104 protein-coding genes, 2 rRNA genes and 2 pseudogenes are annotated in these 112,248 nt (G+C 52.2%); 56 read left to right on the top strand and 52 right to left on the bottom strand.

Annotated features, from left to right (window positions below):
• Positions 1-109: 109 nt before the first annotated feature.
• The 4 genes from tnpA to argC all read right to left on the bottom strand — a co-directional run bounded on the left by tnpA (position 110) and on the right by argC (position 4,093).
• On the bottom strand, positions 110-568 hold the full coding sequence (tnpA, locus tag OGY06_RS11400; protein WP_057069660.1) for an IS200/IS605 family transposase: 459 nt from the start codon (positions 566-568) through the stop codon (positions 110-112).
• 257 nt (positions 569-825) lie between these two features.
• Positions 826-2,196, bottom strand: a complete 1,371-nt coding sequence (argH, locus tag OGY06_RS11405; RefSeq protein ID WP_003825132.1) for an argininosuccinate lyase — start codon at positions 2,194-2,196, stop codon at positions 826-828.
• Between the two features lie 108 nt (positions 2,197-2,304).
• Entirely contained in the window at positions 2,305-3,078 is a 774-nt protein-coding gene (gene argB / locus OGY06_RS11410) for an acetylglutamate kinase (protein WP_003028854.1), read from the bottom strand.
• Between the two features lie 10 nt (positions 3,079-3,088).
• Entirely contained in the window at positions 3,089-4,093 is a 1,005-nt protein-coding gene (gene argC / locus OGY06_RS11415; protein WP_003825135.1) for an N-acetyl-gamma-glutamyl-phosphate reductase, read from the bottom strand.
• Positions 4,094-4,248: 155 nt separating this feature from the next.
• On the opposite strand from argC, the gene argE reads away from it, so the two are divergent.
• The 6 genes from argE (at position 4,249) to gldA (ending at position 13,301) form a co-directional block, all read left to right on the top strand.
• Entirely contained in the window at positions 4,249-5,400 is a 1,152-nt protein-coding gene (gene argE / locus OGY06_RS11420; protein ID WP_003028848.1) for an acetylornithine deacetylase, read from the top strand.
• A 269-nt stretch (positions 5,401-5,669) separates the two neighbouring features.
• Positions 5,670-8,321 carry a phosphoenolpyruvate carboxylase gene (gene ppc, locus OGY06_RS11425; protein ID WP_003825139.1) on the top strand — a complete coding sequence of 884 codons (2,652 nt, stop codon included), beginning with the start codon at positions 5,670-5,672 and terminating at the stop codon, positions 8,319-8,321.
• 210 nt (positions 8,322-8,531) lie between these two features.
• Positions 8,532-10,265, top strand: a complete 1,734-nt coding sequence (locus tag OGY06_RS11430) for a phosphoethanolamine transferase CptA (RefSeq protein ID WP_003825142.1) — start codon at positions 8,532-8,534, stop codon at positions 10,263-10,265.
• Between the two features lie 151 nt (positions 10,266-10,416).
• Positions 10,417-11,277 (top strand): helix-turn-helix transcriptional regulator, encoded by an 861-nt coding sequence (locus OGY06_RS11435; RefSeq protein ID WP_063941749.1) that lies wholly within the window; start codon positions 10,417-10,419, stop codon positions 11,275-11,277.
• A gap of 245 nt (positions 11,278-11,522) precedes the next feature.
• On the top strand, positions 11,523-12,185 hold the full coding sequence (gene fsa, locus OGY06_RS11440; RefSeq protein WP_003825157.1) for a fructose-6-phosphate aldolase: 663 nt from the start codon (positions 11,523-11,525) through the stop codon (positions 12,183-12,185).
• A gap of 12 nt (positions 12,186-12,197) precedes the next feature.
• Positions 12,198-13,301, top strand: coding sequence for a bifunctional L-1,2-propanediol dehydrogenase/glycerol dehydrogenase (gene gldA / locus OGY06_RS11445; RefSeq protein WP_003825158.1), 1,104 nt, complete (start codon positions 12,198-12,200; stop codon positions 13,299-13,301).
• 86 nt (positions 13,302-13,387) lie between these two features.
• On the opposite strand, the gene katG is transcribed toward gldA, so the two are convergent.
• The 4 genes from katG to metB form a co-directional block, all read right to left on the bottom strand.
• Positions 13,388-15,568, bottom strand: a complete 2,181-nt coding sequence (katG, locus tag OGY06_RS11450) for a catalase/peroxidase HPI (RefSeq protein WP_003825159.1) — start codon at positions 15,566-15,568, stop codon at positions 13,388-13,390.
• 168 nt (positions 15,569-15,736) lie between these two features.
• Positions 15,737-16,624 carry a methylenetetrahydrofolate reductase gene (gene metF / locus OGY06_RS11455; protein WP_063941747.1) on the bottom strand — a complete coding sequence of 296 codons (888 nt, stop codon included), beginning with the start codon at positions 16,622-16,624 and terminating at the stop codon, positions 15,737-15,739.
• A 372-nt stretch (positions 16,625-16,996) separates the two neighbouring features.
• Positions 16,997-19,429: a bifunctional aspartate kinase/homoserine dehydrogenase II gene (locus tag OGY06_RS11460; RefSeq protein ID WP_003825164.1), complete on the bottom strand. Its 2,433-nt coding sequence runs from the start codon at positions 19,427-19,429 to the stop codon at positions 16,997-16,999.
• 2 nt (positions 19,430-19,431) lie between these two features.
• Positions 19,432-20,592, bottom strand: a complete 1,161-nt coding sequence (metB, locus tag OGY06_RS11465; protein ID WP_003028818.1) for a cystathionine gamma-synthase — start codon at positions 20,590-20,592, stop codon at positions 19,432-19,434.
• A gap of 265 nt (positions 20,593-20,857) precedes the next feature.
• On the opposite strand from metB, the gene metJ reads away from it, so the two are divergent.
• The gene (metJ, locus tag OGY06_RS11470; protein WP_003825168.1) at positions 20,858-21,175 is read left to right on the top strand and encodes a met regulon transcriptional regulator MetJ; all 318 of its coding nucleotides are present in this window, start codon (positions 20,858-20,860) and stop codon (positions 21,173-21,175) included.
• A 58-nt stretch (positions 21,176-21,233) separates the two neighbouring features.
• On the opposite strand, the gene OGY06_RS11475 is transcribed toward metJ, so the two are convergent.
• The 3 genes from OGY06_RS11475 to rpmE form a co-directional block, all read right to left on the bottom strand.
• On the bottom strand, positions 21,234-22,658 hold the full coding sequence (locus OGY06_RS11475) for an MFS transporter (protein ID WP_003825170.1): 1,425 nt from the start codon (positions 22,656-22,658) through the stop codon (positions 21,234-21,236).
• Positions 22,659-22,736: 78 nt separating this feature from the next.
• Entirely contained in the window at positions 22,737-23,417 is a 681-nt protein-coding gene (locus OGY06_RS11480) for an oligogalacturonate-specific porin KdgM family protein (protein WP_003825173.1), read from the bottom strand.
• Between the two features lie 339 nt (positions 23,418-23,756).
• Positions 23,757-23,969: a 50S ribosomal protein L31 gene (rpmE, locus tag OGY06_RS11485; RefSeq protein WP_003028810.1), complete on the bottom strand. Its 213-nt coding sequence runs from the start codon at positions 23,967-23,969 to the stop codon at positions 23,757-23,759.
• Between the two features lie 332 nt (positions 23,970-24,301).
• Between rpmE and priA the strand changes: the two genes are divergently transcribed.
• From priA to rraA, 7 genes are all read left to right on the top strand, one after another.
• On the top strand, positions 24,302-26,500 hold the full coding sequence (priA, locus tag OGY06_RS11490; protein WP_063941745.1) for a primosomal protein N': 2,199 nt from the start codon (positions 24,302-24,304) through the stop codon (positions 26,498-26,500).
• A 156-nt stretch (positions 26,501-26,656) separates the two neighbouring features.
• Positions 26,657-27,682 (top strand): DNA-binding transcriptional regulator CytR, encoded by a 1,026-nt coding sequence (cytR, locus tag OGY06_RS11495; protein WP_003825179.1) that lies wholly within the window; start codon positions 26,657-26,659, stop codon positions 27,680-27,682.
• Positions 27,683-27,775: 93 nt separating this feature from the next.
• Entirely contained in the window at positions 27,776-28,750 is a 975-nt protein-coding gene (ftsN, locus tag OGY06_RS11500; RefSeq protein WP_074170626.1) for a cell division protein FtsN, read from the top strand.
• Positions 28,751-28,841: 91 nt separating this feature from the next.
• On the top strand, positions 28,842-29,372 hold the full coding sequence (gene hslV / locus OGY06_RS11505; RefSeq protein ID WP_003028805.1) for an ATP-dependent protease subunit HslV: 531 nt from the start codon (positions 28,842-28,844) through the stop codon (positions 29,370-29,372).
• A 9-nt stretch (positions 29,373-29,381) separates the two neighbouring features.
• Positions 29,382-30,713: an ATP-dependent protease ATPase subunit HslU gene (gene hslU, locus OGY06_RS11510; RefSeq protein WP_003028803.1), complete on the top strand. Its 1,332-nt coding sequence runs from the start codon at positions 29,382-29,384 to the stop codon at positions 30,711-30,713.
• 67 nt (positions 30,714-30,780) lie between these two features.
• Positions 30,781-31,710: a 1,4-dihydroxy-2-naphthoate polyprenyltransferase gene (gene menA, locus OGY06_RS11515; protein ID WP_003825185.1), complete on the top strand. Its 930-nt coding sequence runs from the start codon at positions 30,781-30,783 to the stop codon at positions 31,708-31,710.
• A 92-nt stretch (positions 31,711-31,802) separates the two neighbouring features.
• Positions 31,803-32,288, top strand: coding sequence for a ribonuclease E activity regulator RraA (rraA, locus tag OGY06_RS11520; protein ID WP_286605342.1), 486 nt, complete (start codon positions 31,803-31,805; stop codon positions 32,286-32,288).
• 37 nt (positions 32,289-32,325) lie between these two features.
• Here rraA and OGY06_RS11525 read toward each other — a convergent pair whose 3' ends face one another.
• From OGY06_RS11525 to zapB, 3 genes are all read right to left on the bottom strand, one after another.
• On the bottom strand, positions 32,326-32,715 hold the full coding sequence (locus OGY06_RS11525; protein WP_286605344.1) for a hypothetical protein: 390 nt from the start codon (positions 32,713-32,715) through the stop codon (positions 32,326-32,328).
• Complete coding sequence (locus OGY06_RS11530) at positions 32,712-33,380, bottom strand: hypothetical protein (protein WP_032934070.1); 669 nt, start codon at positions 33,378-33,380, stop codon at positions 32,712-32,714. The genes OGY06_RS11525 and OGY06_RS11530 overlap by 4 nt, the downstream gene beginning before the upstream one ends.
• Positions 33,381-33,472: 92 nt before the next feature.
• A complete protein-coding gene (zapB, locus tag OGY06_RS11535; RefSeq protein ID WP_095533156.1) occupies positions 33,473-33,718 on the bottom strand; it encodes a septal ring assembly protein ZapB in 246 nt (81 codons plus the stop codon).
• A 428-nt stretch (positions 33,719-34,146) separates the two neighbouring features.
• Between zapB and OGY06_RS11540 the strand changes: the two genes are divergently transcribed.
• The 4 genes from OGY06_RS11540 (at position 34,147) to fpr (ending at position 38,511) form a co-directional block, all read left to right on the top strand.
• Positions 34,147-34,992 carry an MIP/aquaporin family protein gene (locus tag OGY06_RS11540; protein ID WP_003825195.1) on the top strand — a complete coding sequence of 282 codons (846 nt, stop codon included), beginning with the start codon at positions 34,147-34,149 and terminating at the stop codon, positions 34,990-34,992.
• Positions 34,993-35,014: 22 nt separating this feature from the next.
• On the top strand, positions 35,015-36,523 hold the full coding sequence (glpK, locus tag OGY06_RS11545; protein WP_003028792.1) for a glycerol kinase GlpK: 1,509 nt from the start codon (positions 35,015-35,017) through the stop codon (positions 36,521-36,523).
• Between the two features lie 135 nt (positions 36,524-36,658).
• Complete coding sequence (glpX, locus tag OGY06_RS11550; RefSeq protein ID WP_063941743.1) at positions 36,659-37,669, top strand: class II fructose-bisphosphatase; 1,011 nt, start codon at positions 36,659-36,661, stop codon at positions 37,667-37,669.
• A 95-nt stretch (positions 37,670-37,764) separates the two neighbouring features.
• Positions 37,765-38,511, top strand: a complete 747-nt coding sequence (gene fpr / locus OGY06_RS11555) for a ferredoxin--NADP(+) reductase (RefSeq protein WP_063941742.1) — start codon at positions 37,765-37,767, stop codon at positions 38,509-38,511.
• Positions 38,512-38,574: 63 nt separating this feature from the next.
• Here fpr and OGY06_RS11560 read toward each other — a convergent pair whose 3' ends face one another.
• On the bottom strand, positions 38,575-39,003 hold the full coding sequence (locus OGY06_RS11560) for a DUF805 domain-containing protein (RefSeq protein WP_003825201.1): 429 nt from the start codon (positions 39,001-39,003) through the stop codon (positions 38,575-38,577).
• A gap of 100 nt (positions 39,004-39,103) precedes the next feature.
• Here OGY06_RS11560 and OGY06_RS11565 point away from each other — a divergent pair, with 100 nt between their 5' ends.
• Entirely contained in the window at positions 39,104-39,706 is a 603-nt protein-coding gene (locus OGY06_RS11565; RefSeq protein WP_149335648.1) for a YiiQ family protein, read from the top strand.
• Positions 39,707-39,934: 228 nt separating this feature from the next.
• Positions 39,935-40,702, top strand: a complete 768-nt coding sequence (gene tpiA, locus OGY06_RS11570; RefSeq protein ID WP_003028783.1) for a triose-phosphate isomerase — start codon at positions 39,935-39,937, stop codon at positions 40,700-40,702.
• A gap of 39 nt (positions 40,703-40,741) precedes the next feature.
• On the opposite strand, the gene OGY06_RS11575 is transcribed toward tpiA, so the two are convergent.
• The 7 genes from OGY06_RS11575 to cpxP form a co-directional block, all read right to left on the bottom strand.
• Entirely contained in the window at positions 40,742-42,214 is a 1,473-nt protein-coding gene (locus OGY06_RS11575; RefSeq protein ID WP_286605346.1) for a DASS family sodium-coupled anion symporter, read from the bottom strand.
• Positions 42,215-42,327: 113 nt separating this feature from the next.
• The gene (locus OGY06_RS11580) at positions 42,328-43,632 is read right to left on the bottom strand and encodes an SLC13 family permease (protein WP_286605348.1); all 1,305 of its coding nucleotides are present in this window, start codon (positions 43,630-43,632) and stop codon (positions 42,328-42,330) included.
• Positions 43,633-43,705: 73 nt separating this feature from the next.
• Positions 43,706-44,455 carry a CDP-diacylglycerol diphosphatase gene (locus OGY06_RS11585; RefSeq protein WP_020996109.1) on the bottom strand — a complete coding sequence of 250 codons (750 nt, stop codon included), beginning with the start codon at positions 44,453-44,455 and terminating at the stop codon, positions 43,706-43,708.
• Between the two features lie 104 nt (positions 44,456-44,559).
• Positions 44,560-45,549: a sulfate/thiosulfate ABC transporter substrate-binding protein Sbp gene (gene sbp / locus OGY06_RS11590; RefSeq protein ID WP_063941738.1), complete on the bottom strand. Its 990-nt coding sequence runs from the start codon at positions 45,547-45,549 to the stop codon at positions 44,560-44,562.
• Positions 45,550-45,749: 200 nt separating this feature from the next.
• Entirely contained in the window at positions 45,750-46,712 is a 963-nt protein-coding gene (gene pfkA, locus OGY06_RS11595; protein ID WP_003825214.1) for a 6-phosphofructokinase, read from the bottom strand.
• A gap of 185 nt (positions 46,713-46,897) precedes the next feature.
• On the bottom strand, positions 46,898-47,800 hold the full coding sequence (gene fieF / locus OGY06_RS11600) for a CDF family cation-efflux transporter FieF (RefSeq protein WP_003825216.1): 903 nt from the start codon (positions 47,798-47,800) through the stop codon (positions 46,898-46,900).
• A gap of 147 nt (positions 47,801-47,947) precedes the next feature.
• Entirely contained in the window at positions 47,948-48,448 is a 501-nt protein-coding gene (gene cpxP, locus OGY06_RS11605) for a cell-envelope stress modulator CpxP (protein ID WP_008787022.1), read from the bottom strand.
• Between the two features lie 150 nt (positions 48,449-48,598).
• On the opposite strand from cpxP, the gene cpxR reads away from it, so the two are divergent.
• Together cpxR and cpxA are read left to right on the top strand one after the other, a co-directional pair.
• On the top strand, positions 48,599-49,297 hold the full coding sequence (gene cpxR / locus OGY06_RS11610; RefSeq protein ID WP_003028763.1) for an envelope stress response regulator transcription factor CpxR: 699 nt from the start codon (positions 48,599-48,601) through the stop codon (positions 49,295-49,297).
• Positions 49,294-50,667 carry an envelope stress sensor histidine kinase CpxA gene (cpxA, locus tag OGY06_RS11615; RefSeq protein ID WP_003028758.1) on the top strand — a complete coding sequence of 458 codons (1,374 nt, stop codon included), beginning with the start codon at positions 49,294-49,296 and terminating at the stop codon, positions 50,665-50,667. Before cpxR ends, cpxA begins: the two co-directional genes overlap by 4 nt.
• 40 nt (positions 50,668-50,707) lie before the next feature.
• Here cpxA and OGY06_RS11620 read toward each other — a convergent pair whose 3' ends face one another.
• From OGY06_RS11620 to yiiM, 4 genes are all read right to left on the bottom strand, one after another.
• On the bottom strand, positions 50,708-51,958 hold the full coding sequence (locus OGY06_RS11620) for an MFS transporter (RefSeq protein ID WP_126957471.1): 1,251 nt from the start codon (positions 51,956-51,958) through the stop codon (positions 50,708-50,710).
• A gap of 122 nt (positions 51,959-52,080) precedes the next feature.
• Positions 52,081-53,034 carry a sugar phosphate isomerase/epimerase family protein gene (locus OGY06_RS11625; RefSeq protein WP_267391421.1) on the bottom strand — a complete coding sequence of 318 codons (954 nt, stop codon included), beginning with the start codon at positions 53,032-53,034 and terminating at the stop codon, positions 52,081-52,083.
• An 8-nt stretch (positions 53,035-53,042) separates the two neighbouring features.
• Positions 53,043-53,747, bottom strand: coding sequence for a GntR family transcriptional regulator (locus OGY06_RS11630; protein ID WP_020996112.1), 705 nt, complete (start codon positions 53,745-53,747; stop codon positions 53,043-53,045).
• A 227-nt stretch (positions 53,748-53,974) separates the two neighbouring features.
• Positions 53,975-54,649, bottom strand: a complete 675-nt coding sequence (gene yiiM, locus OGY06_RS11635; protein WP_048215189.1) for a 6-hydroxyaminopurine reductase — start codon at positions 54,647-54,649, stop codon at positions 53,975-53,977.
• A 152-nt stretch (positions 54,650-54,801) separates the two neighbouring features.
• Between yiiM and OGY06_RS11640 the strand changes: the two genes are divergently transcribed.
• Positions 54,802-55,698: a dihydrodipicolinate synthase family protein gene (locus OGY06_RS11640; protein ID WP_286605350.1), complete on the top strand. Its 897-nt coding sequence runs from the start codon at positions 54,802-54,804 to the stop codon at positions 55,696-55,698.
• A 41-nt stretch (positions 55,699-55,739) separates the two neighbouring features.
• Here the strand turns inward: OGY06_RS11640 and kdgT are convergent, their stop codons facing one another.
• Both kdgT and sodA read right to left on the bottom strand, forming a co-directional pair.
• Positions 55,740-56,723 (bottom strand): 2-keto-3-deoxygluconate transporter, encoded by a 984-nt coding sequence (gene kdgT, locus OGY06_RS11645; RefSeq protein ID WP_003825237.1) that lies wholly within the window; start codon positions 56,721-56,723, stop codon positions 55,740-55,742.
• 233 nt (positions 56,724-56,956) lie between these two features.
• Positions 56,957-57,577: a superoxide dismutase [Mn] gene (sodA, locus tag OGY06_RS11650; protein WP_003825239.1), complete on the bottom strand. Its 621-nt coding sequence runs from the start codon at positions 57,575-57,577 to the stop codon at positions 56,957-56,959.
• A gap of 289 nt (positions 57,578-57,866) precedes the next feature.
• Between sodA and rhaT the strand changes: the two genes are divergently transcribed.
• Positions 57,867-58,901, top strand: coding sequence for an L-rhamnose/proton symporter RhaT (gene rhaT, locus OGY06_RS11655; RefSeq protein ID WP_003825242.1), 1,035 nt, complete (start codon positions 57,867-57,869; stop codon positions 58,899-58,901).
• Here rhaT and rhaR read toward each other — a convergent pair.
• Both rhaR and rhaS read right to left on the bottom strand, forming a co-directional pair.
• On the bottom strand, positions 58,898-59,746 hold the full coding sequence (rhaR, locus tag OGY06_RS11660) for an HTH-type transcriptional activator RhaR (RefSeq protein WP_126957439.1): 849 nt from the start codon (positions 59,744-59,746) through the stop codon (positions 58,898-58,900). The genes rhaT and rhaR overlap by 4 nt on opposite strands.
• 152 nt (positions 59,747-59,898) lie before the next feature.
• Complete coding sequence (gene rhaS / locus OGY06_RS11665; RefSeq protein ID WP_286605352.1) at positions 59,899-60,747, bottom strand: HTH-type transcriptional activator RhaS; 849 nt, start codon at positions 60,745-60,747, stop codon at positions 59,899-59,901.
• Between the two features lie 303 nt (positions 60,748-61,050).
• Here rhaS and rhaB point away from each other — a divergent pair, with 303 nt between their 5' ends.
• From rhaB to rhaM, 5 genes are all read left to right on the top strand, one after another.
• Entirely contained in the window at positions 61,051-62,520 is a 1,470-nt protein-coding gene (rhaB, locus tag OGY06_RS11670) for a rhamnulokinase (RefSeq protein WP_286605354.1), read from the top strand.
• Positions 62,517-63,776, top strand: a complete 1,260-nt coding sequence (gene rhaA, locus OGY06_RS11675; RefSeq protein WP_286605356.1) for an L-rhamnose isomerase — start codon at positions 62,517-62,519, stop codon at positions 63,774-63,776. Before rhaB ends, rhaA begins: the two co-directional genes overlap by 4 nt.
• Before the next feature lie 143 nt (positions 63,777-63,919).
• Complete coding sequence (rhaD, locus tag OGY06_RS11680) at positions 63,920-64,747, top strand: rhamnulose-1-phosphate aldolase (protein ID WP_003825250.1); 828 nt, start codon at positions 63,920-63,922, stop codon at positions 64,745-64,747.
• Positions 64,748-64,821: 74 nt separating this feature from the next.
• The gene (gene fucO, locus OGY06_RS11685; RefSeq protein WP_286605358.1) at positions 64,822-65,970 is read left to right on the top strand and encodes a lactaldehyde reductase; all 1,149 of its coding nucleotides are present in this window, start codon (positions 64,822-64,824) and stop codon (positions 65,968-65,970) included.
• Positions 65,967-66,281, top strand: coding sequence for an L-rhamnose mutarotase (gene rhaM, locus OGY06_RS11690; protein WP_003825253.1), 315 nt, complete (start codon positions 65,967-65,969; stop codon positions 66,279-66,281). The genes fucO and rhaM overlap by 4 nt, the downstream gene beginning before the upstream one ends.
• Before the next feature lie 83 nt (positions 66,282-66,364).
• On the opposite strand, the gene OGY06_RS11695 is transcribed toward rhaM, so the two are convergent.
• The gene (locus tag OGY06_RS11695; RefSeq protein ID WP_003825255.1) at positions 66,365-66,913 is read right to left on the bottom strand and encodes a helix-turn-helix domain-containing protein; all 549 of its coding nucleotides are present in this window, start codon (positions 66,911-66,913) and stop codon (positions 66,365-66,367) included.
• A gap of 101 nt (positions 66,914-67,014) precedes the next feature.
• Between OGY06_RS11695 and OGY06_RS11700 the strand changes: the two genes are divergently transcribed.
• The gene (locus OGY06_RS11700) at positions 67,015-67,674 is read left to right on the top strand and encodes an AzlC family ABC transporter permease (RefSeq protein WP_003825259.1); all 660 of its coding nucleotides are present in this window, start codon (positions 67,015-67,017) and stop codon (positions 67,672-67,674) included.
• A complete protein-coding gene (locus tag OGY06_RS11705) occupies positions 67,674-67,997 on the top strand; it encodes an AzlD domain-containing protein (RefSeq protein ID WP_149335642.1) in 324 nt (107 codons plus the stop codon). The genes OGY06_RS11700 and OGY06_RS11705 overlap by 1 nt, the downstream gene beginning before the upstream one ends.
• Positions 67,998-68,039: 42 nt before the next feature.
• Here OGY06_RS11705 and OGY06_RS11710 read toward each other — a convergent pair whose 3' ends face one another.
• Entirely contained in the window at positions 68,040-68,252 is a 213-nt protein-coding gene (locus OGY06_RS11710; RefSeq protein WP_003825262.1) for a YdgH/BhsA/McbA family protein, read from the bottom strand.
• Positions 68,253-68,381: 129 nt separating this feature from the next.
• Here OGY06_RS11710 and OGY06_RS11715 point away from each other — a divergent pair, with 129 nt between their 5' ends.
• The gene (locus OGY06_RS11715; protein ID WP_003825264.1) at positions 68,382-68,903 is read left to right on the top strand and encodes a Crp/Fnr family transcriptional regulator; all 522 of its coding nucleotides are present in this window, start codon (positions 68,382-68,384) and stop codon (positions 68,901-68,903) included.
• Between the two features lie 58 nt (positions 68,904-68,961).
• Positions 68,962-69,468: a YgjV family protein gene (locus OGY06_RS11720; RefSeq protein ID WP_003825266.1), complete on the top strand. Its 507-nt coding sequence runs from the start codon at positions 68,962-68,964 to the stop codon at positions 69,466-69,468.
• Here the strand turns inward: OGY06_RS11720 and fdhD are convergent.
• A complete protein-coding gene (gene fdhD / locus OGY06_RS11725; protein ID WP_197385394.1) occupies positions 69,435-70,271 on the bottom strand; it encodes a formate dehydrogenase accessory sulfurtransferase FdhD in 837 nt (278 codons plus the stop codon). The genes OGY06_RS11720 and fdhD overlap by 34 nt on opposite strands.
• A 194-nt stretch (positions 70,272-70,465) precedes the next feature.
• On the opposite strand from fdhD, the gene fdnG reads away from it, so the two are divergent.
• The 4 genes from fdnG to fdhE are packed head-to-tail and all read left to right on the top strand — an operon-like array spanning position 70,466 to position 75,989.
• The gene (fdnG, locus tag OGY06_RS11730) at positions 70,466-73,516 is read left to right on the top strand and encodes a formate dehydrogenase-N subunit alpha (RefSeq protein WP_100193805.1); all 3,051 of its coding nucleotides are present in this window, start codon (positions 70,466-70,468) and stop codon (positions 73,514-73,516) included.
• 12 nt (positions 73,517-73,528) lie between these two features.
• A complete protein-coding gene (gene fdoH, locus OGY06_RS11735; RefSeq protein ID WP_003825273.1) occupies positions 73,529-74,431 on the top strand; it encodes a formate dehydrogenase O subunit beta in 903 nt (300 codons plus the stop codon).
• Positions 74,428-75,063 (top strand): formate dehydrogenase cytochrome b556 subunit, encoded by a 636-nt coding sequence (gene fdoI, locus OGY06_RS11740; RefSeq protein ID WP_164563263.1) that lies wholly within the window; start codon positions 74,428-74,430, stop codon positions 75,061-75,063. Before fdoH ends, fdoI begins: the two co-directional genes overlap by 4 nt.
• Positions 75,060-75,989 (top strand): formate dehydrogenase accessory protein FdhE, encoded by a 930-nt coding sequence (gene fdhE, locus OGY06_RS11745; RefSeq protein ID WP_003028685.1) that lies wholly within the window; start codon positions 75,060-75,062, stop codon positions 75,987-75,989. Before fdoI ends, fdhE begins: the two co-directional genes overlap by 4 nt.
• A gap of 43 nt (positions 75,990-76,032) precedes the next feature.
• On the opposite strand, the gene nadS is transcribed toward fdhE, so the two are convergent.
• Both nadS and OGY06_RS11755 read right to left on the bottom strand, forming a co-directional pair.
• Positions 76,033-76,320: a NadS family protein gene (nadS, locus tag OGY06_RS11750; RefSeq protein ID WP_038635893.1), complete on the bottom strand. Its 288-nt coding sequence runs from the start codon at positions 76,318-76,320 to the stop codon at positions 76,033-76,035.
• A pseudogene (locus OGY06_RS11755) lies at positions 76,321-76,449 on the bottom strand (type II toxin-antitoxin system RelE/ParE family toxin); the annotation flags it as partial. It lies immediately after the preceding gene.
• Between the two features lie 188 nt (positions 76,450-76,637).
• On the opposite strand from OGY06_RS11755, the gene OGY06_RS11760 reads away from it, so the two are divergent.
• The 3 genes from OGY06_RS11760 to OGY06_RS11770 all read left to right on the top strand — a co-directional run bounded on the left by OGY06_RS11760 (position 76,638) and on the right by OGY06_RS11770 (position 78,133).
• A complete protein-coding gene (locus OGY06_RS11760) occupies positions 76,638-77,546 on the top strand; it encodes an alpha/beta hydrolase (protein ID WP_003825281.1) in 909 nt (302 codons plus the stop codon).
• Between the two features lie 64 nt (positions 77,547-77,610).
• Positions 77,611-77,853, top strand: a complete 243-nt coding sequence (locus tag OGY06_RS11765) for a type II toxin-antitoxin system ParD family antitoxin (protein WP_003825282.1) — start codon at positions 77,611-77,613, stop codon at positions 77,851-77,853.
• Positions 77,846-78,133: a type II toxin-antitoxin system RelE/ParE family toxin gene (locus OGY06_RS11770; RefSeq protein WP_003825284.1), complete on the top strand. Its 288-nt coding sequence runs from the start codon at positions 77,846-77,848 to the stop codon at positions 78,131-78,133. The genes OGY06_RS11765 and OGY06_RS11770 overlap by 8 nt, the downstream gene beginning before the upstream one ends.
• 5 nt (positions 78,134-78,138) lie before the next feature.
• Here the strand turns inward: OGY06_RS11770 and fabY are convergent, their stop codons facing one another.
• The 6 genes from fabY to OGY06_RS11800 all read right to left on the bottom strand — a co-directional run bounded on the left by fabY (position 78,139) and on the right by OGY06_RS11800 (position 82,863).
• A complete protein-coding gene (fabY, locus tag OGY06_RS11775; protein ID WP_003825286.1) occupies positions 78,139-79,080 on the bottom strand; it encodes a fatty acid biosynthesis protein FabY in 942 nt (313 codons plus the stop codon).
• Positions 79,081-79,124: 44 nt separating this feature from the next.
• Entirely contained in the window at positions 79,125-79,562 is a 438-nt protein-coding gene (dtd, locus tag OGY06_RS11780) for a D-aminoacyl-tRNA deacylase (protein WP_003825289.1), read from the bottom strand.
• Positions 79,559-80,431 carry a virulence factor BrkB family protein gene (locus OGY06_RS11785; RefSeq protein ID WP_008786998.1) on the bottom strand — a complete coding sequence of 291 codons (873 nt, stop codon included), beginning with the start codon at positions 80,429-80,431 and terminating at the stop codon, positions 79,559-79,561. Before OGY06_RS11785 ends, dtd begins: the two co-directional genes overlap by 4 nt.
• Entirely contained in the window at positions 80,425-81,024 is a 600-nt protein-coding gene (gene yihX / locus OGY06_RS11790) for a glucose-1-phosphatase (protein WP_003825293.1), read from the bottom strand. Before yihX ends, OGY06_RS11785 begins: the two co-directional genes overlap by 7 nt.
• Positions 81,025-81,129: 105 nt before the next feature.
• Positions 81,130-81,933: a DeoR/GlpR family DNA-binding transcription regulator gene (locus OGY06_RS11795; RefSeq protein WP_063941731.1), complete on the bottom strand. Its 804-nt coding sequence runs from the start codon at positions 81,931-81,933 to the stop codon at positions 81,130-81,132.
• 33 nt (positions 81,934-81,966) lie between these two features.
• Entirely contained in the window at positions 81,967-82,863 is an 897-nt protein-coding gene (locus tag OGY06_RS11800; RefSeq protein ID WP_137361701.1) for a sugar kinase, read from the bottom strand.
• Between the two features lie 166 nt (positions 82,864-83,029).
• On the opposite strand from OGY06_RS11800, the gene yihU reads away from it, so the two are divergent.
• The 8 genes from yihU to ompL all read left to right on the top strand — a co-directional run bounded on the left by yihU (position 83,030) and on the right by ompL (position 92,667).
• Positions 83,030-83,926 (top strand): sulfolactaldehyde 3-reductase, encoded by an 897-nt coding sequence (gene yihU, locus OGY06_RS11805; protein WP_048227546.1) that lies wholly within the window; start codon positions 83,030-83,032, stop codon positions 83,924-83,926.
• Between the two features lie 10 nt (positions 83,927-83,936).
• The gene (yihT, locus tag OGY06_RS11810) at positions 83,937-84,812 is read left to right on the top strand and encodes a sulfofructosephosphate aldolase (RefSeq protein WP_003825301.1); all 876 of its coding nucleotides are present in this window, start codon (positions 83,937-83,939) and stop codon (positions 84,810-84,812) included.
• Positions 84,813-84,824: 12 nt separating this feature from the next.
• Positions 84,825-86,066: a sulfoquinovose isomerase gene (yihS, locus tag OGY06_RS11815; protein WP_126957459.1), complete on the top strand. Its 1,242-nt coding sequence runs from the start codon at positions 84,825-84,827 to the stop codon at positions 86,064-86,066.
• Between the two features lie 18 nt (positions 86,067-86,084).
• Positions 86,085-86,927, top strand: a complete 843-nt coding sequence (locus OGY06_RS11820; protein ID WP_126957461.1) for an aldose-1-epimerase — start codon at positions 86,085-86,087, stop codon at positions 86,925-86,927.
• A gap of 48 nt (positions 86,928-86,975) precedes the next feature.
• Entirely contained in the window at positions 86,976-89,012 is a 2,037-nt protein-coding gene (locus tag OGY06_RS11825) for an alpha-glucosidase (RefSeq protein ID WP_126957463.1), read from the top strand.
• A gap of 45 nt (positions 89,013-89,057) precedes the next feature.
• Positions 89,058-90,440 carry an MFS transporter gene (locus OGY06_RS11830; RefSeq protein ID WP_003825308.1) on the top strand — a complete coding sequence of 461 codons (1,383 nt, stop codon included), beginning with the start codon at positions 89,058-89,060 and terminating at the stop codon, positions 90,438-90,440.
• A gap of 46 nt (positions 90,441-90,486) precedes the next feature.
• Complete coding sequence (locus OGY06_RS11835) at positions 90,487-91,908, top strand: MFS transporter (RefSeq protein ID WP_126957465.1); 1,422 nt, start codon at positions 90,487-90,489, stop codon at positions 91,906-91,908.
• Between the two features lie 66 nt (positions 91,909-91,974).
• Complete coding sequence (ompL, locus tag OGY06_RS11840) at positions 91,975-92,667, top strand: porin OmpL (protein WP_003825311.1); 693 nt, start codon at positions 91,975-91,977, stop codon at positions 92,665-92,667.
• A 69-nt stretch (positions 92,668-92,736) separates the two neighbouring features.
• On the opposite strand, the gene typA is transcribed toward ompL, so the two are convergent.
• Positions 92,737-94,560: a ribosome-dependent GTPase TypA gene (typA, locus tag OGY06_RS11845; RefSeq protein WP_003028641.1), complete on the bottom strand. Its 1,824-nt coding sequence runs from the start codon at positions 94,558-94,560 to the stop codon at positions 92,737-92,739.
• 379 nt (positions 94,561-94,939) lie between these two features.
• Between typA and glnA the strand changes: the two genes are divergently transcribed.
• The 4 genes from glnA (at position 94,940) to OGY06_RS11865 (ending at position 99,325) form a co-directional block, all read left to right on the top strand.
• On the top strand, positions 94,940-96,349 hold the full coding sequence (glnA, locus tag OGY06_RS11850; protein WP_003825314.1) for a glutamate--ammonia ligase: 1,410 nt from the start codon (positions 94,940-94,942) through the stop codon (positions 96,347-96,349).
• 282 nt (positions 96,350-96,631) lie between these two features.
• The gene (glnL, locus tag OGY06_RS11855) at positions 96,632-97,681 is read left to right on the top strand and encodes a nitrogen regulation protein NR(II) (protein ID WP_008786986.1); all 1,050 of its coding nucleotides are present in this window, start codon (positions 96,632-96,634) and stop codon (positions 97,679-97,681) included.
• A 10-nt stretch (positions 97,682-97,691) separates the two neighbouring features.
• Positions 97,692-99,101 (top strand): nitrogen regulation protein NR(I), encoded by a 1,410-nt coding sequence (glnG, locus tag OGY06_RS11860; RefSeq protein ID WP_003825317.1) that lies wholly within the window; start codon positions 97,692-97,694, stop codon positions 99,099-99,101.
• A 113-nt stretch (positions 99,102-99,214) separates the two neighbouring features.
• A complete protein-coding gene (locus OGY06_RS11865; RefSeq protein ID WP_020996121.1) occupies positions 99,215-99,325 on the top strand; it encodes a YshB family small membrane protein in 111 nt (36 codons plus the stop codon).
• Positions 99,326-99,412: 87 nt separating this feature from the next.
• Here OGY06_RS11865 and hemN read toward each other — a convergent pair whose 3' ends face one another.
• From hemN to OGY06_RS11880, 3 genes are all read right to left on the bottom strand, one after another.
• A complete protein-coding gene (gene hemN, locus OGY06_RS11870; protein ID WP_003825321.1) occupies positions 99,413-100,786 on the bottom strand; it encodes an oxygen-independent coproporphyrinogen III oxidase in 1,374 nt (457 codons plus the stop codon).
• Positions 100,787-100,974: 188 nt separating this feature from the next.
• Entirely contained in the window at positions 100,975-101,484 is a 510-nt protein-coding gene (gene yihI, locus OGY06_RS11875) for a Der GTPase-activating protein YihI (RefSeq protein WP_003028627.1), read from the bottom strand.
• 106 nt (positions 101,485-101,590) lie between these two features.
• A complete protein-coding gene (locus OGY06_RS11880; RefSeq protein ID WP_122973887.1) occupies positions 101,591-101,764 on the bottom strand; it encodes a hypothetical protein in 174 nt (57 codons plus the stop codon).
• A gap of 284 nt (positions 101,765-102,048) precedes the next feature.
• Here OGY06_RS11880 and yihA point away from each other — a divergent pair, with 284 nt between their 5' ends.
• Complete coding sequence (yihA, locus tag OGY06_RS11885) at positions 102,049-102,681, top strand: ribosome biogenesis GTP-binding protein YihA/YsxC (RefSeq protein ID WP_063941722.1); 633 nt, start codon at positions 102,049-102,051, stop codon at positions 102,679-102,681.
• A gap of 120 nt (positions 102,682-102,801) precedes the next feature.
• Here the strand turns inward: yihA and spfP are convergent, their stop codons facing one another.
• Together spfP and polA are read right to left on the bottom strand one after the other, a co-directional pair.
• Positions 102,802-102,849, bottom strand: a complete 48-nt coding sequence (gene spfP / locus OGY06_RS23290) for a small protein SpfP (RefSeq protein ID WP_071892919.1) — start codon at positions 102,847-102,849, stop codon at positions 102,802-102,804.
• A gap of 166 nt (positions 102,850-103,015) precedes the next feature.
• Entirely contained in the window at positions 103,016-105,802 is a 2,787-nt protein-coding gene (gene polA / locus OGY06_RS11890; protein WP_063941721.1) for a DNA polymerase I, read from the bottom strand.
• 363 nt (positions 105,803-106,165) lie between these two features.
• On the opposite strand from polA, the pseudogene yihG reads away from it, so the two are divergent.
• Positions 106,166-107,102, top strand: a pseudogene (yihG, locus tag OGY06_RS11895) (1-acylglycerol-3-phosphate O-acyltransferase, YihG family).
• Positions 107,103-107,115: 13 nt separating this feature from the next.
• Here the strand turns inward: yihG and dsbA are convergent.
• From dsbA to OGY06_RS11910, 3 genes are all read right to left on the bottom strand, one after another.
• Positions 107,116-107,739, bottom strand: coding sequence for a thiol:disulfide interchange protein DsbA (gene dsbA / locus OGY06_RS11900; RefSeq protein ID WP_003028621.1), 624 nt, complete (start codon positions 107,737-107,739; stop codon positions 107,116-107,118).
• Positions 107,740-107,755: 16 nt separating this feature from the next.
• Entirely contained in the window at positions 107,756-108,742 is a 987-nt protein-coding gene (locus tag OGY06_RS11905) for a serine/threonine protein kinase (protein ID WP_267398161.1), read from the bottom strand.
• Between the two features lie 76 nt (positions 108,743-108,818).
• A complete protein-coding gene (locus OGY06_RS11910) occupies positions 108,819-109,088 on the bottom strand; it encodes a YihD family protein (protein WP_003028616.1) in 270 nt (89 codons plus the stop codon).
• 69 nt (positions 109,089-109,157) lie between these two features.
• On the opposite strand from OGY06_RS11910, the gene mobA reads away from it, so the two are divergent.
• Both mobA and mobB read left to right on the top strand, forming a co-directional pair.
• On the top strand, positions 109,158-109,742 hold the full coding sequence (mobA, locus tag OGY06_RS11915; RefSeq protein WP_003825335.1) for a molybdenum cofactor guanylyltransferase MobA: 585 nt from the start codon (positions 109,158-109,160) through the stop codon (positions 109,740-109,742).
• Positions 109,724-110,242 (top strand): molybdopterin-guanine dinucleotide biosynthesis protein MobB, encoded by a 519-nt coding sequence (mobB, locus tag OGY06_RS11920; protein WP_103015350.1) that lies wholly within the window; start codon positions 109,724-109,726, stop codon positions 110,240-110,242. The genes mobA and mobB overlap by 19 nt, the downstream gene beginning before the upstream one ends.
• 168 nt (positions 110,243-110,410) lie before the next feature.
• Here mobB and rrf read toward each other — a convergent pair.
• Positions 110,411-110,526: ribosomal RNA gene (gene rrf / locus OGY06_RS11925) — 5S ribosomal RNA — on the bottom strand.
• Between the two features lie 96 nt (positions 110,527-110,622).
• Positions 110,623-112,248: ribosomal RNA gene (locus tag OGY06_RS11930) — 23S ribosomal RNA — on the bottom strand; the annotation flags it as partial.

The raw sequence follows: 112,248 nt of genomic DNA on the forward strand, positions 1-112,248 counted from the left end.
AATAAATATCCTCCGGCATAGCCGGAGGTTTTTCTGATGCGCCTATAAGGCTCTGTTACCAGCCGCGCCCTAACAGGCGCATACGATCTGACATTTGCATCAGACTTCGTTACTTACGGCCCGTAAACGGGCTACCCGGATAAGGGATCGATAACTGCTCGCCCATTTTATCCTCTGCAAGCTGGTGCTTTATGTATTCCTGTATCCTTGCTGTGTTCTTACCCACCGTATCTACGTAATACCCACGACACCAGAACTCCCTGTTCCTGTATTTAAACTTCATATCACCAAACTGCTCATACAACATCAGACTGCTTTTACCTTTCAGATAACCCATAAAACCGGATACGCTCATTTTGGGCGGGATTTCCACAAGCATATGGATATGATCTGCACAGCATTCCGCTTCCAGGATCCGCACGTTTTTCCACTCACACAGCTTTCTTAATATGCTGCCTATCGCCCTACGTTTCTCCCCGTAGAATGCTTGTCTTCGGTATTTGGGCGCAAAAACTATGTGATATTTACAGTTCCATCGGGTGTGCGCTAAGCTCTTTTCGTCCCCCATTGGGACCCCCTTTTGATTTCTTGTTTAACCCTTGCAGTTGCCAGACCGCAAGGTGTTTTAACAAATCAAAAGGGGTTTTAATAACTGGCCCAAAGCTGAAAGCTTTCCGGAACCCCCAGCCTAGCTGGGGGTTTTCTGTGCACAAAAAGCCCGGCGTCGCAAAGCTCGGCCGGGTTATGGTTTGGTAGGCCTGATAAGCGTAGCGCCATCAGGCAGAACGGCGCACAGTGCCGGATGGCGGCTTCGCCTTATCCGACCTACAGGCGTGCCTTCGCGAAGTCGATCGCCTGCGCAACCTGCTGCGGCGACACGCCACCTTTCGCTGCACGTTTATCCAGACACGATTGCAACGAGAGGATCGGGTAAACGTCATCGCCAATCACCTGGCTGAACTTTTGTAAGTCGGCAAGCGACAGCGCTTCCAGCGGTTTGCCCTGGCGAATCGCCTCGACCACCGTTTCCCCCACGATATGGTGCGCTTCGCGGAACGGGACGCCTTTCGCCACCAGATAATCCGCCAGCTCAGTGGCGTTAGCATAACCCTGCTGCGCCGCTTCCTGACAACGCGGACGTTTCACCTGGATGCCATCCAGCACCAGCGCGGCCATATGCAGACAGTCCAGCCAGGTGTCGAGCGCGTCGAATAGCCCTTCTTTGTCTTCCTGCATATCTTTGTTGTATGCCAGTGGGAGGCCTTTTAAAGTCATCATCATGCCGGTCAGCGCACCCTGCACGCGACCGCATTTGCCACGGATCAGCTCCAGCGCATCCGGGTTTTTCTTCTGCGGCATCAGAGATGAACCGGAAGTCACACGGTCGGAGAGTTCAACAAAGCCCGCTTCGCCGGTGTTAAAGAAAATCAGATCTTCAGCAAAACGCGACAGGTGTACCATGCCGATAGAGGCGTCGGAGAGTAACTCCAGCACGTGGTCACGGTCAGAAACGCTGTCCAGGCTGTTGCGCGTTGCCGAGGCAAAGCCCAACCAACCCGCCAACTGCTCGCGATCGATTTCATACGCCGTACCCGCCAGCGCGCCGCAGCCTAACGGACTGACGTCCAGGCGTTTGAGCGCATCCTGCAAACGGCTCTCGTCACGCGCCAACATTTCAACATAGGCCAGACACCAGTGAGCAAACGTCACCGGCTGCGCACGTTGCAGGTGGGTGTAACCCGGCATGACGGCGTCCTGGTTATTCTCCGCCGTCACCACCAGCGCAGTTTGCAACTGACGATTGGCCGACAGTAATTCGATAACCGTGTCTTTGCACCACAGCTTGAGATCGGTCGCGACCTGGTCATTACGGCTACGCCCGGTATGCAGTTTTTTACCAAGCTGGCCGACTTTATCAATCAGCTTACCTTCCACCCAACTGTGAATATCTTCGGCATCGCTTTGCAAAATCTGCTGAGGATTCGCACGAACCTCTTCCAGCAGGTTATTCAGCGCCTCTTCCAACTGCAGCTGTTCATCTGCGGTCAGTACACCGACTGTTACCAACGCTTTGGACCAGGCCACAGAGCCAACAATATCCTGTTCTGCCAGGCGGTAGTCAAAACGCAACGAGTCGTTGAACTGTTTGAACCGCTGATCTGCTGCCTGTGTAAAACGCCCACCCCAAAGTGCCATAACAAATTTCCTTAATATGATATTTTTGCCCGGTGGCGCTGCGCTTACCGAGCCTACAAAACCCACGTAGGCCGGATAAGGCGAAGCCGCCATCCGGCACATTAATAGTTAAGCCAGAATACGCGTACCAATTGGCGTGCCGTTAAACAGCGCCGGAAGTTGCTCTGCATGACGCCAGGAGGCGATATCCACCGGACGGCCCAGCGTACGCGCGGCATCCAGCGCCGCATTCACCTTCACGATCATGCCATCGGTAATAATGCCCTGTTCAATCAGCTGTTCCGCTTTCGCTGCGGTCATTTCGGCAATGCGCTGGCCTTTGCCATCCAGAATACCGCTCACATCAGAGAGCAGGATCAGATCCGCACCCAGCGTTGCCGCCAGCGCCGTTGCAGCCTGATCGGCATTCACGTTCATCAGCAGACCATCATCAGTGACACCAATAGAGCTCACTACCGGCAGAAAACCGCTTTCCAGCAGCGTGTTAATCAGTTTAGGCGAACCCGGCTGCGCCAGCCCAACATGACCCAGTTCTTTATCGAGCGGCGTCACTTTTACGCTGTCGCCATCGCCAAGATACAGACCAACAGACGCGATGTGATGCTTTTTCGCCCAGGCCAGCAAGGTTTTATTCGCCGTTCCCGCCAGGGCACCGGTAATAATGTCAATTTGATCGGCAGGCGTGACGCGCAGACCATTTTTCTTTTTCACCGGCAGATTCAGCTGCTTCATCAGCTCGTCGACCACGCAGCCGCCACCGTGCACAATGACCAGCGGACGCTGGTGCGACTCACGGTAATTCACAAGTGCGGTAAACAAGCGCTCCAGCGCCTCTTCGCTATCCAGTAAAACGCCGCCCAGCTTGATAATTAATGGATTCATTGTTGCACCCTTAAATAAGAGACTGCGTTTGGGCAAAGCCAAAACGAATATTTGCGCACTGCATCGCCTGTGCCGCCGCGCCTTTCAATAAGTTGTCTTCCGTCGCCACGACGATCAGGTGTTCACCCTGTACGGCAAACCCGATATCACAGAATGGTAATCCAACCACATTCTTCAGCGCTGGAACCCCTTTGTCATACAGACGCACCAGCGGTTTATCGCCATACGCCTGTTGCAGCGTCAGAGCTACCTGAGCATGAGTTACACCCGCGTTAAGGCGGCAAGTGATAGTTTCCAGAATTCCGCGCGGGAAGTTGCCCAGATGTGGGGTGAAAATCACTTCAGCCCCCAGATGAGTGGCGATTTCCGGCTGATGACGATGGGTAAACACGCCATACGGTTGCAGGCTTACTTCGCAAAAACTATTAGAGATAGCCGCTTTACGGCCCGCGCCGCTCACGCCGCTGGTCGCATTAATTACCGGCCACTGGCTGAGATCCAACAGTCCGGCGTCAATCAGTGGTTTCAGCGAAAGCTGCGCCGCCGTCGGGTAACAACCCGGCACAGCAATCAGATTCGCTTCTTTCAGCTTGTCCGCGTTCCACTCCGCCAGCCCGTAAACTGCCTGCTCCAGCAGGTCGGGATGCTGATGGGTAAAACCATAATATTTCTCATAGAACGCGCCGTCATTTACGCGAAACGCGCCAGAGAGATCAAACACCACGCAACCGGCCTGCAAAAACTGCGGCGCCAGGTCATGACTTACCTCATGAGCCGTTGCGAGGAACACAACATCCACCCCTGAGCTAAACTCGCTGATATCTGACATTGGCTGCAACGGTAAATCGACAATGCCTTTCAACTGCGGATGCAAATCGGAGATTAATTTTCCTGCATCATTGCTTTGCGCTGAGACGGTCAAAGCGGTTATGGTCATATCAGGATGGCGATTTACATAGGTCACAAGCTCTGCGCCGGCATAGCCACTGGCGCCCACAATCAGCGTATTCAACATCGGGGCTGCTCACCTTCTTAGATTCTGTTGCCAGGTATAAGCCTTTATCACCTCACCTTACACTTGGTGGGTTTTATTACGCTCAACGTTAATGTATTTTTATTCACAAATACTGCATGAATATTGATACTATCATGACCCGAGGTGTGTCAACAATGAAAAACAATTTACCGCCATTTATCGAGATTTACCGCGCTCTGATTGCCACGCCATCGATTAGCGCTACCGAAGAAGCGCTCGATCAAAGCAATGCAGGTTTAATCACTCTGTTGGCGGGCTGGTTTAAAGATTTAGGCTTCAATGTGGAGGTCCAACCGGTTCCCGATACGCGAAATAAATTCAATATGCTGGCGAGCATTGGACAGGGCGCTGGTGGTCTGTTGTTGGCGGGTCATACCGATACCGTACCCTTTGACGATGGACGCTGGACGCGCGATCCGTTCACCCTGACCGAACATGACAATAAGCTCTATGGTTTGGGTACGGCGGACATGAAAGGCTTCTTCGCCTTTATCCTCGACGCGTTGCGTGATGTCGACGTCACAAAGCTGAAAAAGCCCCTCTACATTCTGGCCACTGCTGACGAAGAGACCAGCATGGCGGGAGCTCGCTACTTTTCTGAAACCACTGCTCTGCGCCCAGACTGCGCGATTATTGGCGAACCCACTTCACTGCAACCGGTTCGTGCACACAAAGGTCATATCTCTAATGCGATACGCATTCTGGGACAATCGGGTCATTCAAGCGATCCGGCACGTGGCGTTAATGCGATTGAACTGATGCATGATGCCATCGGCCATATCATGCATCTGCGCGATGACCTGAAAGCGCGCTATCACCATGATGCCTTTACCGTTCCGTATCCAACGTTAAATTTGGGCCACATCCACGGCGGCGACGCCGCCAACAGAATCTGCGCCTGCTGCGAACTGCATATGGATATTCGACCGCTACCGGGTATGACGCTAAACGATCTCAATGGGTTACTTAACGAAGCGCTGGCCCCTGTCAGCGAACGCTGGCCGGGTCGCCTGACCGTATCGGAACTGCATCCGCCGATTCCAGGCTATGAGTGTCCGCCTGACCATCAACTGGTAGAGGTGGTTGAGAAACTGCTGGGCGCACAGACTGAAGTGGTGAACTACTGCACCGAAGCGCCATTTATCCAGACGCTTTGCCCGACGCTGGTATTGGGTCCAGGTTCTATTAATCAGGCGCATCAGCCGGATGAATATCTGGAAACACGCTTTATTAAGCCAACTCGCGAATTAATCACCCAGGTTGTGCATCATTTTTGCTGGCATTAACTACTTGTCACCCCGCTAATCCTTAAGTGGTAAGCGGGGTGATTTTTTAACATTTCCATAAGCAACGCTTATTTGATTGGATGTGAATTAAATAACGTAAATTCACGGCATTTATTCGTTTGCTGAACCGATTTCGCAGCAATTGACGTCACGTGTTTTACGTGGCTTTATAAAAGACGGCTAAAAAGTTAAGTCCGCAAGATTTCGCGTGATAGTCAGGCGCGAAAGATACAGGACATATTCAAAATAGATGGGGTGTCTGGGTTAATATGAACGAACAATATTCCGCGTTGCGTAGTAATGTCAGTATGCTCGGCAAAGTGCTGGGAGAGACCATCAAGGATGCGCTGGGAGAGAACATTCTTGATCGCGTAGAAACAATTCGTAAGCTGTCCAAATCATCTCGCGCTGGCAATGAAGTTAATCGCCAGGAATTGCTCACCACACTGCAAAATCTGTCTAACGACGAGCTGCTGCCGGTTGCCCGCGCATTTAGCCAGTTCCTGAACCTGGCCAACACCGCCGAGCAATACCACAGCATTTCGCCAAAAGGCGAAGCAGCCAGCAACCCGGAAGTGATTGCTCGCACTCTGCGTAAACTGAAAGAGCAGCCCAACCTCAATGACGCCACCATCAAGAAAGCCGTAGAATCACTCTCTCTGGAGCTGGTACTCACCGCCCACCCGACCGAGATCACTCGTCGTACGCTGATCCATAAAATGGGTGAAGTGAACGCCTGCCTCAAGCAGCTTGATAACAAAGACCTCGTCGATTATGAACGCAACCAACTGATGCGCCGTCTGCGTCAGCTCATTGCTCAGTCCTGGCATACGGATGAGATCCGCAAGCTGCGCCCAAGCCCGGTTGATGAAGCCAAATGGGGTTTCGCGGTAGTTGAAAACAGCCTGTGGGAAGGTGTGCCGAACTACCTGCGCGAGCTGAATGAACAACTGGAAGAGCATCTGGGTTATAAGCTGCCGGTTGATTTTGTCCCGGTTCGATTTACTTCCTGGATGGGAGGTGACCGTGATGGTAACCCGAACGTAACGGCAGATATCACCCGTCACGTGCTGCTGCTTAGCCGCTGGAAAGCGACAGACCTGTTCCTGAAAGACATCCAGTTTCTGATTTCTGAGCTGTCGATGGTGGATGCCACGCCGGAGCTGATGGCGCTGGTAGGCGAAGAAGGTGCAGCTGAACCTTATCGCTATCTGATGAAAACCCTGCGTTCTCGTCTGATGGCAACCCAGGCCTGGCTTGAAGCCCGTCTGAAAGGCGAGAAATTGCCGAAACCTGCGGGACTTCTCACCCAAAACGAACAGCTCTGGGACCCGCTATACGCGTGCTACCAGTCTCTACAGGCCTGTGGCATGGGCATTATCGCCAATGGCGAATTGCTCGACACCCTTAGGCGCGTGAAGTGTTTCGGTGTACCGCTGGTGCGTATTGATATTCGTCAGGAAAGCACCCGTCATACTGAAGCCCTGGGCGAACTGACCCGTTATCTGGGCATTGGCGACTACGAAAACTGGTCGGAAGCGGATAAACAGGCTTTCCTGATCCGCGAACTGAATTCCAAGCGTCCGCTCCTGCCGCGTAACTGGGAACCGAGCAACGACACCCGCGAAGTGCTCGACACCTGTCGGGTCATTGCCGAAGCCCCATATGGCTCCATTGCCGCCTATGTTATCTCGATGGCGAAAACTCCGTCGGATGTGCTGGCCGTGCATCTGCTGCTGAAAGAAGCCGGAATTGGTTTTGCTATGCCGGTCGCTCCGCTATTTGAAACGCTGGACGACCTCAACAATGCCGATGACGTCATGTCGCAACTGTTGAATATCGACTGGTACCGCGGATTTATTCAGGGCAAACAGATGGTCATGATTGGCTACTCTGATTCCGCAAAAGACGCGGGCGTGATGGCGGCCTCCTGGGCGCAATACCAGGCTCAGGACGCGCTAATCAAAACCTGCGAAAAAGCCGGTATCGAACTGACGCTGTTCCACGGTCGCGGTGGTTCCATTGGTCGCGGCGGCGCGCCTGCCCATGCAGCGCTACTCTCTCAACCGCCGGGCAGCCTGAAAGGTGGTCTGCGCGTGACAGAACAAGGGGAGATGATCCGCTTTAAGTACGGCCTGCCGGAAGTGACCATCAGCAGCCTGTCGCTGTATACCGGAGCCATTCTGGAGGCCAACCTGTTGCCACCGCCAGAACCGAAAGATAGCTGGCGTCATATCATGGATGAACTTTCCGATATTTCCTGCGAGCTCTATCGTGGATATGTGCGTGAAAACAAAGACTTCGTCCCTTATTTCCGCTCAGCTACACCGGAGCAGGAACTGGGTAAACTCCCGCTCGGTTCACGTCCGGCAAAACGCCGTCCGACCGGCGGGGTAGAGTCTCTGCGCGCCATTCCGTGGATCTTCGCCTGGACGCAGAACCGCCTGATGCTCCCGGCCTGGCTGGGTGCAGGTACCGCGCTGCAAAAAGTGGTTGAAGACGGCAAGCAAAGCGAACTTGAAGCCATGTGCCGCGACTGGCCATTCTTCTCCACACGCCTTGGCATGCTGGAAATGGTTTTCGCGAAAGCAGACCTGTGGCTGGCAGAGTATTACGATCAGCGCCTGGTCAAAAAAGATCTGTGGCCGTTGGGTGCAGAGCTACGCCAACGCCTGGCAGCAGATATCGATGTCGTACTGGCGATTGCCAACGACTCACATTTGATGGCCGACCTGCCGTGGATTGCCGAGTCCATTCAGTTAAGAAATATTTATACTGACCCGCTGAACGTATTACAGGCAGAGCTGTTACACCGCTCACGCCTGGCGGAAGAGCAAGGCAATGCACCGGACCCTCGCGTGGAACAAGCATTGATGGTCACAATCGCTGGTGTCGCCGCTGGTATGCGTAATACAGGCTAACATCCCTCCCCCGTCGCCTTCGTGCTATTATTCGGAGGCGACGGCAAAAACCGCTGTTACAACCACTTCATTTTCAATATATTCCCCCTCGAATATATTCACTAAATGAATATATAGATGGCAAAACACGATCCTAAGATCGTGATGCTTCAGTTCCTCTTAATGTTTAAGTGCTACTCTTGGCGCTACAATTAAAGACAGGCTTACATTATGCAATCCTTACACCCCCAGTCTAAACCTAAATTTAGCTGGAAAGCCCTGGGTTGGGCGCTCCTCTATTTTTGTTTTTTTTCCAGTTTACTCCAGGTCGTTATTCTCTTATCCGGCTATAGCGGAACTAATGGTTTACGCGACTCCTTACTGTTCAGTTCGCTGTGGTTGATTCCGGTATTCTTATTTCCAAACCGTATCCGCGTTATTGCTGCCGTCATTGGCGTAATGCTATGGGCGGCCTCGCTGGCTGCTCTAAGCTATTACGTCATTTACGGACAAGAGTTCTCGCAAAGCGTTCTGTACGTAATGTTTGAAACCAATGCGAACGAAGCCAGCGAATATCTGAGCCAATATTTCAGTCTGAAGATTGTCTTAATTGCGCTGGCCTATACAGCTGCGGCAATTCTGCTATGGACACGTCTGCGTCCTGTGCATATTCCATCACCCTGGCGCTATCTGGTGTCGTTTGCACTGTTATACGGTTTGATTCTGCATCCGATGACGGTGAACACGTTTATCAAACATAAACCATTTGAAAAAACGTTGAATGGTCTCGCCTCACGCATGGAACCAGCTGCGCCATGGCAATTCATCTCCGGTTATTATCAGTATCGTCAGCAGTTGACCGCGCTGAACAGCCTGCTGAATGAGAACAATGCCCTACCGCCGTTGGCCAACTTTAAAGACAGCTCAGGTGATGCACCGCGTACGCTGGTACTGGTGATTGGCGAATCAACGCAACGTGGCCGCATGAGCCTGTACGGTTACCCACGCGAAACAACGCCGGAACTGGATGCGCTGCATAAATCCGATCCTAACTTCACCGTGTTCAATAATGTCGTGACCTCCCGTCCGTACACCATTGAAATCCTGCAGCAGGCGCTGACCTTCGCTAACGAGAAGAACCCGGATCTGTATCTGACTCAGCCGTCCCTGATGAACATGATGAAACAGGCAGGTTATAAAACCTTCTGGATCACCAATCAGCAGACGATGACTGCCCGCAACACCATGCTGACAGTGTTCTCTAAGCAGACGGATAAACAGTTCTATATGAACCAGCAGCGTACACAAAGTGCACGCGAATATGACAGCAACGTGCTGGCACCGTTTAAAGAAGTACTGGCTGACCCTGCACCGAAAAAGTTCATCATCGTGCACCTGCTGGGAACGCATATTAAGTACAAATTCCGCTATCCGGATGGTCAGGGTAAGTTCGACAATAATATCGACAATGTGCCCGCTGGCCTGAGTGACGATGAGCTGGAAGCTTACAACGATTACGACAGCGCGAATGTTTACAATGACCATATCATTGCCAGTCTGATCAAAGACTATAAAGCGACCGATCCGAACGGCTTCCTGCTGTACTTCTCCGATCATGGAGAAGAGGTATACGATACGCCGCCGCATAAAACGCAGGGTCGTAATGAAGACAACCCAACGCGTCATATGTATACGGTGCCGTTCCTGCTGTGGACCTCGGAAAAATGGCAGGCTGCACACCCGCGTGACTTCTCACAGGATGTGAATCGTAAATACAGCAGCTCAGAGCTTATCCACACCTGGTCTGATTTAGCGGGCTTCACCTATGATGGTTTCGATCCAACTCGTGCCATTACCAGCCCGCAGTTCAAAGAGACGACCCGCTGGATTGGCAACCCGTACAAAAAGAATGCCCTGATTGATTACGATACCCTGCCTTACGGCGATCAAATCGGTAATCAGTAACAGTCTGCCGGATGCGCTACGCTTATCCGGCCTACAGCTCGCAAAGACTTGTAGGCCGGATAAGGCATTAGCCGCCATCCGGCAATAATCACTTGAGGGCGATTGTTTTCAACGTTACTGTTTCCCTGTCTGCTGCCTGCAAGGGATTAACATGTATCACGACATCAGCCACCTGCTCTCTCGCCTGATCAACGGCCCCACGCCGCTGCGCCAGATTTACTTTGCCAGCACCAGTAGCTCAACGCCGGAACTGGCGTATCAGGTCGATTTTCCCCGACTGGAGATTGTGCTGGAAGGTGAATTCACCGATAACGGTGTTGCTGGCGCATCCGCGACGTTACAGCCTTACGATGCCTTGTTCGTTCCGGCTGGTGGCTGGAACTTTCCACAGTGGCTCACACCGGTGACCACGCTCAGTATCTTATTTGGCAAACAGCAACTGGGTTTTAGCATCGTGCAGTGGGACGGTAAGCAATATCAAAACCTTACCCGTCAGCACGTCGCGCGGCGTGGACCGCGTATTGGCTCATTTCTGCTGCAAACGCTCAATGAAATGCAGATGCAGCCGCAGGAGCAGCAAACCGCCAGGCTAATCGTTGCGAGCTTGCTGAGCCACTGCCGCGATTTGCTCGGCAGCCAGATCCAAACCGCATCACGCAGTCAGGCGCTTTTCGAAGCCATTCGCAACTATATTGACGAACGCTACGCTTCACCGCTCACCCGAGAATCCGTCGCGCAGGCGTTCTACATCTCACCCAATTATCTTTCCCACCTTTTTCAAAAAACGGGCGCTATCGGTTTTAACGAATACCTGAACCACACGCGACTGGAACACGCAAAAACGCTGTTGAAGGGTTACGAATTGAAGATTAAAGAGGTGGCGCACATTTGTGGGTTTGTTGACAGCAACTACTTCTGCCGCCTGTTTCGCAAAAATACCGAACGTTCGCCATCAGAATACCGTCGGCAGTACCACAGCCAATTGACGGAGAAAGATATCCGCCAGCAATAAAGAAGACAAAAACAACATTCACTGGATTTTTGTAATATACAAATAGAAATCTATTTCCCACATTACCAGAATAAACTCACCTAAAACTGATATGTGAAGTATCTCTCATTTTTATTTATACATTACATTTATCCAGCTTTTGGCAAATTTGTCAGATAGCGGAGCTTAACCAAACACTCTTATCCTGTTTACAGCAAAGCATCCCGGCAACGGGCTGCTAATAGAAAACAAAGAGGGTGTTTTATATGGAACTTTACCTTGATACCGCCAACGTCGCGGAAGTTGAACGTCTGGCACGCATCTTCCCTATCGCGGGTGTCACCACCAACCCAAGCATTGTAGCGGCAAGCAAAGAATCCATCTGGGATGTACTGCCACGCCTGCAAAACGCCATCGGCGAAGAGGGTATTTTGTTTGCCCAAACCATGAGTCGAGACGCGCAGGGCATGGTGGAAGAGGCCAAACGCCTGAGCAACGCGGTGCCCGGTCTGGTAGTGAAAATCCCGGTGACATCCGAAGGTCTGGCCGCGATTAAGATGCTGAAAAAAGAGGGCATCACCACGCTAGGAACCGCGGTTTACAGTGCTTCTCAGGGGCTACTGGCTGCGCTGGCGGGAGCTAAATATATCGCACCTTACGTTAACCGTATCGACGCGCAGGGCGGCGACGGAATTCGCACTGTACAGGAACTGCAAACGTTACTGGAACTGCATGCGCCAAACAGCATGGTACTGGCAGCCAGCTTTAAAACCCCGCGTCAGGCGCTGGATTGCTTACTGGCAGGATGTGAAGCTATCACCCTGCCATTAGACGTAGCGCAACAAATGCTCAATACCCCTGCGGTAGAGTCAGCAATAGAGAAGTTTGAGCAGGACTGGAACAACGCATTTGGTCACATCAACCTGTGAGGGAAATAAAGTATGGATCGCATTATTCAATCACCTGGTAAGTACATCCAGGGTGCCGATGTTATTACCCGTCTTGGCAGCTACCTCAAACCACTGGCAGAACGCTGGCTGGTCGTTGGGGACAAGTTTGTCTTAGGTTTTGCCCAGGGCGCACTGGAAAAAAGCTTCCAGGATGCCGGACTGGCGCTGGAAATTGCACCGTTTGGCGGCGAATGTTCACAAAACGAAATCGACCGTCTGCGCGGCGTGGCAGAAAAAGCGCAGTGTGGCGCAGTACTTGGTATTGGCGGCGGTAAAACGCTGGATACCGCCAAAGCGCTGGCGCACTTTATGGGCGTGCCTGTCGCCATTGCCCCAACCATCGCCTCTACCGATGCGCCGTGCAGCGCGCTGTCCGTCATTTACACCGATGCCGGTGAATTCGATCGCTATCTGCTGCTGCCCAACAACCCGGACAGGGTCATTGTGGATACCAAAATTGTCGCGGGCGCACCGGCACGTCTGTTAGCTGCGGGTATTGGCGATGCGCTGGCGACCTGGTTCGAAGCCCGTGCCTGTTCACGTAGCGGCGCAACCACCATGGCGGGCGGTCAGTGTACTCAGGCGGCGCTGGCGCTGGCAGAGCTGTGCTTTAATACGCTAATCGAAGAAGGTGAAAAAGCGATGCTGGCAGCCGAGCAGCACGTGGTTACACCGGCACTGGAACGTGTTATTGAAGCCAACACCTATCTGAGTGGCGTCGGTTTTGAAAGCGGTGGTCTGGCAGCGGCTCACGCCATTCATAACGGTCTGACCGCAATCCCGGATGCGCATCACTACTATCACGGCGAGAAAGTGGCTTTCGGTACGCTGACGCAGTTGGTGCTGGAAAACGCGCCGGTCGATGAAATTGAAACCGTTGCAGCACTGTGCCATTCCGTTGGCCTACCGATTACCCTGGCGCAACTGGATATCAAACAGGATATCCCAGCGAAAATGCGCATTGTGGCTGAGGCAGCCTGTGCCGAAGGCGAAACCATCCACAACATGCCTGGCGGCGCGACGCCGGACCAGGTGTATGCCGCCCTGCTGGTGGCTGATCAGTACGGTCAACGTTACCTGCAAGAGTGGGAATAACCTGCAAATAGAAAATCCCCGCAAAAGCGGGGATTTTTTTATTCATACCATGCCGGATCCGCGCAAGCGACATCCGGCATTAGCTGTTACAGCAGATCGAAACGATCCAGGTTCATTACTTTCACCCATGCGGAAACGAAATCTCTCACAAACTTCTCGTGAGCATCGCTGCAGGCATAAACTTCAGCCACTGCGCGCAGTACGGAGTTAGAACCGAACACCAGATCGGCGCGGGTTGCCGTGTATTTTACTTCGCCGCTCAGACGGTCACGACCTTCGAACAGCTCTTTTGACTCATCAACCGCCTTCCACTCATGACGCATATCCAGCAGATTGACGAAGAAGTCAGTGCTGAGTACGCCTGGACGATCGGTAAAGACGCCATGCTGGCTGCCGTCGAAGTTGGCACCCAGTACGCGCATACCGCCCACCAGCACAGTCATTTCCGGTGCGGTCAGCGTCAGCTGCTGTGCTTTATCGATCAGCAGCGACTCGGTGGTCGACACGTCAGGACGAGAGCGGTAGTTACGGAAACCATCGGCAATCGGCTCGAGCAGTTCGAACATCTCAATATCCGTTTGATCCTGGCGCGCATCCACGCGGCCCGGCGCAAAAGGTACTTTGATGCTGACACCCGCAGCGCTAGCCGCCTGCTCTATACCAACAACCCCGGCCAGCACGATAATATCGGCTAACGAAGCGGTATGGGCTGACTTATAAATGCCTTCCAGCACAGGCAGTACGCGTGCCGCGGTAGCATTCACATCCCAGCCACGCTGTGGGTCCAGCGCCAGACGCGCACCGTTAGCGCCGCCACGTTTATCCCCACCGCGGAAAGTTGATGCGGAAGCCCACGCTACCGATACCAGTTCGCCCACGGACAACCCAGAAGCGGCGATGGTCGCCTTCAGCTTCAGAATATCTTCTTCGCTTGGGTTGAAGAACGCATGCGGCAGCGGGTCTTGCCAAATCAGATCTTCTTTTGGTACTTCCGGTCCGATGTAGCGCGATTTTGGCCCCATATCACGGTGCGTCAGCTTAAACCATGCACGGGCAAACGCTTCGTTAAACGCCTGCGGATCGTTCAGGAAACGGCGGGAGATCTTTTCGAACTCAGGATCAAAACGCAGCGTCAGGTCGGTAACCAGCATCGTCGGCTTACGTTTTTTCGATGGATCAAACGGATCGGGAATAATTTCTGGTGCGTCAACGGCTTCAAACTGAATCGCGCCTGCCGGACTGCGAGTTTGTACCCACTCGTATTTGAACAGGTTCTCGAAGAAATAGTTGCTCCATTGGGTCGGCGTCTGCGTCCACACAACTTCCAGACCGGAAGTAATTGCGTCTGCACCCGCGCCGCTGCCGTAGCTGCTGGCCCAGCCCAGGCCCTGCGCTTCAATCGGCGCGGATTCTGGATCGGCCCCAACGTGCGAAGCCGGTGCTGCGCCGTGGGTTTTGCCCAACGTATGACCGCCGCCAATCAGCGCCACGGTTTCTTCGTCGTTCATGCCCATGTTACCGAAGGTCGCACGAATCGCCGCTGCCGCAGAAAGCGGTTCACCGCTATGGTCCGGCCCTTCCGGGTTCACATAGATAAGGCCCATTTCGGTTGCGCCCAGCGGCGCTTTCGCCAGCTCTTCCGGATGACGGTGGGTCAGCCAGGCTTTTTCATCACCCCAGTTTACGTCGAGATCCGGTTCCCAGACATCTTCACGACCGGCACCAAAGCCGAAGGTACGGAAGCCGGAGTTTTCCAGCGCCACGTTGCCCGCAAGGATAAACAGGTCGGCCCAGGAAATTTTTTGACCATATTTCTGCTTGATTGGCCACAGCAGACGACGCGCTTTATCCAGGCTGACGTTGTCCGGCCAGGAGTTCAGTGGTGCAAAACGCTGCTGTCCGCGACCCGCGCCACCGCGTCCATCGATGGAACGATAGGTCCCTGCACCGTGCCATGCCATGCGGATAAATAATCCGGCATAGGTTCCCCAGTCAGCGGGCCACCACGGTTGAGATTCGGACAGAAGGGCTCTGAGATCCCCTTTCAGGGCAGAATAGTCGAGTTTGCTAAACTCTTTACGGTAGTCGAAGTCCTCACCCAGCGGGTTCGAACGATTGGAATGTTGGTTTAAAAGATCAACGCGGAGTTGGTTAGGCCACCAGTCGCGGTTATTCGTTCCTGCTCCCGCGCTCTGATCGTGACCGCCCTGATGAAAAGGACACTTACCGGCAGTTGATGCGTTCTGGCTATCGTCGGACATGCTCATCTATATGCTCCCTTTACAGTGTTCTGACTACGATATACACCACCAGAGATAAGATATAGTCGAAATAACCCACAGATTCGATAGCTAATTCCTTTTATATTTTAAGTTACAGAGATGTAGATCAAAATGATCAAAAAAAAGCCCTCCGTAGAGGGCTGGGGCATCTGTTTAATTCGGTCTTACACCCAGTGTGTGACAAATAGCGTAGCTCATCTCGGCGCGGTTGAGCGTATAGAAGTGAAAATCTTTCACCCCTTCGCGACTGAGGATTTTCACCATGTCCATGGCGATGTTTGCACCCACCAGCTTACGGGTTTCGGCATCATCATCCAGACCATCAAACATGGTCGACATCCAGGAAGGGATACGAACATTGGTCATATCGGCAAATTTTTTCGCCTGTTTAAAGTTAGATACCGGCAAGATGCCCGGAATAATTTCCACATCGATACCCGCAGACACGCAGCGATCACGAAAACGCAGATAGCTTTCTACATCGAAGAAAAACTGGGTGATCGCGCGGTTTGCACCGGCATCTACCTTCCGCTTCAGGTTCAGCAGATCGGCCTGAGCGCTCTTCGCTTCCGGGTGTACTTCCGGATAAGCCGCAACGGAGATATCAAAATCCGCAACGTCTTTCAGCAGAGTCACCAGGTCAGAGGCATACATATCCGGTTTACCGCATCCCGGCGGCAAGTCACCGCGCAGAGCAACAATATGACGAATACCGTTATTCCAGTAGTCCTGAGCAATGGTCCGCAGCTCATCGCGGGTTGCATCAATACAGGTCAGGTGCGGAGCCGCTTCAAGACCCGTGCGATCCTTAATACCTTTAATAATGCTGTGCGTGCGGTCGCGCTCACCAGAGTTTGCACCGTAGGTGACTGAAACAAACTTCGGCTTCAGGCTGCTCAGGCGATCGATGGAGTTCCACAGGGTTTGCTCCATTTCACTGGTGCGCGGCGGGAAAAACTCAAACGAAACGTTAATCTGACCCTGCACTTCCGCCAGGCTCTGATTCAGGGCTTCCCGCTGGTTGGCGTGAAAAAAGCTCATACCTTACCTCATCAATCTTTTGTCGTTATATGTTGTGTTGTGAACTGCTATACGTTTAGACGTCTAGATGTAAAAATGACGGAAAAGCACGCTGGCGTCAACACAAAAATCATCGTTAAAGGTGAGGAATACTCAGCCAACGTGAAAAAAATTCACATCAGCCTGAAATGATGGGGGATTGCGGCACGACCGTCTGCAAGCCGTTAACGAGAGCGGTGACAGCCTCGCCTCTGGCCAGAGCGCGGGTAAGACGCAATACGGGTAGGTTTAACCCAGGATGAGAGTTGAAGTGATTATGCAGAAGGCTGTTGACGTATTTTATCCGGCCAGGGTCACAAACGAACCGTCGGCCGGATCATCCGGCAACAAAAACTACAGCAGTTGCGCCAGACGGTTGATGTCTGACTGAATAGCGCCGGCGGTGACGTCACGACCTGCGCCCGGTCCACGGATCACCAGCGGGTTATCGCGATACCAGCGGCTTTCAATGGCGAATACGTTATCGCACGGCAGCAGCGCCGCCAGCGGGTGTTCAGGGCGAACCGCTTCAACGCCAACGCGCGCTTTACCGTTAGCATCAAAACGCGCCACATAGCGTAGCACCAGCCCCATTTCACGCGCCGCTTCCAGACGCTGCACCATCTGCTCGTTCAGCTCATCACCATTCTCAAAGAAATGGTCAATAGAGCCTTCTTCACAGTGCGCAGGCACCAGCGATTCCACGCGAACCTGGTCCGGTTCGATGTCGTAACCTGCTTCACGCGCCAGAATCACCAGCTTACGCATCACATCTTTGCCGGAAAGATCTACGCGCGGATCGGGTTCAGTCAGACCCTGTTGCCACGCCTGATCCACCAGATCGGTGAACGGGACCGTGCCATCAAATTGCAGGAACAACCACGACAACGTGCCTGAGAAGATCCCGCTGATCGACAGAATGGTATCTCCGCTATCAATCAGATCGCGCACGGTATGGTTGATCGGCAAGCCTGCACCCACGGTGGCGTTATACAACCAGTGGCGACCGGTTTTTTCAAAAGCGTCATGAATTTGGCGATAATTATGACTGCTACTCGCCCCCGCCAGTTTGTTGGCGCTGATAACGTGGAAACCATGGCTGGCAAAATCCAGATACTGATCCGCCAGTTGCTCGCTGGCAGTAACGTCCAGCACCACTAAATCATCATACGGGTGAGCACGCATCCACAGGAATAGAGACTCTTCATCCTGCTCTACTGCCTCGTCATCAAAGAAAGCTAACGCGCGGCTGGCATCCAGCCCTTCGTAATTCAGCAGACTACGACGGCTATCAACCACACCCGCCAGCACAAACTCTAATCCGGTGCGCGCCGAGAGCGTGCTCTGCTCGCGAGCGAACAGCTCCAGCCAGCGCGAACCAATGTTGCCTTTGCCGAACAACACCAGACCAATGCGTTTTTCCGCACGGAAAATTGACTGATGCAGACCCTGAATCAGGCTCTCTGTTGGCCCAGTACGCAGTACCGCGACCAGGCTGATACCCTCTTCCGATTGCCAGGTGAATTCAACCGGCTGACCTTTCAACTGTTGCCAGAAACGGTGGCAATGCAGCGGATTACGGGTGACGCCCGCCCCGACCATCGCCACCAGAGCCAGCCCCTGGCGCAGACGCAGCTCGCCTGGCAGACCAGCTTCATCAAGAATTTTCAGTGCGCCGTCAGCGACTTCGGAGGTATAGCAAAATTGCAGCAGTTGGCGGTCAGGATGCACACCCACAGCCAGCGGACGCACCTGGGTACGTTTTAAAACCTGATCAATCTCTTTATAAGCCAGCTTAAAGTCCTGGCCAGTCGGAACCAAAAACTCAATCAGGCAGACGTCATCATGACTGGTCACAATACGCGCCCCGGTACCGGAGGCTAGTACGCGTTCAATGCGCGTTGAACCCTGCTCCGGCGTATAGCTACAACGCAGCTGGAGATCGATATCGCTACCGGAAACCGGCTGTAAGGTACGGGCATGGAGAACCGGTGCCGCCAGACGCGCCAGTTCGCTGGCTTCATCCAGACGCAGCAGCGGCAGCAAACAGGCGTCTTTTACTTTACGCGGATCCGCGCTGTAAACCCCGGCGACATCGCTCCAGATAGTTACGCGAGAAACGCCCGCCAGCGCGCCAACCTGCGTCGCCGAGTAGTCGGAGCCGTTACGCCCCAGCAGGACCGTTTCACCGGAATTGCTGCGGCTAATAAAGCCGGTAACCACCAGCCGTTTACCCGGATGCTGCGCCAGCAGTTGCTGTAGCAGCGGGTAAGAAAGACCTTCATCTACCTGCGGCTGGGCACCGCGTTCAGCACGTAAAAAATCGCGCGCATCCAGCCAGGCTGACTCCAGCCCCTGTTGGTTAAGGACCGCAGACATCAAACGCGCGGACCATACCTCACCATGCCCAACAACCTCAGCATAGACGGCATCGTTCACACCGCTGTCGAGTAATCCGGCCAGACGCTCCAGATCGTGAATAAACGCGCCAATCAGTCCATCCGCTACCTCAGGAGGTAACAAACCGCTGATAAGCTCACTTTGATAGCGACGTAACGCCTGTTGAACCTGATGCGCAGAAAGGCGATCGGTCTGGCTTAATTTCAGCCAGCTAATCAACTGGTTAGTGGTACTGCCTGCGGCTGAAACAACCATCATGTCATCAGGCTGCGAGTAATCCGCCATAATGCCTGCGACACGCAGATAACATTTCACGTCTGCCAGACTACTACCACCAAATTTGTGCAGTTGACGACCCTTCGCCCCTGCCTGCGCAATCACACTCATGTTTACCCCTTGTTTGCAGCCCGGAAGCCATTTTCCAGGTCGGCAATTAAATCTTCGCCATCTTCAATACCGGTGGAGATACGCAGCAGCGTTTCGGAAATCCCGGCAGCAGCACGCGCTTCTGGTGCCATGCCCGCGTGTGTCATGGTTGCGGCGTGGGAGATCAGACTTTCAACGCCCCCTAACGATTCCGCCAGCGTAAACAATGACAACCCGCCGAGGAAACGGCGCAGCGTTTGCTCATCGCCATCCAGTTCAAAACTTAACATCGCGCCAAAGCCTTTTTGCTGACGCGCAGCAATCTCATGGCCCTGATTATCCGGCAATGACGGGTGATACAATTTTTTCACCAGCGGCTGAGTTTGCAGATAATCGACTATCGCCTGAGCATTACGTTGCGCCACCTCCATTCGAGGAGACAGAGTACGCAGGCCGCGCAACAGCAGATAACTATCAAACGCGCCGCCGGTCACACCAATATTATTCGCCCACCATGCCAGTTCAGTGACCGTTTCCGGATCTTTCGCTATCACAACACCAGCCACCACGTCTGAGTGACCGTTTAAATATTTCGTGCATGAATGCAACACCAGATCGGCGCCCAATGCCAGTGGATTTTGCAGTGCCGGGCTTAAAAAAGTGTTGTCGACCACGCTGACCGCGCCAGCTTCACGCGCCAGCTGACAGATTTTCGCAATATCCACCACGCGCAGCAGCGGGTTGCTTGGGCTTTCTACCAGCACCAGCTTCGGTTTTTCCGCCAATGCGGCCTGCAATGCCTGCTCATCTCCTTGATCGACAAACAGGACGCGGTAACAGCCACGTTTTGCCAGACTGTCAAACAGTCGGTAGCTCCCGCCGTAGCAGTCATGCGGTGCGACCAGCAGATCGCCTGGCTTGAGGAAGACCGTGGTCACCAGATGAATCGCCGACATGCCAGTATTGGTCAGCACAGCACCAGCACCGCCTTCCAGTTCCGCCAGCGCACGCTGAACAACATCGCGCGTTGGGTTGCCGCGACGCGAATAGTCATGGGCGCGAGGTTCATTAAATCCGGTAAAGTTATAGGTGCTGGAGAGGTGAATCGGCGGGACAACGCAACCGTACTGTTCGTCGTCATTTAACCCGCTACGCACTGCGATGGTGGCCTGTTTACGCGTCATATTGAGGAGATCCTGGCTGAGTCGGTGAAAAGTCAGACACCAGAGTAATCATAGTTACGATAGCCGTCAATACATCTGGACATCTAAACTTCTTTGCGTATAGATTGAGCAAACTAGAAATAGCCGTTAAAATTATATGCATTAGCGTACATCTGCGTCGGCTTACTTCGTGTCAGGGCCACGCCACTACGATAAACTACGCGCAATTATGGTCCGGGCTCAGGTTCTGGCCTCAATATTAATGACGAAGAGGATTAGGTATCTCATGGCTGAATGGAGCGGCGAATATATCAGCCCATACGCTGAGCACGGTAAGAAGAGTGAGCAAGTCAAAAAAATTACGGTTTCCATTCCTCTGAAGGTGTTAAAAATCCTTACCGATGAACGCACGCGTCGTCAGGTGAACAACCTGCGCCACGCCACCAACAGTGAACTGCTGTGTGAAGCGTTTCTGCATGCTTTTACTGGGCAACCCTTACCCAACGATGACGACCTGCGTAAAGAACGCAGTGATGAAATCCCGGAAGAAGCAAAGGTAATCATGCGTGAACTGGGTATCAACCCGGAAACGTGGGAATACTGATAGTTAGAACAGCAATGGATGTGTAGAGGCGGGAATGCTCCCGCCTTTTCTCACTGTGTTACTTACTAATACCATTGAGTTTATTCAATGTTTCTTCCATTTTGAGCGTTTCCGTACGGTTCAATGGATAGAAATAAATCAGAATGACCGCCGCCAAAAACAGGCATAGCGCCGGCAAGAGATTCGCCATCGTATAAATATTTTCCTGCACAATGCTGGTTTGCACTGCACCACCTGTTGACGATGATTGATAGCCAATGATAGCCAACATAAAGCCACCAATCGCCCCTGCGCATGCCTGACCAACCTTGCGCGCAAAGAAGTTCACACCATAAACCGTGCCATCCTCGCGATCGCCAGTGACATACTGATGGTAGTCACAAACATCAGTCATAAACGCCCAAATCATCAGGTTGAATAACCCTGCACCCAGCGTCGCCAGGAACAAGAAAACCAGATAGACCTTTGCATCCGTAATGTGGACAAAGTACATAATCACATACATGACCACGGCAAAAAGCAACGCGCCTACGCTGGCTTCTTTTTTACCAAACCGCTTCGTGAGCCAGGATGCCGATGGCGCCAGCAAAACCAGGGAACCAAAGGTAAACAGCAACGCGACTGACATCGCCTCTTTATTGTGGAAATAGTCATTAAACAGGTAAGTCATGTTGGTACCGGACAACCCCTGATTAATTACAATCAGCAAATCCACAACCACTAAAACAATCAGCGCCTTATTGCGTGCCAGTCCCTTCAGCAACACCGAAACGGGCATGCTCTCTTTTCTCTCCACGCGCACGCGCTCCGTCGTTAAATGACAGGTCAAGGATAAAAAGATCAAGCCCAGCACTGCGCAACCAATGGAAATCCAGAAGAAGTGTTGCCCGGAAATCACCTGGCTTCCGTCCACCAGGGTGGTGTACATCAGGATCGGAATGAAAAAGCCAGTTGCCCCACCGCCAATTGCTGACCCAACGCTACGCCAGGTTGAAAGCGATACACGATCATCCGGATTCGAGCTAATCGCCGCAGACATAGCACCGTACGGAATACTCACGGTCGATAACAGCGAACCGTAAATGAAATAGGAGCAACAGATGTAGATGATTTTCGCCGTATAAGAAAAATCATTCACAAACGGCAGGAACAGGACAACCGCAATGATGCAAAATGGATACTTCATGCGACGCACCCACGGGTTGAAACGTCCATGTACCGTCAGTTTAGAGGTATCGCATAAGCGCCCTACACCAACATCAACGAACGCATCAAAGAGTTTGGTCACAAAATAGAGTGAGCCAACAATAACGCCGGAAATACCGAGGACGTTAGTGTAATAAATCATTAAAAAACTATTAACTAAGCCAAGAATAAAACAGGTTCCGAGGTCACCACATAAATAACCGATTTTATCTCTAATTCCGAAAGGCCTGACGGCAGTGGTTTCATTATTTCCAATAATAGTTCCATCATTAGACATGATGTCAACTCCTTAGACATATTATTCACACAAACTATGCTTATCGACGTAATCAGCCAATACGAAAACTATTACCGATTAGAAGTTATAACCAAGACCGACACGATAACGGGTCTGACGATCGTCTGTGGTGGTAGTGTTATAACCCGAGGAAACGTTGCCAACTTCAACAAATGGAACCCATGAGCCTAGTTTATACGCCACGCGGAAGTTATATTCATAATCATCTTTCCGGTTGTTATATAAATCTTCGCTATCGGCAATTTTATAAATACCATTTAGCTCAAACATCCAGTCATTGACGTTATAACCAAGCCAGGCTTCCGGACGATAGACCATGCGGTCATCTTTGCCGTCAGTGTTTCTGCGCATGTACTCCTGACGATAGCGGAACGCGGTCCACCAGTTGTCGTTGATGTTGTACTGCACGCGGATATAAGGCTTATAAATCGCGATATTATCGCCCGTTTCTATCGCAATGCCGGGCTGCCAGACAAGACCCTGCCATGTGAACTGGTAGCTTGCGGTATACTCGTTACCGTTACTTTCCATATTATTCCACGCATCATTTGACTGCGTGTTTTCGGAACGAGAAATGGCTTCGACTGCGACACCAAAACCCGTGGCAAAACGGTGAGACATATAAACACGATCGTAATTACGTCCATCGTCATAATATTCATGCCGGTAATCAACATAACCCGCTTGTGCGGCCGCAGAGAATAATGGAATCAGTAATAACGCAGATTTAAATTTCATGACAATCCCTCTTCACACTCAATAACGGAAATTATCCATCTCGTTTTGTCCATAAAATGGGAAAACAAAAAGGCTTTTAGATTAATTTTATATTTCCACAAAAGTGTATTTTAGAAAGAAAGCAGAAACCTTTGGCATTTTGCCAGGAACTAGTAAAAGTGGCAAAAGACAGAAGATAAAAAGGATGCAGATCACCAGTCTCAATATTTTACCGAAAAAATAAAACAGCGTTTTATTTATTAAATTAAATAGACTATTCAATGCATCAATATATATTTCAGTTCTGAAACGCAGAAACAAAAAAAGCGCCATAAGGCGCTTTTTTCTGACAGCTGAAACTTACTTGCTGCCTGGGATGCTGAAACGCTTGTTGAAGCGATCAACACGACCACCGGTAGCAACATCACGCTGCTTGCCAGTATAGAACGGGTGGCACTTGCTGCACACGTCGAGGTTCAGATCGTGACCGACAGTAGAGCGGATTTTAATGACGTTACCGCAAGAGCAGTTTGCAGTAATTTCTTCGTATTTCGGGTGAATATCTTTTTTCATGGGAAAACCTCGGTTTAAGGCCGCGTCGCTCTTCCAGCCCTAACGCCAGACACCACGCGATGTTAATTATTCCCCGTCACCTTTCACACTGCTGATGCGTTGCCTGCGTTCACTCACTCTGGTCACATAGTTCACTATGCTCCCAGAGATTCGCTCGCTTGCCGCCTTCCAGCCGCGCGAAACTCTCGGGTAATGGTCAGTATTTGACGCAATCAATTTGCATCAAAGGCGGCGAATCATACAGAAATTAACCTGCTCATGCAAACTGATCCGCATTCTACCCTCCACTAATGTGTATACTAACCCGCCAGATTTCAAGTCAGGATGATTCAATGCCCGTTGCGCACGTTGCCTTACCTGTTCCGCTACCTCGCACCTTTGACTACCTCCTGCCGGAAGGCTTGAGTGCCAAAGCCGGGTGTCGTGTACGCGTGCCCTTTGGCAAGCAGCAGGAGCGCGTGGGTATCGTCCTTTCCGTCAGCGAGCACAGTGAACTGCCGCGGAGCGAATTGAAAGCCGTTCTCGAAGTGCTGGACAGCGAACCGGTCTACTCGACCTCTGTCTGGCGTCTGCTGTTGTGGGCGGCTGATTATTATCATCATCCCATCGGTGACGTACTGTTTCACGCTCTGCCAATTTTACTGCGCCAGGGACGCCCGGCGACAAACGCGCCCATGTGGTACTGGTTTGCCACTGAAGAAGGCCAGATTATTGACCTCAACAGCCTAAAGCGTTCTCCCAAGCAGCAACAGGCGCTGGCTGCGCTACGCCAGGGGAAAATCTGGCGCGACCAGGTGGCTGAACTGGAATTTAATGATGCCGCATTACAGGCACTGCGGAAAAAAGGGCTGTGCGATCTGGCGAGCGAAACACCAGGCTTTAGCGACTGGCGTACGGACTACGCGGTTTCCGGTGAGCGTCTGCGACTGAACACCGAGCAGGCCACCGCCGTCGGGGCGATTCACAGCGCCTCAGACAGTTTTAGCGCCTGGCTATTAGCGGGCGTAACGGGATCAGGCAAAACAGAAGTCTATCTCAGCGTTCTGGAAAACGTCCTTGCCCAAGGCAAGCAGGCGCTGGTGATGGTGCCGGAGATTGGCCTGACGCCGCAAACTATTGCCCGTTTTCGCGAACGTTTTAATGCGCCGGTCGAAGTCCTGCACTCCGGTTTAAACGACAGTGAACGTCTTTCAGCCTGGCTGAAAGCAAAAAATGGCGAGGCGGCGATTGTTATCGGCACGCGTTCTTCGCTGTTTACGCCGTTTAAAAATCTCGGCGTGATTGTCATCGACGAAGAGCACGACAGCTCTTATAAACAGCAGGAAGGCTGGCGCTATCATGCGCGCGACCTCGCGGTTTACCGCGCCCATAGCGAGCAAATCCCGATTATTCTCGGCTCAGCCACTCCGGCACTGGAAACGCTGTGTAACGTGCGGCAGAACAAATACCGCATGCTGCGCCTGACGCGCCGCGCCGGAAATGCGCGCCCAGCCACTCAGCACGTGCTGGATCTCAAAGGTCAGCAGGTGCAGGCCGGTCTAGCCCCTGCGCTGATCGCCCGTATGCGTCAGCACCTGCAGGCGGATAACCAGGTGATCCTGTTTTTGAACCGTCGTGGTTTTGCGCCTGCGCTGCTGTGCCACGACTGTGGTTGGATTGCCGAATGTCCGCGTTGCGATCATTACTACACGCTACATCAGGCGCAGCACCACCTGCGTTGCCACCACTGCGACAGCCAGCGCCCAATACCGCGTCAGTGCCCTTCCTGCGGTTCGACGCATATGGTTCCGGTAGGACTCGGCACCGAACAGCTTGAGCAGGCTCTGGCACCTTTTTTCCCCGGTGTGCCAATTTCACGTATAGATCGCGACACCACCAGCCGTAAAGGGTCGCTGGAGCAGCATCTGGCGGAAGTGCATCGCGGCGGCGCACGAATACTTATAGGCACGCAAATGCTGGCCAAAGGCCACCACTTCCCGGACGTCACTCTGGTGGCGCTGCTGGACGTTGACGGCGCGCTATTTTCCGCAGATTTCCGGTCAGCAGAACGCTTCGCCCAGCTCTATACGCAGGTCTCTGGCCGTGCCGGACGCGCCGGGAAGCAAGGCGAAGTGGTGCTGCAAACGCACCATCCTGAACATCCGCTGCTGCAAACCTTGCTGTATAAAGGCTATGACGCGTTTGCCGAACAGGCGCTGGCCGAGCGACAAACGCTCCAGCTTCCACCGTGGACCAGCCATGTGATCGTGCGGGCAGAAGATCATAACAACCAGCATGCACCAATGTTCTTGCAGCAGCTACGGAATCTCATTCAAGCCAGCCCGTTGGCCGATGACAAACTCTGGGTGCTCGGCCCGGTTCCCGCACTGGCGCCCAAACGCGGTGGTCGTTATCGTTGGCAAATATTGTTGCAACATCCATCACGAATTCGCCTGCAACATATCGTCAGCGGCACGCTGGCACTGATCAATACGCTACCCGATGCACGCAAGGTTAAATGGGTGCTGGATGTCGATCCCATCGAGGGATAACCCCTCACGATGCGAGGCGGATCGTAAAATTAAAGATCCATCACACTTTTTATGAAAATTCTGTAACCGCTTCCATTCACTATCTGATAAAAATGTTTCAGATGAAGGTTATCCAGGGACGAGTCTGTGCCAGCAGCTCTCTGGCGAGGAGAAAGAGTGAAACCGAATAAGCAGGTTGCCGCCGCTACGATGAAAGATGTTGCTCTGAAGGCGAAAGTCTCAACGGCAACCGTATCCCGCGCATTAATGAACCCGGACAAAGTCTCGCAGTCAACCCGTAACAAGGTTGAGCAGGCAGCGCTGGAAGTGGGATATCTACCCCAATCAATGGGACGTAACGTTAAGCGTAATGAGTCGCGTACCATTCTGGTGATTGTGCCGGATATCTGCGATCCGTTTTTTAGCGAAGTGATTCGTGGCATTGAAGTGACTGCCGCAGAACAGGGATACCTGGTGCTTATTGGCGACTGCGCGCACCAGAACCAACAGGAAAAGACGTTTCTTAACCTCATTATCACCAAGCAGATCGATGGCATGGTACTGCTCAGCTCGCGCCTGCCGTTTGATGCCAGCGTGGAAGAGCAGCGCAATTTACCGCCGATGGTCATGTCGAACGAGTTCGCACCAGAGCTGGAACTCCCTACCGTACACATTGATAACCTCACCGCCGCCTTTAACGCGATGAATTATCTGCTGGAACTGGGGCATAAACGCATTGGCTGTATCGCCGGCCCCGAAGATATGCCGCTGTGCCATTACCGTCTGCAAGGCTACGTTCAGGCGTTACGCCGCAGCGGAATTACGGTCGATCCGCATTTTATCGCGCGCGGTGACTTTACCTATGAAGCGGGAGCCAATGCGCTGAAGCAGCTCCTTGAACTACCGCAGCCGCCTACCGCGGTCTTTTGTCACAGCGACGTCATGGCGCTGGGCGCACTCTCTTACGCCAAACGCCAGGGTCTGAAAGTCCCTGATGATTTATCCATTATTGGCTTTGATAACATTTCGCTCACGGAATTTTGTGATCCACCCCTGACAACCGTCGCACAGCCGCGTTTCGATATCGGACGTGAAGCTATGCTGTTACTGCTCGATCAATTACAAGGGCAGAGCGTCAGCAGTGGCTCACGTTTACTGGACTGCGAGCTTATTATTCGGGGTACTACCCGGGCACTGACGTAAAGTAAAGTGCTTTCGGACTCCCCTGTCTGGTCAAAGGCCCGCCGCTTAAGTAACATGGCGGGCTGACGAACGAATAAATACAGCGAAACGATAGTGGCACAACGAGATTATGTACGTCGCGGCCAACCGGCACCTTCGCGGCGCAAGAAGAACACATCACGGAAAAAACAACGCAATACGCCTGCGGTATCGCCCGCAATGGTTGCTATTGCTGCAGCCGTACTCGTGACCTTTATCGGTGGTCTGTACTTCATTACGCATCACAAGAAAGAAGAGTCCGAAACGCTGCAAAACCAGAAAGTCACCGGTAATGGCATTCCGCCAAAACCGGAAGAGCGCTGGCGATACATCAAAGAGCTGGAGAGCCGTCAGCCTGGCGTACGTGCGCCTACCGAACCGTCTGCGGGCGGCGAGGTGCTGAATGCCGATCAGCTAACCAATGAGCAGCGTCAGCTATTGGCGCAAATGCAGGCTGATATGCGTCAACAGCCGACACAGCTCAACGAAGTACCGTGGAACGAGCAAACGGCTGAACAGCGCCAGCAAACGCTGCAGCGTCAGCGTCAGGTGCAACAGCAGCAGTGGAACAATGCCCAGCAGCAGGCTCAGCAGCCGCGTCCACGGGCAACAGAACAGCCGTATCAGCAGCAGCAAACGCGTACAGCACAAGCCGCGCCGGTACAGCAGCCGAAAGCGCAGCCAAAACCGGCGGCGCAACAGCCGTATCAGGATCTGCTGCAAACGCCAGCGCATACCACCGCTGCTCAGCCAAAACCGCAGCCGGCCGCGCCAATAACCAATGAAACGCAGCCGCCAAAACAGACGGCTGAGAAAAAAGATGAACGCCACTGGATGGTTCAGTGCGGATCATTTAAAGGCGCTGAGCAGGCAGAAACTGTGCGTGCACAGCTGGCCTTTGAAGGCTTTAACTCCCGTATAACCACCAATAACGGCTGGAATCGTGTGGTCATTGGTCCGGTCAAGGGCAAAGAGAATGCCGACAACACCATCAGCCGCCTGAAGGTTGCTGGTCACACAAACTGCATTCGACTCTCCACTGGGGGTTGAAACCCCCAAAATCTCCCCCATCTATACTTGCATTACGCCCCGTACACTGTGCGGGGCCTGTACATTGCATTTGTAACCAAGGGGTCTGCTCGTGACAACAATAGTAAGCGTACGCCGTAACGGCCATGTGGTAATCGCCGGTGATGGTCAGGCCACACTGGGTAACACCGTAATGAAAGGCAACGTGAAGAAAGTCCGCCGTCTGTACAACGATAAAGTCATCGCGGGCTTTGCGGGCGGTACTGCGGATGCATTCACGCTGTTTGAACTGTTTGAACGCAAGCTGGAAATGCACCAGGGTCACCTGGTGAAAGCTGCCGTTGAACTGGCAAAAGACTGGCGTACCGACCGTATGCTGCGCAAACTCGAAGCGCTGCTGGCCGTCGCAGATGAAACTGCATCGCTCATCATCACCGGTAACGGCGATGTCATCCAGCCAGAAAACGATCTGATTGCTATCGGCTCCGGCGGTCCCTACGCCCAGGCTGCTGCACGCGCTCTGCTTGAAAACACCGAGCTTGGCGCACGCGAGATTGCTGAAAAAGCGTTGGATATTGCAGGGGATATCTGCATTTATACCAACCACTTCCATACCATCGAAGAATTGAACTCCAAAGCGTAAGGATCCCCCATGTCTGAAATGACCCCACGCGAAATTGTCAGCGAACTGAACAAACACATCATCGGCCAGGATAACGCGAAGCGTTCCGTGGCGATCGCCCTGCGTAACCGCTGGCGTCGTATGCAGCTCAACGAAGAGTTGCGCCATGAAGTCACGCCGAAAAACATTCTGATGATTGGCCCGACCGGCGTCGGTAAAACTGAAATTGCCCGTCGTCTGGCAAAACTGGCCAACGCGCCGTTCATCAAAGTCGAAGCAACAAAATTCACCGAAGTCGGCTATGTTGGTAAAGAAGTTGATTCCATCATCCGCGATCTGACCGATGCTGCCATTAAAATGGTCCGCGTGCAGGCAATCGAGAAAAACCGCTTCCGTGCCGAAGAGATGGCGGAAGAGCGCATTCTCGACGTGCTGATCCCACCGGCTAAAAATAACTGGGGACAGTCAGAGCAGCCGCAGGAACCTTCTGCAGCACGTCAGGCATTCCGTAAAAAACTGCGTGAAGGCCAGCTGGATGATAAAGAGATCGAAATCGATCTCGCGGCCGCACCGATGGGCGTTGAAATTATGGCGCCTCCAGGAATGGAAGAGATGACCAGCCAGCTGCAGTCCATGTTCCAGAACCTGGGCGGTCAGAAGCAAAAACCGCGTAAGCTGAAAATCAAAGACGCGATGAAACTGCTGATTGAAGAAGAAGCGGCCAAACTGGTGAACCCGGAAGAGCTGAAACAAGAAGCTATCGACGCCGTTGAGCAGCACGGGATCGTGTTTATCGACGAAATCGACAAGATCTGTAAGCGCGGCGAATCTTCCGGCCCGGACGTGTCCCGTGAAGGCGTACAGCGCGACCTGCTGCCGCTGGTTGAAGGCTGCACTGTCTCCACCAAGCACGGCATGGTGAAAACAGATCACATTCTGTTTATCGCTTCTGGTGCATTCCAGGTAGCCAAACCGTCCGACCTGATCCCAGAACTGCAGGGTCGTCTGCCGATTCGTGTCGAGCTGCAGGCGCTGACCACCAGCGATTTTGAGCGTATCCTTACCGAACCGAATGCCTCCATCACCGTCCAGTACAAAGCGCTGATGGCGACTGAAGGTGTGGACATCAACTTCACTGAATCCGGTATTAAACGCATTGCCGAAGCGGCCTGGCAGGTTAACGAAACCACCGAAAACATCGGTGCACGTCGTCTGCATACCGTTCTGGAACGTCTGATGGAAGATATTTCCTATGATGCGAGCGATTTGAACGGCCAAAGCATCACAATTGATGCCGAATATGTGAGCAAACATCTGGATGCGCTGGTCGCAGATGAAGATCTGAGCCGTTTTATCCTATAATCGCGTTCAATGCATTTTCATCACTGTTGATGGGGCTGATAAAGCCCCATTTTTATTGGCGCTAAATATGACTGAACAACAACAAATTAGCCGCTCACAAGCCTGGCTGGAAAGTTTACGACCTAAGACCTTACCGCTCGCCTTCGCGGCGATCATCGTCGGTACGGCATTAGCATGGTGGCAAGGATACTTCGATCCGCTGGTTGCTCTGCTGGCATTGATTACGGCGGGACTGCTGCAAATTCTGTCCAATCTCGCTAACGACTATGGCGATGCCGTCAAAGGCAGCGACAAGCCCGACCGCATTGGACCGCTGCGCGGTATGCAAAAAGGGGTTATCACCCAACAGCAGATGAAGCGCGCGCTGATCGTCACCGTGGTGCTGATCTGTCTGTCCGGGCTGGCCTTGGTAGCTGTAGCCTGTCACACGCTGGCGGATTTTGTCGGTTTCCTGGTGCTCGGCGGTCTGTCGATTATCGCCGCGATCACCTACACCGTGGGTAATCGCCCTTACGGATATATCGGCCTGGGCGATATTTCTGTGCTGGTATTTTTCGGCTGGCTCAGTGTGATGGGAAGCTGGTATCTGCAGGCGCATACGCTGATTCCAGCGCTGATTCTGCCTGCTACCGCCTGCGGCCTGCTGGCAACCGCCGTGCTCAACGTCAACAACCTGCGCGATATCAACAGCGACAGAGAGAACGGCAAGAACACGCTGGTCGTGCGTTTAGGCGCTGTCAATGCCCGCCGCTACCACGCCTGTCTGCTGATGGGCACGCTGGTCTGTCTGGCATTGTTCAACCTGTTCTCACTGCAAAGCCTGTGGGGATGGCTGTTTATCCTCGCCGCTCCGCTGCTGATCAAACAGGCTCGCTATGTTATGCGCGAGATGGACCCAGCAGCAATGCGTCCGATGCTGGAACGCACCGTAAAAGCGGCATTGTTAACTAACCTGCTGTTTGTCGTTGGAATTTTCTTAAGTCAGTGGTCTCTTTAACTGACAAATATCAATTAACAATTGATGATTTTGCCAACAGTACACATAGCGCGATATACTAAAAATTCTCGCAGCAACTGAACGTTAAGCCTATGAAATACGATACATCCGAGCTTTGTGACATCTATCAGGAAGATGTCAACGTCGTGGAACCGCTGTTCTCTAACTTTGGGGGACGGTCGTCGTTTGGCGGGCAAATCATCACGGTAAAATGTTTCGAGGACAACGGGTTGCTGTACGATCTGCTCGAACAAAACGGCCGTGGTCGCATTCTGCTGGTCGATGGCGGCGGTTCTGTCCGTCGTGCGCTGGTCGATGCCGAACTGGCACGGCAGGCCGTACAGAATGAATGGGAAGGTCTGGTCATCTACGGCTCAGTCCGCCAGGTAGACGATCTGGGAGAGCTGGACATCGGCATTCAGGCGATTGCCGCTATTCCGGTAGGTGCTTCAGGAGAAGGTATCGGGGAAAGCGATGTGCGCGTCAACTTTGGCGGCGTGACGTTCTTCTCCGGCGACCACCTGTACGCCGACAACACCGGGATAATCCTCTCCGAAGACCCACTCGATATCGAGTAAGCGAAAAAGGCCATCAGCAATTTTGATGGCCTTTTTTTCATTCATTTGATTCGTAATGAATGACTTTAATATCATACTTTTTATATTTTTCTTCGACAACGATACTCATCGTCTCACGACTGACAGGATAAGTTTCGATATAAGCATTTAATTTATCCTCAGCTATCTGAATGCCACTCTTTTGTATCCCGGTAAAAATTATCTCACTGCGTTGAAGATGACTACCATCATCTGCATAGCTTACAAAAAACCAGTCGTTAGATATCCTTGGAGCCTGTTTAAGAGGTTTCGGTGTTAGCAGATGATAAAATAATAAACTCTGCTGAGTGTAGATTTTTTCTGTATAGATGCTCACCATAAAATGACAATAAAATAGCGCAATAAAAAGCATAAACACAATAATAAAACCTGATCTCCTGGATTTCATATGTGGAGTTCCCGAACATAATCAGGATTAGCAATAGGTCTTATTACATCCATAAATAAAGGTAATTCACCCGAATAGGGTTCATGTCTCTTATCTTTATTGATAGGGTCAGGAAACAGTAACGGAATAACACTTTTATTCTTAAACTCACCAACTGGGCCATAGAAGTCCCAGATTCGATAAGCCTTTTCTTTCGAGCATATCTGAAGGTAAGAGGTGTAATCTGCATAATTTACCGCTTGGTAAAAACCAAATAGATTTGAGACCAAATCTTCAGCACTATAACCACTATCCGTTAAATAAACATAAGGCCAAAAGTCCTGTAAGGACTCAAAGCGATGTGACGTACCTAAGAATATTGATAAAGCAATACCTTGTAAGGTTCGCTCCTGCAATCCTCGGCGCACCATAAATCTACGATATATACCAGTATTGATATTTATGCCATGAATGTTTTTGGACATACTTTGATGATAATTCACTTCATAAAACTCACTATCACCACCACGAGGCCTTGTCATTTCAAACCATAATTTTTCAGCCCCTGCCGGATTAGCATGGCCTAAATCAATCCATCCTAAATTATCTGTATAGATAAGACCATATCTAATATCTCTGGTGATAAGTCGATCCGAATCATCAATAATATCGTTTCTTTTTGTCATATCGTATTCTTTGATATTTAAAAAATACGATATCCTAATCTCTACATAGCAAAAAGGCATCCATTATGGATGCCTTTTTCAAGAAATCAGAATTAGACTTCTTCCATACGACCCAGCAGGGCATGCAGTCGATCCTGCCAGCCGCTCTGCTGTTCTTTCAGGCTGTTGTTCTCACGCTCCAGCTCTTCACGCTGCTGCTGTGCAGTCTGAACTTCCTGCGACAGTGAGTTGTTCTTTTCTTTCAGCTCTTCGATTTCCATCTGCAACAGCGTGATGGTATCAATCGCCTGCTGTACTTTTGCTTCCAGTTTCTCAAACACTTCTAATGACATCGTCATACCTCTCCTGAATTGCAAGGCGTTGATGGATAAAAATCCTCGTCCCGATAACCGGCGACGCCTTAATAAAAACGAGCGCACTCTACTTAACACCGATTGTATGAAGCCGCGTCATCCCTGTCCAGCGGCATCCCGCGCAGATTGCGGTTTGCAACACTTTTAGTCTTTCTCCTGGTGACATTACTGTCATAACTCTTAAGTGTTAACAGATTGATCAGTGAAATGATTCAGCTCACACTATTTTTGTATAACAAATACCTCACAATGGCGCGAAAACGCTCATTTTGTTGATGCAGTACACACATTTTAATTTCGATATTTCTCGTTTTTGAGCGTTAACGATAAATTAACAGTGTGCCTACCGGCTCCGGGGATGTCAGTGACCTTCTCGCACACAATAAACATTAAACTCTCTTCAGGATCCGATTATGAGTCAAACATCAACCTTAAAAGGCCAGTGCATTGCAGAATTCCTCGGTACCGGGTTGTTGATTTTCTTCGGTGTGGGCTGTGTCGCTGCACTTAAAGTGGCTGGGGCTACTTTTGGTCAGTGGGAAATCAGTATCATCTGGGGTCTGGGGGTAGCGATGGCTATCTATCTGACCGCAGGCGTTTCTGGTGCACACCTGAATCCCGCGGTAACCATCGCACTCTGGCTGTTCGCCTGTTTTGATAAACGCAAAGTTGTTCCTTTTATTATTTCGCAAATTGCCGGCGCCTTTTGCGCAGCGGCACTGGTTTACGGGCTTTATTACAATCTTTTCCTCGATTTCGAACAAACTAACCATATCGTACGCGGCAGTACCGAGAGCCTGGGTCTGGCAGGTACTTTCTCCACCTATCCGAACCCGCATATCAATTTTGTGCAGGCCTTCGCGGTTGAAATGGTCATTACCGCTATTCTAATGGGGCTGATTCTGGCTCTGACCGACGATGGTAACGGTGTACCTCGTGGTCCGCTGGCACCACTGCTGATCGGCTTGTTGATTGCCGTTATTGGTGCTTCCATGGGTCCGCTGACAGGTTTTGCGATGAACCCGGCACGTGACTTCGGACCGAAACTCTTCGCCTGGATGGCCGGATGGGGTGAGATTGCCTTCACGGGTGGTCGCGATATCCCTTACTTCCTGGTTCCGGTGTTTGGCCCGATTACCGGCGCGATTTTGGGCGCATGGGCATATCGCAAACTGATTGGTCGTCATTTACCGTGCGATGTCTGCGCGATTGAAGAAAAAGACGTTGCGGCCAACACTCAACAAAAAGCTTCGCAGTAATGTGACTACGGGACAAAAAATTATGACTGAAAAAAAATATATCGTTGCGCTCGACCAGGGCACCACCAGCTCCCGCGCGGTCGTAATGGACCACGATGCGAATATCGTTGCCGTTTCACAGCGCGAATTCGAACAAATCTACCCGAAAGCCGGTTGGGTAGAACATGACCCAATGGAAATTTGGGCGACCCAAAGCTCCACGCTGGTAGAAGTTCTGGCGAAAGCCGATATCAGTTCCGATGAAATTGCAGCGATCGGTATTACCAACCAGCGTGAAACCACCATCGTCTGGGAACGCGAAACCGGTAAACCAATCTATAACGCCATTGTGTGGCAGTGCCGTCGTACCGCGGATATCTGCGAAAAGCTCAAACGTGACGGCATGGAAGAGTACATCCGTAACAACACCGGTCTGGTTATTGACCCGTACTTCTCCGGTACCAAGGTGAAGTGGATCCTCGACCACGTAGAAGGCTCGCGTGAGCGCGCTCGTCGCGGCGAACTGCTGTTTGGTACCGTAGACACCTGGCTTATCTGGAAAATGACGCAGGGGCGCGTACACGTCACAGATTACACCAACGCCTCGCGTACCATGCTGTTCAACATCCACTCCCTGGACTGGGATGACACGATGCTGGATGCGCTGGATATTCCGCGTGCAATGCTGCCTGAAGTGCGTCGCTCTTCTGAAGTGTACGGCCAGACCAACATCGGTGGTAAAGGCGGTATTCGTATTCCTATCTCCGGTATCGCCGGTGATCAGCAGGCGGCGCTGTTTGGCCAGCTGTGCGTGAAGGAAGGGATGGCGAAAAATACTTACGGTACCGGCTGCTTCATGCTGATGAACACCGGCGAGAAAGCCGTTAAGTCCGAAAACGGACTGCTGACCACCATCGCCTGCGGACCGACCGGGGAAGTGAACTACGCGCTGGAAGGTGCGGTATTTATGGCTGGCGCCTCCATCCAGTGGCTGCGCGATGAAATGAAACTCATCAGCGATGCATTCGACTCCGAATATTTCGCCACCAAAGTGAAAGACACCAACGGCGTATACGTCGTTCCGGCATTTACTGGCCTGGGCGCACCATACTGGGACCCGTATGCTCGCGGCGCCATCTTTGGTCTGACCCGTGGGGTAAACTCCAACCACATCATCCGTGCCACGCTTGAGTCTATTGCATATCAGACTCGTGATGTTCTGGAAGCAATGCAGGCTGACTCCGGTATTCGCCTGCACGCCCTGCGCGTTGATGGCGGTGCGGTCGCCAACAACTTCCTGATGCAGTTCCAGTCCGACATTCTCGGCACGCGCGTTGAGCGCCCGGAAGTCCGCGAAGTCACCGCATTGGGTGCGGCATACCTGGCTGGTCTGGCAGTAGGCTTCTGGCAGAATCTGGATGAGCTGCAGGAAAAAGCGGTCATCGAGCGTGAATTCCGCCCAGGTATCGAAACCACCGAACGTAACTTCCGTTACAGCGGCTGGAAAAAAGCGGTCAAACGCGCCATGGCGTGGGAAGATCACGACGAGTAATACGTCATAGCCGGATGGCAACTGTGCCTTATCCGGCAATATCTTCGTGCGGGGGCAACCCCGCACACACATCAATAATCTCGCCCCCTCCCCTGTGCTACACTTCGCGCCATTCCTTTTAGCTACGAGTTTGCAATGAGACGAGAACTTGCCATTGAATTTTCACGCGTGACCGAAGCGGCCGCGCTGGCTGGCTATAAATGGCTGGGCCGCGGCGACAAAAATACCGCTGACGGCGCGGCGGTAAACGCCATGCGTATTATGCTCAACCAGGTCAACATTGACGGCACCATCGTGATTGGCGAGGGCGAGATCGATGAAGCGCCGATGCTGTTTATCGGTGAGAAAGTCGGGACCGGTCTTGGTGATGCGGTCGACATCGCCGTCGATCCTATCGAAGGCACACGCATGACGGCAATGGGTCAGGCAAACGCGCTGGCCGTACTGGCTGTTGGCGATAAAGGTTGCTTCCTGAACGCACCAGACATGTACATGGAGAAGCTGATTGTCGGCCCAGGCGCAAAAGGGTCTATCGACCTGAACCTGTCGCTGGAAGCCAACCTGCATAACGTTGCCGCTGCACTCAATAAGCCACTGAGTGAACTGACCGTCACCATTCTGGCCAAGCCACGCCATAATGAAACGATCGCCGAAATGCAAAAACTGGGCGTGCGCGTCTTTGCTATTCCAGACGGTGACGTTGCAGCCTCCATTCTGACCTGCATGCCAGACAGTGAAGTTGACGTGCTGTACGGCATTGGCGGCGCACCTGAAGGCGTGGTTTCTGCCGCCGTCATCCGCGCGCTGGACGGCGACATGCAAGGCCGTTTGCTGGCACGTCATGACGTCAAAGGCGACAGCGAAGAGAACCGTCGCATTGGCGAACAAGAACTGGCTCGTTGCGCCGCCATGGGCATTGAAGCGGGCAAAGTGCTGCGCCTCGATGAAATGGCGCGTAGCGACAACGTCATTTTCTCCGCCACCGGCATCACCAAAGGCGATTTGCTGGAAGGGATTAGCCGTAAAGGTAATATCGCGACCACCGAAACGCTGCTGATCCGCGGCAAATCACGTACGATCCGCCGCATTCAGTCGATTCACTACCTCGATCGTAAAGATCCCGATGTGCAGGCGCACATCCTGTAATTGATTTGATCAATAGAGCCTTCCAGCCCATATGGGCTGGAAATCTTTCGTCCAACGAACGAAGATAAGGCAATCAAAGCAGACAGGAGAAAACCATGGCAGATTGGGTAACAGGCAAAGTCACGAAGGTACAGAACTGGACCGATGCCCTGTTTAGTTTGACCGTGCGAGCTCCGGTTCTTCCTTTCACTGCAGGTCAATTCACCAAGCTTGGCCTTGAGATCGACGGCGAACGCGTCCAGCGTGCCTATTCTTACGTCAATGCCCCTGATAACTCCGATTTAGAGTTTTATCTGGTGACGGTTCCCGACGGCAAACTCAGCCCTCGTCTGGCAGCACTGAAGCCTGGCGATGAAGTCCAGGTGGTGAGTGAAGCGGCTGGTTTCTTCGTGCTGGATGAAGTCCCCGATTGCGACACGCTGTGGATGCTGGCAACCGGCACGGCTATCGGCCCATATTTGTCGATTCTGCAGTTAGGCAAGGACCTGGATCGCTTCAAAAACCTGGTGCTGGTCCACGCCGCGCGTTATGCCGCCGATTTGAGCTATCTACCGTTGATGCAGGCGCTGGAAAAGCGCTACGAAGGTAAATTACGTATCCAGACGGTTGTCAGCCGTGAAACCGTGGCAGATTCGCTGACCGGGCGTGTACCGGCGCTGATTGAAAGCGGTGAGCTGGAAAAAGCAGTCGGGCTGCCATTGGATAAAGAAACCTGCCATGTGATGCTGTGTGGAAACCCGCAGATGGTACGCGACACGCAGCAGTTGCTGAAAGAGACCCGGCAGATGACCAAACACCTGCGCCGCCGACCGGGCCATATGACTGCAGAGCACTACTGGTAAGAACGTTTTACTGCCCGGTAAACATCCGGGCATTTTGCCGGATGGCGCTTGCGCTTATCCGGCCTACGAGCCAGCTCTGTACTTTACGTCCTGCGTATCCTTACCATATTTATTTGCGTCCTGGGTGCCAATGAACGCACCCAGATCGATAAGCATACCGACCAGAATCAACGTTGGAACAAAGCGGCCTACCGCCCATTGCCAGACGCCGGGTAACATCGCCCAATTTCCGGCCAGCAGCATCCACGCCAGAATCATCAACAGCGCCCACGCTCCGGAACGCCCCCGGTCATGCAGACGTTTTACCGTCACTGCCGCCGTTGGCCATAGCAGACACACCAGACAAAAAGCCGCGGTCTGAATATCGAGTAATTGTTTGCTCGCCAGCGAAAACAGAACCAGCATGCCGACGATCCATAGGCCAATCCAAATCCAGAAATCACGGCGCCCGATGCGCCCTTTAAATGAGAATAACCACTGCTGTATGGTCATGTAAGTTCCTTTATTATTACCTTCCAGAACAGTTTACCCTTTTGACAAGCTCGACGGTTACCGTTTTAATCGTGAGCAGTGAGAATGAAAGGTACGATTGATGAAGCACGGATTTACACTGTTTTTATTATTGTTTTCAGCCTTAGCCGCGAGCACTGCGGCACTGGCGAAAGAGCCATCGACGGCAACCACAGCCCCCTATTTACTGGCGGGCGCGCCGACCTTTGACCTGTCGATTAGCCAGTTTCGCGAAAACTTTAATACACAGAATCCGAAGCTGATCCTGAATGAGTTCCGCGCTATCGACAGCAGTCGCGATCGGGCAAATCTCACCCGCGCGGCCAGTAAAATCAATGAAAACCTGTATGCGTCTTCCGCCCTTGAGCGCGGCACCCTGAAAATCAAAAGCATGCAGATAACCTGGTTACCAATTCAAGGACCAGAGCAAAAGGCAGCTAAAGCGAAAGCGCTGGAATACATGACCGCCGTCATCCGCACTGTCGCACCACTACTGACGAAGGAACAGAGCCAGAAAAAGCTGCAAAAACTGCTCGCCGCAGGCAAAGGTAAGCACTATTACGCCGAAACAGAAGGCGCAATTCGCTATGTCGTGGCAGATAACGGTGAAAAGGGGCTGACCTTCGCTGTTGAACCGATTAAGCTGGCTCTATCTGAAAACCTCGAAGGGTCGAATTCCCCCTAAATTATTCACGTTTCAGGAAGGCGGCGACGCAACGACCCCCCTGGAGCTTACATCAGTAAGTGACTGGGGTGAGAGAGTACAGCCAACGCACCTGCAACGTGGAGAATGACGGGGAAATGACAAAAAGCAAAGCCTTTCGGGGGATGAATCTCTATACTGTTTCACAGACCATGCTGCCCTGAGGGGCGGCCATATTCCTTAATTCGCTGACAAGCGTGGAGAAATGAAATGCGACATCCTTTAGTGATGGGTAACTGGAAACTGAACGGCAGCCGCCACATGGTAAACGAACTGGTTGCTAATCTGCGTAAAGAACTGGCTGGCGTTGCTGGCTGTGCAGTAGCAATTGCTCCGCCGGAAATGTATATCGACCTGGCGAAACACGCCGCTGCCGGTAGCCACATCATTCTGGGCGCGCAGAACGTTGATCTGAACCTGTCTGGCGCATTCACCGGTGAAACAAGTGCTGAAATGCTGAAAGATATCGGCGCGCAGTACATCATTATCGGTCACTCTGAGCGTCGTACTTACCACAAAGAATCTGACGAGCTGATCGCTAAAAAATTCGCTGTGCTGAAAGAGCAAGGTCTGACTCCGGTTCTGTGCATCGGTGAAACCGAAGCAGAAAACGAAGCAGGCAAAACTGAAGAAGTTTGCGCACGTCAGATCGACGCGGTTCTGAAAACTCAGGGCGCAGCAGCATTCGAAGGCGTCGTTATCGCTTACGAACCAGTATGGGCTATCGGTACCGGTAAGTCTGCAACTCCTGCTCAGGCTCAGGCTGTTCACAAATTTATTCGTGACCACATTGCTAAAGCTGACGCGAAAATCGCTGAACAAGTTATCATCCAGTACGGCGGTTCTGTAAACGCAGCTAACGCGGCAGAACTGTTTGCTCAGCCGGACATCGACGGTGCGCTGGTTGGTGGTGCTTCTCTGAAAGCAGACGCCTTCGCAGTCATCGTTAAAGCAGCAGAAGCCGCTAAACAGGCTTAAGTTGTTAAGGCGGGAGGAACACTCCTCCCGCTGTATTAACTACCAGTATCCCAACCAGTGCCACCAGAAGGCGCCGGTCACCCCCCAAATGGTCAGGTTGACCATACTCATCACCAGGCCCGTTTTCCACCACTCTGCCAGCGTGACATAGCCCGAACCAAAGATGATCGGCGCAGTACCCGTGCCATAGTGCGTGAGCGACATCATCAAGGAGGAGGAGAAACCGAGCATTAAACCAAGCAATGCTGGTGGCGCGCCGAGGCCTAATCCTGCGGCGAAGAACGCAGCGAACATAGCCGTAATATGCGCAGTTGTGCTGGCGAAAAAGTAGTGCGAGTAGACGTAAAGCAGAATCAACAGCAGCGTTGCAACACTCCAGTGCACGCCAAGATGGTCGATTGCACTACCAACACTGGTTGCCAGCCATCCCACCAACCCCAGTTTGCTGAGAAAATCTGCCATCATCACCAGCGCGGCAAACCAGACTATCGTATCCCATGCCCCGCGGCATTTAAGAATGTCATCCCAGCTAAATACGCCCGCCATCAATAGAATCGACAATCCAATTAACGCGGCGCTGGTAGGGTTTACGCTCCAGGCACTACCCATCAGCATCGCTGGAACACCCGCCCACAGGCAGAGCAGCAAAATGAACACTGCCAGGGTGATTTTTTCTGCCAGTGATAGTGGACCCAGCGCATCCAGTTTTTGCCGCGCGAACTGCGGCGCATTTGGCGTGCGCGTGATAGCTGGCGGATAGAGCCACCAGATTACAATCGGCATGACAACCAGTGATACCAGAGCAGGAAGAAGCGCCGCAATAGCCCACATTCCCCAGGTCATGTTCAGCACGCCATCCGTCCCCTTCGTCAAAAAGCTGACGATTAACGGGTTAGGTGCGGTCGCAGTGATGAACATTGCCGAGCTGATCGGGTTAATGTTGTAGTTCACCAGCGCGAGATAACGGCCCGTTGAGCCATTCTCGGCATGGCCTGGCTGCGAGCCGAGGCTCTCCGCAATCGCCCGCATTACCGGGTGGATAATGCCGCCGCCACGCGCGGTATTGCTTGGCGTTACGGGTGCAATTAGCGTTTCCGCAAGGGTTAATGCCCACGCAATGCCCAGCGTTCTTTTACCAAATAGCGCAATAAACCCGTAGCCAATACGCGCTCCCAGGCCAGTCTTTAACAGACTTTGCGACAGCATAATGGATAAACCGATCAGCCAGATTAGCTGGTTAGAAAAACCACTCAACGCATCGTTCAACGCCGCGGAGGGTTTGCCGGGGTTAGTAACGCCAGTCATCGCCACCAGCATAATCGCCACAATCGCAATTGCGCCAATCGGCATGGCTTTACCGATAATCGCAGCGATCGTACCAATAAACAGTGCCAGCAGGTGCCACGCTTGCGGGGTTACGTCAGGTGGACACGGGATAACAAACCAGATGGTCAGCGTAATTACGAGCGAGATGATGGCAGGCCAACAGCGGATGGGGGTTAAACTGTCCATGAATCAATCCTTGAATTTCCAGTGCGCAAATCTGCGCTCAGGCATTAACCAATATTGCCGCGCATAATACAATTCACTCACTCACAAAACAAAAAATTAACATTTTGATACAGCTACAGTTTTCCCAACACCGTAAACCAGGCGTAATCCAGCGGCAGAAGAATCAGATATGTTGCCGCCGCCAGTGCGATACACAGCAGCATCCCCGCCCTTGCAGGTACTTTCCCGAGCGCCATCGCCACCACGATCGGTGAAGCCTGATACGGCAACAGTGGTGTGGAATAACCCAGCACCTGGATCATAATCACCGACAGCAGTGGGAATCCCGTCGCATCGGCAAAGCTTTGCGCCAACGTGGTATACAGCGCCGGAACACCGTTCGCCGTCATAATAAAATTAAGCGCAGTGGTAATACCGGTCAGCGCGAGGAAACTGGTAAACGGCTTTTCCGCATCCAGCGGCATCACCTGTAACAGCGCTTCGCCAACGGCGCTACCAATACCGGTCTGCGTGACGGTGATCGCCAGCCCCAGAATACCCGCCACATAAATACAGGTACGAATGTTGACCCCAGCGGAAAACTCGTCGCCATTGATAAAGCCAACCCGTGGTAGCAATGTGATAACTGCCGCCGCCAGCCCGGTCCACGCGGGGCCAATACCGAGCCAGCTTTCGCTTACCCACAAGAACAGCACCACCGCTAACATCCAGGCCAGACGTTTTTCATCCCGGCTCATCGGCTCCGGCGGCGTGAGATCGCGCGGCGCATGCGGCTTGCCAGGGAACAACCAGCAGATAAGCACAATGAGCACCGCGCCTTTAAGCCAACCCAGAACCGGCGTATGCAGCAGCAAATAGGGAAGATAATTGAGGTGGATGCCGTAAGAGCCTTCCGCCGCGCCGCTCATCACCAGATTCGGTACGTTAGCGGGTAAAATCGTCGCAGAAAGCTGGAACGTCCCAAACCCGACGGCCAGTGCCAGACCATACCAGGCGCGCGTGCCGTCGTTAATTCCGGCTCGTTTCGCCATCGCCGCGACAATCGGCATCAGCAGCGCAATGCGGCCCATGTTGGATGGCATTACAAATGCCAGCGCGTAACTCAGCAGCACTACGCTCGCCACCATTAACGGCCAGGAATCAGTCAACCTCGATGACAGCGCCCTCGCCGCCCTGTCCGCCAGCCCCGTTTTACGAATCGCAATACCCAGTACAAAGCCGCTAAACACCAGCCAGAATGCGGAGGACGCAAAGCCGCCAAAAATCACATCCGGTGGCGCGATTTTGGCGACCATCGCCACGGCAAAGAACAGCAGCGCCGTTATAAACTCCGGCAGCAGCGACGTAGCCCAGAGAAGAATGGTGATACCAACCACCAGAGAGGGGATAAACAGAGGGTGTGTAAGCCAGAGCGACATGCCTGTCTCCTGTTGTTTTTTTCAACAAGAATACGGGGACAGGCATGCGGAGTAAACGCCAGATTAGGTGGGGTTAACGCAGAATATCACATTGATGATCCTGAATTTCCTCAGCGGAGGCGAGATTCAGTGCCAGCAGATTGCGCTGAGTAGCCAGCAGGACAAAGGATTCGTCGCTCTGGCGCACCATCGCCAACGCATAGCTGCCCATATGCTCACGCGCATCCGGCACCTCTTCCGCCAGCATCATAAACGGGCTGCGTTGTGCCAGTTCATTTTCCGTGACGCGACGTGCCAGATATTCATGACCGCGCAGCCCACCCGGTAATGGTAGCCAGCGGGTGCTGATTTTCGCCAGGTTGTCATCCAGCTGCTTTCTGACATCGGTTCGCAGGCAGGAGATATGAATATGCAGGTGATTTTGCGTACGCCCGCTACGTGAGTTAATGGTCAGAGAGACTGCTTTGTCAGGGATTTCCTGGCCGTATTTTTGGCTCATAAAGCTACGCGCCTGCCAGGCCAGCCAGAAAAAGTTCGGTGTGCCTGATTTCAACAACAGCGGACTTTCCGTACCGTTGATCCGCCAGGTAGGCATCAACAGATATTGCAGTGGGCCGTTACGGTCTTTGAACACCACATATCCAGCATCCGGCTTTACTTCAGCGCATGGTGCGGGGTCCTGCTGCTGCAACTGGTGCGGCAGGCATTGCTGAAGAACGATCTGGCGTAATGCGTCCGGGTTGCCGGTGAATTTCCAGTACCCGATACCTGCAGCGGCGGCGACCACAATCACCGCCAGTAAAAGATAGCCTGCTTTTTTCATTACGCGTTTCCTGTATCCCATTGAAGGGCAAGAGTAACGCAAAACCATGACAAATAAAAAAACCCAGTCGCGTTAGGCCACCGGGTCGGTAAATCAAGACTTATTTATCGTTTACTGATTTGGTCGAACGTACCGCCGTTAGAGAAGTGCTCTTTCTGCGCTTTCGTCCAGCCGCCAAACTCTTCGTCGATAGTGAACAGCTTCAGCTTCGGAAATGCGTTTTCGTATTTCTTCGCAACGTCTGCATCACGTGGACGATAGTAGTTTTTCGCCGCAATTTCCTGACCTTCCGGAGAGTAGAGATACTTCAGGTAAGCTTCCGCCACCGCTTTGGTGTCTTTCTTTTCCACCACTTTATCAACCACGGACACGGTCGGCTCCGCGAGGATAGATTCACTCGGGGTCACTATCTCGAATTTATCTTTGCCCAGCTCGTTCGTTGCCAACAGCGCTTCGTTTTCCCAGGCAATCAGCACATCACCGATACCACGTTCAACGAAGGTATTGGTTGAACCACGTGCACCAGAATCGAGTACCTCAACGTTTTTATACAGGGCCTTCACAAAGTCTTGTGCCTTGGCCTGATCGTTGTTGTTGTGGTGCAGGGCATAGCCCCATGCCGCCAGATAGTTCCAGCGAGCTCCGCCGGAGCTTTTCGGGTTTGGCGTAATGACCGACACGCCCGGTTTGATTAAATCGTTCCAGTCATGAATTTGTTTGGGATTGCCTTTGCGGACCAGAAATACGATGGTGGAGGTGTAAGGCGCAGAGTTATCCGGCAGGCGTTTAATCCAGTTTTTATCGATACGGCCACGTTCAGCAATGGCATCCACGTCGTAAGCCAGTGCCAGCGTCACGACATCGGCTTCAATGCCGTTGATGACGGAGGTCGCCTGTTTACCCGAACCACCATGCGACTGGCGAATCACGACGTTGTCGCCCGTTTCCTGCTTCCAGTGCGCGCTGAAGGCCTTATTGTACTGCTCGTACAGTTCACGCGTTGGATCGTACGATACGTTAAGTAACTGAATATCCTTTGCCAGAACGCTGGTCGATGCCAGCAATAATGTTAACCCTACGCCCCATTTGTTCATCGCCCAGCTCTCTTAGGTAGTGTTGTGATGAGCAAAGCGTGCCAGAAAGGCATCCAAACATTAAAGAATAAAAAAAGATTTGCTATAACTTGGGGGAATATATGGAGTCGAGTTTTTGCCTGATGGCGCTACGCTTATCAGGCCTACGATTTGCATCATGTAGGCCGGATAAGGCGCAAGCCGCCATCCGGCAATTGCAATTAATACAGTTTCTTCGCGCAGTCCAGCCAGTCACCTTTGAACGGACGCTTCATGTTTTCGATAGCGTCGATGATGTCATGGTGAACCAGCTGCTCGTTCTGAATACCTACGCAGCGACCGCCGTGACCTTCCAGCAGAAGTTCAATGGCATAGGCGCCCATACGGGATGCCAGAATACGGTCGTAAGGAACCGGGGAACCACCACGCTGGATGTGACCCAGTACGGTTGCACGCGTTTCACGACCCGTTTCTTTCTCAATGTAATGCGCCAATTCGTCAACGTCACACATGTGTTCAGTGATCGCTACGATTGCGTGTTTTTTACCTTTCGCGATACCTGCTTTGATTTCAGTAACCAAATCGTCACGGCTGAATTCCACTTCCGGAACCACCACGAACTCACAGCCACCGGCAATCGCTGCTGCCAGGGTCAGGTCACCACAGTAGCGGCCCATCACTTCAACGATAGAAATACGCTGGTGAGAAGAAGAGGTATCACGCAGGCGGTCAATCGCTTCAACGACAGTACCCAGCGCGGTGAAGTAGCCGATGGTGTAGTCAGTGCCCTTGATATCGTTGTCGATAGTGCCCGGCAGACCGATGCACGGGAAGCCCATTTCAGTCAGGCGTTTTGCACCCATGTAAGAACCGTCACCCCCGATAACAACCAGGGCGTCGATGCCACGCTTCTTCAGGTTTTCGATCGCCACCGCACGTACGTTTTCATCACGGAATTCCGGGAAGCGAGCAGAACCGAGGAAAGTACCGCCACGGTTGATCATGTCGGACACGCTGTAGCGGTCAAGCTGGACCATACGGTCTTCATACAAACCCAGGTAGCCATCATGGATCCCCATGACTTCCAGCCCTTCCGTCAACGCTGCACGTACAACACCACGGATTGCTGCGTTCATGCCCGGCGCATCACCGCCGCTTGTCAACACACCGATTTTCTTAATCATGACTACCTCTGAACTTTGGAATGCAAAATGAAATCTGCTGCCGGAAGTCGATTCCGCATATCGAAACGATCCAACGAATATGCAGATAGTATAACAATCACTTCCTGCTGAATTGATTCAGGTCAGGCCAAATGGTGGTAATTTATACACAAAATGCTGGCCCGGTTCACTTTTTTTACAACGAATTATGAAAGCTCAAACATCTTGCCTTCCTTGGGTACGACTGAACAGGGATCCTGATGAATGATGACATCCGATCCCGGGAAACGCCGTAAAATTGCCTGCTCAACCTGTTCAGCCACTAAATGCGCCTGAACGAGCGGCAGATTATCTTCCATTTCCAAATGAATCTGAATAAAGCGGGTCGGCCCTGACTGCCGCGTGCGAAGATCGTGAGCGCCGCTGACTCCAGGCCATGACGTCACGATATCAATAATTTCCTGACGTTCCTCATCGGGTAAAGCGCGATCCAGCAAAGATTGCACTGCCTCATACCCCATGCGTAATGCGCTATATAAAATATAGATGCCAATCCCGAGCGCAAACAAGGCATCCGCACGATGCCAGCCGTACCATGCCAGCCCGAGCGCAATGAGAATCGCACCGTTCATCATAACATCAGACTGATAATGAAGCATATCTGCCCGAACGGCCTGACTTTGCGTACGCTTCACTACCCAGCGCTGAAACGAGACCAGAATGATTGTACACACTAACGCAATAATGGTGACAACCACCCCAACGCCGGGATCTTTCATCGGCGTGGGTTGAATGAGATGCTGAATCCCGGTCAGGAATAAAAACAGCGCCGAACCGGAAATAAACATGCTTTGCGCCAGCGCCGCCAGCGATTCCGCTTTTCCGTGTCCGAACGTATGTTCATCATCGGCGGGCTGCAGCGAATAGCGCACCACCAACAGGTTGGTTAATGACGCCGCGATGTCCACCAGAGAATCCACCAGCGCTGCCAGAATACTGACCGATCCGGTGTACCACCACGCGAAAATTTTGATCAAAAGTAACAGCGATGCCATCACGGTCGCCGCGATTGCCGCCCGGCTCACCAGCCGCCCATAGGTTTGATTCATAAACACTCCTGCCAGGATATGCCGCTAGTATAACGGATGAAGTAAAACAGTCAGGCAATAACCGAGGGACAAATTTTGGGCAAAAAAAACCCCCACATCATGTGGGGGAAGACAGGGATGGTGTCTATGGCAAGGAAAACAGGGTTACTACTGGGAACGTGAGTTGCTACTACTCAATAAATTCAACGATGAGCTTTTTTTCCAGTGCGCTACATCGCGCAGTTGCTCCATTCGTTGTTCATGTTTCTCATTTAAAACCGCTTGCTGCTCGGGCGTTAACAGGCGATACATCTGGTTGCGGATCCTGGCTATTTCAACCTGGCGGGCAACCTGTTCTTGCGCCATTCTTTCTGCCTGAGCGCGCACTGCGCTTTCATCAAATTTCTCTGCGGTGACAAGGCGATGCATTGTCTCCATTTCGCTAACATTAACAGGAGGCTGTTCGTGTCTTGCCTGCTGCATTAAATCTCGCATCTGTTGACGTTGATGTTCGGTTAAACTGATACCGTCAAACATGTGGCTCTGAACGCTGCGTTGCGATGAGCCTTCACCCAGGTGCCAGTGATCGCCTGTGACGACTTCAGCTGCATGGCTAAATGTACTGAGTGCCAGCGTTGAGGCCATGACGGCAGCGGTAACTTTGCCCATCACTTGCTCCCAAAATCTTTTCTGTCGCGATTCAACGAGAGACAGTTTACGATTCGGGCTGCAAACATGCGTCAGGGGGTGTAAAACAACGTAAAGTCATAGATTAGCGACGCCTGATGACGTAATTTCTGCCTCGGAGGTACGTAAACAATGAATAAAATCCTGTTAGTTGATGATGACCGAGAGCTGACTTCCCTGTTAAAGGAGTTGCTCGAAATGGAAGGTTTCGATGTGCTGGTTGCCTATGATGGGGAACAGGCGCTTGAGCTTCTGGATGACAGCATCGATTTACTTTTGCTCGACGTCATGATGCCGAAGAAAAACGGCATTGATACGCTGAAAGCACTTCGTCAGACACACCAGACACCTGTAATCATGCTGACCGCTCGCGGCAGCGAATTGGATCGCGTACTTGGCCTTGAGCTGGGCGCGGACGACTATTTACCTAAACCGTTTAACGACCGTGAACTGGTCGCGCGCATCCGCGCTATTCTGCGTCGCTCACACTGGAGCGAACAGCAGCAGAACAGCGATAACGGCTCGCCGACGCTGGAAGTAGATGCGTTAAGCCTTAATCCGGGTCGCCAGGAAGCCAGCTTTGACGGGCAAATTTTGGAGTTAACCGGCACCGAATTCACCCTGCTCTATTTGCTGGCTCAGCATCTCGGTCAGGTGGTTTCGCGTGAGCACCTGAGCCAGGAAGTGCTGGGCAAACGCCTGACGCCTTTCGATCGCGCGATCGATATGCATATCTCGAACCTGCGTCGTAAGCTGCCAGAGCGTAAAGACGGACACCCGTGGTTTAAAACCCTGCGTGGTCGCGGCTACCTGATGGTCTCCGCTTCATGATAGGGAGCTTAACCGCACGCATCTTTGCCATCTTCTGGTTGACGCTGGCACTGGTGTTGATGTTGGTACTGATGTTACCCAAGCTCGACTCACGCCAGATGACCGAGCTACTGGACAGCGAGCAGCGCCAGGGGTTAATGATTGAGCAACACGTTGAAGCTGAACTGGCGAACGATCCACCCAACGATTTGATGTGGTGGCGTCGCTTGTTTCGGGCGATAGACAAGTGGGCGCCGCCAGGGCAGCGGTTATTACTTGTTACGACGGAAGGACGCGTGATCGGCGCAGAACGCAACGAAATGCAGATCATTCGTAACTTTATTGGTCAGGCCGATAACGCCGACCATCCGCAAAAGAAAAAATACGGTCGCGTTGAGATGGTCGGGCCTTTCTCCGTCAGAGACGGTGAAGATAACTACCAGCTGTATCTCATACGACCTGCCAGCAGCTCACAATCTGACTTTATCAACCTGCTGTTCGACCGACCGCTGCTGTTGCTGATCGTCACCATGTTAGTCAGCTCACCGCTATTGCTTTGGCTTGCCTGGAGTCTGGCGAAACCTGCGCGTAAGTTGAAAAACGCGGCGGATGAAGTGGCCCAGGGCAACCTGCGTCAGCATCCGGAACTGGAAGCCGGTCCGCAGGAGTTTCTGGCGGCAGGCGCCAGCTTTAACCAGATGGTGACAGCGCTGGAACGGATGATGACCACACAGCAACGCCTGCTGTCGGACATCTCTCACGAGCTGAGAACACCGCTAACGCGTCTGCAACTGGGCACCGCTCTGCTGCGCCGTCGTAGCGGTGAGAGCAAAGAGCTGGAGCGCATTGAAACAGAAGCACACCGACTGGACAGCATGATCAACGACCTGCTGGTGATGTCACGTAATCAGCAGAAAAACGCGCTGGTCAGTGAAACAGTGAAAGCTAATCAGCTGTGGGGCGAAGTGCTGGATAACGCCGCCTTTGAAGCTGAGCAGATGGGTAAGTCACTCACGGTGAATTTCCCGCCGGGTCCGTGGCCGCTGTACGGTAACCCAAATGCGTTGGAAAGTGCGCTGGAAAACATTGTGCGCAATGCCCTGCGCTATTCACATACGAAGATTGAAGTTGGCTTCGCGGTGGATATCGACGGGATTACCATCACCGTGGACGACGATGGCCCAGGCGTTAGCCCTGAAGACAGAGAACAGATTTTCCGTCCGTTCTATCGTACCGATGAGGCGCGCGATCGCGAGTCTGGCGGAACAGGTCTGGGTCTGGCGATTGTTGAAACCGCAATTCAGCAGCATCGTGGCTGGGTGAAGGCCGAAGACAGCCCGCTGGGTGGTTTACGGCTGGTGATTTGGTTACCGCTGTATAAACGCGCTTAACAGGCTTCCCCGGTAGCCTCGTGCCGGGGAAGCTCTCACTTTATGCTGTCACTTCTGCCGCCGCTAGCTTTTGCTTTTTAATCCGCTTCACCAGAATGGTCGAACAGATAAAGCCCATAAAGCTGAACGCAATCATCACGCTAAAGACATAGTTGTAGCCAGTGATGCCGCTATTGGTATCCAGCAAATAGCCGTACAACGTGTACGCAAACATCGCTGGCATATAACCGATGATGCAACCAAACGCCATTGCCGAGCCCGCATACTCACGTGGGGTACCGATCTCATCCATTGGCGCGAAGAAAATGGCGCGCTGTGAGAAGATAATCGCTCCGAACCCTAATGTCGCCGCCATACCGATATACACGTTCATTGTTTGATGCGGTAACTGCATGAACACAAGCATCGCTACAGCAGAGATCAGGAACGTCCACTTCAGATACACTGTCGGTGATTTAGCAACTTTATCTGCCAACATTCCACCAATCGGCCCACCTACCATTTTTAGCGCATACTGGTTGATGATGCCGTACGCACCGACGAGCGCTACCGGCAGCATATAGATATCTTTTAAGAATGGAATAAAGTAAGTCAGTCCACAGTACGCGGCATAAACGAAGAAAATACCTAAAGAAGCCAGCCAAACATTAGGGCAGGACAAAACATGTTTGATACCCTTTAACACTTCCATGTTGGCACTGGTTTTCTCGCCGCCTTTCACTTTGTCATCATCGACAATAAAGTACGTCACAATACCTGCCACAAGCGTAATTACCGTATAGAACAACAGGCCCGCCTGCATCCCCGCTTTACCTTCACCAAACTGGACGAAGACAAACAGAGCGCCAGATGCAACGATAACATCCACCACGCCACGTCCGGCTTCTAAAAAGCCGAACATGCGTCCTTGTTCTTCTTTCGTTCCCAGCAAACGAACGGCTTTCAGCAATACCGGCCAATAAACCACATCGGCAAAGAAAGCCATCGCGGCAAAGCAAATGAGATAACCGGTAAATGACGGTAACGTTGCCAGATATAAGCCACATAACCCAACGCCAATCAGACCGAACGGTAATAATATTTTCTTGGAGTAACGGTCTGCGATATAGAGAGAAAGAAAAAGTCCGGTTGTCTGAACAATCGTATAAACCGTAAAGCTCAACCCAATTTGCGTATTAGTTAAACCCCAGTCATTCTGCATTGGCACATAGAAAACATCTTTCATACTCGAAAGCTTGAATATCGTGCCGCCGCCTAAAATCAAAAAACAGAGTCTTGCCCATTTATTCATGAACATGATTAAACCCTCATTGCTTGTTGAGAGAAATATCTAAATTAAATTGTATAATTAATAACGCCAGGGGATTATTTTCATAATCCTTTCCGCATTTAATAATATTTTAAGAAAACTAATTAATTGCCTATAAACTTGTCACATATATCACGGATATATTTTATTTGGGCAAGAGCATGTTCTTTTTCCTGCGCCAGTCGCGTATCAATCATGTTGCTGTCAGGCAGCGGCGTATAACTTGCATCGCGCCATGGGATCCATGGATTATCACCCTCATCGTCGAAGCGAAATGCAGGGGCATAATATTCAACTTCTTCTTCCAGGCCAAAAGCATGTACTTGCGGTTTATCTTCACCTAAAAGTAATAATGCCTTAAGCATCTCTTCCATGGGTAAATCGCCGTGTCCTGAACGACAAGCCTCATGCCCCCAGCCTTTACCTTCTTTAATAATTTTTGCGTCTTTGATATGCACCTGAGTGATCAGAGGAGACATAACCTCTAACGCAGAAAGCGGCTGCTCATTGGCATTAATCATGTTGCCAAAATCAAACAGAATAGAGAGATTTTTCATCCCGCTATTATTAACCAGCGTCACCAGCTCATGGCCTTGCAGATCTTCATGCTGTTCGATAGTAAAGCTTAGTCCGCAATCGTCATACTGAGACAGCCACGCAATATCATTGGCAATCTTCGCCATAACATCGTTCAGATACCCTTCATAACGCGGGTAGAAACGCACTGAAGTTGCACCAGTAGCAACAGCAATACGGATTGCATCCGTCAATGTTGCCTTATCCGATGCGCTCGTTTCGATATGCACATCCAGATTATATTTTATGGCCTTTTCTTTAAAATCGTGTAGCTGCTGATCGTTCAGTTTCTGCAGTGATTGGGACTCACCATCCTCAACATGTATTTTTACACCCTTCAATTTTTGCTGATGCGCAATATCCAGAAGATCCCCCGGCAGGACTCTCTCGTAGCGCATATTCAGATGAAAAGCATAAGCATGTAGGTACAGCGGTATATTTCTCGCGCGTTCCGCAAGAAGTTCTTGGTTACATTTTCCCATTATTTTTCTCATTCATCGCGAATAACAAGTTCCACTGATTCAAGTCGCCAGTATTCGAAATCAACCTGAACCACTTTTTTATCTCGGGTAGCCCGATGTTTTTCTACTAAAATTCCATACGTATTAGGCGCAACACCCAGCTCTTTGCAGGCCACTTCTGGCATATTGACCGGTTTAAAAATCATTTCTTTGATATTTAAAACATGGCCAAACGCATCTTCCCAGACGCTGGCAAAAGACTGATTGCCCAATTTATTAATGAATCCTGGCGCAACATCGGCATCAATATAGGATTCATGGTAAAACACTTTATGTGAATCAAGGCCGCACCAGCCGGTAACTAAATAGCGATCGCCGGAGGAGAGAAAAACATCATCAACATGATGCGGAACTGTATCAATGGTTTCTTTGGTTAAATAATCCCAAAAAGGCTTACGTCCCTGAGCACAAGCTTCAGCATTGAAGCTGGAAAGTGATTTAGGGTTATAAATAAATCGCTTCGATGAAATAAACCAACCACTGCGGTTCTTGCGGAAAATACGCGCATCGATCTCAAGCTCAATCAGAACCTGACGTAAGGTCATACGCTTTGCATCCAGCAGCTCACATAGCTCCCTTTCTGAAGGCAATTTGGACCCCGCTGGTAAATTCTTCTCGTTTAACCAGCTTTCAAAGCGCTCTCTGAGCACATCAACATTGTTTTTCTTTTTCATTTTGCTCATCTGGTTTAAACCAATTTGAAGCTAAGATATTTGAGTGCAGGAAATACTCAAGTTTTTTTTCAACGCAGAGTTTCTTTTTGTGGACCAGGTATCAAGAATGGCTTTGAAGCAAACCGTGACCGTCAGGTTTTTGCCCGGTTTGGTACGCAGAGAGATGAACCACGGGGAGAGGTAAATCAGGTGTCGCCACCTGATTTAATTGCAAGATTAAGGTGGGTTTATTTTCCCCACAAACGGCGGGAATTGTCTTCGATCTTGCCGCTTAAACGACGCTTTTGCATCGTTCTGGTCCAGCTTTTTGATAACCCGGCAGCCGACAGTAGACGGTGATATTGCGAATCATCAAACGGCATATGCCAGGCGATAGCAATTGCCTCCCGCACGCTGACGTCGCTTACGCGTGACGCCAGGATCAACGGCGCGTCTGCTGACACCTGACCAGGCGCGATGACGCTGCACAGCCAGCCCGTCTTACCTGCATCCTGCATCTGGCTGGCCATATCGCTGATGCCAAAATGGAAATTCAGCTTAAAGCACGGCGAGCGCGGCTGCGTGACCTGAATCAGCGCCTCTCCCCACTGGAAAATGTCGCCAATATACACATTCTCTTCAGTCAGCCCCTCAGTAGAGAGGTTCTCACCAAACGCGGGCGCGACAAATAGCTCCGCCTGCTCCGGGAACGCTTGTCTCCAGTGCTGATAGTGTTCACGCGGATAGTGACACAGCGCGCGATCCGGCCCGCCATGAATTTTCGTTTCCGCCTGTTCATCCCCCGTCAGCCCCAGTTCGGTCAGCATCAACTCACCGTCAATCTGGACTTTAGCAATCGCGCTGGGACGGCTTCCCGTGTAGTCCCGAACTTTGCCCGTAAAAACATCGACCGGATATCGCATCTGTTCCCTCTCCCGATAAATTTCCCCCATTACACCACATTTATTTTACCCCAGTCGCTCAAAATGAGAGCACGGTTCACATGAAACTTAGGGACACATGCTATCAATGTAATCTGGTTTTGAAACATCATTTCAAATAAGGAGTCGACAACGTGACTGGTCAATCGCAATTTGCTGGCGTCTGGTGTCCTTCCATTACGCCAATGGACAATGATGGCAAGATCGATCTCAACGGTCTAAGCCAACATCTCAAACGCCTTACCGAGGCCAAAATCGACGTGATTTTGCTGATGGGCAGCATCGGGGAATTTGCCTCCTTTACGCTCGAAGAAAGGCTGCTGCTGATCCGTGAGGCCCGCGCCATGAGCTCGCTAAAGATGGTCGCCAACGTCTCATCCACCTGCCAGAATGATATTTTATTGATGGCACAGGAAGCGTATCGCTCAGGTTACGATGCCGTGATGATCCTGCCGCCCTATTACTACGGACAAACGGCGAAACAGCTGCTGAGCTACTTCCGTCAGTTGGGGCAGAAACTCAGCGGTAAATGGTTTGCTTATAACTTCCCGGCACGCACCGGCTGCGATTTAACCCCCGAACTGGTAGCCACCCTCGCCGCCGAATTCCCGAATTTTGCTGGCATTAAAGACACCGTCGACTGTCAGTCCCATACCCGCAGCATGATTCAGACCACCCGCGCCGTGCGGGAGGATTTTGCCGTGCTGTCCGGCTATGACGAATACTACATTCCCAACCTGTTGGCAGGTGGCGCGGGGATTATTTCAGGGTTGAACAACGTCATGCCGGAACTGTTTGTCAGCGCGCGGGAAGCGTTTAAACAGGGCGACCTGGCAGCGCTTCGCGATATTCAGGACCAGATTGGCACCTACATGTCCATCTATGCCATCGGCGAAGATTTTGTCACCACCATCAAAACCGTGGTATCGCGTAAATTTGGCTATTGTACCGGCGTGTCACGTAATGCCGGTGGAGAGTTGAACGAGAGTGAGTGCCGAACAATCGATGAGGTGTTTGTCGTCAAAGGGTAAATAATTAAGCCGGATGGAGCAGACCATCCGGCTTAAGAGACTTACTTCACGGTACCACGAATATCAATTTCTGCCGCCCTTGCTTTGACCTTTTTCGACCAGATAGACGTGATAATCGGCACCAGAATGGAGGTCACAATCACCGACGTGGCGACCAGGGAAGTTGCTGCCGGTGCCATCGGTTTAAATGCCGGAACCATTTCAGCAATCAGCACAGGCGTAGCAACCGCCGCCCCCGCGGAACTGGAAGCGGCAATCCCCGCCGTACCATCGCCACCACCAATCAGTTTATCGGCGATAATCAATGGAATACCAGTGATGATAATCACCGCCACGCCCAGCAGAATACCCAGCACGCCGGTCTGCGCAATCACGCTCAAATCAATGGTGTTACCTAATGCGAAGGCAAAGAACGGGATCAGCGTCTGCACCGCTTTGCTGAAGAACTCCCGCAGTTCAGGGTCCAGATTCCCCAGCGCAAAGCCAATCAGGAACGGCAATACTGCACCAACAAATACGTGCGGTTCAAACGACGCGATCCCGGCGGTTCCCAGAATCACCATGGTCATCAGCGGGCCAGACTCCAGCGACATCAGGACAAACGCTCCGGCCTCTTCTTTGGTGCCGTACTGCTGCATAATCGAGGCATACAGCCCGCCGTTGGTCATATCCATCGCGGCCACCAGCGCCAGCGTAGACAACCCAGCGAAGAATCCGACCTCTACACCATGTTCCGGCAGAATGCGTGAAGCAATCGCTGCAACCACCCACGCCACCAGAATCTTGGTTATGACTAACGTACCTGATTTACGCAGCACGGTGCCGGTGGCGCTTAGCTTGATCGACGCCCCCATGCAAAAGAACCAGACTGCCAGGATAGGTACCGTACCGGTGATCATACCGTTGGTAAAGGAGCCGAAATATTTCCCGGCGCCGGGGGAAAAGGTGTGACACAACGCGCCCAGGAAAAGCGGCACCAGCATCATACCGCCTGGGATTTTCTCTATCGTACGTTTGATCTGCATTTCCATCACCTGTAGACATAAAAATGGGGCAATTTTTATGGGCGATTGCATCTTGCTTTGAGATGCGCCCGTCTTGATGAAAAGAAGATAGACATTCATAGAGACTATAAAAGTGATCCCACTCGCATAATAAAACCTTGTTTCAATTTAAGTGGATCATTGTTTTTATATTGAGTTTGATCACAAAAAAACCCCACAAGCATCGCTTGCAGGGCTTTGTTAAAGCGTAGAACTTATTTTTTTGCTGCGAAACGCGCGGCAGCTTCGTCCCAGTTCACAACGTTCCAGAACTCTTTGATGTAGTCCGGGCGACGGTTCTGGAATTTCAGGTAGTAAGCGTGTTCCCAAACGTCCAGGCCCACGATTGGGAAACCGGAAGCGCCAGAGATAGCTTCACCCATCAGCGGGGAATCCTGGTTGGCGGTAGAAACAACAGCCAGTTTGTCACCTTTCAGAACCAGCCACGCCCAGCCGGAGCCAAAGCGGGTTGCCGCTGCTTTTTCAAATTCAGCTTTGAAGTTGTCAACGGAGCCGAAGTCACGTTCGATAGCCGCTTTCAGGTCGCCCTGCAGCGTAGTACCGGTTTTCAGGCCTTTCCAGAACAGGCTGTGGTTAGCGTGACCGCCCGCGTTGTTACGCAGTACGGTTTTCTTGTCTGCTGGCAGTTGATCCAGTTTGGTGATCAGCTCTTCAACGGACAGGCTGGCGAATTCAGGCAGGCTTTCCAGAGCAGCGTTGGCGTTATTTACGTAAGCCTGGTGGTGTTTGGTGTGGTGGATTTCCATCGTCTGCTTATCGAAGTGCGGTTCAAGGGCATCATAAGCGTACGGCAGGGATGGCAGTGTATAACTCATAATCATCTCCAGTATTGTCGGGCGGCCAGTGTTAACGCCGCGTAAGCAGTTGGGTCATTATAGTTAATTAAATGATATTGAAAATGATTATCAATGCCGTACTTTTTACAGGGTCTTAATGAATCAAACCCATTGTTAAAGATGTGAGCCGAATCACCCACTTAACGTGATAATTGCCAACATGCGCAAAAGGGCGGCAATCGTCAAAAGGTTAACCACCTGCGTAATTTTTAAACTCGTTAGGTCGGAGGGGTCATTACCGACGATAAAAAATAACGAGGATTAAGTCATGAGTAACGCGATTACGATGGGTATCTTTTGGCATTTGATAGGGGCAGCCAGTGCCGCCTGTTTCTATGCCCCGTTCAAGCAAGTCAAACATTGGTCATGGGAAACGATGTGGTCGGTTGGCGGGATCGTCTCCTGGATAATCCTGCCGTGGACCATCAGCGCCATGTTACTTCCCGATTTCTGGGCCTACTTCAGCTCCTTCAGCCTCTCCACACTGGCTCCGGTATTTCTGTTTGGTGCAATGTGGGGGATTGGCAATATCAACTATGGCCTGACCATGCGCTATCTCGGTATGTCGATGGGTATCGGGATTGCGATAGGTATTACGCTGATTGTCGGCACGCTGATGACCCCGATTATCAACGGCAATTTTGATGTACTGATCAATACCTCTGGTGGCCGCATGACGCTGCTTGGCGTACTGGTCGCGCTGATTGGCGTAGGCATTGTTACCCGTGCCGGTCAGTTAAAAGAACGCAAAATGGGCATCAAAGCGGAAGATTTCAACCTGAAAAAAGGTCTGGTTCTGGCCGTCATGTGCGGTATTTTCTCCGCCGGGATGTCCTTTGCGATGAACGCGGCGAAACCGATGCACGATGCCGCCGCCGCGTTGGGCGTCGATCCGCTGTATGTCGCCCTGCCTAGCTATGTGGTCATTATGGGCGGTGGCGCGCTTGTTAACCTGGGCTTCTGCTTCATTCGTCTGGCAAAAGTGAAGAACTTGTCGATAAAAGCCGACTTCTCGTTAGCCAAGCCGCTGATTATCACCAACGTGCTGCTCTCTGCGCTTGGTGGCTTGATGTGGTATCTGCAATTCTTCTTCTACGCCTGGGGCCACGCACGTATTCCGGCGCAGTATGACTATGTAAGCTGGATGCTGCACATGAGCTTCTATGTTCTGTGCGGCGGGATTGTCGGTCTGGTATTAAAAGAGTGGAAAAACGCGGGTCGTCGTCCGGTCAGCGTGCTAAGCCTCGGCTGCGTGGTGATCATTGTCGCGGCAAACATTGTCGGTCTGGGAATGGCCAGCTAAGCATGCTGAGTACTGAGATGACGCCACTGGCTCGGCGTCATCCCGGTTTCCCGCGTAAATACCACTGAAAAGTAGTTACTGTCCTCAAAACCGCAGCGCATGGAAATCTCGCTAATCATCAACCGACTATGTTTGAGCAGATACTGCGCATGGCAAACCCGCACCTGGCGGAGATACTGGTTGATGGTCATCCCGGTCTGGCTGCGAAACTGCTGGCGCAAAACGCGCTCGCTGCACTGTTCGCGCTCGCAAAACGTATCCAGTTCGAATGCATGCTCATGGCTACCAGCTAACGCGGTGATCAGTTTATCCAGCAGCGTTTCACTGGAGGTCGCCGGGAGCGTATCCGTGGCATAACGATGCCGCTTAAGGTGTGTCACCAACTGCCCGAACAGCAGCTCAGCCATGGTAAAAGCCTGTGCATCACGCTGATTGCTTTCATGCTCAAGCTGGCTTATCACCTGTCGGACCTGACTCATGCCAACGCTGCCGAGTCGCCAATGCGGCTGCCTCGGCGTACCGTCAAATCCGGGGATCGCCCCTTGCCAGTCAACATTCAGCGTCAACCGCTCCGGGCAGTAGATGATATTTTGCAACACCAGGTCGTTCACGGAGGTGTAGGAGTGTTTATCTTCGGCGCGAATGTAAAACAGGTCGCCACGGGTTATCCGGTACGGACGATCGTTAAGGACATGCAGACCATTACCGCGCCAGACCATAACCAGCTCGCAAAACTCGTGGGTATGCTCAGCAAAGACATCCTGCGGATAACGGTCAGCCACGGCCACAGCCTGCTGCTCATGCGCAAAGAAGTCTGATTTCAGAAGGATTAGCTGATTCGCCATCACATGACCTCAACCTGAATGCTTGCCGGATGCGCTGCGCTTATCCGGCCTACAGGGCATCCACGTAGGCCGGATAAGGCGTAGCCACCATCCGGCGTTAAGGGACATGATTATCTGAGATTCGGCGGTAAAAAACGTTGATAGCTTTCGCGTTACTGGAGGCGGCTTGCCACAACGAGATCGCGCCCCTGACGAATATCGCGTGGTGACCACTTGAACTCACGACGAAAAAGCGTCGAAAAGTGGTTACTGTCGCCGAATCCGCAGAGATAAGCGATGTCTGTCACACTGTCATCACTGTGGCGAAGCAGATGTCGGGCCTTGATCAGCCGCAAGCGGTTAAGGTAGCGCTGCGGCGTCAATCCGGTTTGCTGTTTGAGCTGGCGATGCAGAGTGCGCAAAGAGAGGGAAAACTTCTCGGCCAGCGCCTCCCAACACACCTCGTCGGCAAAGTTATCTTCCAGCCACGCCATCAGGAGGTTAAGCCGCGCGTCGTTATCGGTCGCAGCTTCCATCAGGCTGCTTTTACGCAGCAGCACCAGCAGCTGCATAAACAGGATCTCGCGATTTGCCGCCGTTGGTGTATCCATCCCCTCACCGAGCGCTTCCATCTGCCCCACCAGTTGTCGAACCTGCTGCAACACGCTCTGATTCACCCGCCAGTGGGAGGGATACTGCCCGTTCTGTTCCTGAGGTAAAAGCTGATTCAGTCCAGCCAGAAATTGAAACGCATCCGGGGAGCGATACAACACATTGGTCAGGCACAGATTGTCAGTATGTTCATATAAATGCCGGTCATGATCGCGAACGAAACACACCGTACCGCCGCTGATGGTGTAAGGCTGCCCGTTGAACACATGGATCCCCGTTCCATGTTCGACCACCACAATTTCATGAAAATCATGATGATGCTCTGGAAACGCAGGTTGAGGAAGCCGCGGTTCAATAGCCACTGGCGCTTTACCTGTCGGAAAAAAATCCACGCAATGCAATACCGTCATGATGACATCCTTCCCGATCAAATGAACATGGCTGAATAGTAATTAAGGGTTATCACCCTCACCTTAAATTTTTGACGCCAAAGTGCGTAAACACGGTCAATTCTTCAAGAAATGGCGGGAAAGATCGGGAATTGCGGAAGGCGTCACATCCGCTAAAACTGGTCCTATTAATAGAAATTGTGAACAGCGTCACGTTCACCTTTGCCATGTTGCCAGCCGCTAATTGTGGCTGTCACTGTCAAGAAGGTACGCTTTATCTGGGGTTCTTAGACTGAGTGCAATAAAACTCAGAAGGACCTCGCTATGACTTTTCGCCATTGTGTCGCAGTCGATCTCGGCGCATCCAGTGGGCGCGTAATGCTGGCGCGTTACGACAGTGAACACCGCTCCCTGACGCTACGTGAAATCCACCGCTTCATGAACTGCCTGCAAAAAACAGACGGTTTTGACACCTGGGACATCGACAGCCTGGAACACGATATTCGTCTTGGCCTGAAAAAAGTCTGCGATGAAGGTATTCGGATAGACAGCATCGGCATTGATACCTGGGGCGTGGATTACGTTCTGATCGATCACGTCGGTCAACGTGTCGGTCTGCCGGTCTCTTACCGTGACAGCCGCACGACCGGCATTCTGGCGCAGGCGATGAAGCAGCCGGGTAAAGGTGAAATTTACCGCCGTAGCGGCATTCAGTTTCTGCCCTTTAACACCCTGTATCAACTGCGTGCGCTGGTTGAACAGCAGCCAGAACTGCTCCCGCAGGTGGCCCATGCCCTGCTGATCCCCGACTACTTCAGCTTTCGCCTGACCGGCAAAATGAACTGGGAATACACCAACGCCACCACCACCCAGCTAGTCAATATCAATACCGACGACTGGGATGACACACTGCTGGCGTGGACCGGGGCAGACAAAGCCTGGTTTGGTCGCCCGACGCATCCAGGGAACGTGATCGGCCACTGGATTTGCCCGCAGAAAAACCAAATTCCGGTTGTCGCCGTCGCCAGTCACGACACGGCCAGTGCGGTCATTGCTTCTCCGCTGGCCGACAAAAACAGCGCCTATCTCTCTTCCGGAACCTGGTCGCTGATGGGCTTTGAGAGCAGAACACCGTATACCAACGATGCGGCGCTGGCGGCGAATATCACCAATGAAGGCGGCGCGGAAGGACGTTACCGTGTCCTGAAAAATATTATGGGGCTATGGCTGCTCCAGCGCGTATTAAAAGAGCGCCAGATTACCGACCTGCCAACGCTTATCTGCCAAACGCAAGCGCTGCCGGCCTGCCAGTTCCTGATAAACCCGAACGACGATCGCTTTATCAACCCCGACGATATGAGTGCAGAAATTCAGGCGGCATGCCGTGAATCAGGCCAACCCGTTCCCCTGCAAAACGCCGAACTGGCGCGCTGTATCTTCGACAGCCTGGCGTTGCTGTACGCCGATATCCTGCAAGAACTGGCTCAACTGCGTGGTGCAGCATTTAGCCAACTGCACATTGTCGGTGGTGGCTGCCAGAACACCTTACTGAACCAGCTATGTGCGGATGCCTGCGGTATTCGCGTGATGTCCGGGCCGATTGAGGCTTCCACGCTCGGCAATATTGGCATCCAGCTGATGACGCTGGACGAGCTGAACAACGTCGATGATTTCCGTCAGGTGGTGCGCGCCAACTACGAACTGACCACCTTCATTCCCAATCCTGAAAGTGAAATTGCCCGCTACCAGGCGCAGTTTCAATCACTACGACAGACAAAGGAGCTTTGCGCATGACCACTCAACTTGAACAAGCCTGGGAACTGGCAAAACTGCGTTTCGCCGCGGTAGGCATTGATGTCGAGGCGGCCTTACGCCAGCTCGATCGTCTGCCAGTCTCCATGCACTGCTGGCAGGGCGATGATGTCGCCGGTTTCGAAAACCCGGAAGGCTCGCTCACTGGCGGTATTCAGGCTACCGGTAACTATCCGGGTAAAGCGCGTAACGCCACCGAACTGCGGGCCGATCTGGAGCAGGCGCTGAGCCTGATTCCTGGTCCAAAACGTCTGAATTTGCACGCGATCTATCTGGAATCTGATACGCCGGTTGCCCGCGACAAAATTAAACCCGAACACTTCAAAAACTGGGTTGAGTGGGCGAAAGCGAACCAGTTAGGGCTGGATTTCAACCCATCCTGCTTCTCACACCCGCTGAGCGCCGACGGTTTCACGCTGGCGCACGCCGACGACACCATTCGCCAGTTCTGGATCGATCACTGCAAAGCCAGCCGTCGCGTCTCGGCGTATTTTGGCGAGCAGTTGGGTACACCATCGGTGATGAACATCTGGATCCCGGATGGCATGAAAGACATCACCATTGACCGTTTAGCGCCGCGCCAGCGTCTGCTGGACGCACTGGACGAAGTGATCAGCGAGAAACTCGACCCGGCGCACCATATCGATGCCGTCGAAAGCAAGCTGTTTGGCATCGGTGCGGAAAGCTACACCGTGGGCTCTAACGAGTTCTACATGGGTTACGCCACCAGCCGCCAGACCGCACTGTGTCTGGATGCGGGCCACTTCCATCCGACTGAAGTGATCTCCGACAAAATTTCTGCCGCCATGCTGTATGTACCGCGCCTGCTGCTGCACGTCAGCCGTCCGGTGCGCTGGGACAGCGACCACGTGGTGCTGCTGGATGATGAAACTCAGGCGATTGCCAGCGAGATCGTCCGCCACAACCTGTTTGACCGCGTACACATTGGCCTCGACTTCTTCGACGCCTCCATTAACCGCATTGCCGCGTGGGTGATCGGCACCCGCAATATGAAAAAAGCCCTGCTGCGCGCGCTGTTAGAACCCACCGAACAACTGCGTCAGCTCGAAGCCAACGGCGACTACACCGCACGCCTGGCCCTGCTGGAAGAGCAAAAATCGCTGCCGTGGCAGGCCGTCTGGGAGATGTATTGCCAGCGCCACGACACGCCTGCGGGCAGCCAGTGGCTGGACAGCGTGCGCGCTTATGAAAAAGAGATTTTGAGCAAACGTAGCTAACCGTGACGCCAGGCTTGTAGGCCGGATAAGACGCTCCGCGTCGCCATCTGGCAATGAATGAAACACGATTGCCGGATACCGCTTCGCTTATCCGGCCTTCGTAAGACCCGATAACGTTCGGGCAATAAACAGGAACACCGAACATGCAAAATATTACGACTTCCTGGTTCGTCCAGGGGATGATCAAAGCCACTTCTGATGCGTGGCTGAAAGGCTGGGACGAGCGTAACGGCGGCAACCTGACGCTGCGTCTTGATGAAGCAGATATCGCGCCGTTTAGCGCCGATTTCTACGAAAAACCACGCTATATTGCGCTAAGTCAGCCGATGCCGCTGCTGGCAAACACGCCGTTTATCGTCACTGGTTCCGGTAAATTTTTCCGTAACGTTCAGCTCGATCCCGCGGCAAATTTGGGCGTGGTACAAGTAGACAGCGACGGTGCGGGCTACCACATCCTCTGGGGCCTGACCCACGAGGCCGTGCCGACCTCTGAACTGCCGGCTCACTTCCTCTCCCACTGCGAACGCATTAAAGCGACGAATGGTAAAGACCGCGTGATCATGCACTGCCATGCCACCAACCTGATCGCTCTGACCTACGTACTGGAAAACAACACAGCGCTGATTACCCGCAAGCTGTGGGAAGGCAGCACCGAGTGCCTGGTGGTGTTCCCGGATGGCGTTGGCATTCTGCCGTGGATGGTGCCGGGTACAGATGAAATTGGTCAGGCTACCGCCGAGGAAATGCAGAAACACTCGCTGGTACTTTGGCCGTTCCACGGCGTGTTCGGAAGCGGACCTACCCTAGACGAAGCGTTCGGTTTGATAGATACCGCAGAGAAATCCGCCGAAGTTCTGGTCAAAATCTTTTCGATGGGCGGTATGAAGCAGACCATCTCACGTGAAGAGCTGGTCGCACTTGGCAAACGCTTTGGTGTTACGCCGCTGGCAAGCGCCATAGAGCTGTACTGATACCTCCCAACTCAACGCCGGATGCGGCTTCGCCTTATCCGGCCTACAGGATTTTATTATTAAGGAGAATAGTGATGAGCTTTATGTTGGCACTGCCAAAAATTAGCCTGCATGGCGCCGGCGCGATTGTCGATATGGTGAATCTCGTGGCGAATAAACAATGGGGCAAAGCGCTGATCGTCACCGATGGTCAACTGGTAAAACTGGGCCTGCTGGATAGCCTGTTTGCCGCGCTGGCTAAACATCAAATGTCTTACCACCTGTTTGATGAAGTATTCCCGAACCCGACAGAAGAGCTGGTACAGAAAGGTTTTGCGGCCTATCAGAACGCAGAATGTGACTACATCATCGCCTTCGGTGGCGGCAGCCCGATCGATACCGCCAAAGCGGTAAAAATCCTGACAGCCAACCCTGGCCCTTCTACCGCTTACTCCGGCGTGGGCAAAGTGAAAAATGCGGGCGTCCCGCTGATCGCCATCAACACTACCGCCGGTACGGCAGCAGAGATGACCAGCAACGCGGTCATTATCGACTCTGCCCGTAAGGTCAAAGAGGTGATCATCGACCCGAATATCATCCCGGATATCGCCGTGGATGATGCCAGCGTGATGCTGGAAATCCCGGCCTCCGTCACCGCCGCAACCGGTATGGACGCCCTGACCCACGCGGTGGAAGCCTATGTTTCCGTTGGTGCTCACCCGCTTACCGACGCTAACGCACTGGAAGCGATTCGCCTGATCAACCTGTGGCTACCAAAAGCGGTCGACGACGGTCATAACCTCGAAGCTCGTGAGCAAATGGCGTTTGGTCAGTATCTGGCGGGGATGGCATTTAACAGCGCTGGTCTGGGTCTGGTGCATGCGCTGGCGCACCAGCCGGGCGCAACCCATAATCTGCCACACGGCGTCTGCAACGCCATCCTGCTGCCGGTAATCGAAAACTTTAACCGTCCGAACGCCGTGGCGCGCTTTGCCCGCGTGGCGCAGGCAATGGGCGTCGATATCCGTAACATGAGCGATGAAGCGGCAAGTATGGAGGCCATCAACGCGATTCGTGCACTCAGCAAGCGTGTCGGTATTCCTGCGGGCTTTAGCTCCCTTGGCGTGACGAAAGAGGATATTGAAGGCTGGCTGGATAAAGCGTTGGCCGATCCGTGTGCGCCGTGCAACCCGCGCACCGCCAGCCGCGACGAGGTCCGCGAGCTGTATCTGGAGGCGTTATGATCCGCAAGGCCTTTGTGATGCAGGTGAATGCCGACGCGCACGTTGAGTACCAGCGTCGTCATAACCCCATCTGGCCAGAGCTGGAAGCGGTGCTGAAAGAGCACGGCGCCCATCACTACGCGATTTATCTCGATCAGGCGCGCAATCTGCTGTTCGCCACCGTTGAGATTGAGTCCGAAGAACGCTGGAATGCCGTTGCCAGCACCGACGTTTGCCAACGTTGGTGGAAGCATATGCGTGACGTAATGCCAGCAAACCCGGACAACAGCCCGGTTAGCGCAGAGCTAAAAGAAGTGTTTTATTTGCAGTAAGTTATATGCCCGGTGGCGCAAGCTTACCGGGCCTACGGTTTTATTTTTTGTAGGTCGGATAAGCGATAGCGCCATCCGACAATTCAATTTTGCTCAGAGACCAGAATCGCCTGGGTGTCAGGCTCCAGCGCTTTAAAAATATGCGCCCGATCGGCGGGGTAACAAATATAGTCCCCCTCGCCTAACTCCTCCGGCGCTTCAGTCAATCCTACCATCGCCTTACCCTGCGTCACGATGATGTGTTCAACCGATCCCGGTGGATGCGGCTGTGAAATACGATCCGCGCCCGGTTGCGTCAGCAGCAGATAGATATCCCGCCGCGCCCCCGGCGGGCATGCGGCCAGTAAAATGGCCTGATAGTGCGCCTGCTCGGCTACCACCTTTGTCCCTTCTCCGCGACGAATCACCTGCGTTTTTTGTTCCTGCGGCTCCAGCAGGCGAGCAAAGGGAATATCCAACGCCACACACAGCGACCAGAGCGTTTCCAGGCTAGGATTGCCATTGCCCGCTTCCAATTGCGAGAGTGTCGATTTTGCAATCCCTGCGCGACGGGCAATCTCTGCCAATGACAAACCGGTGCGCTGGCGTTCACGCACAAGGCTTTTCGCGATCATACTGATGGGCTGGGTCATTCACGACTCCATGTTCTTTATATCGAACGAATCGTTCGACTTGTAATATTGACTGGTCGCGTTCATTATAATGGAAATTCGTTCGATATGGCTAAAACGGTATGAAACATTATTTTTCCAGTCTCAAAGGCGACACGATAAAAGCAATATTTTTAGTCTGTCTGGCCGTCGGCGTAGTCGGCATGTCATACGGCTCGCTGGCGATGGCCTACGGCTTCCCGCTGTGGGTACCGTTTGTGCTTTCGATTACGGTACTGGCGGGTGCGTCCGAATTTATGTTTATCGGCATCGTCGCCAGCGGCGGTAACCCACTGGCGGCGGCGGCGGCCGGTTTACTGGTCAACGCCCGACACGTGCCGTTTGGCGTCACGGTTCGCGACCTGGTGGGCTCCCGGGCTGCGAGTTTCCTCGGCTGTCATATCATGAACGACGAAAGCGTAGTCTTTGGCCTGTCGCAAAAAACGCCCGAACAACGTAAAGCCGCCTTCTGGCTGTGCGGTCTGGGCGTCGCGATTTTCTGGCCTGTTGGCACACTGATCGGCGCGGGCGTCGGCAAACTGCTCCCCGCCCCGGAAACCATCGGTCTGGATGCCGTCTTCCCTGCAATTTTATTAGCCTTAGTGGTCCCGGCCTTTAAAAACCGCACCACGCTGATTCGCGCCTGTAGCGGTGCCGGGTTGTCGCTTGCCGCCATCCCCTTTGCGCCGGTCGGTTTACCGGTTCTGCTCTCACTGTTTGGCTTACTGACGAGGAAAAAATAATGGGCAACATGACGCTGTTTATCGTCGGTATCGCCATGTTATCCCTGGGAACGTATTTAATGCGTTTAGGAGGAGCGAAGCTTGGGAGCCGTTTAGCGTTCTCGGAACGCTCGCAGGCGCTGCTTTCCGACGCCGCAACGGTATTACTGTTCTCCGTTGCGCTGGCGACCACCTTTTACGAAGGTGAACACTTCGCTGGCATGGCCCGCGTGCTGGGCGTGGCTTTTGCGGTATTTCTCGCCTGGCGCAAGATGCCGCTAATCGTGGTGATCGTCGCTGCTGCAGTGGTGACCGCATTGCTGCGAATAGCGGGCATAAACTAAAAAAGCGCCTCAAGGGCGCTCTTTCGACAGTACTAAGGTATCTTATTTCAGCAGTTCGGCGGTCATGTGCACGCGGTTACCGGTATAGGCCTGAGTGATTTTGTAATCGCTGGCACCTGCGCGTTCAGCCTGAGCGGCGATTTTTGCTTCAGCGCTTTCCAGCGTAGAACCGGTTGCGGTCACTGTCTGAGCAGCGAAAGAACCGAATGAAGTAGCCAGAGCGATAACTGCGACAAAAGTTTTGATGCTTTTCATGATATAAACCCTTTAACTTAGTTGTTTTAGTAAGGCACTGTGCCTTGATGTGATAAATAATAGGCTGATACTCGAACAACTGAAAGCGGAAGGATTTGCCAGTCTTATTCAAATTATTTGAGAGATAAGATGTTACGTAATCAGGAATCACAATGGCTTGCTGGCAGCCGTAGAAAAACGCAACCGGCGGGTAGTTGGTTACTTCGTCAGGGTGAACCCCAAAGTAAAATTCATCTTTTACATCATGGTGTGGCTCGTGCGGTTTATCACGCAGACAACGGCGTTGAAAGGGTTAAAGAGTTCTACTTTGCCGGGGAATACTGCTTTCTGTACCTGAACTGGCTAATTAACACACCTGCCGATTACAGCCTGCAAATGATCTCCGCAGGAGAAACCACTGAATTCCCCTTGGCTTTGCTTGATGCGCCGGAAAATCAGGATATTAAGACTCAGCTACTGGTCCAGCAATTGATCTACAAAGAGAAAAAAGAGCAAATGCTGCTGCTCAATACCCCAGAGCAACGCTACCAGTACGTACAAACACACTTCCCGGACTGGGAGTCACAGCTCACCCAGCGCGATCTTGCCAGCTATATCGGCATTACCCCCGTTAGCCTGTCCCGTATTCGCCAGCGTCTTAACAAAGGTTAACGCCTTACGGTGATGCGTCGATTATTGTCCCGTCACTCTTTAATAGATGGCGACCACAATGAACGCATTTCTTCTTTCTCAGATGCTGGCTGGCATCAGCTTCTTACTGGATATTTCCGCTTTTCATTTTCAACGCCGGGCTATCACTTTAACGCTGCTCACCAGCTCCACTTCTCTGTTAGCTATCCATTTCTATCTTTTGGATCAACACGCTGCGGCTGGGTTAATGATCATTGCCGCATGCCGCTACGCGACAGCCATCGTCACCTTTCACCGCTGGGTGATGTGGGGATTTATGCTGGGGTCGCTGCTGTGTAGCATTTATCTTTGGCAAAATCTGTCGAGTATATTGCCGCTGATGGGAAGCCTGCTGATGACATTTGCGTCATTTCAAAAACGCAGCGGAAAATTACGGGGATACACCTTGTGTGGCAGCCTGTGTTGGCTGCTGAACAATGTGATTGTTGGCTCGCCAGTTGCCGTAATCATGGAACTGGCATTTTCCGGCAGTATTCTGGCCGCCTGGTGGCGTCACAGCGCGGCCAGACGTTGCGGATGCGTATAGATCGTCGCCCTGCCCGGTTTGCAAAAACCCACCAGCGTCAGGTTACAACGTTCGGCAACTTCCACGGCGAGCGTTGTCGCCGCAGAAACAGCAAACAGGATCTCCACACCGCACATCGCCGACTTCTGCACCATCTCATAACTGGCGCGGCTGGAGACTAATACTGCGCCCTGTTGCCAGGTTTCCCCTTCGATTGCACGTCGTCCCAGCAGTTTATCCAACGCAACATGACGTCCAACATCTTCATGCCCGCCCGCCAGATGACCTGACGGTTGTACCCAGGCAGCCGCGTGCGTGCAGCCTGTCAGTTGCCCCACGGGTTGAAAATCGTTGAGATGTCGTAAAGCGTTATCAAGATTCGCCAGATCGAATGTCTGGGTAAACGGCAGCGGCTGGACCGGCTTGCCAATGTCATTGAGCTGCTCCACGCCACAAACGCCGCAACCGGTGCGACCGGCCAGCGCGCGACGACGCTCCTTCAGCCCCATAAAGCGACGGCTGGACAGTTCAACCTGCACTTCCAATCCGTTGCAGGAAGGCACTACGTCCATTCCGTAGATATCCTGCGGGGACTCAATAATGCCTTCAGAAAGTGAAAAACCCATCGCGAAGTGCTCAAGATCTTTCGGTGATGCCATCATCACCACGTGCGAAATCCCGTTGTATACCAGCGCAACAGGCACTTCTTCAGCTACCTCATCAGGCTGAGGATGTTGCAAATCCTCGCGTTTCCAGAGGGTCAACTGGCGAGATCCTGTCGAAGATGTCACATTCTTGATGTTTTCTTGAATAATCTTATTCACTTTCTTTTAACCATATTGGAACACGCATACCAACATTGTGGTATTCTTTACAAATCCCTCCTAGACGGAGGGAAATTCACCCAATTCTGGACCTTTGCGGTCCCGTCCGCAAAGAAAAATAACAACCACTTCCCTCGCGTTCGCGTTACAGAAAAGCGAAGGGAACGTGACAATGTCGAAACAAGGAGCGAACCATGCAGGTCAGCAGAAGGCAGTTCTTTAAGATCTGCGCTGGCGGTATGGCAGGCACCACGGCAGCGGCACTGGGCTTTGCACCCGGCGTAGCGCTCGCGGAAACACGGCAATATAAACTGCTGCGCACCCGCGAAACCCGTAACACCTGCACTTACTGTTCCGTTGGCTGTGGACTGTTAATGTACAGCCTCGGTGACGGCGCAAAAAACGCCAAAGCATCCATCTTCCATATCGAAGGGGACCCGGATCACCCGGTGAACCGTGGCGCGCTGTGCCCGAAAGGGGCAGGACTTGTGGACTTCATCCACTCCGAAAGCCGCCTGAAATTCCCGGAATATCGCGCACCAGGCTCAGATAAGTGGCAACAGATTAGCTGGGATGAGGCATTTGACCGCATCGCTAAGCTGATGAAAGAAGATCGCGACGCTAACTACGTGGCACAAAACGCTGAAGGCGTAACCGTTAACCGCTGGCTTTCCACCGGAATGCTGTGTGCTTCCGCTTCCAGTAACGAAACCGGCTATTTAACGCAAAAATTCTCCCGCGCGCTCGGTATGCTCGCGGTCGACAACCAGGCACGCGTCTGACACGGACCAACGGTAGCAAGTCTTGCTCCAACATTTGGTCGCGGTGCGATGACCAACCACTGGGTCGACATTAAAAACGCCAACCTCGTCGTGGTGATGGGCGGTAACGCCGCTGAAGCTCACCCGGTCGGATTCCGCTGGGCGATGGAAGCCAAAATTCACAACGGTGCGAAGCTGATTGTTATCGATCCACGCTTTACGCGAACCGCTGCGGTGGCTGATTTCTATGCGCCAATTCGTTCCGGTACTGACATTGCTTTCCTGTCAGGCGTTTTGCTGTACCTGCTGAACAACGAAAAATTCAACCGCGAATATACTGAGGCCTATACCAACGCCAGCCTGATCGTGCGTGAGGATTACGGTTTCGAAGATGGCCTATTCACCGGCTACGACGCGGACAAACGCAAGTATGACAAAACCAGCTGGAACTACGAGCTGGATGAAAAAGGCTTCGCCAAACGCGATGTCACCCTGCAACATCCGCGCTGCGTGTGGAACCTGCTGAAACAGCACGTCTCCCGCTACACGCCGGACGTCGTAGAAAACATCTGCGGGACGCCAAAGGCCGACTTCCTGAAGGTCTGTGAGTACATCGCAGAAACCAGTGCCAAAGATAAAACCGCGTCGTTCCTGTACGCCCTGGGCTGGACGCAACACTCCGTGGGTGCGCAGAACATCCGTACCATGGCGATGATCCAGTTGCTGCTTGGCAACATGGGGATGGCTGGCGGCGGTGTTAACGCCCTGCGCGGTCACTCCAACATTCAGGGCCTGACCGACTTAGGCCTGCTGTCACAAAGCCTGCCAGGCTATATGACGCTGCCAAGCGAGAAACAGACTGACCTGCAAACCTACCTTGCCGCCAACACGCCAAAACCGTTGCTGGAAGGTCAGGTGAACTACTGGGGCAACTACCCGAAATTCTTCGTTTCGATGATGAAAGCCTTCTTTGGCGATAAAGCGACAGCGGAAAACAGCTGGGGCTTCGACTGGCTGCCGAAGTGGGATAAAGGGTACGACGTCCTGCAGTACTTCGAGATGATGAATCAGGGCAAAGTGAATGGCTATATCTGCCAGGGCTTTAACCCGGTCGCGTCATTCCCGAACAAAAACAAAGTTGTGGCTTCACTGTCCAAACTGAAGTTCCTGGTCACTATCGACCCGCTCAACACCGAGACCTCCACCTTCTGGCAGAACCACGGTGAGTCAAACGATGTTGATCCGTCGAAAATCCAGACCGAAGTATTCCGTCTGCCGTCCACCTGCTTCGCTGAAGAGAACGGTTCTATCGTTAACTCCGGTCGCTGGCTGCAGTGGCACTGGAAAGGCGCGGACGCCCCGGGGATTGCCGTTACCGATGGCGAAATCCTCGCCGGTATCTTCCTGCGTCTGCGCAAGATGTATGCCGAGCAAGGTGGCGCGAACCCTGAACAGGTGCTGAGCATGACCTGGAACTACTCCACCCCGCACGAACCGGCTTCGGAAGAAGTGGCGATGGAGAGTAACGGTAAAGCGCTGGCCGACATTACCGACCCGGCAACCGGTGCGGTTATTGTCAAGAAAGGCCAACAGCTTAGCTCGTTCGCCCAACTGCGTGACGATGGCACGACCTCCAGCGGCTGCTGGATTTTTGCCGGTAGCTGGACGCCGGAAGGCAACCAGATGGCACGTCGCGATAACGCCGACCCGTCAGGCCTTGGTAATACGCTGGGCTGGGCCTGGGCATGGCCGCTTAACCGACGCATTCTGTATAACCGCGCCTCCGCTGATCCGCAGGGGAATCCGTGGGATCCAAAACGTCAGATCCTGAAATGGGATGGGGCGAAGTGGAGCGGGATGGATATTCCGGACTACAGTGCCGCCGCACCTGGCAGCAACGTTGGGCCGTTCATCATGCAGCCGGAAGGGATGGGACGCCTGTTTGCTATCGATAAGATGGCGGAAGGTCCGTTCCCGGAACACTACGAGCCGTTTGAAACGCCGCTGGGAACTAACCCGCTGCACCCGAACGTTATCTCTAACCCTGCCGCACGTATCTTTAAAGGTGACGCGGAAGCACTGGGTAAAGCAGATAAGTTCCCGTACGTCGGTACAACCTACCGTCTGACCGAGCACTTCCACTACTGGACCAAGCATGCGCTGCTGAATGCCATCGCTCAGCCGGAACAGTTTGTGGAAATTGGCGAGAAGCTGGCGAATAAGCTCGGTATCTCCCACGGCGATACCGTCAAAGTCTCCTCTAATCGCGGCTACATTAAGGCCAAGGCGGTGGTGACCAAACGTATTCGCACGCTGAAGGCTAACGGTAAGGATATCGACACTATCGGTATTCCGATTCACTGGGGCTACGAAGGTGTGGCGAAAAAAGGCTTTATCGCTAACACGTTAACGCCATTCGTCGGTGATGCGAACACGCAGACGCCGGAATTTAAGTCCTTCCTCGTGAACGTGGAAAAGGTGTAACGGAGACGACCTATGGCTTATCAATCGCAAGACATCATTCGTCGTTCCGCCACTAACGGTTTCACCCCCGCGCCTCAGGCGCGGGACCATCAGGAAGAAGTGGCGAAGCTTATCGACGTCACCACCTGTATCGGCTGTAAAGCGTGTCAGGTGGCGTGTTCTGAATGGAACGACATCCGTGATGAAGTGGGCAACAACGTTGGGGTGTACGACAACCCGGCTGATTTGACCGCCAAATCCTGGACGGTGATGCGCTTCTCGGAAGTGGAACAAAACGACAAACTGGAATGGCTTATCCGCAAGGATGGCTGTATGCACTGCGCCGATCCGGGCTGCCTGAAGGCGTGTCCGGCTGAAGGCGCAATCATTCAGTATGCCAACGGTATCGTCGACTTCCAGTCTGAGCAGTGCATCGGCTGTGGCTACTGCATCGCGGGCTGCCCGTTCGACGTTCCGCGCCTCAATCCGGAAGACAACCGCGTCTACAAATGTACGCTGTGCGTTGACCGTGTTGTGGTCGGGCAAGAACCGGCCTGCGTGAAAACCTGCCCAACCGGTGCCATTCATTTCGGCACCAAAGAGTCGATGAAAACCCTGGCAGGCGAACGCGTGGCGGAGCTGAAAACGCGTGGTTACGAAAACGCGGGTCTGTACGATCCGGCGGGTGTTGGCGGTACGCACGTAATGTACGTATTGCACCATGCGGACAAACCGAATCTGTATCACGGCCTGCCAGAGAACCCGGAGATCAGCGCTACCGTTAAGTTCTGGAAAGGCATCTGGAAACCCCTCGCAGCCGTCGGCTTTGCAGCGACATTTGCGGCCAGCATCTTCCACTACGTCGGCGTAGGCCCGAACCGTGCGGAAGAGGAAGAAGACAATCTGCATGAAAAAGACGACGAGGTGCGCAAATGAAACGACGTGACACCATCGTGCGCTACACGGCGCCGGAACGCATCAACCACTGGATCACCGCCTTCTGCTTCATTCTTGCGGCGGTGAGCGGGATGGGCTTTCTCTTCCCGTCTTTTAACTGGCTGATGCACATCATGGGCACTCCACAACTGGCGCGAATTTTGCACCCGTTTGTCGGCGTGATCATGTTTGCCTCGTTTATCATCATGTTTTTCCGTTACTGGCACCACAATCTAATCAATCGGGATGATATCTTTTGGGCGAAGAATATTCGTAAGATTGTCGTCAACGAGGAAGTAGGTGACACGGGACGTTATAACTTCGGCCAGAAATGCGTATTCTGGGCGGCGATTATCTTCCTGGTCCTGTTGCTGGTGAGCGGAGTGGTCATCTGGCGTCCGTATTTTGCGCCTGCTTTCTCAATCCCGGTGATCCGATTCGCGTTAATGCTGCATTCATTTGCCGCAGTAGCGTTAATTGTGGTTATCATGGTGCACATTTACGCCGCCCTTTGGGTGAAAGGCACCATTACCGCGATGGTGGAAGGATGGGTTACCAGTTCATGGGCGAAGAAACATCACCCGCGCTGGTACCGTGAAGTCCGCCAGAAACAGGAAAAGTCATCTGAATGAGTATTCGCATAATCCCGCAAGATGAGCTGGAGAAGAGCGAGAAACGCACGGCGGATATGATTCCGCCGTTATTATTCCCCAGACTCAAAAATTTGTATAACCGCCGCGCTGAGCGCCTGCGCGAGCTGGCCGAGAACAACCCGCTGGGCGACTACCTGCGCTTTGCAGCACTGATCGCCCACGCGCAGGAAGTGGTGTTGTACGACCATCCGCTGCAGATGGATCTGACCGCTCGCATCAAAGAAGCGAACGATCAGGGCAAACCGCCGCTGGATATCCACGTTCTGCCACGCGACAAGCACTGGCAAAAACTACTGCAGTCGTTAATTGCTGAGCTGAAACCAGAAATGAGCGGCCCTGCGCTTGCCGTGATCGAAAATCTGGAAAAAGCCTCAGAGCAGGAGCTGGAGCTGATGGCCAGCGCGCTGTTTGCCTCTGATTTCGCCTCCGTCAGCAGCGATAAAGCACCGTTTATTTGGGCTGCCCTGTCGCTCTACTGGGCGCAGATGGCAAGCCTGATCCCCGGCAAAGCCCGTGCGGAATACGGCGAACAGCGTCAGTACTGCCCGGTGTGTGGTTCAATGCCGGTCTCCAGCATGGTGCAAATCGGCACCACTCAGGGGCTGCGCTATCTGCACTGCAACCTGTGCGAAACCGAGTGGCACGTGGTACGCGTGAAGTGCAGCAACTGCGAGCAAAGCCGTGATTTGAACTACTGGTCGCTGGATAACGAACAGGCGGCAATTAAAGCTGAAAGCTGCGGCGACTGCGGGACTTACCTGAAGATTCTCTATCAGGAAAAAGACCCTAAAGTTGAAGCCGTGGCTGACGATCTCGCTTCACTGATGCTGGACGCGCACATGGAGCAAGAGGGCTTTGCCCGCAGCTCCATCAACCCGTTCCTGTTCCCAGGTGAAGGGGAGTAGGTTTTAAGATCTTCCCCCGGCAATTGAACCAAACTGCCGGGGATTATCTTAGTGCCTGAATGACATGTTTTGGATCATTGGCAATAGCACGTAACAACGCTTTTGCTGGACCGGTCGGTGAACGACGCCCTTGCTCCCAATTTCGCAACGTATCCACGCTTACCGATATCAAATCTGCGAAACGAGTCTGTGATAATCCTGAAGACTGGCGAATTTCCTTTATTTTCATGGCGTCAATATGAAAGGTACGGGAAGGTTGTCGCGTTCCTTCAGCGATCTCATTCATCTGAACCATACTTTGAGTTAATCGCTCAAATAGTGCCTTATCCATTTACCACCTCTCATTCAACATACGCAGCAGCACTTTTTCTTGTGGAGTCAGATCATCCTTGATCCCTTTCTGATAAATCAGCAACAATCGAATTTGTGATTTTCTGATTTGATGAAAGTAAATAATCCTCTTAACTATACGTCAATGGCGTATAGTACATTTTCCTCACAATACCGAATTCAAACAGCAGAAACCAATGACGGTATTTAATCTGCGAGCCGCTTTCCAGAATCATACCTGCCCCCATTTTTCCCATTTTCATTCTTAGTTATCCAGGTTATAAACCTGTATATCTATACAGATAAGGGGATGTAAAAATGGCACTGGAAAGCGGGATTGCACAGCTGGTTGAGGCATTTATCGTGGCGGGACGCCCTTCTTCGCGCGAGCAGAATATTGATGACCGGAGAGCAGGCTATATCGCCAGCACGGTCCTGGCCGGAGACACTGAAACCCGCGTACAAGTTGAAGATATTGAACTCGATGCCATGATGTTTCGCGTAGTTTCGCCGCGGGGCAGCACGGGAAATCTCCCCTGCGTTATCTATTATCACGGTGGCTGCTTTGTCAGCGGCGGATTTGCCACACATGATAACCAGTTAAGGCAACTTGCCTGGTACAGCGGCTGTCGGGTCATTGCGGTGCAGTATCGCCTCGCACCTGAGCACATCTTCCCGGCAGCACATAACGATGCTGAAACCGGGGCCAATATTATCTGGAAGTATGCCCAGAAACTGGGTGTCGACCGCAGCAACATTACGCTGGCTGGCGACAGCGCTGGCGGGCATCTGGCGCTGGTCACCGCACTACGCCTGAAAGCTAGCGGACAATGGCAACCTGCGCAGCTTATGCTGATCTACCCGATGCTGGACGCAACAGCCAGGTTTGCGAGCTATGACCATAATGGACAGGATTACATTATCACCCGCGACACGCTGCTGTCGGGCTACGAGATGTATATTTCGCAAACCGATCCATTGCATCCCGAAGTCAGCCCGCTCTGGCGCGAAGACTTCAACGGCTTACCGACCACGCACATCATTACAGCTGAATTCGACCCACTGCGAGATGAAGGCGAGGCCCTGTATCAACGGTTCCAGGAGCAGGGCGTGGAGTGCACTTGCCAACGCTATCTTGGTGTTATCCACGGATTTTTCCAGTTGACTGGGGTGAGCCAGGCGGCACGAGGCGTTATGCGGGATGTGGCCTGGCGGCTAGGTCAGTAAGGTTGTTCATGTTTTCGTCCACGTGTGCTATCTTGTGTGAATAGATAACACAAAGGACAAACCTATGCCCAGAACTACCAGCATTACGATTGGCGAGCATCTCGATCGTTTTATTAACGAAATGATTGAAAGTGGGCGCTATGGTTCCACCAGCGAAGTTGTCCGTTCAGCATTACGTTTACTGGAAGAACAAGAATTGCGAAACAACGCATTACGCGACGCGCTGGAGGATGGGATACACAGCGGCACAAGCGACCTGACTCTACAGGAGGTCGCGCACAGGAAAAAGCGCAGTCTGAATGTATAAACTCTCTAATCAGGCAGTCGAAGACTTTGAATCTATCTATGAATACACCTGGAGAAAATTCGGTTATCAGCAGGCGGATAAATACACGACTGAGATGGAACAGCTTTTTTTACTGTTAGAGAAAAACGCTTTGATGGGACACAACTGTTCTGCGATTAAGGAAGGTACCCGTCAATACAATCATCGACAGCATGCGATTTTTTATCAAAATGCGGATTATGGCATTTTCATAATCCGCATTTTACATCAGCAAATGAACCCAATATTGCATTTCAGCTAGAAGGCCTACTCTTCCTCGTTCCCGCCTTCTTCATATGCGCCAAACGGTTTTGCGGGTAGCACAATGTAGGTGCCTTCAAACACCACGCCCGGCGTGTCATCGCCAAACACCCCAACCTGCATCTGAACGCGCGCCTTGCGACCTCTTGCCAGACGGTCCAGGTCACCGCTCAGCGAGCCCAGATCGGCGATAGCGGTAGGTTTCCCGGTGATCGGCCTGCTGTATCGGATATGTGCGTCGGCAAGGATTATCGTCCCGCCCAGATGACGCTCGCGCAGCATCAGCCAGATAAGTCCCCAGCCCGTTAGCGTCGCCAGGGAAAACAGACTCCCGGCAAACAGTGTATGGTGCGGGTTCTGATTGCCCGTTTCGGGCATCGTGGTGATAAATTTCTGCCCGGTATATTGCTGAATGCGCACACCCATTTTCTCACTCAATGGAATATGTTCGTACCAGGCTTGCTGTAGCTGTCCGCACCAGTCCCCGCGATGGAGAATGTCGTCCAGCGTCGCAATAGGCTTAATCATCAAAAAGTGACGCACCGGCGTGGTTTGCGGTGTGGTGATTTCTCCCTGGCTCACAAATCCCAGTTTGGCGAAAAATTCGACCGCATCTTCACGGGCGCTACAGGTTACGCGTTTGACTCCTTCCTGACGCGCCACAGACTCCAGGGTCATCGCCATCAGCGTGCCCAACCCTTTCTCCTGCACGGAAGGGTCAACGGCCATAAAGCGTATGGAGGCTTCGTTATCCGCATTGATATACAGTCGGCCAACTGCGACCAAATTTCCCTCTTCGTCCACCACCATCTGGTGATGCGCCATCGCATCCCAGGCATCCCGTTCGGAGCCTTTAGGCTGGTGCAAAGGTTTACGCAGCATCTCCCAGCGAAACTGGTAGTAACGCTCCAATTCTTCTTCTGTTTGCGGTACTCGAAGGTGATACATAGTCGTATTCTCTCTTGTTGTCCGCGGCCACACCGGTAGCTGGTTCATACTTGTAACCAGAACGTCACGGGGCCATCATTAACCAGTGAAACCTGCATATCCGCAGCGAATCGACCGGTTTGCGTATTCATTTCCTGTTGGCGGCAACGCTCAACAAAGTACTCATACAACGCCTCTGCACGATCGGGCGCAGCCCCTTTTGAAAACCCCGGGCGCATGCCGCGTTCGGTATCTGCCGCCAGCGTGAACTGTGAAACCACCAGCACGCTGCCCCCTGACTGCTGCACGTTAAGGTTCATTTTGCCTTCGGCATCGCTAAAGATTCGATAGCCGAGTACGCGCTCGCACAGGCGGTTCGCTTTCTGTTCGTCATCATCCCTTTCGACACCTAACAGGACCAAAAGTCCTGGGCCAATTTCACCCGTCACCTCGCCCTCCACGGTGACGCTGGCACGGGTTACGCGCTGAATTAATGCAATCATGGTTGCTCTGCTTCTTCTTGTTCTGCGGCTTGTTTAAGTTTGCGGTATTCCCCGAGAGTGACAGTTATTTCCGCGCCTAGCAAGACGATACACCAGGTCCAGTATACCCAGACGAATAAAATGGGGATCACCGCCAGGACACCATAAATGAGCTGATAAGACGGGAACATCGTGATATAGAGCGCAAATCCTTTCTTTCCGGTTTCGAACAACACAGCGGCCACAAAGGCGCCAATAACTGCATCACGGTTGGGTACACGCGTAGTCGGTACGATGCTGTATAGCAGCCAGAACGAGAGCCAGGAAAGCACCAGCGGGAAAATACGCAGGACGTTATCAATCACCGTGTTGAGATCGCTGGCCCAGCGCAATGACAACAGATAAGAGCTGATTGCCAGACTCGCCCCCGCCAACAGCGGCCCCAGCGTTAAAATCATCCAGTAAACGGCGAAAGAGTAAACTTTAGGCCGAGTACGCTTGCTGCGCCAGATAGTATTCAGGGCGTTATCAATGGAATACATCAGTAATAACGCTGTCACAATCAGCCCGCACGCCCCAACGGCCGTCATTTTGTTCGAGTTGGCGACGAACTGTTCAATATAACGCTGAATGACATCTCCCGTCGCCGGGATAAAGTTTGCGAAAATGAAATGACGTAGCTGGACACTGACGTCAGAAAACATCGGAAATGCGGCGAAAAGAGCAAAAACTACGGCAATAAGCGGCACTAATGAGAGCAATGAGACATAGGCAAGATTCCCTGCCAGCGTCGTCATGTTGTCCTCATCAATCCGCTGCCATAGTAGCTTCAGCCAGGCCCGAACAGGACGCGTATGGTGCCTGGCTTGTTGCTGAACATTTTTTAGCATAGCAACTTCGCGAAATAGTCCGGAATGGTCGTTTTATCGACAACCTGGATGCTGGTAATCCCTAACCGATTAGCCCCTTCAATATTATCGGCGTTGTCGTCGAAAAATACCGCCTCATGCGCAGAAAAACCTTCAGACTGCAGGACATGCTGGTAAATCCGCGCTTCCGGTTTACGCATGCCCAGATCCTGGGAAAGGTAAATATGGTCAGCAGCCTGGCGGATTTCGGGGTATTCGTCCGGCCAGAACGTCGTGTGCAGACGGTTAGTATTCGACAAGACGACCACCCGATGCCCCTGCTCACGCAGCTTTTGCATGACGTCGATGACTTCAGGACGCAAGGCAACAAAAACAGCCTGCCAGCCATGGGAGAACTGCTCATAGCTTAACGGTAGCGCCATGTCATGACATATCGCCTCAGCAAAGGCTTCATCCGTTATTTCACCTCGCTCGTGCTGGTGAAAAGCCTCTCCCATGGTGAAACTTTGCTTTAACGAAGCCAGCGGTACACGGCTCAGATCGCTCCAAGTTCCTAACACGCGATTGAAGTCGATATCGACAATCACATTACCCAAATCAAAGATATAGAGCATGCCCTTCTCCTTATTCGCCGTGGATGAATAACTGTAGCGGGAAAGGAGAAGTTTGACTATGCGAGAGTGATGGCTACGAACTTATCGAGCCATCATTGGGGAGAATTACACTGCCAGAACATCATCCTGTGAAGGACTCACCTGCACAATTTCCACCTGCTGTGACTGGAGTAAATTATGCAGGGCCGGGCCTGGGTACTCATCGGTAAACAGCGCGGTCACCTGAGACACGTTGCCAATTTCTACCGCGGCAGAAGCCGTATATTTCGTATGATCCGCAGCCAACAGAATATGCCTTGAATGGGCCATCATCGTCTTCACTACGCTGGCCTCGTTGACATCAAACTCCAGCAGCGCACCATCATTTTCGATCGCGCCAACGCTGGTAACCAGGTAGTCGGCCCGAAAATCAGCGACAAATGCCGAGGCAGAAGGGCCAATGATGCCGCTGTTATGCGGGCGTAACGTTCCCCCCGGCACCATGACTTCAAAACGTGGGTTGTTATACAGAATGTGCGCCACGCGTAGGCTATTGGTAATAATGCGCAAATGATTATGGTTTAACAGCGCGCGTGCTACCTGCTCAACGGTGGTGCCAATGGTAATAAACACCGTTGACCCATCGGGAATGTAATCAGCCACCGCTTCCGCGATGGCTTTTTTCTCTTCCGTCCAGGAGACTTCACGCTGCTCAAACGCCGTATTCACCACGCTGGAAGCTCTGCCCGCGCCACCATGATGACGCGTAATTAATCCCTGCTCACTGAGTTTACGAATATCACGACGCACGGTTTGCGTGGACACGTCCAGCAGGCTGGCCAGCTCGTCGATATTCATATAACCGCGCTCGCTAATCAACATAAGCAGTTGATCGTGTCGCGGGTTACCGGTCAGTTCGGTAAGACTCATGAAATTTCCTCGAAAAACCATTGCCCTGGCATTTTATACAAAAAGTGACAGAAAAGATCGGGTTTGATCACAGTCAGGGATTCCGGCCCTTCCTCCCGGACGCGTGCATTTTAACGCAGCAACTCCGCTGGCAAACCTGACGGCCTCTTCTGGAGCATCGCCTCCAGCCAGGCTGAATGCGAGCGCACCGTGGAAAACATCTCCAGCTCCCGTAGTATCCACAACATCAACTTTAAATCCAGATTGATGCTGCAACGTATTATTTTTTATCCAGTCACAGCCTTCGCTCCCTCGTGTCACATAAACATGACCATTTGTGAGCGTTTTTGCTTGTTTCAGTCCAGCTTCAGAATCATTTATCCCGGTTAAACGTGCCAGACCAGGTTCAGAGAACGCAGCATGATCGCTTAACGCCACCAGCTCGCTGATATCTTGTGGCGTTACGTCGCCATCCAGTACCGTCATCACTCCCGCCTGACGCGCCAGCGCGAACGCCTGCCTGGCCCCTTCGTGCCAGCGAACATCCGCCAACACCACATCCCACTGGGAAAAATCGATCTCATTGAGCCAATCAGCATCCGGCAATAAATCCGGGCTGGGATAGTTAACGATAATCCGTTCCCCTTGCGCATCAACCATAATTGCCGATTGCGAAGACTTCGCCCCTGCATAGCGCCGGGTGTAGCGGGTATTTACCCCCAGGGATTCCAGCTCCGCCAGCAGGCTATTTCCGGTGTCGTCATCGCCCACACGGCCAATAAAGTCCACCTGTGCGCCCAGCTTCGCTGCAGCCACTGCGGCCGTTGCAGCAGGCCCGCCGCCCACTTCCGTATAACGCTTCGCCACATACTTACCTCCTTCAGTCGGTAAACCTTCCACGTAATAGATGCGATCCATCACGGCAATACCTACACAAGCAATACGAATCATGGTCATTCCTTAGGCGTTTCAAGATGGGACCATTTTAATTTCACAAAATGTTTAAAAAGTGACGGCTGTCAATTTTTTGACCATAAATTACAAATACGATCAAAAACAGACAAAAACAAACGACCTTAAATGACAAAAAATGACATCCACGTCTCAGGAGAACGTTATGGCAGTTATAGCATTTATCGGATTAGGTCAGATGGGTTCACCCATGGCGAGCAACTTGCTGAAGCAGGGTCACCAACTCAGCGTCTTTGACGTTAACCCGGATGCCGTTCAGCGCCTGGTGGAAAAAGGAGCACAGCCTGCCAGCAACCCGGCTCAGGCAGCAAAAGGGGCGGAATTTGTCATCACCATGCTGCCAAATGGCGATCTGGTGCGTAGCGTACTGTTCGGCGAGCAAGGTATCTGCGAAAGCCTCTCCCCGCAGGCATTAGTGATTGATATGTCGACTATTCACCCACTGCAAACCGACAAGCTGATCGCCGATATGCGTGCCAAAGGCTTCGACATGATGGATTGCCCGGTTGGGCGTACCTCCGATCACGCTATCGCGGGAACGCTGTTGCTGCTGGCAGGCGGAACAGCACAGCAGGTAGAACGCGCCGCACCGGTTCTGATGGCGATGGGTAATGAACTGATCAATGCAGGGGGTCCCGGCATGGGGATCCGCGTGAAACTCATCAACAACTACATGAGTATCGCACTGAACGCTCTTTCTGCCGAAGCAGCCGTGTTGTGCGAGGCACTTGGCCTCTCCTTTGATGTGGCCTTGCAAGTTATGAGCGGTACCCCCGCCGGGAAAGGCCACTTCACTACCTCCTGGCCGAACAAAGTGCTGAAAGGCGATCTTTCCCCGGCATTCATGATCGATTTAGCTCACAAGGATCTTGGCATCGCGCTGGACGTTGCCAACCAACTGCATGTGCCGATGCCGCTCGGTGCTGCCTCCCGCGAAGTCTATAACCAGGCGCGTGCCGCTGGCCGTGGCCGGGAAGACTGGACGGCCATTCTTGAACAGGTTCGCGCATCCGCCGGGCTAAATAAACACACAGATAAGTAAGGACTGAGCAATGACGAAGTACACCCTGAAAGATATCACCCGAGCTTCTGGCGGATTTGCCATGCTGGCGGTCGATCAGCGCGAAGCCATGCGCTTAATGTTTGCCGCAGCAGGTGCAAAATCCCCGGTCAATGACAGCGTACTGACCGATTTCAAAGTCAATGCGGCGAAGATCCTGTCCCCCTATGCCTCCGCCATTCTGGTCGATCAGCAGTTCTGCTACCGCCAGGTTGTAGAGCAAAACGCGGTCGCCAAAAGCTGCGCCATGATTGTGGCCGCTGATGAGTTTATTCCGGGTAACGGAATCCCGGTCGATAGCGTGGTGATTGATAAAAAAATCAACCCGCAGGCCGTGAAGCAAGATGGTGCTAAGGCTCTCAAACTGCTGGTGCTGTGGCGTAGCGATGAAGATGCCCAACAGCGTCTTGATATGGTGAAAGAATTCAATGAGCTATGCCATTCCAATGGCCTGCTGAGCATCATCGAGCCGGTTGTTCGCCCACCGCGTCGTGGCGATAAGTTCGATCGCGAACAGGCCATTATCGATGCCGCAAAAGAACTGGGTGATAGCGGTGCCGATCTCTACAAGGTCGAAATGCCGCTGTACGGCAAAGGTACCCAACAAGAATTGCTTAGCGCCTCTCTGCGCCTGAATGAAAACATCAACATGCCGTGGGTCATTCTCTCCTCTGGTGTAGATGAAAAACTGTTCCCGCGCGCAGTCAGCGTAGCAATGACCGCAGGCGCATCTGGCTTCCTGGCCGGACGTGCGGTCTGGTCATCGGTTGTTGGCCTGCCGGATACCGAACTGATGCTGCGTGATGTTTCCGCACCTAAATTGCAACGCCTGGGCGATATCGTCGACGAAATGATGGCCCGGCGCTAAGAGGATCTAAGAATGAAATGGTTCAACACCCTAAGCCACAACCGCTGGCTGGAGCAGGAAACCGACCGCATCTTTAACTTTGGTAAGAATGCGGCGGTACCCACCGGATTTGGCTGGCTGGGAAACAGTGGTCAGGTCAGAGCAGATATGGGGACACATCTGTGGATCACCGCCCGCATGCTGCACGTCTACTCCGTTGCCGCGTCAATGGGTCGTCCTGGCGCATATCAGCTAGTCGATCATGGCATTAAAGCACTGAATGGCGCGCTGCGCGACACTCGCTACGGCGGTTGGTACGCCTGCGTAAATGACGAAGGCGTTATGGACGCCTCCAAACAGGGCTATCAGCATTTCTTTGTTTTGCTCGGTGCGGCAAGTGCGGTCACCACCGGTCATCCGCAGGCCAGGCAATTGTTGGATGACGCTATCGACGTGATTGAAAAGTACTTCTGGAGTGAAGAAGAGCAGATGTGCCTGGAATCCTGGGACGAAGCTTTCAGCCAGACGGAAGATTACCGCGGCGGTAACGCCAACATGCACGCGGTCGAGGCTTTCCTGATCGTGTATGACGTTACCCATGACCGTAAATGGCTCGATCGCGCACTGCGAATTGCATCGGTGATTATTCACGACGTAGCCCGCAGCGGGGAGTATCGCGTTAACGAACACTTCGATTCACAGTGGAACCCAATCCGCGATTACAACAAGGATAACCCAGCTCACCGTTTCCGCGCTTACGGCGGCACGCCGGGCCACTGGATCGAATGGGGTCGCCTGATGCTGCATCTGCATGCCGCACTGGAAGCCCGCTTCGAAACGCCTCCCGCCTGGCTGCTGGAAGATGCCAAAGGCTTGTTCCACGCCACCATCCGTGATGCCTGGGCACCAGACGGTGCAGATGGTTTTGTCTATTCGGTGGACTGGGATGGTAAACCCATAGTTCGCGAAAGAGTGCGTTGGCCGATAGTCGAAGCCATGGGTACCGCCTATGCCTTGTATACCCTCACCGGCGACAGCCAGTACGAAGCCTGGTACCAGAAGTGGTGGGATTACTGCATCACATATCTGATGGACTACGAGACCGGTTCATGGTGGCAGGAACTGGATACCGATAACAAGGTGACGACCAAAGTCTGGGACGGTAAGCAGGACATTTATCACCTGCTGCACTGCCTGGTGATCCCGCGTCTACCGCTGGCTCCGGGCCTTGCTCCGGCAGTGGCTGCCGGTCTGCTGGATATCAACGCTAAATAAGTAACAAGGTGAGCAGCCATGCATAACGGTGGAAAAACCATTCATCTTCAAGCCGGAAACTTCCAGGCGAAAATCGTCACGGTTGGTGCTGGACTAGCAGAATTGACGCACCGTGGGCGTCACATTGTGATTCCACATAAGCCGGAAGAGATGCCGCTGGCACATTTAGGAAAAGTGCTGGTTCCCTGGCCAAACCGCGTTGCAAATGGCTGCTATCAACATAACGGCAAGACCTTCCAACTTGCCGTTAACGACCCTGTTTCACATACCGCCATCCATGGATTGCTGGCCTGGCGGGACTGGCAGATTAATCAACTGTCGAACACGGAAGTGTCGTTGACGATTTTTCTTCCGCCCTCTTATGGCTATCCCTTTGCGCTGGTTTCAGAGGTGATTTACCGACTGGAGGCAGACAGCGGATTGCACGTCATTATTCGGACACAGAATGTGGGTGACGAAATTGCACCCTATGGCGCGGGAGCACACCCCTACCTGACCTGCAATCAGCACCCTATCGATGACTGTGAATTAACACTCCCAGCGAGTGAAGAAACATGCGATGAACGGGATTTCACAACGCAGCGACGCATTGCGCAGACCACTATCGATCATACGTTCAGGACCATGCCACCTGACGCTGAGTGGGAAGTCAGGATAACCAGTCCATCGCAAAACATGTCCACTTTTTTACGCAGCCACCAGCCCTGGCTACAGGTGTACACCGGCGAAAAATTAGCACGGCGTGGCCTTGCGGTTGAACCGATGACCTGCCCGCCAGACGCCTTTAACTCCGGAATTAGCCTGATTCATCTCGCGCCCGGAGAAACACATCAAATGCATTTTTTAATCGGCAGTGAATAACAGATTTCCGACAAATTACCGAATTACCCTATTTTTACGGAGACGATAATGAATTCGCTACAACAACGGTCAACCGCCTTAGAACTCACATCACTACCTGATGGATTTGCTTTAACGTACCACCAGCGCCTGATTTTACGTCACAGCACAGAAACCCCTTGTCTATGGATCGGCGCTGGCGTTGCCGACATTGACATGTTTCGCGGCAACTTCAGCATCAAAGACAAGCTCAATGAGAAGATTGCTCTGACCGACGCCACGGTTAGCGAGTCACCTGATGGCTGGCTGGTACATTTCAGCCGCGGTAATACCATCAACGCCACGCTGCACATCTCTACCGATGAACAGGGCCGCCTGAAGCTGGACCTGCACAACGATGATCTCAGCCATAACCGCATCTGGCTGCGTCTGGCAGCCAACCCGGACGATCATATTTACGGCTGCGGTGAACAATTCTCTTACTTCGATTTGCGCGGAAAACCCTTCCCACTGTGGACCAGCGAACAGGGCGTGGGCCGTAACAAAAACAGCTATGTCACCTGGCAGGCTGACTGCAAAGAAAATGCCGGCGGAGACTACTACTGGACCTTCTTCCCGCAGCCGACCTTCGTCAGCACACAGAAGTACTACTGCCACGTTGATAACAGTTGCTATATGAATTTCGACTTCAGCGCACCGGAGTATCACGAGCTGGCGCTGTGGGAAGACAAAACCACCCTGTGCTTTGAGTGCGCCGACACGTATATTTCCCTGCTGGAAAAACTGACCGCGCTGTTAGGTCGCCAGCCGGAGCTGCCGGACTGGATATACGACGGCGTCACGCTCGGTATTCAGGGCGGTACTGAGATTTGCCAGAACAAACTGGACACCATGCGTAACGCAGGCGTGAAAGTAAACGGCATCTGGGCGCAGGATTGGTCCGGGATCCGCATGACCTCCTTTGGCAAGCGCGTGATGTGGAACTGGAAGTGGAACAGCGAAAACTATCCGCAGTTGGATAACCGTATTAAGCAGTGGAAAGAAGAAGGCGTGCAGTTTCTCTCCTACATCAACCCATACGTCGCCAGCGATAAAGATCTCTGTGCCGAAGCTGCCGCTCGCGGTTATCTGGCGAAAGATGCCTCAGGCGCTGACTATTTGGTTGAGTTCGGCGAGTTTTACGGCGGTGTGGTCGATCTGACCAACCCCGAAGCCTACAACTGGTTCAAAGAAGTCATCAAAAAGAACATGATTGAGCTGGGCTGCGGCGGTTGGATGGCCGACTTTGGCGAATATCTGCCAACCGATACGTATCTGCACAACGGCGTCAGCGCTGAAATTATGCATAACGCCTGGCCCGCACTGTGGGCGAAATGCAACTACGAAGCGTTACAGGAGACCGGCAAACTCGGCGAGATCCTGTTCTTTATGCGTGCGGGCTACACCGGCAGCCAGAAGTACTCCACCATGATGTGGGCAGGCGATCAGAACGTTGACTGGAGCCTCGACGACGGTCTGGCTTCCGTCGTTCCTGCGGCGCTGTCGCTGGCGATGACCGGTCACGGTCTGCACCACAGCGATATCGGCGGCTACACCACCCTGTTTGACATGAAACGCAGCAAAGAGCTGCTGTTGCGCTGGTGTGACTTCAGTGCCTTCACGCCGATGATGCGCACCCACGAAGGTAACCGCCCTGGCGATAACTGGCAGTTTGATGGTGATGCTGAAACCATCGCCCACTTTGCCCGTATGACCACCGTCTTTACCACCCTGAAACCGTATCTAAAACAGGCTGTCGCGCAAAACAGCGCTATCGGTCTGCCGGTGATGCGCCCGCTGTTCCTGCATTACGAAGACGATGCTCGGACCTATACCCTGAAATATCAGTATCTGCTGGGACAAGATTTGCTGGTCGCGCCGGTTCACGAACAGGGCCAGCAAAACTGGACGCTGTATCTGCCAGAGGATAGCTGGGTAAACGTCTGGACTGGGGAAACTTACCAGGGCGGTGAAATTACCGTAGATGCGCCTATCGGCAAGCCTCCGGTGTTTTATCGCGCGAAGAGTGAATGGGCGTCACTGTTTGCCACCTTACGCAATATCTAACACGGCTCGCCCGCGGGGAAACTCGCGGGCACATGGAGAATAATAATGAGTCAGACTTCCTCTAATCCGGCAACCCTACGCTTGCCGTTCAAAGAAAAACTCGCCTATGGGATGGGTGATTTAGGCTCCAATATCCTGTTGGACATTGGTACCCTCTATTTACTCAAGTTTTATACCGATGTCCTTGGTTTACCAGGAACTTATGGCGGCATCATTTTCCTTATCGCCAAATTTTTTACCGCGTTTACCGATATGGGCACCGGGATTATGCTCGATTCCCGCCGCAAAATCGGCCCGAAAGGGAAATTCCGTCCGTTCGTTCTTTACGCCGCATTTCCAGTTACGTTGCTGGCGATTGCCAACTTTGTCGGTACACCGTTTGAAGTAACCGGTAAAACGGTGATGGCAACGGTGCTGTTTATGCTGTACGGACTGTTCTTCAGCATGATGAACTGCTCCTATGGTGCAATGGTTCCCGCGATTACGAAAAATCCGGACGAGCGCGCTTCACTGGCAGCCTGGCGACAAGGGGGCGCAACCTTGGGTTTGTTGCTATGTACAGTCGGCTTTGTACCGGTAATGAACTTGATCGAAGGCAATTCACAGCTGGGTTATATCTTCGCCGCCACGTTGTTCTCGCTGTTTGGCCTGCTGTTTATGTGGCTGTGCTATGCCGGGGTAAAAGAACGCTACGTGGAAGTGAAACCCGTGGATGCCGCGCAAAAACCGGGATTATTGCAATCCTTCCGCGCCATCGCCGGTAACCGCCCTTTGTTTATTCTGTGCGTTGCCAACCTTTGTACGCTTGGCGCATTTAACGTTAAGTTGGCAATTCAGGTCTATTACACCCAGTACGTACTGAATGACCCAATTCTCCTTTCCTGGATGGGCTTTTTCAGCATGGGCTGTATCTTCATCGGCGTCTTCTTGATGCCTGGAATGGTTAGACGTTTCGGCAAGAAAAAAGTCTACATTGGCGGTTTGCTAATTTGGGTCGCGGGGGATTTGCTTAACTACTTCTTTGGTGGCGGTTCCGTCAGCTTTGTCGCCTTCTCCTGCCTGGCGTTCTTCGGCTCAGCATTCGTTAACAGCCTGAACTGGGCGCTGGTCTCCGATACGGTGGAATATGGCGAATGGCGAACCGGCGTACGCTCTGAAGGCACGGTATACACCGGTTTCACCTTCTTTCGTAAAGTTTCACAAGCGCTGGCGGGATTCTTCCCCGGCTGGATGCTGACGCAAATCGGCTACGTTCCCAACGTGGTGCAATCAGCAAGTACGGTCGAAGGTTTGCGTCAGTTGATCTTTATTTATCCCTGCGCTTTAGCGGTGATCACCATTGTGGCTATGGGCTGTTTCTACAACCTTAACGAGAAGATGTATGTCCGCATCGTTGAAGAGATAGAAGCGCGTAAACAACCCGTTTGATAATAATAATTAATAGCGCTCTACGGGGCGCTATTGAGGAGCGATTATGTCTTTTCATGATCCGCTAACGCTAAAACTGAGCCTGCGTGAAAAATTCGCCTACGGAGTGGGTGACTTCGGCTCAAATTTGATGCTGTGTATCGGCACACTGTATCTGCTTAAATTTTATACCGATGAACTAGGGATGCCGGCGTATTACGGTGGGATTATCTTTCTGGTGGCGAAGTTCTTCACCGCCTTCACTGATATGTTGACCGGTGTATTGCTGGACTCAAGGCGTAATATTGGCGCAAAAGGTAAATTCAGACCTTTTATTTTGTATGCGTCATTTCCTGTCGCAGTTGTTGCCAGCGCGCAGTTTTTGGCGACAGATTTTACGCTAACGGTAAAAACTGGGCTGGCGACAGTATTGTTTATGCTATTCGGTCTGTTCTATAGCCTGATGAACTGCTCCTACGGCGCGATGGTGCCTGCGATCACTAAAAACCCGCATGAACGCGCTCAGCTCGCCGCCTGGCGTCAGGGCGGCGCTACCGTTGGTCTGTTACTGTGCACCGTTGGCTTTATGCCGATTCAAGCGCTATTTGTCAGTTCATCCTCGCTGGGTTATCTGATCGCCGCACTGATCTTTTCAGTCTGCGGGCTGTTCAGCATGTGGTGGTGTTTCAGCGGAGTGAAGGAACGCTACATTGAAATCGTGCCGGATCACCATAAGCCCAGCATTCTCAAATCGTTCTGTGCCATTTTCCGTAACCCTCCCCTGCTGGTGCTGTGTGTCGCCAACTTATGCACGCTAGCGGCATTCAACATCAAGCTGGCAATCCAGGTGTACTACACCCAGTACGTGCTCAATGATATTCATCTGCTGTCGTGGATGGGGTTCTTCAGCATGGGATGCATTCTGGTTGGGGTGCTGCTGGTTCCCGCTGCGGTGAAACGCTTCGGTAAAAAGCAGGTTTACCTCGGCGGTCTGGCATTATGGGCTATCGGCGATGTACTGAACTTTTTCTGGGGCAGCACATCATTTTTGTTCGTGACATTCTCCTGTATGGCCTTCTTCGGAACCGCTTTTGTTAACAGCCTGAACTGGGCGCTGGTTCCGGATACGGTCGATTATGGCGAATGGAAAACAGGGATCCGCGCGGAAGGTTCGGTGTATACGGGTTATACCTTTTCGCGCAAAATTTCCGCTGCGCTCGCTGGTTTCCTGCCGGGCATCATGCTGACGCAAATCGGTTATATCCCCAACATAACCCAAAGCGATGCAACTTTGCTCGGCCTGCGTCAGCTTATTTTCCTCTGGCCTTGTGGGCTGGCCATTATCGCTGCATTCACAATGGGTTTATTTTATAAGCTCAACGAAACTCGCTTTGCTTTTATTATTGAGGAAATCAGCCAACGGAAGAAAAACAATACTCTATCGAATCCTGTTACCACTAAAAATAATACCTCTGCTGTAAACGTATAAAAATAATAGCCGCCTATTCCATCTTAATGGATGGCGGCCTCCCTACGCTTAAAAAATGGATTTATTATGAAAAAGTTAACAACAATAATTCTCTTATCTTCGGTTGCTTCTACCTCTGTTTTTGCGGGTGCCTATGTCGAGAACCGCGAGGCATATAATCTGGCGTCAGATCAGATAGAAGTGATGATGCGCGTTGGCTATAACTCCGATATGGGCGCGGGTATCATGCTCACCAACACCTACACCATGCAACGCAAGGATGAGTTAAAACACGGCTATAATGAAATAGAGGGCTGGTATCCGTTATTTAAACCGACAGATAAATTAACTATCCAGCCAGGTGGGTTGATAAATGATAAGAGTGCGGGTTCCGGTGGTGCGGCTTATCTGGATGTTAACTATAAATTTACCCCATGGTTTAATCTTACCGTGCGTAACCGATATAACCATAATAACTACAGCTCAACCGATCTAAACGGTGACCAGGACAATAATGATACCTATGAAATAGGCAACTACTGGAATTTTACTATCACCGATAAATTTTCCTATACCTTTGAGCCGCACTATTTTATTCGAGTGAATGACTTCAATAGCAGTAACGGAAAAGATCATCACTGGGAGATTACGAATACCTTCAAGTATCGTATCAATGAACACTGGTTACCCTACCTGGAACTACGCTGGTTAGATCGCAATGTAGAACCTTATCACCGCGAACAAAATCAAATTCGTGTCGGGGCTAAGTATTTCTTCTAATTCTTCCGGGATAAAAAAAGCCGCTGATAATCAGCGGCTTTTTTGTGCTTACCTGAAAAAGAGTGTTAATTACTCTTCTTTCGCGCCACGCATTGCACGGCGACGATCGTTTTCAGTCAGGTGACGCTTACGGATACGGATAGAGGTTGGGGTAACTTCTACCAGTTCGTCGTCATCGATGAATTCCAGAGCCTGCTCCAGAGTCATCTTAACAGGCGGAACCAGAACCGTTGCTTCGTCAGTACCGGACGCACGCATGTTGGTCAGTTTCTTACCGGTCAGGCAGTTTACAGTCAGGTCGTTAGAGCGGCTGTGAATACCGATGATCTGGCCTTCGTAAACTTCAGCACCGTGACCCAGGAACAGCTTACCGCGGTCCTGCAGGCTGAACAGTGCGAACGCAACTGCTTTACCCTGGCCGTTGGAGATCAGTACGCCGTTCTGACGCTGACCCACATCACCCGCACGAACATCGTCGTAGTGGCTGAAAGTGGAGTACAGCAGACCGGTACCGGAGGTCATGGTCATGAATTCTGAACGGAAGCCGATCAGACCACGGCTTGGGATCACGTAGTCAAGACGTACGCGGCCTTTGCCATCTGGATTCATGTTTTTCAGGTCGCCTTTACGCTCACCCAGAGCCTGCATCACAGAACCCTGATGCTGCTCTTCAACGTCCAGCGTTACGTTTTCGAACGGCTCTTGTTTACGGCCGTCGATTTCGCGGAAGATTACTTTCGGACGGGAAACCGCCATTTCGAAACCTTCACGACGCATGTTTTCGATCAGAACAGACAGGTGCAGTTCACCACGACCGGATACACGGAACGCATCCGCATCTTCGGTTTCTTCAACGCGCAGCGCAACGTTGTGCACCAGCTCTTTGTTCAGGCGGTCAAGGATCTGACGAGAGGTAACATATTTACCTTCTTTACCGCAGAATGGAGAGGTGTTTACGCAGAAGAACATGGTTACGGTCGGTTCATCAACGGACAGAGCTGGCAGCGCTTCAACATTCTGCGGGTCGCAGATGGTGTCGGAGATGTTCAGTTCGCCCAGACCGGTGATCGCGATGATATCGCCTGCTTCGGCAATATCACTCTCGATACGTTCCAGACCCAGATGGGTCAGAACTTTACCGACTTTACCGTTACGGGTTTTGCCTTCGCTATCAATGATAGTGATCTGCTGGTTCGGTTTAACTTTACCGCGTTTGATACGGCCGATACCGATTACGCCAACGTAGTTGTTGTAGTCCAGCTGAGAGATTTGCATCTGCAGCGGGCCATCAAGATCTACATTCGGAGCCGGTACACGATCAACGATAGTCTGATACAGCGGAGTCATGTCTTCAGCCATGTCTTCGTGATCCAGACCCGCGATACCGTTCAGCGCAGAAGCGTAAACGATCGGGAAGTCCAGCTGCTCGTCGGTAGCGTCGAGGTTAACGAACAGGTCAAATACCTGATCAACAACCCAGTCAGGACGCGCACCAGGACGGTCAACTTTGTTGATAACAACAATTGGCTTCAGGCCATGGGCAAAGGCTTTTTTGGTCACGAAGCGCGTCTGCGGCATCGGACCGTCCATTGCATCCACCACCAGCAGCACAGAGTCGACCATGGACATTACACGTTCAACTTCACCACCGAAGTCGGCGTGCCCCGGGGTATCAACGATGTTGATACGGTAGTCATTCCATTTGATAGCGGTGTTTTTAGCGAGGATGGTAATCCCACGCTCTTTCTCCAAATCGTTGGAGTCCATCACGCGCTCTTGGGTTTCAGCACGTGCATCGAACGTACCGGATTGTTGGAGCAGCTTGTCTACCAGGGTCGTTTTACCATGGTCTACGTGCGCGATGATGGCGATGTTACGCAAATTTTCGATCACAACTTTGCCTCAGGCATTTTAGAAATAGCGCGTTATTGTACACGGATTAATCGCAGTACAAAACAGGATCACAAACATCCTCCGCAAACAAGTATTGCAGAGTTTCTTTGTGATCACATTCACGGAGCGTTAAAAGGGGTAATCTGACATGCTTTGCACCAATATGGTGCTTAATGTTCACATTAAAGCACTATAATGGTGCAATACAACCTTCATGGTGCAGCCCCTTTGCACGATGGTGCGCATGATAACGCCTTTTAGGGGCAATTTAAAAGTTGGCACAGATTTCGCTTTATATTTTTTATGGCGACACGGCCAATTTTTGCAGAATTGAAGACTTCGTTACCACGACGACAATGACCAATCCGGGAGAGTAAGTATGTCCGCTGAACACGTTTTGACGATGCTGAACGAGCACGAAGTGAAGTTTGTTGATTTACGCTTCACTGATACCAAAGGCAAAGAACAGCACGTCACTATTCCTGCTCATCAGGTAAATGCCGAATTCTTTGAAGAAGGCAAAATGTTTGACGGCTCCTCAATCGGTGGCTGGAAAGGCATTAACGAATCAGACATGGTTCTGATGCCAGATGCGTCTACTGCTCTCATCGACCCGTTCTTTGAAGAGTCTACCCTGATCATCCGTTGCGATATCCTGGAACCAGGTACGCTGCAGGGCTATGACCGTGACCCGCGCTCCATTGCTAAACGTGCTGAAGAGTATCTGCGTTCTACCGGCATCGCAGACACCGTTCTGTTCGGGCCAGAGCCAGAGTTCTTCCTGTTTGACGACATCCGTTTCGGCGCATCTATTTCCGGTTCCCACGTGGCTATCGATGACATCGAAGGCGCATGGAACTCCTCCACCAAATACGAAGGTGGTAACAAAGGTCACCGTCCAGGCGTGAAAGGCGGTTACTTCCCGGTTCCTCCGGTAGATTCTTCTCAGGATATCCGTTCTACCATGTGTCTGATCATGGAAGAAATGGGCCTGGTTGTTGAAGCGCATCACCACGAAGTGGCGACTGCTGGTCAGAACGAAATCGCGACCCGCTTTAACACCATGACCAAAAAAGCGGACGAAATTCAGATCTACAAATATGTCGTTCACAACGTCGCTCACCGTTTCGGTAAAACCGCAACCTTTATGCCAAAACCAATGTTTGGCGATAACGGTTCCGGCATGCACTGCCACATGTCCCTGTCCAAGAACGGCGTAAACCTGTTCTCCGGTGACAAATATGCAGGTCTGTCTGAGCAGGCGCTGTACTACATCGGTGGCGTAATCAAACACGCTAAAGCGATCAACGCCCTGGCTAACCCGACCACCAACTCCTACAAGCGTCTGGTCCCGGGTTACGAAGCGCCGGTCATGCTGGCTTACTCTGCCCGTAACCGTTCTGCGTCTATCCGTATCCCGGTAGTTGCTTCTCCGAAAGCTCGTCGTATCGAAGTGCGTTTCCCGGACCCGGCTGCTAACCCGTACCTGTGCTTCGCAGCGTTGCTGATGGCTGGTCTTGACGGTATTAAGAACAAGATCCACCCGGGCGAAGCAATGGACAAAAACCTGTACGACCTGCCGCCGGAAGAAGCGAAAGAGATCCCACAGGTTGCTGGTTCTCTGGAAGAAGCACTGAAAGAACTGGATCTGGACCGCGAGTTCCTGACCGCAGGCGGCGTGTTCACTAATGAAGCGATCGATGCGTACATTGCGCTGCGTCGCGAAGAAGATGACCGCGTGCGTATGACTCCGCACCCGGTAGAGTTTGAGCTGTACTACAGCGTTTAATCGTTTGAGTTGCCGTGGAACTTTTAGCCTGCTCAGGCAGGCTTGAGATCGATGGCGAATGATAGGACGCCTGATGGAGCAAACTTATCAGGCCTGGAGGGTAACATTACCTTGTAGGCCGGATAAGGCAAAGCCGCCATCCGGCATCTATGTTTGCCAGTCATCTGTAGCCCATCCCAGGATGGGCTTTTTTCTCCACTAACAACCTGCTTTTTCGCGCTTTTTTGATGTAAAACGCTATAATGCACTAAATTGGTGCAACACTTTTCAGGAGACTGCTGAATGGCAACCGGCACGCTGCCCGATGCTGGGCAGATCCTCAATTCTTTAATCAACAGCATCTTACTAGTCGACGATGAGCTGGCTGTACATTACGCCAACCCGGCGGCGCAACAGCTGCTCGCCCAAAGCTCCCGCAAACTATTTGGTACACCGCTTCCCGATCTGTTGAGTTATTTCTCCTTAAACATCGGACTGATGCGAGAGAGCCTGGAAGCAGGCCAGGGCTTTACGGATAACGAAGTGACGCTGGTGATAGACAGCCACTCACATATCCTCTCTGTGACCGCTCAGAGGCTGCCTGATGGCCTTATCTTGCTGGAGATGGCCCCTATGGATAACCAGCGCCGTCTGAGTCAGGAACAGCTCCAGCACGCCCAGCAGATTGCCGCCCGCGATCTGGTGCGTGGTCTGGCACATGAAATTAAAAACCCGCTGGGCGGATTACGCGGCGCGGCGCAACTTCTCAGCAAAGCACTTCCGGACCCGGCGCTGACCGAATATACCAAAGTCATTATTGAACAGGCGGACCGCCTGCGTAATCTGGTCGACCGTCTGCTGGGGCCACAACAGCCGGGAATGCACATCACGGAAAGTATTCACAAAGTGGCGGAACGCGTGGTGGCGCTGGTCTCGATGGAGCTGCCGGAAAACGTCACGCTAATCCGGGATTACGACCCAAGTCTGCCTGAGTTACTGCACGACCCGGACCAGATCGAGCAGGTTTTGCTGAACATCGTACGCAATGCTTTGCAGGCGCTGGGACCGGAAGGCGGCGAGATCATTCTGCGCACCCGCACCGCGTTTCAGCTCACGCTACACGGCATGCGTTACCGTCTGGCGGCACGAATTGATGTAGAGGATAACGGTCCAGGTATTCCCTCGCATTTGCAGGATACGCTGTTCTACCCAATGGTTAGCGGTCGCGAAGGCGGTACCGGCCTTGGATTATCTATCGCCCGTAATTTGATTGATCAACATTCCGGCAAAATTGAATTTACCAGTTGGCCGGGTCATACCGAGTTCTCGGTTTACCTGCCTATCAGGAAATAAGGTGACGTTTATGCAACGAGGAATAGTCTGGGTCGTTGATGACGATAGTTCCATCCGTTGGGTGCTTGAACGTGCGCTCGCAGGGGCAGGGCTAAGCTGTACCACATTTGAAAGCGGTAAAGAGGTACTGGACGCGCTGGCCAGCAAAACGCCGGACGTGCTGTTGTCGGATATCCGTATGCCGGGTATGGACGGCCTGACGCTGTTAAAACAGATTAAACAGCGGCATCCGATGCTTCCGGTCATCATAATGACCGCGCACTCCGATCTGGATGCCGCCGTCAGCGCCTATCAGCAAGGGGCGTTTGATTATCTGCCTAAACCTTTTGATATTGATGAAGCCGTGGCGCTGGTCGAGCGCGCCATCAGCCATTATCAGGAACAGCAGCAGCCGCGCAATGTTCAGATTAACGGCCCCACAACCGACATCATCGGCGAAGCGCCGGCAATGCAGGATGTCTTTCGCATTATTGGACGTCTGTCCCGATCGTCAATCAGCGTATTGATAAACGGAGAGTCAGGGACCGGTAAAGAGCTGGTCGCCCATGCGTTGCACCGTCATAGCCCGCGCGTCAAAGCGCCGTTTATCGCGCTGAACATGGCGGCTATTCCGAAAGATTTGATCGAATCTGAGCTGTTTGGTCATGAGAAAGGCGCGTTTACCGGGGCGAATACCATTCGTCAGGGGCGCTTTGAACAGGCAGACGGCGGTACGCTGTTCCTCGATGAAATTGGCGATATGCCGCTGGACGTGCAAACGCGTTTATTGCGCGTATTAGCCGATGGACAGTTTTACCGCGTTGGCGGTTACGCGCCCGTAAAGGTAGATGTACGCATTATCGCCGCCACGCACCAGAATCTTGAACTACGCGTGCAGGAAGGCAAATTCCGTGAGGACTTATTCCATCGGCTGAACGTCATTCGGGTACATCTGCCACCGCTGCGTGAACGTCGGGAGGATATCCCCCGCCTGGCGCGTCATTTCCTGCAGGAGGCCGCCCGCGAACTGGGGGTGGAAGCCAAACAATTACACCCGGAAACTGAGGCTGCGCTCACCCGTCTGGCCTGGCCAGGTAACGTGCGTCAGCTTGAGAACACCTGCCGCTGGTTAACCGTAATGGCCGCCGGGCAGGAAGTACTGATTCAGGACTTACCAACCGAGCTGTTTGAAACCTCCGTGCCAGACGCACCGTCCCATATGCAGCCGGATAGTTGGGCAACGCTATTGGCACAGTGGGCAGATCGGGCATTACGCTCCGGCCATCAAAACTTGCTTTCCGAGGCCCAACCGGAGATGGAGCGCACGCTGTTGACTACCGCGCTCCGTCATACTCAGGGGCATAAACAGGAAGCGGCACGCTTGCTCGGCTGGGGTCGTAATACCTTGACGCGTAAGCTAAAAGAACTCGGAATGGAGTGACATATCGTCACTGTGTAAAGATTAATAATTGAGCGCAAATAGCTGCTATTTTGCGCTTTACTGTTCCGATGAGTTAAGTATGATCGTGCCCGGAAAACGGGGGGGAAGTCATCATGCTGGAATCAATCATTAATCTGCTGTCGAGCGGTGCAGTCGAAAGCCATACGCCACAAACTGCGGTTGCCGCAGTATTGTGCGCGGCGCTGGTTGGGCTGTTCAGCTAGCGGGTTCGCCGGGTGGCGCTTCGCTTACCCGACCTACGTATTAAGATTTTCGTAGGCACGGTAAGCGAAGCGCCATCCGGAAAAGCGTTAAATCACCCGTGAGAATTGCTGCATCCGCGCTTTCTGGCGCAGATACGCATCGAAGCACATGCAAATATTACGGATCAGCAGACGGCCCTTCGGCGTGACCTGAATCCCCTTCTCATCGACATCCACCAGCCCATCCTTCGCCAGCGGTGCCAGCAGTTTCAGGTCTTCGGCAAAATAGTCAGCGAAGTTCAGATCCCATTGCTGTTCCACAGAGGCATAGTCGAGGCGGAAGTTGCAGATCAGGAGCTTAATAACATCACGACGAATGCAGTCATCGCGGGTCAGGGCAATTCCGCGCCACAGCGCGTCCCCCTGCTCGTCTACCTGCTGATAATAGCGCTTCAGCTCTTTCTGGTTTTGCGCGTAGTTGTCACCAATCATACTGATGGCTGACACGCCCATTCCCAGCAGATCGGTATCACCCTGGGTGGTATAACCCTGGAAATTACGATGCAGCACACCCTTGCGTTGAGCAATCGCCAGCTCATCATCCGGGCGGGCAAAGTGATCCATACCAATGAACTGATAGCCAGTTTCGGTCAGTGAAGAGATGGTTTCCTGCAGGATATCCAGCTTCTGCTGCGCGCTGGGCAGGTCGGCATCTTTAATTTTGCGCTGAGCGGCAAACAGCGTCGGCAGGTGCGCGTAGTTAAAGACGCTCAATCGGTCTGGATTCAGCTCAGCAACGCGTTTCAGGGTGAAGGCGAAACTTTCCGGCGTCTGTTTTGGCAAACCATAAATCAGATCGATGTTCGTTGAGGTAAAGCCAATCTCACGCGCATGATTCAGCAGCGCAAAGATAAACTCCTCATCCTGCTCACGGTTCACCAGGCGCTGAACTTCTTTATTGAAGTCCTGCACCCCCATGCTCAGGCGGTTAAAACCTTCAGCGCGTAAATGATCGAGCACATCCAGCTCAATTTCACGCGGATCCACTTCGATCGAAATTTCGGCGTCGTCGTTAAAGTTAAAGTTGCCACGTAGCAGCGACATCAAACGGCTGATTTGCGCTTTATTCAGATACGTTGGCGTGCCGCCGCCCCAGTGCAGTTGACTGACATGACGTCCGGCAAACAGCGGTGCGCGATGAATAATTTCTTGTTCTAAGACATCGAGGTATTGATCGGCTTTATGCTGCTGACGAGTCACGACCTTGTTACAGCCGCAGAAGTAGCACAGCTTGTGGCAGAACGGGATGTGAACGTACAGCGAGAGAGGACGCTCAGGATAACGCGCCACGGCCTTTAGAAATGCCTCAGTGCCGTAGTCTTCAGAAAACTCCAGCGCGGTCGGGTACGAGGTATATCGTGGCCCGGAATAGTTATATTTCTGGATCAGGGCCAGGTCCCAGTCTATTAACTGCTCTGACATGCTCACTCCTTCCGATGGCGTCTCTGGCGGGTACGGCGTACCGACTTAACCCCAGTACGGGTGATAAGTCGGTTGCGCAGCCACTTCTGTCGCCGCGACAACCGCTGTAGTTTAACGAATAACCACACCAGATAACATATAACCGGAAGGGTTATAAGCAGGACGGGAAGACCCACGGTGTAAAACCGTTAGTTTCCGCCTTTCAGCAGGCGCATCATGTCTTCCTGCTTTTCTTCTTCTTCCTCTTCTTCCTCGTCATCGTAAGAAAGACCCAGCTTTTGCATCAGCTCATCGATGCGATCCAGCTTGGCATCAACCCAGGACTGATCTTCCGCGCTCAGGGTTTCTCCTGCTTCAAGACGCTCCAGCAGCGCATCCAGGCGCTCATCCGTTTCCAGTAAATCCAACTCAGCCTGTGGTGAAAGCATAGGTTTCTCACTCTTCGGTTTGTGCTGTTTGGTGACTTTTTCGGTCACGCCCAATGGAATGGGGGTTTTGCTGCCAATACGAGGATCTTTTTGCTTATTTTGGTTTCCGCCACCAGATGCGCCTTCGCTACCGGACGCACGGCTACCTGCCGCATGACCACGGTGTTTTTTCTGGCGCTTACGGTCGCGAGCTTCCTGGTTAATTTCTTCGCGTGTTTTACGACGCGCTTTTGCAGGACCTTTACCGCGTGGTGTAGAAGTTGGTTTCATCATGATTCGTCTTTGGCTGTTTTTATTCAGTATATAATTGCGCCGGAATCTAGCAGAAATAAAGAAAAAAGGCGACAGAGTAATCTGTCGCCTTTTTTCCTGACTCTCAACCCTTACGGGCTCTACAATCCCTGTTGGCTATCAACACACCCTGTTTTTCCCTTAGCCTGTAACATTCCGTGTTGTTTCCATTTCCTTTTACTAACGTCTCCGGACGTTTGTCTTCCTGACAATCCTGTGTCTTCGCCTCCTGGCGCTCCTGACCCTCATCCTGAGTCATCTATCCTTTCAGCTTCCTCGCTATGGACGCTACTTTACCGTTTTGGTTTAAACGTACAAGTAACCTGGGTAACAATTTCTGATTTTAAGAATAGCGCCCAAATGTAACCATATGATTTATTTTAGTTCTGTCATTTTTTACTCTGTCATCTCGTATAGAAACTGTCGGCAATGTCTCACAAAGCGCGGGGTTTTTACTTACACAGCCCACTCGTCGAAAAACCAGCCTTTTGCTGGGGTTCAGGTATAATCGCTGCAAAGCCCTGATTGATGGAGAGGACTGCTTTGACTAACTTGAATTATCAACAGACGCACTTTGTGATGAGTGCGCCTGATATTCGCCACTTACCTTCCGATACCGGTATCGAAGTGGCTTTTGCTGGCCGTTCCAACGCAGGCAAATCCAGTGCGCTAAATACCCTGACGAATCAAAAAGGTCTGGCGCGTACATCTAAAACGCCGGGTCGTACTCAGCTCATCAACCTGTTTGAAGTCGTTGACGGCAAACGCCTGGTCGATTTACCAGGATACGGTTATGCCGAAGTTCCGGAAGAGATGAAGCGTAAATGGCAGCGCGCGCTGGCTGAATATCTGGAAAAGCGTCAGAGCCTGCAAGGTCTGGTAGTGCTGATGGATATTCGTCACCCGTTAAAAGATCTCGATCAACAGATGATCCTGTGGGCAGTTGAGAGCAACGTTCAGGTTCTGGTACTGCTGACTAAAGCAGATAAGCTGGCCAGCGGTGCACGCAAAGCGCAGCTGAATATGGTACGTGAAGCCGTACTGGCATTTAACGGTGACGTGCAGGTAGAAGCATTTTCATCGCTGAAAAAACTGGGTGTGGACAAACTGCGGCAAAAACTGGATAGCTGGTTTAGTGAACTGGCACCGGTTGAAGAGGAGCAGGACGGGGAATAACCCACCGATATGCCGGATGGCGCCGTAGCGCGTTTTATCCGGCCTACAGCATGTGCAAAACTTTTTCTTTCGCACAATAAAAAACGCCCCAGTCATTACTGACTGGGGCGGCTAAAATATTCAGCCAAATCCGATTACGTGAAGTAAAAGGTCTGAAAGATAGAACATCTTACCTCTGTACCCTACGAGAATAACTTTACTCTTTTTTGAGCAGCTCAGAAAGCACTTTTTGTAATTTTTTTTCATTCCTTACATAGGGAATTCTAATGGACATCACAAAAAGCTCTCTCTTATGTTGCTTAGTTACGAAAAAGGGGCGTTATTAAGTAAACCCTTAGTGCGCCTGATCCCAGTTTTCACCACTCCCGACTTCCACCAGCAACGGCACGTCAATCTGGGTCTCGTTTTCCATCAGTTGGTGGATCTTTTTAGAGACGCTTTCCAGATCATCTTTGTGCACTTCAAACACCAGTTCATCGTGTACCTGCATGATCATGCGCACGCGCGGTTGCTCGGTTTGCAGCCATCCATCCACAGCAATCATGGCTCGCTTGATAATATCTGCGGCAGTTCCCTGCATCGGGGCGTTAATGGCCGCACGTTCAGCACCAGCGCGACGAGCACCATTACTGGATTTAATATCCGGTAAATAGAGACGGCGACCTTCCAGCGTTTCTACATAGCCTTGCTCTTTCGCCTGCGCGCGGGTACGTTCCATGTATTCCAACACACCTGGGTAGCGTTCAAAGTAGAGATCCATGTACTTCTGTGCTTCTTTGCGCGGAATATTCAACTGACGCGCCAGACCAAAGGCGCTCATCCCGTAGATCAAACCGAAGTTGATGGCTTTCGCGCTGCGGCGTTGCTCGCTGGTCACAGCATCAAGCGGTAAACCAAAAACTTCTGCCGCCGTTGCGCGGTGAATATCTTTCCCTTCGGCAAACGCGGTAAGCAGACCTTTATCACGTGAAAGGTGCGCCATAATACGCAGTTCAATCTGTGAGTAGTCCGCAGAGACAATCACGTAGTCTTCTGGCGCAATGAACGCCTGACGAATACGACGACCTTCGTCATTCCGTACCGGGATGTTTTGCAGGTTTGGATCCGTTGAAGACAAGCGCCCGGTGGCGGTAACTGCCTGATGGTAGGAGGTATGCACGCGCCCGGTTTTCTTGTTAATCATCAACGGAAGCTTATCCGTATAGGTCGACTTCAGTTTTGCTAAACCACGATATTCCAGGATCACCTTCGGCAATGGATAATCCAGCGCGAGCTCTTCCAGTACCTCTTCTGACGTTGATGGCGCGCCGCCAGGGGTTTTCTTCAACGGCTTAATACCCTGCTTTTCAAACAGGATAGTTTGCAGTTGCTTGGTGGAAGAGAGGTTAAACGCTTCTCCGGCGATCTCGTGCGCTTTTTGCTCCAGCTCATTCAAACGCAGCGTCAGCTCTTCTGAATGCTTGTGCAGAACAGCCGGATCGATTTTCACACCGTTGCGCTCAACGCGAGACAAAACCGGCACCAGCGGCATATCGATATTTTCAAAGACGTTCAACGGCCCTTTATGCTGCTGCAATTCTGGCCACATCTTCAGATGCAGCTGTAACGTAACGTCGGCGTCTTCCGCAGCGTAACGACCAGCCTCTTCCAGTGCTATCTGGTTAAAGGTCAGCTGGTTTTTGCCTTTTCCAGCAATCTCTTCAAAGGTGATGGTCTTATGTTTCAGCCAGCGGTCCGACAGGCTGTCCATATCGTGTCGTCCAGCGACGCTGTTAAGAATGTAGGATTCGAGCATGGTGTCAAAAGTGATGCCGCGCAGCTCGATGCCATAGTTCGCCAGGATGCCGCGATCGTACTTCAGGTTTTGCCCGACTTTGTGCGCGTTCTCATCTTCCAGCAGCGGCTTTAGCAGCTCCAGCGCGCGGTCGCGCGCGATCTGGTCAGGGGCATCCAGGTAATCGTGGGCAACAGGAACATACGCCGCCACACCCGGTTCAATGGCAAAAGACAGGCCAACCAGATTCGCGGAAATGTTGTCCAGGCTGTCAGTTTCAGTATCGAAGGCAAAGACAGGTGCTTTTTTCAGCTTAGCGATCCACGCTTCCAGCGTCGCTTCGTCCAGAATCGTCACATAGTTATCGTACGAAAGAACCGTGGCCGGCTCCTCAGGCGTTTCATCGACGACAATAGTTTCTTGCGGTTTTGCCGCCGGCTTCGTCCCTTTAGCCTGTAGCCATTTACCCGCTTCAACGTCGGTAACCCAACGTTTAAATTCATACTGTTTAAACAGGCCAAGCAGTTCTTCTGCAGCGGGCTGACGCACTTCAAGCTGCTCACAGGTCAATTCCAGCTCAACATCCGTTTTGATGGTAGCCAATTGATAAGAGAGGTACGCCACCTCTTTGTTCTGCTCAAGTTTGCCCGCCATGGTTTTCGCACCACGGAAGGTCAGCCCCGCTATTTTGTCTGATTCGGCATAGAGGGTATCCAGCCCACCCAGCCCCTGCAGCAGTGCCTGAGCGGTTTTTTCGCCTACGCCTGGAACGCCAGGAATGTTATCTGAGGAATCCCCCATCAGCGCCAGGAAATCGATGATCAGTTCCGGCGGGACGCCGTACTTATTCACAACTTCATCCGGGCCGAGGATCGTATTGGTCATGGTGTTGATAAGGGTGATATTCGGCGTCACTAACTGAGCCATATCTTTATCACCGGTGCTAATCAGCACCGGGCGACCGATCTTCTCTGCTTCCCGCGCCAGCGTACCGATAACATCGTCCGCCTCCACGCCAGAAACAGCCAACAGTGGCAGCCCCATCGCCTTTACCATCGCATGCAGAGGTTCAATCTGCGCACGCAGATCGTCCGGCATCGGTGGGCGGTGAGACTTATAATGTTCGAATAATTCATCACGGAAGGTTTTACCCTTGGCGTCGAATACCACCGCTGCATGGGTTGGTTGATATTGCAGAATCAAGCTACGCAGCATGTTGAGGACACCGTACATCGCGCCCGTAGGTTCTCCTGCGCTGTTAGTCAGCGGTGGGAACGCGTGGTATGCGCGATACAGGTAAGATGAGCCATCTACAAGGATAAGTGGGTTTTCTGGGATCTGAACCATAATGTCCGTGCCTGTTTATCAGATTATGGGTAAAGGATGCCACAGACAGGATGAAAACATGAGTTTTTCGCCGCATTTGTCGAAAAACTTTTGCAGATCTTCTGCTTTGCTCGCAAAGACAGCTGTGGATAACTTTGTGAATAAATAATTTTCAGCTCTTTAAATATAGCAAGGCAATTAATGCTCCATTATATTTATACAATAATTTCAATTGGTTAAATAAACTCACGGCATTTTATTCCATTTTTACAGCTTATATCCTGATGTGGATAGATATTCTCTTTTTTTCTATTCAGGGAAGATCCATCATTTGGTTCGTTTTCTGATAAAATCAGCCCCTTGCGCCTCTTTCGCGCACTGTCTATGGCTAACCTTTTGAATAATTTAATTATGACGAGAATACTCGCTGCGATAACGCTGTTGCTGAGTATCGTGTTGACCATATTGGTCACGATTTTTTGTTCTGTGCCGATCATCCTTGCCGGGGTTGTGAAACTCCTTTTGCCCATTCCTGTCGTCTGGCGCAAGGTTTCCGTCTTCTGTAATTTCATGATGTACTGCTGGTGTGAAGGTCTGGCGCTACTGCTGCACCTTAATCCGCGGCTGAAGTGGGATGTTGAAGGGCTGGAAGGTCTTAGCAAGAAAAACTGGTATCTGCTCATTTGTAATCATTACAGCTGGGCCGATATCGTTGTGCTTTGCGTTCTGTTCCGTAAGCACATCCCGATGAATAAATATTTCCTCAAGCAGCAGTTGGCCTGGGTGCCCTTTATTGGCCTGGCCTGCTGGGCGCTGGATATGCCGTTTATGAAACGCTATTCACGTGGCTATCTGCTTCGCCATCCGGAACGCCGTGGTAAAGATGTCGAAACAACGCGTCGTTCCTGCGAGAAGTTTCGCGTACACCCGACAACCATTGTGAATTTTGTCGAAGGTTCACGCTTTACCAAAGATAAACGTGAGCAAACCCGCTCTCCTTATCAAAACCTGCTCCCTCCTAAAGCGGCAGGTATTGCAATGGCATTGAACGTACTGGGGTCACAGTTCGATAAAATGTTGAACGTCACGTTGTGCTATCCGGAAAACAGTAGCCGACCGTTCTACGATATGCTGAGCGGTAAGCTAACGCGGATTGTCGTGCGGGTGAATCTGGAGCCAATCCATGAAGAGTTACACGGTGATTACGTGAACGATAAGGCATTCAAGCGCCGCTTTCAGCTGTGGTTGAATACGCTGTGGAGTGAGAAAGACGCGCAGCTCGACGCGATTAAAGCCTCAAAATAAAAAAGCCGGTCAGTGACCGGCTTTTGCTTTTACTTCTGACCGACCAGGTATTTCACGGTATCCGCATACTGTTGTACAAAGATATCCATGCTGCTGGTATCCATGCCTTGCGGATTTACCTGATATTTACCATTCACGAACATCGCCGGAACGCCCTGCAGCTGTAAATCAGCCGCTGCTTTTTCCTGCTGTGCCACGAGAGATTTCACTACGAAGCTGTTCCATGCCGCATCATAGTCTTCGCCTTTAATACCCGCATCGACAAACACTTTACGGATATCAGCAACAGACTGAACGGTCTGGGTTTTCTGAACCCCTTCAAACAGCGGAACAGTGACCTGATCTTCAACGCCCAGCGCCATTGCAACCGCCCATGCCTGCGTCAGATCTTTGCCCAAAGGCCCGAGAAACTCGACGTGGTATTTGGTCATCTTGGTGCCTTCCGGCAGTTTTTTCTTCACGTTATCAGATACATGAAGCACTTCTTCAAACTGATAGCAGTGCGGGCAGTAGAAGGAGAAGAACTCCAACACTTGCGGTTCACCCGCAACAGGCTTCTCCAGGGTGATGTATTGTTTACCATCCTGGAACTGCGCTGCAGATGCGCTAAAAGCTAAGACCATACCAGCCAGCGCCAGCCATATTTTTTTCATGTTCAAGTTTCTCCGATTAATACATTGGCGTTAATTGTAAGGGGGGCTCTTGCAGAATTTTTGCCTGCTCAATAAAGGTTGCGGTCTGACGATGCCAGTAATCTTCCCCGGTTAACCACGGGAAGTTTTTTGGGAACGCAGGGTCAGCCCAACGTCGAATCAGCCAGGCAAGATAATAAACTAAACGCATAGCGCGTAAAGGCTCTATCAGTCCGATTTCCGCCGTGTCGAACTCACTAAACTCTTCATAAGCCTCGATAATGGTTTCTAGCTGCATGCGTTGTTCAGCTTTATCACCATTGAGGAGCATCCATAAATCCTGAATAGCCGGACCATTGCGGGCATCATCTAAATCGACAAACATCGGGCCATCGCGCCACAGAATATTACCGGCATGACAATCACCGTGCAGGCGTAACGTAGTAAAACGCGTATGCCAGCGATCGGTAACCACCGCGATAAGCGCATCCGTTGCCTTCAGGAAAGCCGCTTTTTGCCCTGATGGGATAAGCTGTGCGTGTTCAAAAACTTTACGCGGCTCAGTCAGGTATTCTTCAAGGCCAATCGTCGGTCGGAAGGCAAAAGTACACTTGGATCCGGTCTGGTGCATACGCCCGAGATAGCGCCCGACCGCCTCCATTTGATCGATGTTGTCGGCCTCAAACTGGCGCCCACCGACGCTGGGGAAGATCGCATAATGGAAACCCTGGTGGCTTAACAGCGTTTGGCCGTTCAGTACCAACGGCGCAGCTACCGGGACTTCATCGCTTACCAGTTCCAGAGCAAACTGGTGCTCTTCCTGGATCTGATCGACAGACCAACGTTCAGGGCGATAAAACTTAACGACAAAGCGTCGACGGTCTTCGTCCTGGAATTGATAGACACGGTTTTCATAGCTGTTAAGCGGGGTAAGCCCGGAATCCACCCGGATCCCCTGCTCAAACAGTGCATCCATGATGGTATCCGGGTGTAGCGTCTGGAAATTAAAAGCGTTGTCGTTCATCCAATCATCCGGAAAATACTACGAATGATTCAGGATATCATTTCGCAGCGCTTTCGGTGGCGGCGATTACAAGCTTTTACTCTTTAATTACACCACGAGCGCGGAGTAGTGCGGTTTTAAAATCTTCTTCATAATCTTTCTGAATACCTGGAATGACAGCATCCTTCGCTGAGTCTCGCATTTTCAGGTGATAGATCAGAATGTCATCAGTTAAATCCGCCAGTTCGCCGTCAAAACCTGACTCTTGCGCCAGTTTCTGCAAAAATTGCATCAGGTTAAGATCGGGTTCCTTCTGCCAGGCTGGCTGGAGGAGTTCAATAACTTCATTCAGACGTTTACATTTCATGGTTGTGCTCCTTAGGCTCAATACAGATACGTTAGCAGGGTCAATCCCACATTAAAAGAGGCGATATCAGTGATTCTGGATAGTGCAATAACAGGGGTTGTGCTGGCTGGCGGTAAGGCCAGACGGATGGGTGGAACCGATAAAGGTCTGCTTGAACTGGACGGTAAACCTCTTTGGCGGCATGTGGCCGACATTCTCGCTTTGCAGGTCGAAACCGTGGTGGTTAATGCCAATCGCCACCGGGATATATACCAGCAAAGCGGCCTGAAAGTTATTCCCGATTCCTTGGCCGATTTCCCTGGCCCACTGGCCGGGATGCTATCGGTATTCCTGCAGCAAACGGGGGAGTGGTTTCTGTTTTGCCCGTGCGATATGCCCTATATTCCTCACGATCTGGTCGCTCGTCTAAAAGAGCAACGTAAAGATGCACCCGTTGTCTGGGTGCATGATGGGGAAAGAGATCACCCAACCATTGCGCTGATGCACCGCTCTATGCAGCCTTTGCTGCAGGATTATCTTCAGTCCGGTGAACGACGTGTCATGGTCTTTATGCGTCTGGCTGGCGGTCATGCTGTCGATTTCAGCGATCATAAAGATGCGTTCGTAAACGTGAATACCCCCGAAGAGCTCGCAAAATGGCAGGAAAAATCATGATCCCATTACTCGCCATTGCGGCATGGAGCGGCACGGGAAAAACCACGCTGCTCAAAAAGTTGATCCCGGAACTACGTGCCAGAGGTATACGTCCCGGATTGATTAAACATACTCATCACAATATGGATGTCGACAAGCCCGGTAAAGATAGTTATGAACTGCGCAAAGCCGGTGCAGCACAAACGCTGGTCGCCAGCCAGCAACGTTGGGCATTAATGGTAGAAACACCGGAAGAGCCCGAACTGGATTTAGCGTATCTGGTAAGCCGGATGGATGCAGCGACGTTGGATCTAGTGCTGGTTGAAGGGTTTAAGCATGAACCTGTCGCTAAGATCGTGCTTTTTCGCGACGGTTGCGGGCATAGTCCTGAAGAATTGGCGATAGACGAATATGTTATCGCGGTTGCCAGTGATGTTCCGCTGGCGGTGGATGTTCCATTGTTAGACATCAACGATATACAGCAACTTGCTGATTTTGTTACGCAATGGATAAGATGGTAACCGTGGTGTTGTGATGCGCCTGATGCGCTGCGCTTATCAGGCCTACAAAATACGTTCAGCCCGGCCCCTGCAGGCCGGATAAGGCGGCACGCCGCATCCGGCGGTTTTCATCCCGCACAGACGCAAAAAAGCCCATCCGGCAGGATGGGCTTCTTCACTTTAATTAATGCCTGGCAGTTCCCTACTCTCGCATGGGGAGACCCCACACTACCATCGGCGCTACGGCGTTTCACTTCTGAGTTCGGCATGGGGTCAGGTGGGACCACCGCGCTACAGCCGCCAGGCAAATTCTGTTTATCAACACGCTTTTGCATGTCAATCTAATCTGTAATCAGGCTGAATATTGTCTCTGTCTTTCGCCAAAACATCTTCGGCGTTGTAAGGTTAAGCCTCACGGTTCATTAGTATCGGTTAGCTCAATGTATCGCTACACTTACACACCCGACCTATCAACGTCGTCGTCTTCAACGTTCCTTCAGGACTCTCAAGGAGTCAGGGAGAACTCATCTCGGGGCAAGTTTCGTGCTTAGATGCTTTCAGCACTTATCTCTTCCGCATTTAGCTACCGGGCAATGCCATTGGCATGACAACCCGAACACCAGTGATGCGTCCACTCCGGTCCTCTCGTACTAGGAGCAGCCCCCCTCAATTCTCCAGCGCCCACGGCAGATAGGGACCGAACTGTCTCACGACGTTCTAAACCCAGCTCGCGTACCACTTTAAATGGCGAACAGCCATACCCTTGGGACCTACTTCAGCCCCAGGATGTGATGAGCCGACATCGAGGTGCCAAACACCGCCGTCGATATGAACTCTTGGGCGGTATCAGCCTGTTATCCCCGGAGTACCTTTTATCCGTTGAGCGATGGCCCTTCCATTCAGAACCACCGGATCACTAAGACCTGCTTTCGCACCTGCTCGAGCCGTCACTCTCGCAGTCAAGCTAGCTTATGCCTTTGCACTAACCTCCTGATGTCCGACCAGGATTAGCTAACCTTCGTGCTCCTCCGTTACTCTTTAGGAGGAGACCGCCCCAGTCAAACTACCCACCAGACACTGTCCGCAACCCGGATCACGGGTCTACGTTAGAACACCAGCCATTAAAGGGTGGTATTTCAAGGATGGCTCCATGCAGACTGGCGTCCACACTTCAAAGCCTCCCACCTATCCTACACATCAAGGACCAGTGTTCAGTGTCAAGCTATAGTAAAGGTTCACGGGGTCTTTCCGTCTTGCCGCGGGTACACTGCATCTTCACAGCGAGTTCAATTTCACTGAGTCTCGGGTGGAGACAGCCTGGCCATCATTACGCCATTCGTGCAGGTCGGAACTTACCCGACAAGGAATTTCGCTACCTTAGGACCGTTATAGTTACGGCCGCCGTTTACCGGGGCTTCGATCAAGAGCTTCTCCTTACGGATAACCCCATCAATTAACCTTCCGGCACCGGGCAGGCGTCACACCGTATACGTCCACTTTCGTGTTTGCACAGTGCTGTGTTTTTAATAAACAGTTGCAGCCAGCTGGTATCTTCGACTGATTTCAGCTCCATGAGTAAATCACTTCACCTACATATCAGCGTGCCTTCTCCCGAAGTTACGGCACCATTTTGCCTAGTTCCTTCACCCGAGTTCTCTCAAGCGCCTTGGTATTCTCTACCTGACCACCTGTGTCGGTTTGGGGTACGATTTCGTGTTACCTGATGCTTAGAGGCTTTTCCTGGAAGCAGGGCATTTGTTACTTCAGCACCGTAGTGCCTCGTCATCACACCTCAGCGTTAAAAGAAGTCCGGATTTACCTAAACTTCCCGCCTACATGCTTAAACCGGGACAACCGTCGCCCGGCTAACATAGCCTTCTCCGTCCCCCCTTCGCAGTAACACCAAGTACAGGAATATTAACCTGTTTCCCATCGACTACGCCTTTCGGCCTCGCCTTAGGGGTCGACTCACCCTGCCCCGATTAACGTTGGACAGGAACCCTTGGTCTTCCGGCGTGCGGGTTTTT

The sequence above is a fragment of the Citrobacter sp. Cpo147 genome, from assembly GCF_030332405.1.
In the GTDB taxonomy this organism is placed as follows: Bacteria; Pseudomonadota; Gammaproteobacteria; order Enterobacterales; family Enterobacteriaceae; genus Citrobacter; species Citrobacter portucalensis.

Bases quoted from the DNA above. Each gene is read 5' to 3' on its own strand.
- OGY06_RS11880 (WP_122973887.1), bottom strand. From the start codon at position 101,764: ATGACTCAGGATGAGGGTCAGGAGCGCCAGGAGGCGAAGACACAGGAT.
- sodA (WP_003825239.1), bottom strand. From the start codon at position 57,577: ATGAGTTATACACTGCCATCCCTGCCGTACGCTTATGATGCCCTTGAA.
- tnpA (WP_057069660.1), bottom strand. From the start codon at position 568: ATGGGGGACGAAAAGAGCTTAGCGCACACCCGATGGAACTGTAAATAT.
- polA (WP_063941721.1), bottom strand. From the start codon at position 105,802: ATGGTTCAGATCCCAGAAAACCCACTTATCCTTGTAGATGGCTCATCT.
- yihT (WP_003825301.1), top strand. From the start codon at position 83,937: ATGACGAAGTACACCCTGAAAGATATCACCCGAGCTTCTGGCGGATTT.
- dsbA (WP_003028621.1), bottom strand. From the start codon at position 107,739: ATGAAAAAAATATGGCTGGCGCTGGCTGGTATGGTCTTAGCTTTTAGC.
- glpK (WP_003028792.1), top strand. From the start codon at position 35,015: ATGACTGAAAAAAAATATATCGTTGCGCTCGACCAGGGCACCACCAGC.
- OGY06_RS11620 (WP_126957471.1), bottom strand. From the start codon at position 51,958: ATGAATAAATGGGCAAGACTCTGTTTTTTGATTTTAGGCGGCGGCACG.
- OGY06_RS11820 (WP_126957461.1), top strand. From the start codon at position 86,085: ATGCATAACGGTGGAAAAACCATTCATCTTCAAGCCGGAAACTTCCAG.
- menA (WP_003825185.1), top strand. From the start codon at position 30,781: ATGACTGAACAACAACAAATTAGCCGCTCACAAGCCTGGCTGGAAAGT.
- sbp (WP_063941738.1), bottom strand. From the start codon at position 45,549: ATGAACAAATGGGGCGTAGGGTTAACATTATTGCTGGCATCGACCAGC.
- OGY06_RS11785 (WP_008786998.1), bottom strand. From the start codon at position 80,431: ATGCTAAAAAATGTTCAGCAACAAGCCAGGCACCATACGCGTCCTGTT.
- gldA (WP_003825158.1), top strand. From the start codon at position 12,198: ATGGATCGCATTATTCAATCACCTGGTAAGTACATCCAGGGTGCCGAT.
- rhaT (WP_003825242.1), top strand. From the start codon at position 57,867: ATGAGTAACGCGATTACGATGGGTATCTTTTGGCATTTGATAGGGGCA.
- OGY06_RS11560 (WP_003825201.1), bottom strand. From the start codon at position 39,003: ATGACCATACAGCAGTGGTTATTCTCATTTAAAGGGCGCATCGGGCGC.
- OGY06_RS11700 (WP_003825259.1), top strand. From the start codon at position 67,015: ATGAAACATTATTTTTCCAGTCTCAAAGGCGACACGATAAAAGCAATA.
- yihI (WP_003028627.1), bottom strand. From the start codon at position 101,484: ATGAAACCAACTTCTACACCACGCGGTAAAGGTCCTGCAAAAGCGCGT.
- fabY (WP_003825286.1), bottom strand. From the start codon at position 79,080: ATGTATCACCTTCGAGTACCGCAAACAGAAGAAGAATTGGAGCGTTAC.
- OGY06_RS11475 (WP_003825170.1), bottom strand. From the start codon at position 22,658: ATGTCTAATGATGGAACTATTATTGGAAATAATGAAACCACTGCCGTC.
- yihS (WP_126957459.1), top strand. From the start codon at position 84,825: ATGAAATGGTTCAACACCCTAAGCCACAACCGCTGGCTGGAGCAGGAA.
- OGY06_RS11460 (WP_003825164.1), bottom strand. From the start codon at position 19,429: ATGAGTGTGATTGCGCAGGCAGGGGCGAAGGGTCGTCAACTGCACAAA.
- OGY06_RS11910 (WP_003028616.1), bottom strand. From the start codon at position 109,088: ATGAAATGTAAACGTCTGAATGAAGTTATTGAACTCCTCCAGCCAGCC.
- cpxR (WP_003028763.1), top strand. From the start codon at position 48,599: ATGAATAAAATCCTGTTAGTTGATGATGACCGAGAGCTGACTTCCCTG.
- glnL (WP_008786986.1), top strand. From the start codon at position 96,632: ATGGCAACCGGCACGCTGCCCGATGCTGGGCAGATCCTCAATTCTTTA.
- argH (WP_003825132.1), bottom strand. From the start codon at position 2,196: ATGGCACTTTGGGGTGGGCGTTTTACACAGGCAGCAGATCAGCGGTTC.
- ompL (WP_003825311.1), top strand. From the start codon at position 91,975: ATGAAAAAGTTAACAACAATAATTCTCTTATCTTCGGTTGCTTCTACC.
- metF (WP_063941747.1), bottom strand. From the start codon at position 16,624: ATGAGCTTTTTTCACGCCAACCAGCGGGAAGCCCTGAATCAGAGCCTG.
- OGY06_RS11760 (WP_003825281.1), top strand. From the start codon at position 76,638: ATGGCACTGGAAAGCGGGATTGCACAGCTGGTTGAGGCATTTATCGTG.
- OGY06_RS11830 (WP_003825308.1), top strand. From the start codon at position 89,058: ATGAGTCAGACTTCCTCTAATCCGGCAACCCTACGCTTGCCGTTCAAA.
- rhaD (WP_003825250.1), top strand. From the start codon at position 63,920: ATGCAAAATATTACGACTTCCTGGTTCGTCCAGGGGATGATCAAAGCC.
- fdoH (WP_003825273.1), top strand. From the start codon at position 73,529: ATGGCTTATCAATCGCAAGACATCATTCGTCGTTCCGCCACTAACGGT.
- OGY06_RS11435 (WP_063941749.1), top strand. From the start codon at position 10,417: ATGTATCACGACATCAGCCACCTGCTCTCTCGCCTGATCAACGGCCCC.
- cpxP (WP_008787022.1), bottom strand. From the start codon at position 48,448: ATGGGCAAAGTTACCGCTGCCGTCATGGCCTCAACGCTGGCACTCAGT.
- OGY06_RS11715 (WP_003825264.1), top strand. From the start codon at position 68,382: ATGTTACGTAATCAGGAATCACAATGGCTTGCTGGCAGCCGTAGAAAA.
- OGY06_RS11710 (WP_003825262.1), bottom strand. From the start codon at position 68,252: ATGAAAAGCATCAAAACTTTTGTCGCAGTTATCGCTCTGGCTACTTCA.
- yiiM (WP_048215189.1), bottom strand. From the start codon at position 54,649: ATGCGATATCCGGTCGATGTTTTTACGGGCAAAGTTCGGGACTACACG.
- OGY06_RS11575 (WP_286605346.1), bottom strand. From the start codon at position 42,214: ATGGACAGTTTAACCCCCATCCGCTGTTGGCCTGCCATCATCTCGCTC.
- tpiA (WP_003028783.1), top strand. From the start codon at position 39,935: ATGCGACATCCTTTAGTGATGGGTAACTGGAAACTGAACGGCAGCCGC.
- OGY06_RS11480 (WP_003825173.1), bottom strand. From the start codon at position 23,417: ATGAAATTTAAATCTGCGTTATTACTGATTCCATTATTCTCTGCGGCC.
- OGY06_RS11765 (WP_003825282.1), top strand. From the start codon at position 77,611: ATGCCCAGAACTACCAGCATTACGATTGGCGAGCATCTCGATCGTTTT.
- hslU (WP_003028803.1), top strand. From the start codon at position 29,382: ATGTCTGAAATGACCCCACGCGAAATTGTCAGCGAACTGAACAAACAC.
- OGY06_RS11565 (WP_149335648.1), top strand. From the start codon at position 39,104: ATGAAGCACGGATTTACACTGTTTTTATTATTGTTTTCAGCCTTAGCC.
- pfkA (WP_003825214.1), bottom strand. From the start codon at position 46,712: ATGATTAAGAAAATCGGTGTGTTGACAAGCGGCGGTGATGCGCCGGGC.
- OGY06_RS11795 (WP_063941731.1), bottom strand. From the start codon at position 81,933: ATGAGTCTTACCGAACTGACCGGTAACCCGCGACACGATCAACTGCTT.
- glnA (WP_003825314.1), top strand. From the start codon at position 94,940: ATGTCCGCTGAACACGTTTTGACGATGCTGAACGAGCACGAAGTGAAG.
- katG (WP_003825159.1), bottom strand. From the start codon at position 15,568: ATGAGCATGTCCGACGATAGCCAGAACGCATCAACTGCCGGTAAGTGT.
- fucO (WP_286605358.1), top strand. From the start codon at position 64,822: ATGAGCTTTATGTTGGCACTGCCAAAAATTAGCCTGCATGGCGCCGGC.
- OGY06_RS11625 (WP_267391421.1), bottom strand. From the start codon at position 53,034: ATGGGAAAATGTAACCAAGAACTTCTTGCGGAACGCGCGAGAAATATA.
- rhaA (WP_286605356.1), top strand. From the start codon at position 62,517: ATGACCACTCAACTTGAACAAGCCTGGGAACTGGCAAAACTGCGTTTC.
- kdgT (WP_003825237.1), bottom strand. From the start codon at position 56,723: ATGCAGATCAAACGTACGATAGAGAAAATCCCAGGCGGTATGATGCTG.
- rhaM (WP_003825253.1), top strand. From the start codon at position 65,967: ATGATCCGCAAGGCCTTTGTGATGCAGGTGAATGCCGACGCGCACGTT.
- fieF (WP_003825216.1), bottom strand. From the start codon at position 47,800: ATGAATCAAACCTATGGGCGGCTGGTGAGCCGGGCGGCAATCGCGGCG.
- OGY06_RS11630 (WP_020996112.1), bottom strand. From the start codon at position 53,747: ATGAAAAAGAAAAACAATGTTGATGTGCTCAGAGAGCGCTTTGAAAGC.
- yihX (WP_003825293.1), bottom strand. From the start codon at position 81,024: ATGCTCTATATCTTTGATTTGGGTAATGTGATTGTCGATATCGACTTC.
- OGY06_RS11720 (WP_003825266.1), top strand. From the start codon at position 68,962: ATGAACGCATTTCTTCTTTCTCAGATGCTGGCTGGCATCAGCTTCTTA.
- fpr (WP_063941742.1), top strand. From the start codon at position 37,765: ATGGCAGATTGGGTAACAGGCAAAGTCACGAAGGTACAGAACTGGACC.
- glpX (WP_063941743.1), top strand. From the start codon at position 36,659: ATGAGACGAGAACTTGCCATTGAATTTTCACGCGTGACCGAAGCGGCC.
- nadS (WP_038635893.1), bottom strand. From the start codon at position 76,320: ATGGATAAGGCACTATTTGAGCGATTAACTCAAAGTATGGTTCAGATG.
- glnG (WP_003825317.1), top strand. From the start codon at position 97,692: ATGCAACGAGGAATAGTCTGGGTCGTTGATGACGATAGTTCCATCCGT.
- OGY06_RS11825 (WP_126957463.1), top strand. From the start codon at position 86,976: ATGAATTCGCTACAACAACGGTCAACCGCCTTAGAACTCACATCACTA.
- priA (WP_063941745.1), top strand. From the start codon at position 24,302: ATGCCCGTTGCGCACGTTGCCTTACCTGTTCCGCTACCTCGCACCTTT.
- OGY06_RS11540 (WP_003825195.1), top strand. From the start codon at position 34,147: ATGAGTCAAACATCAACCTTAAAAGGCCAGTGCATTGCAGAATTCCTC.
- OGY06_RS11430 (WP_003825142.1), top strand. From the start codon at position 8,532: ATGCAATCCTTACACCCCCAGTCTAAACCTAAATTTAGCTGGAAAGCC.
- fdoI (WP_164563263.1), top strand. From the start codon at position 74,428: ATGAAACGACGTGACACCATCGTGCGCTACACGGCGCCGGAACGCATC.
- rhaR (WP_126957439.1), bottom strand. From the start codon at position 59,746: ATGGCGAATCAGCTAATCCTTCTGAAATCAGACTTCTTTGCGCATGAG.
- OGY06_RS11585 (WP_020996109.1), bottom strand. From the start codon at position 44,455: ATGAAAAAAGCAGGCTATCTTTTACTGGCGGTGATTGTGGTCGCCGCC.
- rraA (WP_286605342.1), top strand. From the start codon at position 31,803: ATGAAATACGATACATCCGAGCTTTGTGACATCTATCAGGAAGATGTC.
- ppc (WP_003825139.1), top strand. From the start codon at position 5,670: ATGAACGAACAATATTCCGCGTTGCGTAGTAATGTCAGTATGCTCGGC.
- mobB (WP_103015350.1), top strand. From the start codon at position 109,724: ATGGCAGGAAAAATCATGATCCCATTACTCGCCATTGCGGCATGGAGC.
- rhaS (WP_286605352.1), bottom strand. From the start codon at position 60,747: ATGACGGTATTGCATTGCGTGGATTTTTTTCCGACAGGTAAAGCGCCA.
- rhaB (WP_286605354.1), top strand. From the start codon at position 61,051: ATGACTTTTCGCCATTGTGTCGCAGTCGATCTCGGCGCATCCAGTGGG.
- cpxA (WP_003028758.1), top strand. From the start codon at position 49,294: ATGATAGGGAGCTTAACCGCACGCATCTTTGCCATCTTCTGGTTGACG.
- OGY06_RS11530 (WP_032934070.1), bottom strand. From the start codon at position 33,380: ATGACAAAAAGAAACGATATTATTGATGATTCGGATCGACTTATCACC.
- argC (WP_003825135.1), bottom strand. From the start codon at position 4,093: ATGTTGAATACGCTGATTGTGGGCGCCAGTGGCTATGCCGGCGCAGAG.
- OGY06_RS11695 (WP_003825255.1), bottom strand. From the start codon at position 66,913: ATGACCCAGCCCATCAGTATGATCGCGAAAAGCCTTGTGCGTGAACGC.
- argB (WP_003028854.1), bottom strand. From the start codon at position 3,078: ATGAATCCATTAATTATCAAGCTGGGCGGCGTTTTACTGGATAGCGAA.
- fdhE (WP_003028685.1), top strand. From the start codon at position 75,060: ATGAGTATTCGCATAATCCCGCAAGATGAGCTGGAGAAGAGCGAGAAA.
- yihU (WP_048227546.1), top strand. From the start codon at position 83,030: ATGGCAGTTATAGCATTTATCGGATTAGGTCAGATGGGTTCACCCATG.
- OGY06_RS11770 (WP_003825284.1), top strand. From the start codon at position 77,846: ATGTATAAACTCTCTAATCAGGCAGTCGAAGACTTTGAATCTATCTAT.
- rpmE (WP_003028810.1), bottom strand. From the start codon at position 23,969: ATGAAAAAAGATATTCACCCGAAATACGAAGAAATTACTGCAAACTGC.
- OGY06_RS11525 (WP_286605344.1), bottom strand. From the start codon at position 32,715: ATGAAATCCAGGAGATCAGGTTTTATTATTGTGTTTATGCTTTTTATT.
- hemN (WP_003825321.1), bottom strand. From the start codon at position 100,786: ATGTCAGAGCAGTTAATAGACTGGGACCTGGCCCTGATCCAGAAATAT.
- OGY06_RS11800 (WP_137361701.1), bottom strand. From the start codon at position 82,863: ATGATTCGTATTGCTTGTGTAGGTATTGCCGTGATGGATCGCATCTAT.
- metJ (WP_003825168.1), top strand. From the start codon at position 20,858: ATGGCTGAATGGAGCGGCGAATATATCAGCCCATACGCTGAGCACGGT.
- argE (WP_003028848.1), top strand. From the start codon at position 4,249: ATGAAAAACAATTTACCGCCATTTATCGAGATTTACCGCGCTCTGATT.
- OGY06_RS11835 (WP_126957465.1), top strand. From the start codon at position 90,487: ATGTCTTTTCATGATCCGCTAACGCTAAAACTGAGCCTGCGTGAAAAA.
- dtd (WP_003825289.1), bottom strand. From the start codon at position 79,562: ATGATTGCATTAATTCAGCGCGTAACCCGTGCCAGCGTCACCGTGGAG.
- OGY06_RS11580 (WP_286605348.1), bottom strand. From the start codon at position 43,632: ATGTCGCTCTGGCTTACACACCCTCTGTTTATCCCCTCTCTGGTGGTT.
- OGY06_RS11865 (WP_020996121.1), top strand. From the start codon at position 99,215: ATGCTGGAATCAATCATTAATCTGCTGTCGAGCGGTGCAGTCGAAAGC.
- OGY06_RS11905 (WP_267398161.1), bottom strand. From the start codon at position 108,742: ATGAACGACAACGCTTTTAATTTCCAGACGCTACACCCGGATACCATC.
- zapB (WP_095533156.1), bottom strand. From the start codon at position 33,718: ATGACGATGTCATTAGAAGTGTTTGAGAAACTGGAAGCAAAAGTACAG.
- metB (WP_003028818.1), bottom strand. From the start codon at position 20,592: ATGACGCGTAAACAGGCCACCATCGCAGTGCGTAGCGGGTTAAATGAC.
- OGY06_RS11705 (WP_149335642.1), top strand. From the start codon at position 67,674: ATGGGCAACATGACGCTGTTTATCGTCGGTATCGCCATGTTATCCCTG.
- fsa (WP_003825157.1), top strand. From the start codon at position 11,523: ATGGAACTTTACCTTGATACCGCCAACGTCGCGGAAGTTGAACGTCTG.